Raw genomic sequence first — 115343 nt, 5'->3', positions numbered from 1 at the left:
GCGATCTGCCTTCAATTTCTATCTTATGTTTTTCTAATGCTTTTCTAAAATAGCTGTGTTCACCAACCTCTCTGGAGATAAATACCTTGGAAGGTAGTTTCCTGTCGGGGTTAAACTTAGCTACGATCTGCTCTGCAACGCCTTCTAAGCTGCTTACGCGACAAAAGTAACGGTCAGGAAAGTGCTCATCAGTTTCTGCTTTGGAAGTCCAGATTTCATATTCTCCGTCTTCTTTTTTGCAGTAACAACCCAATGGCATGTGACAACCGCCCTCAAACAGGTTTAATACCTTACGTTCTACGCCAATTGCCTCGATCGTTTCCTGATGGTTCAGTTGTTGCAACAAATCAGATAACTCTTTATCATTTTCCCTGATCTGAATGGCCAATGCGCCTTGTGCAGGAGCAGGAACCAGCTCAGTCGTATCTACTACCTCTACATGAAATTCTGAAAGATCGATATTCAAACGGTTTACACCAGCTTTAGCCAATAAAATCGCGTCATAATTTTCATCTCTGAGTTTCTGGATCCGCGTAGGTACATTACCTCTCAGATCTTCAATGTTCAGGTCTGAACGTAAGGAAAGCATTTGCGCTTTGCGTCTGTTGGAAGAAGTACCCACCATCGCTCCCGTTTTCAGGGAAAGCTTTTGTTTGATGTCCACACAGTCTTTCAGGATCAATAACAACTCGGAAGGATCTTCACGTTCTGTTACTGCTGCAATGGTTAATCCTGCAGGATGCACCGTAGGTAAATCTTTATGAGAGTGTACAGCTATATCGATGGTACCACCTAAAAGTTCCTCTTCAAGCTCTTTGGTAAAGAACCCTTTTCCTTCCAGCTTGTCCAGTCTCAGGTTTAAAATCTTATCTCCCTGAGTCTTGATGATCTTCAATTCGGCTTCAGCACCAATCTCTGCAAGTTTGTCCTTAATGAAGTTGGCTTGCCATAAAGCCAGGTCGCTGCCTCTTGTACCGATAATAAGTCTTTTCACGTTAATGCTAATTTTTCCGCAAATTTAGCTATTCTTTACCAATATCTCCTTTGCCATAACCATTGGAACACTGATGCATTTTTTTTCCATGTAATTCATCACTTTTTCCAATACCAATCTTGAGTTTTCATCAAGACCGTTGATCTCGTCGGCAAAGACGCCATTGATAGCAGTATGCTTAATTTCCTTGATTTTCTGAGGAACAGAACTCATTGCAATCTCTATCTTGCGCTGACGTAATACCAATTCAAAGTCCTTGATATTTTCTTCTATGATGTGCTCGGCATTCACCAGCTCATCATAACGTTCCTGAATATTTTTGCGGGCAATCTCTTTAAGAGATTCAACTTCTATAAAATGAATGGGGAATTCTGCAACCACTTCAGCAGCGGTATCGTTTGGAACCGCTAAATCGACAATGGTCTTTTTACCGGTTTCTCCATTAAGAAGTTTTGTGTAGATTTCTTTAGTAATGATGGGTTCAGTAGCACCTGTACAGGTAATAATGACATCAAATCCCTGGTTGTAATTTTCCAGTTCGGTAAGCGGGTACGCGGTACCGTTTAATTCTTTGGCCAACGCCTCTGCACTTTCTAATGTTCTGTTGAAAATGGAGAAGTTGGAGTATTTATGTTTTTTAAGATACTGAGCTATGTTTTTGTTGGTCTCACCGGCACCAATGATCAGAAGCCTGGAGGTCGCAGCCATTTTCAGGTCGCGCAGCTTGCGGTAAGCTAAAGAAACGATAGAAACCGGATTCTTTGAAATGTTAGTATGGGTATACACTTCCTTTGCCGTCTTTACTACTCTGCTCATGATCATCCGCATATAGTCTCCGGTGAAGCCGGCAACCCGACAGGTTTCATAAGCTTTTCTGACCTGCGCAAGAATCTCTTTCTCCCCTACTACCAGACTCTCTAATGAGCAGGAAGTTCTTAGCAGGTGATTGAAGGCTGCTCCCTGTTCATATACAGAAACGTTCTCTACGAACTTATCCATATATTCTTCGGGTAAGCCCATGTTCAATACCGTAAGGAAGCGGGTGATGTATTGCTTGTCTAGTTTATGGGCGGAAGTGAATACAAACTCGACCCTGTTACAAGTCCCCATGTAGAATATTTCTTTAACACCTAACTCCGATTGAATGTTTCTCAATCTGTCGTCTAATGTCTGCTCACATATCACCAATTTACCCAATGCTTTTAGGTCAATATGTTTATGCGTAAAAGCAATGATCTTTAAATATTCCAAAATGTCGTATCCCTGTTTATTTTTAGCGTAACAAAAGTAACAACCGAACGTTATTTCACTGTCATTATGGAGTAATTAAGAGCTATTTAGAACGATTTCAAATAGCAGAATGATTGTCTAAACATCTTTTCCTTAAGTTTGTTATATAAGGTGACTACCTTTTATTTTTTTATATATGATTAAAAACGAGCAGTTTACATTAAACGGAGCATCAGGAAAACTCATTATTGGCGACTGTACTTACGACGATAAATCTCTGAATCCGCCAATTATAATTTTTGTTCATGGCTTCAAAGGTTTCAAAGATTGGGGTGCACATCATCTGGTTGCAAGCTATTTTGCACAAAAAGGTTACAGATATCTCAAGTTTAACCTGTCGCACAGCGGAGTTACGTCGGAAAATTTAAAAGATGTGACGGATTTGGAAGCTTTTTCTTCGAACACCATAAGTAAAGAACTGGCGGATTTGAATGAGATTATTGAGTATGTAAGTCTGACTTATAGTGGTTCAGAGATTTATTTAATCGGGCATAGTCGCGGGGGCGGTTTGGCAATCGTTCAGGCAGCAGATGATTCCAGGGTAAGTAAACTGGTCACCTGGGCAGCAATTGCTGATTTCTCGAGCTTATGGAAAGCGGAACAGGAAGAAGAATGGCTGAAGACAGGGAAGATATTTGTAGAGAATGCAAGGACTAAAGAGAAAATGCCACTAGGTAAAACACTTTTAGAAGATTTTAAAGCGCATAAAGAGGAATTTAACATTATTAGTGCTGCAGGTCGAATTCGCATTCCATGGCTGATTATACATGGTGACGAGGATGTAAATGTAAAGTTCAGTGTGGCACAGGAATTGGCACAAAAGCAGTTAAAAGCAGAGATACATAAGATTGAAGGAGCAAACCATGTGTTTGGTGCTTCGCATCCCTATCAGGGAACTGAATTACCAGTGCATTTGCAGCAGGTATGTGAGAAGACATTGGAGTTTTTGAATCGCAACAACTAGGAGCATCTACCTGGAGCAATCATTAGGAGCGTTCGTTAGTAGTAATTATTAGGAGCAATAATTAAGAGCAATCATTAGGAGTAATTTTTAGATAGAACTTATTACATAAAAAAGAGATAAATTATTCGAAGACTGGAACCTTTGCCCTGAAGGGGGCAAAATTCCTAGGCCTTCTCATAACATATCTCTTTTTTCTTTTAATCTTGCTCAATTGGGAGTATACCTGATTAAGAGCAGAACTTGACTGGGTTCAGGCCCTAATTTTGAGCAGGCACCAGCACTTACTTAACTGTAAAGGCTACAACAGTGGTACCCCACAGTAAGCTTACTTTACCTGATTTCTCAATTTTGAAGGTCATTTGTTCTGTAGCAGTTGCCGCTTTTCCAGGTTTTACCACTACACGTAAAGCATCATCAGCTTCCGTATAATTGGTTCCCCATTGCTTCCAGGTTTTGTTGAAGATGATGGTCCATTCTTTTTCGCCAGGGATGGTGTATAAGCCATACTTGCCTGCAGCAAGGTCTTTACCCTGAACTTTTACCGCTTTACTCACTTCAAATACGGTGGCTTCGTTAGCGCCTGTACGCCATACTTTTCCAAATGGGGCAATTTCTACGCCGATTGTTCTTCCTTTTACCGACGGTTGGCTATAGTCAATGCTAACTGTGGCTCCGGAGCTGATGGTTTCTTTTACGCTCGCTGGTGGACTTGCTTTCTTCTTTTCCTGTGCAGAGGCTGTAACCAGCGTAAATAAGCTCACGAACAAGGTTAATACAAATATCTTTTTCATAATCAATAAGGTTTTTTAGGACTCTAAGATGCTGAAAAAAATTAAAAAAAGAAGGCAACAACAGACAATAACTATCTTATATACACAGAATTGTGACAATCAGAAGCAAAGTTAAATCAGAGAAATTATTTGACTTCAACCCAGTTCCCGTCTTCCCTGATCAGATCGATCAGATCATCCAGTGCACGGTCTGCATTTACGTTTTTCTTTACCACCTCTTTGCCCCGGTATAAGGTTATTTTTCCGGGACCGGTTCCTACATAGCCATAGTCGGCATCTGCCATTTCACCAGGGCCGTTTACAATGCAGCCCATGATTCCAATCTTGATTCCTTTTAAATGGTCAGTCCTGGAACGGATAAGCTGGGTTGTTTCCTGAAGGTCAAACAAAGTACGCCCGCAGCTTGGGCAGGAGATATATTCTGTTTTAGAGATACGGGTACGTGTTGCCTGCAGGATTCCGAAACTGGTGGAGTTCACCAAAGGAAGACCTACTGTTTCAGCAGCATTGATCCATACGCCGTCGCCCAGTCCGTCAGTAAAGAGTGCACCAAGATCTGTTGCCGAGTAGAGCATCAGGTCGTCCGCGTTTAATTCGGGATAGTTTCTTTTGATGATGACAGGAGTCTGGATATTGTTTTTTAAGAGTTTGATGAAGAGTTCTCTTTGTGCAGCCATTCCATGTATGGCATTGGTTTCTAAAACCAACACTACATTGTCTTTTAAGCTTTCCAGGTTCGCCGTTAATGCTTCAACAGCGTCAATGCTAACCAGGTTTATATGTTCGTCCTTTAGTTCAGTTTTTTCGTATTCAGCGTAACTAAGTAAAGGGTGACAATTGGTTTTATCTGCCAGTCCTAACCAGGTCTGATAATTATAGATCTGTTTCAGGTTTCCAGGAAAAGAGAACGAAGGAAGTCCATCACCCAGATAAACCAGGTCACAGGCCTGATCAGCCATATTGTATTTATCCAGTCCGGCGCTATATTTATAACCTACAGCTCCCAGGAAGTATGGATCTTTTAAGTTTTCTTTTGATACATCCAGCATGACTACAGGATGATGATGACCACCGATATGTTGAACAGGTTTCGTCTGCCTGCGGTTGTATTCGTAGGGTTGGTATGGAAGGTCCTGTATGGTGATTTTTTCTCGTTCTTGTGATAGGTCCGTGATTAAAGCCCTGTTTTCGTACCTCATGGCAAGCGCTTTTGCTACAGGTGCTTCGAACTCCGGATCTTCAGTCAGGGACACCCTGATGGTATCTCCAAGGCCGTCTTCCAGGAGCGCCCCGATGCCAACAGCCGATTTGATACGTCCATCTTCGCCATCGCCAGCCTCTGTTACACCAAGGTGTAAAGGATAGTTCATCCCCTCTTTAACCATGGTAGCGACCAGTAAACGATAGGCCTGCACCATGACCTGGGTATTGCTGGCTTTCATGGAAATGACCAGGTTATAATAATTCTGGTCTTCGCACATGCGGATGAATTCCATGGCCGATTCAACCATGCCCCTTGGGGTATCACCATAATGACTCATGATCCGGTCTGATAAAGAACCATGGTTGGTACCTATGCGCATGGCAGTACCATACTCTTTACAGATTTTCACTAAAGGGGTGAATTTCTTGTAAATGCGCTCCAGCTCTGCCTGATAGGCTTGCTGGGTGTATTCTATATTTTCAAAACGTTTTTTATCTGCGTAATTACCCGGGTTTACCCTTACCTTTTCTACAATTCTTGCTGCAGATTCTGCTGCATTTGGTGTAAAATGGATATCTGCAACCAAGGGCACTTTGTATCCGCGGAAAAGTAATTCTTTCTTGATGTTAGCTAGATTTTCGGCTTCTTTGATGCTCGGGGCAGTGATGCGTACATATTCACAGCCGGAATTTACCATGCGGATGGTTTGCTCTACCGTCCCGATCGTATCCATCGTATCTGTAGTAGTCATTGACTGAATCCTGATCGGATTTAAGCCCCCCATAGGGATGTCACCTATGTTCACCTCGCGGGTCAGGAACCTTGAATATTGGGTTAAACTATTACAATATCCACCATTTAACTCTTTTTGCACAACTACGTCTTCCATCAATTTACGATACAATTATGGGGCAAAGATAAAGATTATGTTTATTATATCAGTCTTTCCTTGGTCACCAGTGTGTTGGCAATCAGGTCATGAAAACATTGCTGCTTCCGGTTCAGGAAACTGTACAGGTAGCCAAAGAAGGCAGGGAGCACGGAAAGTATTTTTGCGGCATTTCTTCCAAAGGAATTGCTCAGGCTGATGGGATTCCCCATCATATCGGTCACCTTTATGTTTAACAATGCTTTTCCTATGGTTGCTTGTTTCCCGGAAGCTTCGGCAATACTGCTATAAAAGAACTTGACAACCGGAATGATCGGAAGACCAGTCACAATCGCAACAATCCTTTCGTTTTTTTCTGTTATAAAAAGAAAGCTCAACAGCACCAGAAGGGCATAACCAATGGCAATAAAGAAATAATCAATTACCGAGGCCAGCAGGCGCTGATCGAAAGAAGCAAAATACTGAGGAGCGGTTTTGGTATGACTAAAACCAAGAAGCTCACGCAGTTCTGGGAACTCATGAGCTTCTTTATAATCGTCCATTCCCGGTTTTCTTACAAAGGTTCCCGGATGGATATCTAATTCTTTTAGTGATGCTAATGGATAAGGACCTGTAGGCTTTCCGTTAATGACAACTGTGTATTCTCCTTTAACAGGACTTTCCATTATGCTTTAAATTATATGCTGAAGATGATTTGCGTTTAGTAACGCTTCACTTCAAAGTTACTCAATCCGCCATCTAAATTGATAAATATCTTTTTGGTGGAGGCACTGTAGTTTGGCGTTTCATACGTTCCGTCTTTCAGCTTGGTAAAACCTTCAAAATCTTTTGCAGAAAGACCTGTTTTGGTTTTAATACGGCAGCCTGATCCTGTAGGAACATTAATTTTAACATCTGCAACACCGGTTTTGACATTGATATCCGTGATCGGAAGTAAGTCTCCAAATTTAATATCCAATGCTGCTGCACCGCCGTCAAAGTTAAATGCGCGCAGTTTGTACTCAGAGAAATCAAAATCTACTTCTCCTGCACCCATGCTCATATGAACTTCCCATTCCGGTTTTTTATTCAGACGCAACTCTACATCATTTCCTCCGTCGTTCATCGACCAGCCCGACTTACCTTTCATTTTAAACGTCAGGGTGTTCACACTGTCTGTCCTTACGTTCTGCAAAGTGAAAATACCTGATTTTCTTTGTACATGTGCAGTAATCAGACTATCGGTTCCTCCTTTTAATTCAAAAGATGTTCCTCCTCCGGAGATGTTCAGAACCGTCTTTTTAACCAGGGAATCCTGATAAGCCTCCGTGAAGTTCTGTTCCTCATAATTGTCTTCTTCGGTACGGATCTCATCCTTAATGCGGTCGCCAATCCAACGGTCTCTGTTTGCAGGCGGTTGCTGCCCCCTTACAAAGAGCATGGATAAGGTAATCACAAGTACCCCGATGGAAACATAACCACCTACTTGTGATTTGTTTCTGCTGAATAAAATATTTACACCCGCAATGATCAGGAATATAGGCCAGAAGCGAAATACGCTGCGCCAGTAAAAATCAATGATATCAAAGTTTTCCAGAAGAAGTACGCCGCCGATAAACAACAGCACAATACCCCACATTATTCTATCCGTTTTCATCTGTATAAATTTAGATTTTTAATTGTCATGTTTTGTAAACCTGTCGTCAGCAGGAGTTTCAGGATTGGTTCCCGGTTCCGGTGTGATGATTGGCGCATTGCCCTCAGGAGCTATGGGAGATGCCGGAGCAGGCTCATTTGTTGTCCCACCAGCCTGTGCTGCACCCGCTTGTTCCTGCTGGCTTTTCCAGGTTTCCCATGCATTTTTATTTTTGCCTTTCATGATGAAACTCAATCCTATCGCCACAAAAACCAATGGCCATAATTTATGTAAGCTAAACCAGAATGGAATGATGTTAAACTCATTCATCAGGAAGTAAAGTCCGATCACCAACAGGAATAAACCACCCACCGTTCTTCCGGTTTCGTTGTTATTCTTTTGGAAAGGCTTGTTAAAATCCTCCATTTTAGACTTTGCTTTAAACGGATCTTCATTGATGCCTGACCCGGTCCAGCCGCTGGAAGTTCCACTGGTTGTACTACTTGTTGATTCAGTTGTATTTTGCGGTTGTGAAAACGCATTCGGCGAATTAAACGGATTGCTTTTGTCGCCCTGTCCTTTGTAAAAATCATTAAATCTTGAAAACCTTGCTGCCGGGTCAAAATTCACCGGAACAACGATCCACATGATAATATATACCAATATCCCCGTACCCACCAAAAATATAGTGGAGAGCACAAACAACAGCCTGATTATGGTTACATCAACCTCCATATACTCTGCAATTCCTGATGAAACACCTGCTAATACTTTGTCGTGCTCATTCCTAAATAATCGCTTGTCCATAATACTATCCTCCTTTTCTTTATTTATTTTTTCTTTAAAACTGTATCGGCTTCAGGGTTACTTCATCAACATTTACACCAGTGCTTAAGTTTAAAATGGTGTATAAGGTATTGGCAATATCTTCCGGTTGTACAAATCGCTCAGCAGGAATTTCTGTTCCTTCCCATGATGAGGTTAATGTTGATCCCGGCAAAATGGCCGTTACTTTAACGTTGTATTCAGCTAACTCCCCTCTGCATACATTATTAAGACTGAGCAAGGCTGATTTAGTTACACTGTAACTACCTGCATTTGTTACAATTTCCTTACTTGCCACAGAGCAAATGTTAAAAATATGCCCGGAACGCTGTCTACGCATCATTTTACCGAAAAATTTAGATAAATAATAAGGGGCCAAAAGGTTCAGATTCAGTTGTTTCTCCAAGGAATCATCTTCCTCATCCAGTAATATACCGGGTGTAAATATCCCGACATTATTAACCAGCACCTTCAATTCCGGCATTTTTGCTTTTACCGCTTCACAGAAAGCATATGCAGCTGCTTTATCACTTAAATCCGCAGCATACGTAAAAACAGAAACGCCGGTATACTTCAGTTCTTCGGCAAAGGCCCGCAGCTCTGCCACATTTCTGGAACAAACCGCAAGGTTATATCCATTTTCGGCAAGCTTAGTAGCAATGGCTTTTCCAATTCCCTTGGTAGCGCCCGTGATGACTGCATTCATTTTATCTCAATTTTGCAGCAATATTACATAAAATGCGATATACTATACAGCGATTTGACCACTTAAAAGGGGACAAAACAGGCAGTAAGCGAAATAATTATTTAATAAATAAAGAATGTCACAACAATTTTTGTTGTTTCTTTGTAGTATTATTGCATTATTACCATAGCTAATTTTTGATTCAATGAATTTCACCAACTTTGGCAGGTACATCCTTTTATTAAAGGCCGTATTCAGAAAGCCGGAAAAGTTAAGTATATATATGAAGGCCATTTTTAAACAAATGGACTTTATCGGCGTCGGCTCAATCGGACTAATTGCCATCATTTCGACCTTTATCGGAGCGGTAATGACCTTGCAGATCGCCTTCCAGTTAGTGAGCGACTTTATTCCTAAAACCATTATTGGTTCTGTAAACAGGGACTCCAGTATTCTGGAACTTAGTCCAACGATTACAGCAATCGTATTGGCCGGTAAAATTGGTTCGGCAATCTCTTCAGAGATTGGTACCATGAGGGTAAGTGAGCAGATTGATGCCCTGGAGATTATGGGAATCAACTCTCCGGGATACCTGATCCTGCCAAAAGTCCTTGCCGGAATTACCATGGTCCCACTATTGGTGATCTTATCAATGGTATTGAGCATTGGTGGCGGATACATCGGCGGAACATTATCAGGAGCAGTTTCTGCAGCTGAATATGTACAGGGGATTACCACAGACTTTAACCCTTATACCATTGTTGTAGCCCTGGTAAAAGCATTCGTTTTTGGTTTCATCATTACTTCTGTTCCTGCCTATGAAGGCTTTTACGTAAAAGGCGGAGCCCTGGAAGTAGCACAGGCAAGTACAAGGGCGGTAGTAGTAAGTTGTATTACTATTCTCGCATGTGATTACATCGTAACCCAGTTATTACTATGATCGAAATCAAGGACATTTACAAATCATTCGGCGATAATGAAGTTTTAAAAGGAATTTCAGGACAGTTTAAACCAGGGGTAACAAACCTTATTATTGGAGGCTCCGGTTCCGGAAAAACCACTTTATTAAAGTGTATGATTGGCTTGCACCATCCTGAAAAAGGAAGTGTAGAGTACGATGGGCGTGAATTTACGACCATGAACTTTGAGGAGAAGATCGAGATCAGAAAAGAAATCGGCATGCTTTTTCAGGGATCAGCACTCTTTGATTCCATGACCGTAGAGGAAAACATCATGTTTCCTTTAAATATGTTTACCGATCAGAAACGCGCAGAAAAACTGGACCGTGTAAACTTCTGTCTGGAACGGGTAAACCTGACCGGAAAAAATAAACTTTTCCCTGCTGAGCTTTCCGGAGGAATGAAAAAACGTGTGGGAATTGCCCGTGCGATTGCCATGAACCCTAAATACCTCTTTGTTGATGAGCCCAACTCCGGTCTGGATCCTAAAACCTCCATCGTTATTGATGAGCTGATCAAAGAGCTGACTGAAGAGTACAATACCACAACAATCGTGGTTACCCATGATATGAATTCCGTAATGGGAATCGGTGATTACATCTTATTCTTACACGAAGGAAAAAAATTCTGGGAAGGATCAAATAAAGAGATTGCCCATACCGATATTCAAGAACTAAATGATTTTGTTTTTGCCAGCCGTTTTATGAAAGCTGCAAAAGACAAATTTTAAATACCCATATTTTTATGATAAGCCTGTTAACACCCACACACTGGAAAGATTATGAGTTGATTGATTGTGGTGATTTTGAAAAATTAGAACGCTTTGGCAACCTTGTGTTGTGCAGACCTGAGCCTCAGGCCGTATGGAAAAAGGTGCTTTCTGAACAAGAATGGAAGAAACTGACCCATATCCGGTTTAAAGGACGCTCGGCAACTACCGGCGAGTGGATGAAAAGCTCGGCGCACCTGCCCGACCGCTGGAACGTAAACTACAAAAATGATGAAGTAAACATCAACCTTCGTTTAGGACTGACCTCATTCAAGCATGTTGGTGTTTTTCCGGAGCAGGCGGTAAACTGGGATTACATCTCTTCTTCGGTGAAGAAATTCAAAAACCCTGTTCCCAAAGTACTCAACCTTTTTGCTTATACCGGTGCAGCATCATTGATCGCAAAAGCAGCTGGTGCAGACACCACTCACGTAGATTCTATTAAACAAGTGGTAAACTGGGCGAATGAAAACCAGGAGCTTTCTAACCTGAAAGATGTGCGCTGGGTAGTGGAAGATGCTTTAAAGTTTGTAAAAAGAGAATTAAAACGCGGTAAAAAATACAATGGGATTATCCTCGATCCACCTGCATTTGGACATGGTCCGAATGGAGAAAAATGGAAACTGGAAGACCATATTCAGGAAATGATGCAGGATGTGGTTCAGTTACTGGATGAGGAAGAACACTTCTTAATCCTAAACACCTACTCCCTGGGATTCTCTTCAGTAATCGTAGAGAACCTGATCAAGACTTCTTTCCCACAGGTGCAAAACCTGGAAACAGGAGAGTTGTACTTACAGGCAACTTCCGGAATAAAATTACCACTGGGTGTTTTTGGAAAGTTCAACACTTTCAAATAAAAAAACACACCTGAAAAAACAAAGCGTCGGGGCCTAATCCGACGCTTTAAACACACCTAAACCCCAGCAACACCTCACTGGTTATAGACTCTTTTAGCTGTTTACAGCCAATTCATTTGCGATTTTACGCCAGTTCTCATCTTCCGGAATGCCTGGTTTACGCTTTCCAAAAAACTGAACGATAATATTTCCTTCGGCATCAAAAACTTCAATACTCGTTACGATTCCATCTTTCGTTGGTTTTTTCACCAGCCAAAGCGATGCAATTCCATCCATTCTTAAATGCATGTTAAATTCAGGATCAAGCACATTGAACCATGGGCCCGTTTCCAGAATCTTTTTGACCAATCCGGTATGGATCTGTATACAACCGGCACTCCCGGTAAAAACCATGATCTCCAGATCGGTATCAGAAACCTGATGTAACATTGCTTTCAGTGCGGCCAGGCTTACCGGGATGGCATGTCCTTCCGGAGCCAGACGAAGCGCCTGTGTCCTTGTCAGCCCATAGGTATTGAGCAAACCATGAAAATCATGGGTATCCTCTAAATCCAGCCAGGCCTGTTTAAAGTCCGACACAGCGACTTCCGCATCAGCCAGTTCTACAACAGGTTTTTTAGCTTCATCACAGACCAATGCGGCATGCTGATCGGCTAAAGTATATTTTGCAACCAGGGCCTGATAAGCAGCCTCGTCGCTACGTTCGGTCATATAGATTTTATGGACTGCTTCTCCGTCTTTTCCAAAAAACTGAAGGCTCTTCCGCTCGTTTTCATTTACAGCGAAACCAGATGCCCAATGGCTCATGAACAATCTGATATCGATATCAGGATTTACTGCCAGGCCAATTGGCCCACGGAAAGAAACTTTTTTATAAACCCCTTTACGCTCATGCACACAATGGTCGTTACGCGTTAATCCCATCACATAACCCAATCCTTCTACTTCTTTTAAAATTTCCGGAAATTGCTCCTGCAAACGGATCGCGGACTCCCCTACCGTCGTGGCAATCAATGCTGCTTCAGAGGTTCCCAGCTGTTTTGCTGCATCTCTGATTCTTACCTTTGGCTGCTCCGCTTTAAAAGCTGCCCACTGACTTTTCAAATCCAATGTCTTTTCCATACGATTTTATTTTAATATTGTTGCCGGTACCACCAATGGACAGTTATAACCTTCACATTCCATCAGCTTTACCTTTATACTGAACGTTTCGTGTATATTTTCACAATTGATCACCTCAATCGGAAGCCCTTCGGCTACCTTTTTACCATTCTTTAACATCATGATCCGGTCTGCAAACCTGGATGCAAAATTGATATCATGCAGGATACAGATCACACAGTAACCACGGTCGGCCAGCGATCTTGCCAGTACCATAATCTGCTGCTGGTACTGCAAATCCAGGCCATTGGTAGGTTCATCGAGTAAGAGGCATGCATTGGGGCTATCGTAGATCTGAGCGATCACCCTGGCCAGCTGTACCCGCTGTTGTTCCCCACCAGAAAGGGTATTGTAATCTCTGGAAGCCAGGTGTGTAATCCCGGTTTCTTCCATTACCTGATTTACAATTCCGAAATCTGCGGCTGTTGGTTTTTGCTGAAAGTGAGGATACCTCCCCATCAGCACCAATTCTTTTACCTGGAAAGAAATAGAAAGGGTATTGTGCTGCGACAATACCGCCCTTGTCTTTGCAAGGTCTTCCAGTCTGTAGTTATCCAGTTCTTTTTGATTGATCAGGATCGTCCCTGCAGCAGGTTTGATCTCCCGGCAAAGCAATTTCATCAGGGTGCTTTTACCGGCACCATTTGCACCCAATATGGCCAGTAATTCTCCTTTATGGGCATCGAAGCTGAGGTTATCCAATAGCTTCTTACTGCCTGCTTTATAGCTGAGTCCTCTAACTTTGATCATCTATGGATTATTTTTATTTCTTTCTGTAATGATGATATATATAAATACTGGTGCTCCGATCATGGCCGTTAATATGCCTATTGGCAATTCCGCCGGTGCCACCACCGTTCTTGCAATCAAATCTGCCAGTGTCAGCAACGCCGCACCCAATAATGCCGCTCCCGGAATAACCAGGCGGTGATCAGCAGTGAATGTCATCCGCAAAATATGTGGGATAATCAGCCCTATAAAGGCAATGATCCCTGCTACGGCTACCGAAGCACCTACAGCCATGGTCGCCAGCGCGATGATTAATCTTTTAACCACTTTCACATTCACTCCCATATGCATGGCCTGCGCTTCTCCAAGGGCAAGAGCATTTAATGATTTGGCAAGAAAAGGCAAGGCAAATACCGGAATTAATACAAATGGCAATAAGGCGGTTACTGTTGGCCAGCTTGCTCCTCCCAGACTACCCAGACTCCAGAACGTGATGTTCCGTAACTGCGCATCAGTTGCCATATAGGTCAGTAATCCAACAAAAGCACCTGCCAATGCATTAATGGCAATTCCTCCAAGTAATAAAGTGGTAATAATGGTTTTTCCGTTTCTCATCGCAATGCGATAAACCAGCATGGTTGTTAATCCTGCTCCGATAAAAGAGGCAAGCGAAAGTGCATAAAAGCCAACAAGGCCTGTCAGCTCTTTGAATATTTTGGTTTCTAAAACAATCATCACGACTGCAAATAAGGTTGCTCCTGAAGAAATACCGATTAAGCCGGGTTCGGCCAGTGGATTGCGGAAAAGCCCTTGAATTGCAGCACCGGAAACACCCAATGCAGCTCCGATCAGCACGCCCAATAACACCCTTGGCAACCTTAAGTTTAAAAATACTGCTGCCTGCTGCGCCTCAAAATTCTGATGATCAGATAATCCGGTATGGTAGGCCAAAATAGAAAGCAACTCAGAAAAGCTGATGTGTACCGCACCTACGCAAGAGGAAATCACCATCGTCAGGATCAGAACAATGGTTAACATTAAAAGGATATATCCGGTGTTTCTGATCACTTTATCTTCCCTGCTAGTTCTGTTACTGCCTGACCTAAACGTGGACCAAAACTGGTCAATAACTCACCATTCATCGTTACAAAACGCTTGTTCTTACCTGCATTTGTTTGCGAGATGCCCTGAACACCTAAAAGTCCATCTGCACCACCCAGGCTTTCCAGTCCGTCTTCAAACAAAAGGATCACATCCGGATTGGCCTTTACCAATGACTCTGAGGTCAATGGCTTGTATTCTGCAAATTCAGTAATGGCATTTGTACCTCCTGCAAGTTCAATCACTTTTTCTACCGGAGTTCCTGTTCCACCCACCATCATGGTACCAGTACCACGGGCATAGATAAACAACACCTTAGGTTTCTTCGGATTGTTGATGCTTTTTTGTGCAGTTGCCAGTTCTGTTTCAAAAACTTTGGTCAGTGAATCTACTTTAACCGTATGTTTCAGACTATCTCCTACTGCACGGATCAGGTCTTTTGTTCCCTGTACCGTGAAATCCTGATTGAAAAGGATCAGCCTGATTCCTGAGCTCCTGAACTGGGCCGCCAGCTGAGGGCTTACTTCTTTCGCGATTCCCACCACGATATTGGGTTGTAGGGATAACACTCCTTCTGCATTGATCCTCCGGTTATGTCCTATTTTAGGCTTGCTTTTCAGGCTCTCCGGATAGTTGCTCGTAATATCTGTCCCTACAATATTTTTCTCCATTCCCAGACCTGCGACAATCTCGCTCACTGTCCCGTTCAGAGAAACAATTTTTATGCTGTCTGGTAACTGTTCTTTGTTCTTTTTGTCTGCACCGACATTACAGGCAGAAAGTGCCGTAACAGCTGTACACAACAATAATATCCATCTGTATTTCATGCGTATATCTTTATTTTTAGATCCGATGATGGTCTCATCATTATTCTTTATCTAATCGGGCTCCGTTCAGTAAAAAGAGGAGCTTCCGGCATCCACCGGAAGCATCCTTCAACCTAAACTAACCAAATTTTAGCCCTTTTTAACGAGTGCATATTCAATCACAGGTTCACCGCGTTTACCGCCATCACCCGATCCCATTGAAATGAATCTCAGTTTATATACATTTCCTGAAGCGTCTTTAATTACATAAAAACGATCCGGCCTGGCTCCTGTTGCAGGCATAGTTGAACGCCATTCGGAACCAATTACATTTCTTTCTGCTTTAAGGCTTGTGCCTGCGATATCACTTTCTTTAAAATTTGCAAATGTGACTTTGCTTGTGAATACTTCTGCTGCCTGAGCACCACCAAGATTATTCATAAATACCACATCAGAATATGCATAAGGATAAGTTAATGTCTCATCTTCTGGTTTATTTAAATCTTTTCCATAATAAATGGACCATGTCCATACAAAATCCCATTTTGTTTTTGCTGGTTCTACATTGACTACCTGCGCATCAGCAGGGAAAGCAACGAAAGTAAAATTGTTTGCAGGGTCTTTCGTAATGTCCAATGTTTTGAAAGTCTTATCTTTTAGCTTAGCGTATTGTAAGACATAACCCGACCCTTTACGCAAAACTCTTATTTTCAATAAATTATCAGCAGAAACATCAAGACCACGAACACCTCCGGCCGGATTCACCACATAAACCATATTCTCTGCGTCTGTTGCAGAAACATTTGAGATGATATCCTTTGTGATGTCCCCCTTCACATTGTCAATATTCGCAAATGACTTCGCTCCGGTAACGCCGGTAGTGATAAAAAGATCATTCAAAATCACATCAGTCTCTGAAACTGCGTTTAAATCTACTTTACCATTCAGTTTAATGGCTGAAGTTCCGTTGGTATTGTTCAATCTAACTCTAAAATCATTTCCTGCTGAAAATCCAAGAACCCACGATTTTCTGTTAACATTCACCATTGAATTACTGCTCAAATCCACATAAACAGAATTTAAGGCTCCACTTCCATCTTCAGTTCCCGCAATACCCTTTAGAGTTAATTGTGAACCTTCAGAAGTAATGGAAGAGAAAGTCAACTGAGATTTGGTGGTCGAACCCATTACAATAGGACTCCCTGCAGAAGTGATGGTAAAGTCTAAAGTTTCTGTCCCATTGATTACCGCATTGGCCACTTTTTTCACTTTAAAGGAAACACCTGATCCTCCTGCCGGAATAGTTAATGACAAAGTGTTGTTGGTCGCTACCGGATCAGTAGTATATTCTGTTCCATAAACCAGTCCTGTTCCCGTTAAGTTGATCGTTAAAGGGATAGCAACGGTACTGGCCATTGATAAGTTAATTTTAATGACCGCTTCTGTTGCCGTAGCTTCAAAACCTTGTTTAGCCGCTTCAAAATTGACCGTATTGTCTGGCAATGGCGGATCAGATTTCTTACAGGAAGTTCCCGCAGTAACTAAAGAGATCAGTAGAAGGAAATGGAAAATTCTTTTCATAATATGCTGTTTTGTTTTTTATTAATTTTTCGACCAATGCATGGTTAAGCCGAGGAAATAAGAACGTCCAACCCCATAAGGGTTACTTCCACCGGATGTATGTGCACCCGATTGCCCTCCGTTAACCCTTAAACGGGTAACATCAAAGACATTCTTTACTCCTGCATTTATCGTCAGGTATTTATTTACAATTTTATTTAAAGTGAGATCAGCGACATGAAAAGACGCTATTTTAGAGAGAATCACCTTGTTTGCATCTGAAGCATCCTGTACGTACATTGGTTTTTTACCAGTAAACTTATAATACAAACTGACATTCGTTCCAATCTTAGGAATCAGGTAACTGATATGTGAACTGACCTCGGGAGTCCATACAAATTCATTGAGATCACCGAATCTGTCCTTGTCTTCAGTGTACTGATTGTAAGTTCCGATATAAGACAGGCCCAAACTCGCCTGAAAAGCTTTCCAGGAAAGCCTGGTATTCCATTCTGCACCGGTTGTTTTATACCTCGCTATATTCATATACTGATTTACAGTGCCAGTTTCACCAATTGGCATCAGACCAATCAGGTCTTTATACTCATTAAAGAATCCGGATAACAACGTATTTAAGCGAATTTCTTCTGTATTCCTGAGGTTCCATGAAAGAGAAGCCTGATAAGTATTGGAATATTCTGCTTTAAGATTTTCATTACCCGACAGGTCATGACTGGCATCTTTAAAGTAGAAATACAACTCTCTGATCGTTGGCGCCCTGAAGCCTCTTGCATACGAGAGCCTTAAGTCCATATCCTTATCCAATCTCAGCTTTGCATGTAGAGAAGGAATGATTGGAGGGGCATCATATACTGAATTCTTCAACAATCTGAAACCAGGGGTAATGTGAATGAACTTGTTCAGTTGTATTTGCCCGGTGAGAAAGAAGGCATAATCATTGATCACTGGCTCTCCCTTAAAACGTCCTCCCTTTCCGGAGTTACGGTTAAATTCGATTCCTGGCTGCAAAACAATTCCCGGCAACAATTTATATTGTAATGCGGATCTGAAAAATGCTGTCCCTAAAATATCTTTATCCTGTGATCCGGGTTCTGTAGATAGGGTTTCTTTTCCTGAGCTCAATTCTGTATCCGTTGATAAGGTTCTGCGGCTATAATCTGTATAGGCAGCGGCGGCGTCGAGGGTAAGCTTATCCGTTAAGATAAAAGAGCCCTGCAACTGGTGAAACCAGCGCTTAGAAAGGTACTTTTTATCTGATACTTTAGGAGAGTTACTGACCGGGCCAAAATAAGATAAGGTTTCATCAGCACCGTTAAACCGGTACCAGACATCCATCTTTCCACTTTTAAATCCTGTTGTTGCAGAAGTTAGCCACTGGTCTTTTGGAAGCCATTCGTTTTGTCGTCCGGTCTGGTTGCCTTTCCATCCACCAAAATTATTGCGTGTACCCGAACCACCAATGTGCCAGCCATTTTTCTGCCAATTGACATTCAGGTATTCATTATGCACTCCTTTATCTTTAAATGCCTGATATTCTTTACCTGCAGTTTCTTCCTGAATCCTTGCAGTGACAGAGAAATGATCACCTCCGCCTCTTTTGGTAATGATGTTAATTACACCAGCCATGGCATCTGTTCCATAAACTACAGACATGGGGCCTTCGATAATCTCGATCCGTTCCACTGTGTTCACATCGATCTGCCCAAGACTTTCTCTTTCTGTGCCCCGATCCATCATGGGTACCCCATCTAAAAGAATTTTAACACCTGAGCTGCTGACATCCATTCCCATCATTTGCGGGTTGCTGATTCCTGTTGCAGGGTCATTTGTAAACCGGAATCCCAGCTCGGTGCTCAATATCGCTTTCAGGTCTGTCGCACCGCGAAGCCTGATCATCTCACTGTTGATGGTTCTGATGTTATAAACAGAATTACGGATGGACTGAGGTTCGTATAAACCGGTAATCACTACTTCTTTTAAATCGTACCCACTTTCCTTCAATAGAATCAATGGGATTTCCTGTTGTTGTCCTGCAGTCACTGATACCGGAACCTCAATTTGTTTCCTGGTATTCGATTGAACAATCAGCAATTGATTTCCCTGAGGAGCAGAAATCCGGAAAGTACCTTTTTCTGAAGTATAAACGATCCTGTTCAAACCTTTCAGGAAAACCATCACATTTGCAGCGGCAGCTCCGTCAGCAGTATTGACCTTACCTGTAATTGCTCCCTCTTTTTCCTGACCTTGTGTAGCCAGAGCAGAGATAAACAGCAAAATAGGAAGCAACAATCGTTTCATTATTAATTTATTTAGAATCGTTTTAAATAACTCCGCAAGTATACGGACTATTTAGAATGCTTCCAAACATTATTTATAATTGTTCTATATAACTGTCGCATTTTTCAGCAATCCCTGAAGAATCGGCTTTTTTATTCCTATAAAGAACCTTATACTTGTAACAATTTTTATCTTTAGAAAACAATTACCACCATATGAAAATACCTCAGTTAGCAGGAACAGTTTTAATCGGAATGGCATCACTTGGTGTATTCATCAGTTGCACTTCCGACGCAAAGAAAACGACCGAACAGAAAAAAACAGTTAATGCCAACGGAGATACCGTTGTTACCGAAGAACCGGAAGTAGGCACAGTGAGAGAGGCAGTAGATACTGCAAAGTATAATTCGCTGTTAGTAAAACTTGCAAATGGTGATACTACAGGCAAATGGCCGGTAAAAAACCAACCTATTCCTTTGGCAGGAGCCATTCTTCCTTTTAAACGTATTGTCGTTTATTATGGAAACCTTCATTCAAAAAAGATGGGTGCTTTAGGAGAATATGCACCTAAAGAAATGTGGAGCAGGTTAAACGCAGAGATCAAACATTGGGAAAAAGCCGATCCTACCACTCCTGTTCAGGCAGGTGTTCATTACATTGCTTCTGTAGCCAGCGGTACACCCGGAACAGACGGCAAATACATCAACCGTATGGGCGACAAGCAGATTGATTCTGTCTTGAAGATCGCTAAAATGCAGAACGCTATTGTATTCTTAGACATACAGGTAGGTTTAAGCAATATCAAAGCAGAGTTACCAAGATTAGAAAAATACCTTAAACTACCACAGGTACATTTAGGTATTGACCCTGAATTCTCTATGAAGGATGGCAGCAAACCAGGAAAAAGAATCGGAACTTATGATGCAGCAGATGTGAATTACTGTGCAGAGTATCTGGCTAACCTGGTTAAGAAGAACAACCTTCCTCCAAAAGTATTTGTGATTCACCGTTTCACAAGAAAAATGTTCACCAACTATCAGAATGTAAAGCTTCGTCCTGAAGTTCAAATTGTGATGCACATGGATGGATGGGGTGAACCAGAACTTAAAAAAGGAACTTACCGTCACTTTATCTTCCCTGAACCGGTTCAGTTCACCGGATTTAAATTGTTCTACAAAAATGATTTAAAGAAAGCTCCAAACAGGTTATTGACACCTGAAGAGTTGTTGAAACTAAAACCAATACCGATTTACATACAATATCAATAAGATAAAAAAAGAGGATGCCATAAAGCATCCTCTTTTTTTATGCTCCTAAAAGCTCATTCTTGCCTGACTTTTAGGATTGTCCAGTTTAGTACTTTTCCGGCTGCCGTTTACCGTCACATGCACCATGTTCGATTGGGACTCATGTTCCTCAAAAAGTATATTGTTGTTGATATCGAAGGTTTTAATTGCCGCCACCGGTGCTGTTTCAAAATAACACCAGGCCGCATCTTCTTCAATCTCATAACCGATGTACTTCAAAACCAGTGATTTTTGATTTGCTTTCACCTGTAAATGTTTTTGGACATAATCAGCAATCAACTGGTCTACCTTTTTACGGTCCACAGGTTTTAAGATGTTCACTTTTGTTTTGTATTGATGATCCAGTGCTTTTTCAAAATCATCAAAGAAGATACGCACACTCACCTGTACTGCTTTTGTTTTGGAATTCTGGGTGATTTCCGTAACACTAACATAAAAAGGGTGAAAGAGATGAAGGAAGGAGATCAATAAAACCTGTAACATAGTTGTTTGTAAACGACCTTAAATTAAAAAAAAGTTTGTATAATTAATTCAAAATTACGATTTTAAACCCCAATGCAAGACTTTTGGCTCTATTTCCAGTTAGGATGGCAACATATTTTAGACTGGCAAGGATATGATCATATCCTGTTTGTGGTGGTATTGTGCGTTAATTATGCCATCAGTGACTGGAAAAAGGTCCTGATCCTGGTTACCGCTTTCACTGTTGGACATAGCATTACCCTGGCATTGAGCGTCTTCAAACTCGTTACCATCAACACCCCATTAATAGAATTCCTGATTCCTGTTACCATTCTGATTACCTCAGTTTCCAATATTCTGAGCAAGAAGCCTAAACACAGGGGTTCAAATTTCAAATATGCTCTTGCCCTGTTCTTTGGTCTTATTCATGGTATGGGTTTCTCAAATTACCTCAAAAGCTTACTTGGAAAGAGCAGCAATATCGTCGGGGAACTCTTTGCCTTTAACCTCGGACTGGAGTTTGGACAGGTCATCATTGTGGTCGGTATCCTCCTGCTTTCCTTCTTCCTCATCTGGATTGTAAAAATAAAGCGATGGGACTGGAATTTCTTCATCTCATCTGCTATATTTGGAATATCATTTATCATGGCTGCAGAGCGATTTTCCGCTGCTTTTTTAAATTGACCTGCTAAAATACCGGCGGCGAACCACACCAACAGACCACCCTATTCCTAAAACCAATGAAAAGAAATTTACTGCTATTTGCTGCTATTTTTTTAAGTATACATACCTATGCCCAACATTTAAATAACCCCGGTTCTAACCATGGGAATAAATTTGAACAGTTGGGAACCATCATTTCAGACCCCAATTCTTACCGTTCGGCCTCTGGTGCACCTGGGCCAGCTTATTGGCAACAAAGGGCAGATTATGATATTAAAGCCGAACTCGACGAAAAAAACCTCCTGCTTACCGGCTCAGAATCGATCACATATTACAACAATTCGCCTGATCCTTTGAGCTACTTATGGGTACAGCTTGATGAAAACGAGCATAAAGCTACCAGCGACAATAAGCTTACTGAAACCAGTAAGATGACCGATCAGATGACTTACCAGTCGCTTTCCGGTATTATTGGCGGAGCAAATGATCTTGGTGTAAAAATCCTTAAAGTAACAGACGAAAAAGGGACTCCTCTTCCTTATACCATCAACAATACGATGATGAGAATTGACTTACCTGCAACGCTTCAGTCAAAAGGAAAATATAAATTAAACATCTCCTGGAACTATAAAATCTCTAACCGGATGACCGTTGGTGGCAGAGGTGGATATGAATATTTTGCAGAGGACGATAACTACCTGTTTACCATTACCCAATGGTTCCCAAGAATGGCCGTTTACTCGGATTTTCAGGGCTGGCAAAATAAACAATTTGAAGGCAGAGGGGAATTTGCCCTGGTTTTCGGAAACTATAAAGTAAACATGACCGTTCCTGCAGATCATGTTGTGGGTGCCACAGGAGAATGTCTGAACTATGCTCAGGTATTGAACAGCAGCAATCTGAAAAGGTGGAACGAGGCGCAAACCGCAAAAACACCCGTAGAGATTGTCAACCTGGAAGAGGCAAAGTCGGCAATGACAAAGAAATCTACCTCCAAAAAGACCTGGACTTATGCTGCAGAAAATGTGAGGGATTTTGCCTGGGTATCTTCCCGCCGTTTGGTATGGGATGCGATGGCCACCAATATCAATGGCAAAAAGATCATGGCCATGTCTTATTATGGGCCTGAAGCCTATCCTTTGTACAATAAATACTCCACCAAGGTGGTTGCTCATACCTTAAAAGTGTATTCAAAACATACCATCCCCTATCCTTATCCGGTAGCGATCTCTGTGGAGGCCGCAAACGGAATGGAATATCCGATGATCTGCTTCAATCATGGCCGTGCGGAAAAAGATGGAACTTATACAGAAGCGATTAAATACGGAATGATCGGTGTGATCATTCACGAGGTAGGACATAACTTTTTCCCTATGATCGTCAACTCTGATGAAAGACAATGGTCATGGATGGACGAAGGACTCAATACCTTCTGTCAGTATATGGCAGAGCAGGAATGGGACAACAATTACCCTTCACAACGTGGCCCGGCACACAAGATCGTGGATTATATGAAAATGCCTAAGGATCAGCTGGAACCCATCATGACGAATTCGGAGAACATCATCAATTTCGGCCCGAATGCTTATGCTAAACCGGCAACAGCACTAAACATCTTAAGAGAAACCGTGATGGGCAGGGAATTGTTCGATTATGCTTTCAAAGAATATGCAAAGCGATGGGCTTTTAAACACCCTACCCCTGCCGACCTGTTCAGAACAATGGAAGATGCCTCTGCTGTAGATCTTGACTGGTTTTGGAGAGGCTGGTTTTTTGGAACAGATCCGGTAGATATTGCCCTGAATGATGTCCGTTATTATCAGATGAACAGCAGGAAACAGGAGCTGGAGAATAAAGAAGCTCAGAAAACATTTGAGAGGAACAATGACAACATCAGCAGGGAAAGAAACCGTAAAGAAGGCCTGAAATTTGCCGTAGAGCAGGATACCAGTCTGAAAGATTTTTACAATAAATTTAACCGGTTTGAGGTAAGCAAAACTGCTGATGAGCAGTTCCAAAAGTATTATTCTTCCTTATCTGCTGAGGAGAAAAAGTTATATGAAAGCAAAAAGAACTTTTATGAACTTGATTTCTCCAATGAAGGCGGATTGGTGATGCCCATTATCATCGAATGGACCTTTAAAGATGGAAGCAAAGAAACAGACCGCATCCCTGCTTATATCTGGAGAAAGGATGAAAACAAAGTGACTAAAGTTTTTGCAAAAGATAAAGAAGTGGTTGCCGTACAAATTGACCCCTACCGTGAAACTGCTGATATCAATGAAGATAACAATTCATGGCCGAGAAAAGCAAAACCTTCGAGGTTTGAATTGTTTAAACAACAGCAAGGGCCAAGGGGTGCTTCTGCAGCGCCAAACCCGATGCAACAGTCCAGACAAAATTAACCGGCAGCGTTCCGGTGACCACTCCTTTATTCATCAGGGTTTGTTAATCTTTTTTCAAACAGGCAATCACCAATAAGATCAGGGAGAAACCGGAACAGACCGTCCTCAAGGTATGCCAGTTATTCCAGGATCCGGCAAAAGCATCACGCATTACTTTTACCTGTTCCGCTGAAGCACCTTTCAATGAGAATGCTTCCAGCTGATTGTTCAATGGGATATTTCTCAGAATCGTGACGCCAAAGCCGCCAGTAATGAAGATGAGAGCGGCAGCCAATATCCAGATAAACTTAGCAGAGAAGGGGCCTTTTCTAAAACCAACTACGGTCAGTACCAGAAATAAAGGACTGCCTAAAAAGCCAAAGAGAAATACAGGGTTTACAATGGCCCTGTTGATTTCCTGCATCGCCTGTATATATTGTGCATCGGGGAGCTGCATAAAAGCGGGATTCACAGCTACTGAAAAAGCATAAAACAAGCCCGCGATTAAGGCAGTGGTAATGGTGGCCAGCGCCAGTAAAGAAGATTTATATCTGGTCATAACAGAAAAACTTGTTAATAGGATATCCCCGGGGTTTGATGAATATAAGTTCGGTCGTTTAATTGTTTCAGCATAAAATCAGCCACATCGGCACGGGAAACTTTTACCTGGATATTTTGATCAGTCGCAGGGAAGCCATGTCTGTAAACACCGGTTTTTCCTGTATCCGTTAAATTTCCGGGACGGACAATCACCCAGTCCAGCTTACTTTTTTTAATATATTGTTCCTGAAGCTCGTGGTCTTTAAATGTTTTACCGAGTATAAAACGAACGATGATGTGCTTGAAAACAAATGAGGTTTTATCCAACACTTTTAAACTATCCCCATACCCCAGAGAAGTCTGACAGATCAACCGGCTGACACCCGTACTTTCCATCGCCTCAATGATGTTCTTTGTGCCCTGAGAACGCAATACCCCAACCTTAGTTGCCGGAGAACCCAGCGCCGATAAAACTGCATCCTGTCCCTGCATCACAGGAATCAGGGATTCCCGGTTCATGACATCTCCTTTAAAGGTTTTCAGGTTTGGATGCTGGAAAGATAATTTTGATGGATCACGGACAAATGCGGTTACCGTATGTCCTTGTTCAAGCGCCTGTTCCAAAATATGGCGGCCTGTACCACCTGTTGATCCGAAAATAAGTAATTTCATTTCTGTCTTTTTTTAAGACAATATTAAGCCACATCCGATTGGAAAAATAGAACAAAACCGACAAGGGTATTATTTTATCAGTTCGGGGAAGTGATCGGCAACCTTATTTGCTTGTTTTTGATATTGATAAGGGGAAAAACCTGCAAATTCTTTGAAAGTCCGGATAAAATGCGACTGATCAGCATAGCCATTTTCATAAGCGATGTCAGAAAGCTTTTCATATTCGTTATTTTTCAACTGACTCAAAGAAGCCTGAAAGCCGCAGATCCGGGAAAACATTTTTGGAGAGATCCCCACATGTTGCTTGAATTTTCTTTCGAGACTCCGTTCCGACACTTTCAACTCTTCCTGCAATGCCTTTAAGGAAGCCGTTCCTTTCGATTGGATCATCATCGACAAGACGTAATCCGTCTGTGCATCTGTTTTATGATCGTTTTTACAAATCTCGGCAAAAAGGTAAGCACAAAGCATATTGATCTGCGCAGATATACTGTCCATATTCAGCAATTGCTCTCTTAAATAATATCCCTGTTTGGTCGCTAACAAGTCCAGATCCATACAGGTATCTGTCAGCTCATTTGCATTTAATCCAAAAATAGATTTCAGGGCATTCGGAAAAAAACAAAGGCCTATCATGGTAGATTTTCCAAGTGAAATTTCGGCATGGGTCGTTGCCTGGCCATATAAAAGAACATTCGGAATCTCCTTGTTGTTCTGTTTAAGCAATCCGGTTGCCCCATTTTGAAAGATTAAGCCTGGGCTACCATCTGCTATGATACTGAATTGTTCATTCATAGTCCCAACCTCCAGTGTCCAGATATAGCGGACATAGTTGCTCAGGTATGCCGGAGTATGGATTTGTTCGTACCTCATTTTCGTATCACAACAGGGTTTTGGTAGTTTTTGAATAAATTTATCTCTAATTATCTGAAAATCAAAACATCATTATTCGTTTTTCAGCAATCCCTCTCCCCAGGCATTCAGTTGCCATAATATTTTAACCAGGTCATGGCCAGTCCTGGTTAAATGATATTCTACTTCAAGAGGTTTTAGTTTAACCACCTGTTTTACCACCAGACCGCTTTCTTCCAATTCCTTAAGCTGTCGGCTTAACACCCTGCGGTTAATATCAGCAATATGATAAAAGAACTCCGAAGGCCGCTTCAGCCCTTGTTGCAGATGCCATACAATGGGAATTTTCCATTTTCCACTAATGGTATTTACTGCATGCTCCAGGGGACAGATTTTGTTTGCATCTACTCGGATTTTGTTTTTCATCAGTATATATATGATATTTTTCGTGTTATTTATTGATTTTGAAATGTTCTAAAGAGCAAGTAAACCTGGTTTATTGGTTATGAAGCGATCATAGCCTTGGTATTACACATTGACATTTATTGTTTTCAACGCCATTCAGGAGCTCATAAACCCGGTTCATTTCGTTGTGTAATCTGTAAGATCATGATGATTTCATTCAATAATTTAAAAATAGGATAGGACAATTTTGTCCCATATTGACTTTACAGATGATCTGGCCGAATTTAGCATTTCAAAAAACGTTAAGGAAATGAAAGAAGAAATAATGCAGAGAAACCAGCTGTTCAACCAGTTTGTAAACGAGAAAAACAACACAGAATTGTCGGCACTATACAGCGAAGATGCCTTGCTTTATCCTCCTAAACAAACCGTTATCAAAGGAAAAGATGCGATCAGCGATTTCTTTGGAGCCGTCTTCAACCAGGGAATCAATAAAGGTGATTTTTCAACAAAAGAGATCAGCATTGAAGGAAACCTTGCTTATGAGACTGGAGACTACCTGCTTTTTGCAGGAAACGATCAGGTCGTTGCTCAAGGGCATTATTTATACGTCTGGAAATACATTAACGGAATATGGTATATACATCAGGACATTTGGAATGACTAATCAGAAACCAGTATTACAAACACGGAAAGGAGCATTGACAAAAACAAAGATACCGGCAGAGGTAATGGAGCTTTTGAACCAGGGAACAATGGCTTCGGTAAATTTAACCGAATGGCTTGCCGTAGATCACTTACAACTCCTCGGTTATGTTTTTAAAGACCAACCGCATTACCTTAATAAATGCAGGGAAAATGTACAGAATTTAGCGCAGAACAGTATAAGAAACGTTACCATAGAGATTGGCAGAACATTGTTAACAGAAAGCAGCAAAAGCCGGGACCTCCAACTTTTACCCTTTCTTAGCCAACATGCTTCAGATAGTGTCCGTTGCTGGGCTTGTTATCTCATAGGCCTGGATCAGGACTTAGCTCTTCAGGAAAAGCTGAAGGCAATTCAACCTTTTGCTGCAGATGAACATTTCGGCGTCAGGGAAATTGCCTGGATGGCCTTGAGAACAGACCTGAGCAATCATCTTCCGGAGGGAATTTCCATTCTTTCTGAATGGGCAAAATCGAAAAATGAAAATATCCGGAGGTTTGCGGTCGAATCCATCAGACCCTGCGGCGTCTGGTGTAAACACATCAATACCTTAAAAGAACAGCCTCAACTTGCATCAGTGATTCTTGAAGCACTAAAGGCCGATCCTTCTCCGTATGTGCAACTTTCTGTTGGAAACTGGTTAAATGATGCCGGAAAGACCAATTCCCTTTGGCTGACTACCCTATGTGATCAATGGATGGAAAAAAGTCCGGGTAAAGCCACCACCCAAATCATCAAAAAGGCCTTGAGAAACCTGAAGCACTAAAAAAAGCTTCGGGTTTCTATGCCCCCGGAAAAGCATTACAACGCAATTCCCGGTTAAAAAATCATGAAATTTTCATTACCCTTTAAAGGAACGCACTTTCTTAAGGTTTAGCGGTTATCTTTAATAAAAAATAACCCATCTACCCATGGAAAACCAAATTTTACCAGAATTATCAACCAAGATTCAGGGACTCTTCTACCTTAGTGAATCTGAGGCTCCCTTAGTGATTGAGAAGCTAGGAGCGCTTCCAAAAGAACAAGTAAATGCAAAGATCGCAGAACTGAATGCCGCGGCTCCTGAGACGCTGATTGCAGTAGAGCCTGCAAGCTTTTTTGAAAAGATCCTGAAAAGCGCAGATCCCAATGACGACATCGTGCTGGCCAATGCCAATAAGTTCCAGGAACTGCATGCCTTTTTGAAAAGCAATTTCTCCGGAATTCAGGTTACCCGTATTGAAGACGGCGTAAAAGTCCCGATTATCATTACAGCGTTTTTACCAGACCACACTTGTATTGCGCTAACAACCTATGCCATTGAATCTTAATCCATTCTATTGAAAAACTAAAAAATAATCTCCTTATGAAAAATTTTATGAAACATTTCTATGTACTGGGCATGCTATGTCTGGTCCTGGCCTCCTGTAAAAAAGAATCACAACCGCAGCCGGAACTAATCAGCAATCAAAAGGCAAGTTCAGTACAGACTGAAAGCACCCAATTGTTGACAGAAGGTTTTGAAACCGGCAGCAAAGGTGCTTACGCTTCTGCTGCTGTGACATTGGGTTCAGGCTCCTGGACCATGGATGACGCCCTGATCGGTAACCTTGCCGGAGATGTAAAATCAGGCAGTCAGTCTGCCAGAATCCGCAATACAGGTTCCTTGTCCATGAACTTTAACATCAGTGCAAATGACAGCACTACCGTTAAAATTGACCATGCTAAATATGGGAGCGATGCTTCCAGTACCTGGCAATTATGGATTTCAACAAATGGTGGCAGCAGCTATACACAAGTAGGCAGTACCATTACCAGCAGCTCTTCGACCTTACAGACAGCAAGCTTTCAGATCAGCAATACAGGCAATATCCGCCTGTCTGTACGTAAAGTTTCAGGTGGCACCAACCGGATCAATATTGACAACATCAGCATAAGTACAGGTACTGGTGGCGGAACAAATCCGGGAGGTGGACCTACTGCAGGAGATGACAGCCATCTGTTACTTGGCAATCCGAATGCTGCAGTTGCAAACATCACCTCTCCAAATAACTACCTGATGGATCAAACCTATTATACCATCTCTTATAACCGCGACAGAGGAACACCGAACTGGGTGAGCTGGCATATCCAGTCTTCTGATATCGGAAGCACGTCAAGAACCAATGATTTCAGAGCAGATGCGGCATTGCCTTCCGGCTGGTATCAGGTACAAAGCAGCAGTTATTCGGGTTCAGGATTTGACAGAGGACACAATTGCCCATCCGGCGACAGAACTTCTTCGACTACGGCAAACTCCTCTACCTTCCTCATGACAAATATGATTCCTCAGGCGCCAAATAACAACCAACAAACATGGGAAGGCCTGGAAAGCTATACCCGTGGTCTGGTAAGTGCAGGTAATGAGGTGTATGTAATTGCCGGTTCTTATGGAACGGGAGGAACGGGCTCTAATGGAGGTGTAACCAACACCATCAATAATGGAAATGTGACTGTTCCATCTAACGTATGGAAAATCATTGTGGTCTTGCCAAACGGGAATAATGACATCAGCAGAATTACCAGCACAACAAGAGTAATTGCCATCAATACACCAAATACAAATACCATTAACAGCGACTGGAAGACTTACAGAACTTCAGTGAACAGCATAGAAACAGCTACGGGCTATAACTTCTTTGCAAGCATTCCTGCAACGGTCCGTACTGCCCTTAAACAGAATGTAGACAACCAGTAAAAAAAGATAAAATACAAAAGAGCCGCCTTAAACATAATTAAGGCGGCTCTTTTAGGTTATCGGAACTTAAAATAATCCCAGTTGTCCTTTATCGTCTATTTCAACGTCATCAGGATTTGTGATCTCTAAGGTGATCTTTTTTATTGGTTTATCTTCTTTTGGCTTTGGATCATTCCAGGCCTTTTTAGCTTTTACCGGAGCCGCTGGTTTCTCCTCAGCAGGTGTTACTGGTGTTTCAGCAGCCAGGGCCTCATTATCTGTTGAAGGCACTGCAGATTCTTCTGCAATTGGAAGACTTTCTTTCGGTTGTTCCTCAGGAGTTGCTTCGGCCACAGGCTGTGCTGTTACCGGCTTGTCTGCTTTAGGTACAGTAAAAGGTTTCTTTTTAACCACAGGTTCTTTTGCAACTGGCGCTGCTTCAACCGGCGTTTCTGCTACTTCTTTAACAGCTGCTGCTTCAACCGTTAAGTCGATCACCTGCTCAGTTACAGGCGCTTCAACTACAGGTTCTGCTGCTACTGATGCTTCAGCAACAGGCTTTTCGGCAACTGCTTTTTTTACTTTTGTGGCCACAGCCTTCACAGGAACCTTTTTCTCTTCCTCTTTTTCCTCAGTAATTCCGTTTTCTTTCCCAACAACTTCCGAAACATTTTCAACAGCTTCCGGAATTTCTCCGACAAATACCTGACCTTCTTCTTTTTCTTCAATTATTTCCGAAATCTCTTCGGCAACTTCTGAAAGTTCCGATTCAGCGATCACTTTAAATTCAGGAACATCTGCTGGTTCAGCATCCTCTTCTTCATCAGGTTTAGACTCATCGTCTCCTCCCTCAGTTTCAGTAACAGCAGATTTTTCATCTGTAGATTCCGCATCTGTATCTTCTATAATTTCTTCCTCTGCTGATGCATCTGCTTTTCCTTCTTCTTCCAGTTCTTCTTCTTCATGATTGAAGATCTCAATATTTTGAACATCATGTTGTGTCAGTCGGTTTCCATTAGCACGGATTCCTTTCACATCAATAAATTCTGCCAGCAGGATTTCCAGGGTCTCAGGAATCTGCGTTTTACCTTTCAGCACATCTACTTTCAACATGGCTTCAGGATTGCTCGTCAGGTGAAGGAATTTTGATCCGTTCTCCTCAGAGATCAGACTTAGTTTTTTTCCTACCCCGATTGCTTCAAAAACAAAACGTTTGATAAAGTGATTTTTCGCTTTCCCTTCATATTGCACTACTGCAAATGGCTTTTCAGGATCAAACTTCTGAATCAGCACCAGGTCCGCATCAAAGTGATTGCTCAGCTCAAAGGTGCTCAACTCATACCAACCATCTTTATGCACCTGAAGGATCTTATCATCACCATCAAATTCACCAAGATACTTGCCACGGCCGTCTACATTCAGTCTTCTCAAAAGATCATCATACCAGATCTTTAATCCGGATAAGGTAGATACCCCTTTACTTTTCAGCAATACTTTTTTGATCGGGTATTTGGACACAATATTCCCTTGTGATCCACGTCCTTTGATCGCAATATCTGCATAATCCAGGTCGAATTGGAGTTTCTTTAACTTGGTATGCGGTTTCAGCAGGACCGTTACAATCTCCGCTTCTCCGTTAGGGTTTGCCGTAAAGTACAACATTTTAGAGCCTTTACTTCCCTTGGTCAGGTCGTATTCCTTATCACGCGTTACGCCTACAACTGCAAATCGTTTCACGTAAGAAATTCCACTCGCCCCATCTTTATAGATCATATTGTAAATGGTCCGCTCATCTCCTTTTTTAAAGACCTGAGCATGGAGGATACCTTTCCCTACAAAATTCTTATCGGCAACTTTGGTGATGATACATTTACCATCTTCCCTGAACACAATAATTTCGTCCAGATCAGAACAATCTGCAATAAACTCATCTTTACGCAAGCCGGTTCCGATAAAACCATCCTCACGGTTCATGTATAATTTCACATTGGCCAAAGCAACTTTCGAAGCCTCCACCCTGTCGAACAAACGGATTTCCGTTTTACGTTCTCTTCCTTTACTGTATTTATCCAGTAACCTCTGGAACCAGGCAATGGCATATTCCGTCAGGTGACGCAAGTGATTTTTAACTACTTTAATCTCATCAGCCAAAGATTTCATCTGCTCATCCGCTTTTTTAACATCAAAGCGGGTGATGCTGCTCATCGGTTTATCGATCAGCTTCTTAAAATCCTCCGGAAGGATCTCCCGGTAAAGCTGTTCCATGAACGGGGCGAATAATTTATTCAGCACCTCGACTACGACATCAAAGTTTCCTGAATTTTCATATTCCGCGTTTTTATACATCCCCTCCTGGATAAAGAGCTTTAACAATGAGCTAAAGAAAATTTTCTCCTGAAGTTCATGTAACTTGATCTCTAATTCCTGTTTCAGTAAAGCCTTGGTGTTTTGCGTATTCTCGATGAGAATATCATTCACACTCAGGAAATGAGGCTTATCCCCTTTAATGATACAGGTATTCGGGGAGATCGAGACTTCGCAGGAAGTAAAGGCATAGAGGGCATCAATGGTCACATCCGGAGAAATTCCGGGTGCCAGCTGAACCACAATCTCTACATGTGCTGCCGTATTATCCTCAATCTTTTTGATTTTGATCTTTCCCTTATCATTGGCCGACAGGATACTGTCGATCACAGAGCCCGTAGTGGTGCTGAAAGGAATTTCCGTGATGACCAGTGTTTTCTTGTCTTTCTCGGTAATTTTGGCCCTCACCCTGATTTTACCACCACGCATACCTTCATTATATGCAGAAAAGTCTGCCATTCCTCCGGTAAAGAAATCAGGTAATATATTTGGGCGATGCCCTTTTAATGATTCAATAGAAGCCTCCAGCAATTCAATAAAATTGTGGGGCATGACTTTCGTTGCCAGACCTACCGCAATACCTTCTGCTCCCTGTGCCAATAGCAAAGGAAACTTTACGGGTAAAGTGACTGGTTCATTGTTACGGCCATCATAACTCAATTGCCATACGGTAGTATCCCCATTGAATACCACTTCATTTGCAAATTTAGACAGACGGGCTTCGATGTAACGCGGAGCAGCAGCACTATCGCCGGTAATCGGGTCACCCCAGTTTCCCTGGCAATCGATCAGCAGATCTTTTTGCCCGATCTGCACCATTGCATCCCCGATTGAGGCATCCCCATGCGGGTGATACTTCATCGTATTTCCAATAACGTTTGCTGCTTTATTAAAACGGCCGTCGTCCATTTCTTTCAGCGAGTGTAAAATGCGTCGCTGAACAGGTTTTAAACCATCATTAATGTGTGGTACTGCCCGATCAAGAATGACATAAGAAGCATAATCGAGGAACCAGTTTTCGTAAAGTCCATTGATGGGAATTACGGTATGTTTGCTTTCTTCGTTTATGTTGTTTTCTATTTCTTCGCTCATCAAAAAAGGATTGGATGTTGTAAATATAAGGGTTGAAAACGAAATTTTAAGAACTGAGTTGTTAACAGTCCTTTGTTAAGAAACACCCCTTTTTCAAGAAGACATTACACCACCAACCGCTCTTCAACAAATACGAAGGGCAAGAGGTTCTTAATTCCCTTAACTTTTAAAATTTCACCGTTGATGCAATAGAACAAGACTTCTATTTCCTGTTTTTGCTTTTGCTCTACCTCCGCCATGACCTGTAAACAAGCACCACAGGAGGTGACCGGTTTTTCGATGACAAAGTTATCAGTTTTTGCCGTAATTGCCATACTTTCGATCACTGCATTTGGATCTGCCGAGCCGATTGTAAATAAAGCCACCCTTTCTGCACATAATCCCGAAGGATAGGCCACATTTTCCTGGTTGCTGCCCAATACCACTTTGCCTCCCTTTAACTGAAGTGCTGTCCCTACCTTAAACTTAGAATAGGGCGAATAAGAAGTTTTTAGCGCTTCTTCCGCCTGTAAGCACAATGCTTTATCTTTCTCACTTAATTCCTCCAGTCCCTTAAACGACTGGTAGCTGATTCTGAAGTTTCTCTCATCCATAATTTAAACATACAATTTTTCCTTATTTCCTGAACATCAAATTTTAACCATTAGTTCTAAACAATTTTATTATATTGATTGTAGATATACTATAATAAGCCAGAAAAAAGGCCCCGGTGGCATGATTTTGGTTAATAACGGCTAGAAACTCTCAATTAAAGTCAATTGAATAAATATATACGTAAAAGTCTTAAAGTTGTTCTTTGGATTATCGCCAGCATCATTATGCTCGTTGTCCTTATTGCACTTTCCCTCAATATTCCCGCAGTTCAAAACTTTGTTAAGGATAAAGCCATCGGCTACCTGAAAAATAAAACCCATACCGAGGTTAGCCTGGAGAGCATCCATATCGGTTTCCCAAAAGATGTGGTCCTCAACAAGTTCTATCTGGAGGATAAAAAAGGAGATACCCTTTTGTACGCTCAGAAACTGGCAGTAGACATTAGCCTGCTCAAATTATTGAGCAACAAAGTCGAAATCAACAACATCTCCCTGCAAAAGATCAGGGCTAATGTGACCCGCATCAACCCGGACACCACATTTAACTTCTCCTTTTTAGTAGACGCTTTTATGTCTGAGGAGAAAAAACCGGAAGATCAGGTGCAAAAAGATACCGCTTCCACACTGAAGTTTTCACTGAGCAAAATCAGCCTGGAAGACATTGGCATTGTTTACCGCGATGATGTTGCAGGAAACGATGTGAAGTTGAGTCTCGGTGAATTCAAAACAAACATCAAAGATTTTGACATGGACCATCAGCGCTATGTGATCAAAACCCTTTCCCTGAAGAATTCCAACTTAAAATACTTCCAGAAAAAGCCATTAACGCAGTTAAAGGAACACCTGAAAGAAAGCATTGACACGGCAAAAACGGAATCAGGAAAGCTCCCTCTTGTTGAGGTAGAAGACGTAGCGTTCAACAACATCAAGATCAGTTTTGATGATCAGCTTTCCAAAATGAGTGCCGATGTGAACCTGAATGAATTGCAGATCAGCCAACTTCTTGCCGACCTGACCAACAGTAATTTTAAAGCAGGAAGCGCAAAAATCAATAACTCTAAGGTAAGCTATAAAGCGGCTGCCAGCGAGATGAAAGCAAACGTAGACCTGAAGGAATTTTCTGTCAGTAAGCTAATGGCAGACCTGAACAAGAGCAAATACGAGGTAGAAGAAGCGACTTTAAACAATTCAGATGTTCTTTTTGCGTTTAAACCTACTCCTCCTTCTAAGCCTGCTCCTCCATCAAAAACAGCGGCAAAAGCAGATGCAGCAGCTGCTTCAGCTCCCATCTCTTTACTGTTGGGCAAATTGAACCTTTCCAAAAACAATGTACAGTTCGACAACATGTCGGCAAAACCAGGCAAGGGAATGGATTTTAACCACTTAAAAATAAAGAATCTCGGATTGGTTGCTGAAGAATTGGGCTATGGCGCCGATGGCAGCATCAAGGTAAAAGTGAAAGAAGGGGTTTTAACAGAAAAAAGTGGTTTCCAGCTATTAAAACTTCAGGGAGATGTCCTTTACTCAGATAAGGCAGTGAAAGTGAAAAACTTTCTCCTGAAAACACCAAACACTTCCATAGAGAATGCAACTGAGCTGAATTATACCGCAATGGAAGACCTGACCAAACATCCGGAACGGGTAAAGATGAGCATGGTCGTTAAAAATTCTACGATAGGACTTAAAGATGCGGCTTATTTCAGCGATGCCGTTCCTCAGGAATACAGAAACGAGAAAATCAGGGTGAATGCCACGATGAACGGATATTTAAACAACCTTTCCATTCCGCGTCTGCAAATTTCAGGGTTAAAAAGCACCAATATCGACATCAGCGGAACTGCCAAAGGGCTTCCGGATATGGATAAGTTATTTCTGGACCTGAACATTAAAAAATTCGCTTTAACCAAAAAAGACCTGTTGGTATTGATCCCTAAAAAATCGTTGCCAACGAATATTGAATTGCCAAATGCAATTCAGGCAAATGGGAAGTTTACCGGCTCCCTTACCAATTTCAAAACCGGCTTTAACATCAATACCGATATGGGAGCAGCAAAGCTCCTGGCCAGTATGAAAGGACCAAAAGGGAAAGAAAGCTATACCGCAGATGTCAATCTGAACAACTTTAATGTAGGACGCTTGTTGAAACAACAGGCACAACTGGGCAGGATCACTGCCAGAGCAACCGTTAACGGAACTGGCCTGGACCCTAAAAAACTAGCCGCAAAATTCAATGCAGAGGTGATCAGTGCGGATTACAACAAATACAAGTATCAGAATTTAAAGCTGAGCGGCACTTATGCACAGCAGAAACTCGACCTGAAGAGTAATATGGCAGATAGCAATGCCAATTTTAACCTGACCGCAGCAATAAACATCGCAGGAAAATATCCTGCAGTAAAAGCGAAAATGGACTTAGGTCAGGTAGATTTAAGGAAATTAAACTTTAGTCCGACAGAGTTTAAACTTGCAGGAACAGTGGATGCCGACCTGAGCACTGCCGATGTGGACTACCTGAACGGAGATGTTTTCATCAGAGGATTACAAGTGGTAAAAGAAGGGAAAAGGTTCAATGTAGATACGATCAACCTACATGCAGAGACCAGTGCAGAGAAGAGTTTGCTGACCTTAAAATCAGAGCTCATGAGGGCGAGGATCGATGGACAATACCAGCTGACCAATCTTGCTACAGCAGTGACTAACCAGATCAATAAGTATTACCAGTTCGGAGAAGTGAAACGGATTCCGGATCAGCGTTTCCGCTTCTTTGCCAGAATCTATAACCCTAAATTCATTCAGAACTTTGTTCCGGAGTTAACCACCTTCTCCCCTTCTATGATCTATGGGTTACTGGATACGAAGAAAGACAGTTTAACGATGAAAGCATGGGTACCACAAGTGGTATACGGGGATTATAGGGTGGATAGCACGAAATTGAGCGTCGATAACAACGACCAGAAGCTCAATTACAAACTGACTGTGAAGAGCATGCAAAGCTCTTCCATCAATTTATACAATACAGAAATCAGTGGCGCGGCCGTCAATAATAACCTGGGGGTTAACCTCTTTTTAAGGGACAGTAAACTGAAAGATAAATACCTTCTCGGAGGTAATTTCCAGTCCATCAATAAGGATTTCCGATTTAGCCTTGATCCTCAGAAACTACTATTGAATTACCAGAAATGGGCCATATCCCCGGAAAACTATATACAGTTTGGCCAGTCAGGTATCTCTGCAAGAAGTTTTGACCTGAGTAAAGACAATCAGTTGCTGAGCATCAACAGTGTCAACAACGAACCCAATTCCCCGTTGAAAGTATTGTTTAAGGACTTCAGAATAGAAACCCTGACTAAATTTGCAGAGCAGGATAGTTCTTTGGTTGGCGGATCGATCAATGGAACTGTAGATGCAAAAGACCTGGCAGGAACACCTAAATTTGAGGCCAACCTGACCATTGATCAGCTGCGTTATCAGAAAGACCAGCTCGGCACTTTAAGGGTTGCAGTAAACAACAATACGGAAAATGCTTTTGAGACCGACATTGCCTTAACAGGAGTACATGAACTCCGGGCAAACGGGTTCTACTATACGGCACCTAAAAGCGCCTTAGACCTGACCCTGAATATTGATAAAATTGACCTGAAAGGCCTGGAAAGTGTTTCTATGGGTCAAATTAAAAAGGGATCAGGAACAATTACAGGACAGTTATCTGTAAAAGGAGAACTTACTGCCCCTAAAATATTAGGAGATATCAATTTCAAACAGGCGGCATTTACCGCAACCTATGTGAACTCGTATTTCCGCATGAATAATGAAACGATCAGTTTCACAAATGAAGGAGTTAAGTTTGATCACTTTACCATTCTGGACTCTATCGGACAGCCTTTAAAAGTGGATGGAATGGTGTATACCAACAATTATCAGGACTTCCGCTTCGGATTGGATGTATCAGCCAATAATTTCAGGTTAATGAACTCCACGGCTAAAGACAACGAAATGGTCTATGGAAAGGTATTTGTGAGCACCCGCTCTTTCAAAATCAGGGGTGATATGAACCAGCCTGACATCAACATGAACCTGCAGGTCAATAAAGGAACAAAGTTCTTCTTTGCAATGGTGAGCTCCGACCCTTCGGTTGTGGATCAGGAAGGAGTTGTACAGTTTATTGATGAAGATGCCCCACCATTTAATGGAAAGAAAGCAATTCATACAGACAGCATCCCTAAATCAGCATTTAAAGGATTCAACCTGAGTGCGGATATTGATATAGATAAGGAAGCAGAATTTACCGTTGTGGTAGATCCTGCTACAGGAGATCAGCTAAAGGTAAGAGGAGAAGGTAGTATGAATGCCACCATGGACCCAAGTGGAAAAATGAGTTTAACAGGCCGCTACCTGTTGTCTGATGGTGCCTACAACCTCAGTGTTGGCCCTAAAAAGATGGATTTTAAAATCCAGCAGGGAAGCAGCATTATCTGGACAGGAGAACCGACTTCAGCTACCGTTAAGATCACGGCAGTCCGTGAGGTCAACGCTCCTGCGATAGACCTTGTTGCCGATCAGGTACAGGATCAGCAGTTGCAAAAAAACCAGGCCAATCAAAAATTCCCATTCCAGGTATACCTGGATATCACCGGCGAACTGATGAAGCCCATCATTGCTTTCCGGATTGCACTACCGGAAAATGAGAAGAATGCCATTGGTGGAGCAGTAGAAACCAAGCTGCAACAGGTAAATGCAAATGAAAGTGAATTAAACAAACAGGTCTTCGCCCTGCTTGCCTTAGGCCGTTTTATTGCAGACAATCCATTCCAGAGTCTGGCCACCGGCGGCAATAATATTGCAGAATCTTTCGCCCGCTCAAGTGCGACGCGATTGCTGGCTCAACAAATGAATAACCTGGCCTCAGACCTGATCAAAGGGGTAGACATTAACTTCGGATTGAATTCTTCAGAAGATTACTCTACCGGAAAAATGGAAAACAAGACTGACCTCGAAATTGGTCTGTCTAAAAAACTATTGGACGACAGGTTAACGGTGACTGTAGGTAGCTCGTTCGGTTTAGAAGGGCCAAAACAAGCCAACCAAAGCAGCAATAACATTGCAGGAAATGTCAATATTGAATACTTATTATCAAAAGATGGACGTTACCGCTTAAGGGCTTACCGAAGAAATCAGACCGAAGGAATCATTGAAGGTCAGATCATAGAAACCGGACTTGGTTTTGCATTGGTAGTAGACTACAACAGATTCAGAGAGATCTTTAGAAAATTCAGAGATAGAGACAACAGAAAGAAAAAAACAGAACAGAAGCCCAAAGATGAGAAAGCGAATTAAACCCTTATTATTTATGATTTCGTGTTTGATGATCGCTGCCTGCAGTACGACCAAACACCTGCCTGAAGGAGACAACCTGTATGTAGGTGCCACGGTTAAAATCAATCCGGATTCTACAGGAAAGGTAAAAGGCCAAAAAGGACTGGAAAGCACTTTGGAAGATAAAACCAGACCGCTTCCCAACACCTCTGTTTTAGGCTTCAAGTACAAGCTGTTCTTTTACAATTTAGCAGGTGAGCCTACGAAAGAAAAAGGATTCCGGTATTGGTTGCGCAACAAAATGGGCCAGCCTCCTGTATTGGGAAGCCAGGTGAAATTGAAATATAATAATGATGTATTGAGAAGCTACCTCAGCACCATAGGATATTTACAGGCAGAAGTTACCGGTGATACTGTGGTTAAAAATAAAAAGGTGAAAGCGATGTATACTGCCCAAACTGGCACAAGGTATAAAATTAATAAAGTCACCTTTCCTAAAGACAGCACAGGAATCGCTGCCAACGTCAATAGCAATTCTGCCAAATCGCTCTTAAAAGCAGGGGATTTTTATGACTTTGAGACCATCAAAAATGAAAGGATCAGAATTGACAACGACCTTAAAGAGGCAGGATACTTCTATTTTAGTCCGGATTTCCTGCTGATACAGGCAGATAGTACCATCGGCAAAGGGATGGTCAACCTGTTTGTGAAGGTAAAAGACAATACACCGGAGGTTTCGAAGAAGCCATATACCATCAATAACATCACTATTTATCCGAACTATAATTTAAGAAGCGACTCCAGTATTAAAGCCAGTGAGCCAATATTATATAAAGACTTTAAAATCCTGGATCCGAAGAATACCTTCAAATTAGGCGTATTTGATCGTCTTGTGTTTTTTAACAAAGGAGAAACTTACAACAGAAGAGACCACAACCAGTCCTTAAACAGAATGGTGAATATCGGAACCTTTAAGTTTGTAAAAGCTGATTTTATTCCGATTGATAGTTTTAAAAACAATCAGCTGGACGTGAACTTTTACCTGACACCATTAAAGAAAAACTCCTTATCCTTCCAGGTCACAGGAACCAGTAAGTCGAATAACTTTGTGGGTTCAGAAGTTAAGATCACGCAAACGACAAGGAACGTTTTCCGTGGAGCAGAACAACTGGAAGTAAGTGCCAGTGGTGGTTTTGAAACACAGATCAAAGGAGGGCAATCAAAACAAGGGAATTCTTATTCCTTAACCGGACAGGCAAAACTGAGCTTCCCCCGTTTCCTGATTCCTTTTTTTAAATTCAACAGTACAAATGCTTTTATTCCAAGAACGAATATCATGGCTTCTTATCAGATCCTGAGCAGGATTGATTATAGCCTAAATGCGATCAAAGGAGAATTTGGATACAACTGGAAAGAGAGTGTTTTTAAAGAACATACTTTCAATCCAATATCCATTAACTATGTAAAATCTAATGTAAAGAACGACACTGTACTTAGCAAAAACCCTGCTTTAAGGACTTCGCTGGAGCCCCAGTATATTATTGGTCTAAACTATAATTTCACTTACAATGACCAGGTGGACAACAGCCGGAGAAACAACATTTACTTTTCAGGAGACCTGGAAACGGCTGGAAACCTGGCGGGCCTGGTCACCTCGAAAAATGACCTTGGAAAGAAAACCTTATTTGGCACTCCCCTTTCTCAGTTTATCCGTTTAGAAGGTGACGTAAGAAATTATTACAAGGTCAATAAGAATGTGACCTGGGCGAGCAGATTTAACCTTGGATATGGTTATACTTATGGAAACAGTACTTCCCTCCCATTTGTACGTCAGTTCTTTGCAGGAGGTAGTAGCGACATCAGGGCATTCGGAGCGAGAATCCTCGGCCCTGGAAGTTTCAAAGTATCAGATACAGTCGCATTCAGAGATCAGGGCGGCGACATCAAGATCATGCTGAACACGGAACTTCGTTTCAAGCTTTTCAGTATTTTTTACGGTGCTTTATTTGCTGATGCCGGAAATATCTGGCTAAGAAAAGAAGATCCTGAAAGACCAGGAGGAAAATTCAAACTAAACAGCTTTATGGATGAAATCGCGATTGGTACCGGTGCGGGATTGAGGGTCGATGCCTCCTTTTTTGTATTGCGTTTAGATGTGGCTGTTCCAATCAGAAAACCATACCTTCCTGAAGGAAAAAGATGGGTCATCAATGACCTCAATTTTGGCAGCAGCACCTGGAGAAAAGAGAACTTAGTCTTTAACCTTGGGATAGGATACCCTTTCTAACATTAGCTATGAACTTTATAAAAAAAATATACAGCTTTCTTAAAGCAACCGGCCATCTTTTTATTGCGGCCGGAAAAGGCTTCATTGAAGACCGGGTGATGAAACTGAGTGCGGCCCTGGCCTACTATACCATATTTTCCCTGACTCCCCTCATTATCATCATCATCTCTGTGGCGACTTTGTTCTTAGGAGATAAGATGGACCCCAATACCAAGCTTTTTGGAGAGATCAGTGAGCTGGTAGGGAATGATGCCGCCAATCAGCTGAGAAGTTTTGTTAACAATGCCAATTACTCTGGTAAAAGCACCTTCGGACTGGTCATCGGGATTACCGTCCTGGTGATTGGAGCAACTGCCATTTTCATAGAAATCCAGGACAGCATTAACTTCATCTGGAAAGTGAAAGCAGTACCTAAAAAAGGATGGAAAAAATTCCTCACCAACAGGTTGCTTTCCTTCTCCCTGATTGCCTCCTTAGGCTTCCTGCTCCTGGTATCACTGGTGCTCAATAGCATTGTAGTTGGCCTCGGCAAAAAGATAGCCCAATACATCCAGCTCGAGGAAGTTTCGGAAATCATGATGCTTGTGGTGACCAATGTGCTGACGATTGCGGTGGTGACCTGCATCTTTACCATCATCTTCAAGGTATTACCCGATGTCAGGATCAGGTGGAAACCGGCAATCATAGGCGCCTTATTTACGGCCCTGTTGTTTGGCCTTGGTAAATATGCGATTGGAATTTATATTGAAAAAGGAAATCCGGGTTCTCCTTTTGGAGCAGCAGGATCAATCATTGTGATTCTTCTCTGGATCTATTACACCGCCATTATCCTTTATTTTGGCGCAGAGTTTACCCAGGCGTATGCCGAGAAATATGACCATGGAATTGCACCGAGTAAATATGCGGTGCTGATGAAAACCATTGTAGTGGAGACTGAGACTGATGTCCTGCCCCCACAACATCCTGAAGATACAGTAGATGTAGAAAAGGGTTAAGCCGATTCCGCAATTACTGATTCATCATCAATGCTTTCATCATCCACGATATCATGACTTACCGCTGCTGTAGCTGCGCTTTCATCCGCTGATACCAGTTCCTCTATCGTGTCTTTTTCGACCCTCAGGTTTCTGATGATGTGCTGCTGTCTGTCCGGTGTATTTTTACCCATATAATATTCCAGCAAGCTTTTAATCGTCTGGTCTTTCAGGATCACAGGATCCAACCTGATGTCTTTACCGATAAACAATCCAAACTCATCCGGCGAAATCTCACCCAGTCCTTTAAATCGGGTAATCTCGGGCTTATTGCCCAGCTTCGCGATAGCCGCCTTACGCTCCTCATCACTATAGCAATAAATCGTTTCCTTTTTATTACGTACCCGGAACAATGGGGTTTGAAGAATGTATACGTGTCCTGAACGCACAAGGTCAGGAAAAAACTGAAGGAAGAAGGTCATCATCAGTAACCTGATGTGCATTCCATCCACATCGGCATCGGTAGCAATTACAATATTGTTATAGTGTAATCCTTCTAATCCATCTTCAATATTTAAAGCATGTTGTAAAAGGTTGAACTCTTCATTTTCATACACTACTTTTTTAGTCAGCTCATAACAGTTCAAAGGTTTTCCTTTTAAGCTGAATACGGCCTGACAATCCACATCCCTTGATTTGGTGATTGATCCTGAAGCAGAATCTCCCTCAGTGATGAATAAAGTAGTCTCGTATTTTTTCTCATGGGTGCTGTTGAAATGCACCTTACAATCTCTGAGTTTTTTATTGTGCAGGGATGCTTTTTTAGCCCTGTCGTTGGCCAGCTTTTTAATTCCGGCAATGTCTTTACGTTCCCGCTCCGACTGCAGGATTCTTTTCAATAAAGCATCTGCAACGTCAGTATGTTTGTGCAGGTAATCATCCAGTTCTTTCTTTACGAAATCGTTGATGAACGTTCTAACAGAAGGTCCGTCCGGCCCCATATTCTGTGAGCCCAGCTTGGTCTTGGTCTGCGACTCAAACACTGGCTCCTGAACACGAACAGAGATGGCTGCAATGATGGATGCCCTGATGTCAGAAGCATCGTATTCTTTCTTATAAAACTCTCTGATGGTTTTCACCACCGCCTCTCTGAATGCCGCCTGGTGTGTACCACCCTGAGTGGTATGCTGACCGTTTACAAAAGAATGGTAATCTTCCCCATACTGTTGTCCGTGGGTCATGGCAATTTCAATATCGTTACCTCTCAGGTGAATGATCGGATAGCGGATGGTCTCTGCACCTGCATGTTTATGCAACAGGTCATACAGTCCCCTTTCAGAGAAATATTTTTGTCCGTTAAAGTTGATGGTCAGCCCTGCATTCAGGAACACATAGTTCCAGATCATGCTTTCCACAAAGTCGGAGATGTAATGGTAATTCCTGAAAATGGTTTCATCCGGATAAAACGTAATGGCAGTACCATTGCGCTGAGTGGTATCGATAATCGGATTATCAATGACGATCTCCCCTTTCGAGAACTCTACCTTTTTCGTTTTGTTATCCCGGTAAGATTGCACCATGAAATTGGTAGATAAAGCATTCACTGCTTTTGTACCCACCCCATTCAGACCTACAGATTTCTGGAAGGCATTGCTATCGTATTTACCACCGGTATTGATCTTGGAAACACAGTCTATCACTTTACCCAAAGGAATCCCGCGACCATAATCGCGTACGTTTACTTTCTGATCAGAAACGGTAATTTCTATGGTGCGTCCGGAGCCCATAACAAACTCATCAATAGAGTTATCCACAATCTCCTTAAGCAATACATAAATCCCATCGTCCTGTGCAGAACCATCTCCAAGTTTACCGATATACATACCGGGACGCAGTCTGATGTGTTCCTTCCAATCGAGGGAGCGTATACTATCTTCGTTATAATTCGGTTCAGCCATGATGTATGTGTGAGTAGATTTACAAATTTAAGGTAATATGCCGGGGAATCAACCACAAAGTTTCAACAAATACACATTTTCCTGTATCTTCAAAGAATAAAACAGACCACACCATGCCTACCAAGAAACAGCTCTCCCTCTTCGACTTATCTATGATTGTGGTGAGCCTGGTCATCGGGATGGGCATATTCCGGACTCCGGTAAACGTAGCTGCCGGGGCACAGGTTCCGGAATTGTTCTTTTCTGCCTGGATCATAGGCGGCCTGGTGGCTTTATGCGGAGCGCTGACGTATGCAGAAATCGGCTCCAGATTTCCGGTAACGGGTGGTTATTACAAGATTTTCTCTGCTTTTTACCACCCTTCTATTGCCTTTGCCATCAACTGTATCATTGTCGTTTCCAATGCCGCTTCTGTGGCAGGAGTATCCCTTATCGGATCAGAATATTTCAGTAAAATTATCCTGCCTGCAGAGCTACAGACCGAATTCTCCAGAATCGTCATTGCCGCCATCACCATCGCTTTATTTTACGTACTGAACCTCATGGGTCTGAAAGTAAGTTCAAAAACACAGAACGTACTTTCCATGGTCAAAATAGGAATGGTGCTGATCCTGATCTGCGCTGTCTTTGTAGGTCCGGGAGCAGAAAACATCAGCAGCAGCCTTCCGGCGTTTAAGACCACTACAGGAATTGCGCCCAGCTGGACGGATTATGGAAAAGCGCTGGGCATCTGCCTGATCGCCGTATCTTTTACGTTTGGAGGTTACCAGCAGGCCATCAATTTTGGTGGGGAAACCAAAGAGGCCAACAGGGTAATTCCCCGGGCAATCATGACCGGACTGGCCATCATCATTGTCTTATACATGGCGATCAATTATGCCTATGTGAAAGTCATTGGTTTCGAGCAGCTGAAAACAGCAGAAAGCATCGCTGCCATCCTTGCCGGAAAACTATTTGGCCCTGCAGGGTTCACGATTCTCTCCTGCCTGATCTATTTCTCGGTGTTGGGTTATGTCAATGTGAACCTGCTGAGCAATCCCAGGGCGATGTTTGCCATGGGGGAAGAGGGTGCACTTCCTAAAGTTTTCACCAAAAAAACGAAAAACAATGAGGTGATGTTTGTGAGTCTGACGGTCTTTGCCATTACTTCGGTCTTCACTTTATTTTATGCCCAGACCTTCGATAAAATCCTCAACTATACCATATTTCTGGATTGCATCGGAATGGCCACTTCCGCAGCAACCATCTTCTTCCTCAGAAAGCGGACTGCACATCTGGACAAAAAGACGATCTACAGCATGACACTCTATCCCTTACTTCCTTTAATATTTATTGCGGCTTACTCTTTTGTAGGCATCAGTATATATGCAAATGACCCGGAAGCCGGAAGAAATGGCCTGTTGATATTTGGCGGATTTATCCTCATCTATTTCATCAACCGCTTCTTTAACTCTAAACCTGCCACACCAAATGATACCAACTGATAACAGAAATATGTATACCGAATTCCTCAATTGATCATGCCGATAAAACAGTTACCTATAAAAAAAGAAATCGCTTATGCTGCCGGAATGATGGGATGGAGCATCATGACCAATATCATCATTGTCATGCTCCCTTACTTTTACCTGCCGCCCAATAATTCCGGACTGAGTCCGCTGGTACCCCAGCTATTGGTATTCGGGGCTTTTAATATCCTCTCCTTAATTGCAGCTTCCGGAAGGTTATTTGATGCGATTTACGATCCCTTTATTGCTTCGCTCAGTGATGGCAGTCAGAACCCTAAAGGCAGACGGATCCCGATCATGAAATACGCGATTGTCCCGGCAGTGATCTTCTGCTCCCTCGTTTTTTACCCATTGGTAAAGGGCGAAAGCGTAACCAATGCCTGGTGGCTCACCTTTGTACTTGCAGGGTTTTTCATTTCCGTAACCACCTATATCATCCCTTACAATGCTTTACTGGCAGAACTTACCCATAGTGCCGACCAGAAAGTCAGGCTATCCACCTATCAACAGGTGGGCTTTGTGTTCGGAATGATTCTGGGTGCACTTTGCAATAACTACGCAGATTTTATCCAGCACTTTTTCCATGTGACCGACCGTGCACAGGCTTTACAATACACCATCTGGGGATTGAGCATCTTCTCCGGCCTGGTGATGATCCTGCCGATTGTCTCCATTGATGAAAGAGAATATTCGGCAGCCAAGCCAACACATATTGCCTTGCTTCCTGCCATTAAAAACACCTTTAGAAATTCAAATTTCAAATATTACCTGATTTCAGATTTCACGTATTACATCGCCCTGAGCATCATTTCCAGTGGCCTGCTTTTCTTTGTAACGGTGCTGCTCGGCCTTCCTGATTCTGATGGCGGAAAGTTTATGGGAATTATGGTAATCCTCTCCCTGCTCTTCTACCCTTTTATCAATTACGGCTCTAAAAGATTCGGAAAAAAGCCATTGGTACTGGTCGCCTTTGTCTTGCTCAGCCTGATATTTGTCGCCATCTTTTTTCTGGGTAAACTGCCCTTCTCTTCTACCATGCAAATGTACATCCTGGTGATCTGTGCTTCCTTTCCCCTGGCCTCCCTGGGGATCTTACCGAATGCCATCCTTGCCGATATCGCACAGCAGGATACCCTGGAAACGGGAGAAAATCATGAAGGAATGTTTTTTGCCGTAAAGTACCTGTTTGTCAAACTCGGACAAACCATGGGTATCGCTATTTTTGCCATGCTCACCGTTTATGGTAAGGATCCCGGTCACGATTATGGCCTCAGGCTGAACGGAGTAGTAGGCTTTGTCCTGTGTGTCCTTGCCCTATTATTTTTTAGCCGTTTCAAAGAAAACAAACCCACTAATTAACAGACACTTAACTATAAAACAAAGGAACACACAAAAGCCAAAAGTAATACGTACCTTTGACCGGAACGATACTCTTTCGTTTCATTTTTATACATTAAAAGACAAACACATTGTTATTCGAAGAATTAAACCTGATTGAGCCCATTTTAAAAGCGCTGCAAACAGAAGGTTATACACAACCTACCCCCATACAAGAACAATCTATCCCAACCATACTTCAAGGCAGAGACTTATTAGGATGTGCGCAAACCGGTACAGGTAAAACTGCTGCCTTTGCCATCCCAATGCTTCAATTGCTGAGTAAGCCGCATATCAATACTAAAGTTCATAAAGCCATCAAAGCATTGGTGCTGACGCCAACGCGCGAACTGGCCATCCAGATCGAAGAGAGCTTTAAAGCATATGGTAAAAACCTTCCGATCCGTCACCTGGTGATCTTCGGTGGTGTAGGACAGAAAGCACAAACTGATGCCCTTCACCGTGGTGTAGACATCCTTGTAGCCACCCCCGGCAGACTATTAGATTTGATGAACCAGGGTTTTATCAACCTCCGCGACATCGAACTGTTTGTTCTGGATGAGGCCGACAGAATGCTGGACATGGGATTCATCCATGATGTTAAAAAGGTTATCGCTAAACTACCTGTAAAAAGACAAACCTTGTTTTTCTCGGCAACCATGCCTCAGGAAATTCAAAAACTTGCAGATACCATCCTTACAAATCCTTTGAAAGTGGAAGTTACACCCGTATCTTCAACAGCAGAGAAAATTAAACAAGAGATGTATTATGTAAGCAAGAACGATAAGAAAAACTTATTGATCCACATCTTACAGGATAAAACAATAGAAACAGCATTGGTATTTACCAGGACCAAACATGGTGCAGACCGCATCGTGAAAGACCTGATCAAAGTAGGAATCAAAGCCGAAGCCATCCACGGAAATAAATCGCAAAACGCGAGACAAAGAGCATTGACAAATTTCAAAGCCAAAGCAACAAGGATCCTCGTCGCTACGGATATTGCTGCACGTGGAATTGATGTAGATGAGCTTGCCCATGTGATCAATTATGAATTGCCGAATATTCCTGAGACTTATGTACACAGGATTGGTCGTACAGGTCGTGCGGGATTAAGCGGAACAGCACTTTCTTTCTGCGATGCTGAAGAAAAAGATTTCCTTAAAGATATTGAGAAACTGATTGCTTTGAAGATCCCGGTAACAGAAGATCATCCGTATGCGATGAGCTGGCAAAGCCTGATGACCGCTGCTACTGAAAAACCAAAAGGTAAAGGTCAGGGTGGAAACTCCCGCGGACAAGGTAGCAGAGGAAATGGGAAACCTGCAGGGAATGGACAAGGTGGTGGTCAACGTGAACCTAATCTGAGCGGTGCTAAGAGAACGCCAAGTAGCGGAAGTCGCAGGTGGAGTTCTAAAAAATAAAAGGGGCGGAATTTTGTTCCAATCTAAAAATCAAGCATACTAATCGAAGATTGAAATCTTTTGCCCTGAAAAAGGGCAAAATTTTCTAGATCTTCTCTTAGCATACTTGATTTTTTTATTAATACTGCATTTCCTGAAAGGGCTGACCAAACTGGGAGCAGACCGGTTTGGAGTATTTGTTTGGAGCAGGATTGTTAAAGAATCAATCTATTAAGCAGGTTTGTTAAGAGCAGATTTTTAAGAGCAACCTTGTTAAGGGCAAATCTATTAGGCCGGTTTGTTAAGAGCAGAATTTTAAGAGCAACCTTGTTAAGGGCAAATCTATTAGGCCGGTTTGTTAAGAGCAGAATTTTAAGAGCAACCTTGTTAAGGTAAATCTATTAAGCAGGTTTGTTAAGAGCAGAATTTTAAGAGCAACCTTGTTAAGGGTAAATCTACTAGGCCGGTTTGTTAAGAGCAGATTTTATGAGCAACCTTGTTAAGGCCAAGTCTATTGAGCAGGTTTGTTAAGAGTAGAATTTAAAGAGCAGATTGATTATACAGGTTTATTAGGGCATGCCAAATCTGACAATCAACATGAAAATTCATTTAAAGTAATTCCATTAGGGAGGTTTTATGATGGGAAAACAAATCAGAGACCTTTTATGAAGTTTAACAAAGCAAACTTCCTTAGGCACGTTCCAGGATCACATTCCTGGTCGAATAATCATTCAAAAGAAAACTTATAAATTGGTTTAATTGATTGAATTTAAAGAATTTAAAGAATTTAAATCTATTTTCAATACCTGAAGACCTGGATTATATTCAGGATTAGCAATCGGCTCAAATCAGAGTACCACTTAAACAAAAACACAGGCTCTACTTCCTCTCTATATCTGGTTGTTTCTGCTTTCTGGCCTCTCAGCTAATTGATCAGATTCTATAAAAAAGTCCCTTGAGTATGTCTTTAGAAGTTTGTTCATAAAAAGATCATAAAAAAAACATTTTTGTTAAACTTTTTTTAACACCAGACGTTAAGTATTTTCTATATCTTGTATATAGTTAAAAACAAAAACTATCAAAAATGAAAAACTTAATGAGCAAAATGATGGCTCTTGTAATGGTTGTAGCCTTTATGGGAGCTACAGTTACCGGATGCAAAAACAAACCAAAAGATGCAGACCTGAAAACTGCTGTTGAAACTGCAATCCAGGCAAATCCAAAACTTACAGCTTCGGGTGTAACTGTTGAAAAAGGTGTAGCAACACTTTCCGGACAGGTTCCTGATGAAGCGACCAAAGAAGAGTTAGGTAAAGCTGCTGCGGCAGTTCCTGGAGTAGCTTCTGTGGTTAACAACCTGACTATTGCTGTTACTAATGTTGAAATTGCTGCTGATAGCCCATTAGCTATTGCTGTAAAAGATGCAACAAAAGATTTCCCTACTGTTGCAGCAACCGTTGCTGATGGTGTGGTTACCCTAAAAGGAGAGATCCAAAAAGCCAATCTTCAAAAACTGATGATGGTCTTAAACGCATTAAAACCTAAAAAGGTTGACAATCAATTGGTAATTAAATAATTCAGGAGGAACATAAAAATGGCTTTACAAGAAAAATATAAAGAATTGATAGACGCTGCAACTGCTGCAGGCGTAAACGACCTGAACGTACGTGAACAGGAAGGTGTTTTGTACATCGACGGTGCTTCAAGTGGTGCTGTAAAACAACAACTTTGGGATACTTACGAGCGTCTTGACCCTAATTATGCTTCTGGCGACGTGGTGATGAACATCAACAGTGTAGCCGGCGTAGTAGAAGGCACAAAGCTAAAAGTAACTACCAATAGCTCCAACCTTAACATCCGTAAAGGTCCAAGCACCAATGATGACATCGTTGGTAAAGCTGCCAGACACGAAGTAGTAACCTTAGTAGGAAAAGAAAACGACCAATGGTGGTTAATCAAAACCGATCAGGGAGAGCAAGGCTACTCTTTCACTCAGTACCTTACCCCCGTTGAATAAACGATAAAAAAGAATTAAAGAATAAAACAAAGAGAAATAAACCTGGAAAAAGAACCTGCTGCTTACGGTGGGTTCTGCTCCCAAAGAAAAAACTGTTTCCTCAGAGAAGGCCTAGAAAATTTTGCCCCTTCAGGCAAAAGATTTCAGCCGCCGAAGAGTGATGCAGTTTTTTCATTTCCATTAAACGGTGGGTTCTCCTCCCAGAAAAAAAACTGTTTCCTCAGAGAAGGCCTAGAAAATTTTGCCCCTTCAGGCAAAAGATTTCAGCCGCCGAAGAGTGATGCAGTTTTTTCTTTTTCGTTATTAAAATACCCTCCACAATAATAAACAGGCCCTGTCTGATTGAGCAGATGTAATTCCGTCTGCGCCTGCATTGCCATCAGATCAAAAACCGGTTGTCTGTTTTCAATTTCCCTGATCATCTTCTTCTCATCAATTGCCGCAGCAGCATTAGAAACGAAATAGTCTTGCTTTAAGGAAGTTTCCGGCAATCCTGGGATGTTGTTTATCCAGTAGGTTGCAGCCGCCCGGGCATCCTCTCCCTTTTGCTCCATACGGTAATTCCAGCTTGCCCATGCCAGCTTTGTCTTCGGCATAATTGCAGCATCCGTATGTATGACATTTTTCCCCGACTCATACCTGAACACAGACAGCAGCCGTTCTTCGTCTTTAGTCTTATGTTTTACAATTTTATAGGCTTCATCAGCGGGGCAAGCCATAATCACGCGATCAAACAGTCCTTTTGTACCATCTGTAGCCAGTACTTTTACTTTACCATCTTCAAGGCGTTCTACTTTACCCACTTTTTTATTCAGCAGAATTTTATCTTTAAAAGGGCGAGTTAATACTTCCTGCCAGGGTTGGTTTTTGTCGTCCGGAGTGAATCCCTGATATCCGCTGGCCTGACCTGCAAAGCCATAACTGTTAAAATGTCTGAGCAGTGTTACGATCGGGAAGTCAAGAATTTGTGCTTTTGGTGCCGTCCATAATCCGGAACTTAGGGGAATCAGGTATTTCAGGATGAAATCCCCGGTATATCCAAATTCCTTGAGATAACTGGCGATGGAACAGTTTTGAAATTCCGGCTGATTCAGCACTTCTGTACTACTTTTATTAAACCTGCCGACTTCCTTTAACAATTTTAAAAAGGAGGGCTTAAACAGGTTACTACGCTGTGCGAACAGATGGTTTAATCCGGGGCCACGGTATTCGAGTTGTTCAGGAAGGTATTGTACACTAAATGACAGGTCGGTCTTTTTCAAGGGAACCTTGATTGCCTCAAAAAGAGCGTAGAGCTGAGGATCGGTCTGAGGGTGAATAACCAGGCTCCCTGCTGTTATAGAAACCGGGTTTTCAGCATCTTTCAGGGTGACGAGTGGGGTACATCCACCAATATGATCCTGTTCCTCATAGAGGGTCAGGTCGTACTTTTCATGCAGGAAATGGCCGCAGCTCATTCCTGCGATGCCGGCTCCTATGATCGCTACTTTTTCCATCAGGTATTCTTTTTAAATAAATAAAGACCAATACCTTATTTCCAGGGCTTTTAAACTTTCCTTATCCGGATGATATGAAGCCAGTGCATCACCTTCATGATCGGATATGTTGGATCAAACTCAAACCATCTGGAGGCAAAGTTCGGGTTATTTGGCTTTTTGTGGTGGTTGTTCTGAAACAATTCTCCCAGCATCAGGAAGTCCAGCGGCAATGAGTTTTTGCTATGGTCATCATTGTCGTGATTTGAATACCCGTATTTATGTCCGCACCAGTTTACAATTGCACCATGAATAGGTCCCATTAAGAAATGGATTGGCAACAATAAGAACATCCACCATGCTGTAGCGAAGGTGGCATAAAACCAGACATAGAAAGTGATGAATACGATTCTCGTGATCCAGGAATCACCGATTTTGTCGATGATTGGCCATGAGGGATATTTATCTCTGAATTGTTCTTCGGGTTCTACGTTATATTTTGAGTAATTGAGGTAGATATTTTTTGTTTTGATCATCATTCCCCATACATCTTTCACAAAATGAGGAGAGTGCGGGTCTTTTTCTGTATCACTAAACGCATGGTGCATCCGGTGTAAAATGGCATAAGCCCTTGGATTTAAGAACGATGAGCCCTGAGACAGGAAGGTGATGGCATAGAAGAATTTCTCCCAAAAGCCATTCATTTTGAACATCTTATGGGATGCATACCGGTGTAAAAAGAAAGTTTGAGAGAACAGAGACAGAAACCAGTGTAAAAGAAAGAAAACTAAAATGATCATATTTATTTGTATACGTACGGGTATTAATTTATACGGATGTTTGGGCTGTAAAAATAGCAAAAAAAATCCCGTAAAAGTTTTACCAATACGGGATTATATCTTAGGATCTGTTGATTTATCTGCCGAAGTCGTCTTGTACCCTTACGATATCGCTTTCATCAGAAGGATTTGCCGGATCTGTATGTTGCCAGATCTCAGAAACGATACCCCAATCATCCAGGCCAATCAAACGGTGTCTTTCACCTTGTTTTAACTTGATCGTCTGTGCTGGTGCAAGCTGTTGTACCTCACCCTGATCATCAGTATCGCTGGTGCTTACGCCTACTGTTCCATTCACCACTCTCCATATTTCTGCGCGACGGTGATGGTATTGCCATGAAAGACGTGTATTAGGCGCTACGATTAATATTTTAGGGCTCAGTTTACCTGATATCTTTAGTTCATCAACATTTAAGCCATCAAAATAAACATTGGCAAACTGCTGCGCCTGGTCTTCATCAATCACAAAAAAACCTCCCCAAGGGCGGGTTTCATCACGATTAACGACATTAAATCCTTCAATTTTTAAGCGTTGAGCTACGCCATCGAATATTTCTTTTTTCTGATCTGACATTGTCTTTAGGTATTTTACTTGCCAAATATAATAATATCGCTTTAAAATGAAACCCGGCTTAATGCATTAAGACAGCCTGCTGATTTCCAGGAGGTCTTCATTCAGGTCAACCATCAGGTTATAAAGTAATGCAACATTTTTATCTTCAGGATGTACCTTTCCATCCAGGATCTCATAATAACGGTCCTGAAACTCATCATAAGTCTCGTCCGGAACATCAATCACCATCAATTCCAGCTGACAGCTCGTATGGTAGAGCATCTGTGCCATAGAAAGGTAAACGGTGGGTAAACTATCGACCAGATCTGTATAGGTCTGACTCCCCCAGTCCATAAGGTAACAATAATAATTATCTGAGGCCAGCAGGTTGTATTCTTCATTTTCAAAAACCGCTATCTCATCCAGGTTATTGATGAGAAAATAGGTGCTTAAACATTGGAGTGCTTTGTCTACAGAAGCCAGCAATAATTTCACTACCTCATCATCCATTGTTCTCAGCAGTTCGTAATCATAATCAGAATTAGAATCTGCGTCAACTAAACCTTTCAGGTCTGAAAGCTCCTTTTCATGGGCGAGAAGAAAGCCATTTTTACAAAACTCATTGATCGCAAAGCTCAATACATGTGGTACGATCCCTTTAATTGCATCTTCCAAAATTCCCCCTTTCGAATATTATTCTTAAAGCTAAAAAAACTAAGGTCATAACAAAACAGAAAAGAGAAGAATTAATTTTTTCATGATACCTTTAATTATGGAATACGAAATCTCAGAAGTAGTAGTCAAACACATTAAAAATCAATTCAAGCCCTTCTTAAATATCGGGGATAGAATTTGTTATCAGAGGGACCCCGGGCTTCCTGATCCAGCCTCAAGCTGTTTAATTACACATCTTGATTTATATTATCAGTATGAGCTAAAAGAAGATCATCAAATGACAAATAGGTTTTATTACGAAATACAGGGCCTCAATTGTCATAATAATGTTTAATTTCAATTAATGGAAACTTTCCTATAATGAAGTCCGTTATAGTCATAGTTTGTTTGGTTTAGGTTGGTCTGTGGTGGGCCAACCAACAATTAACAGGGATACCTTCCCAAGGTCATCCCTGTTTCTATTTATACCCATTTGTAAAAAATACGGGATAAAAACAAAGCCATCCCTGATTGCAGGGATGGCTTTGTTTTTATCATCATCCGGATTGATCATCGTCCGGAATGCAGGTTATCTCTCCAGCAGTTTTTTGATTCTTTTAACAATATAGTCAATATCGAATGGTTTGCTGATGTAGTCATCAGCACCGGCAGTAATACTTAATTCTTTATTCTGATCATTTGCAGACATCACGATGATTGGAATATGTTTGGTAAAAAGATCTGTTTTCAGGTCTTTACAGATTTCCGCACCATCCCCATCAGGTAACATGACATCTAAAATGAATAAATCAGGCACAGAATCTTTCAATTTCTCTTTTAGCTCAGTAAAAGTAGAGGAAAGCTGTAATTCATATCCCTCATCTTTCAATAAAACACCAATTATATATCGGATATCTTCATCGTCTTCAAGTACATGTATTCTTTTGATCATTTTCAATTGTTTTTAAATGGAACTTCAACTTAGTCCTAGCAACAATTTTGCCATAGATCACAAAAGGGAGTGTAATTGTTACGAAAATCCGGTTAACACAAAAAATAAGATTAGTTTTTCAAGTCAACATTCTTCGTAGATCTATTTATTTTGGTGATGATCTCATCCAGTTCTACTGCCGAACGTTCCAGCATTTCCAGTAAGGAAAGGTCGGTCTGATTGCGTTGAGCATCTGCTTTCAGCAAATCGAGGATACCCACAATATTGCTCACCGGCCTCCGTAGCTCATGCGAATTGTTCCAGGCGATATCTTTAAGCATCTGGTTTTTTCGTAACAGGCGTTGTTCATAATTTTTGCGTATCGTGATGTCTCTTAATGCACCAACCATTTTTTCTGCCTGCCCCTCTTTGTCCAATAAAATAAACGCCTGATTGGAAACATACTTATAAGTGCCATCTGCACATTGCAGCTGATACTCACAACGCCAGGAATTGCTGAGTTCTGCCAGAGATGTTTCCATACTCTGCTCCACCCGCTCCCTGTCTTCCGGATGGATTTTACTCAGAATCCATTCCCGGGTATTCTCCCGGCGATCGGGACCATACCCAAATATCTCGGTAAAGCCATTCATCCAGCGCAATTCGTCTGTATGTGGACAATACTCCCAGATCACATCATTCGTAACGCTGGTCACCGTCTCATATACATCCAGCAGCTCTTTGATCCGCTCTTCTGCTTTAACATGTTTTTCGATATCAATGGCGATTACTGTATAGGCAGGTTTTCCCTGATAGACCGTTCTGTGGTGTGAGATGAGCATATGAAAAAGATCCCCGTTTTTCTTTTGATGCAGCCAGACACCTGTTGCCCTACCTTCTGTATGTTCAGCGCCCAGATAATCGTCCAGTTTGGCGCGCTCTTCATACGGCCGGAGGTCCAGTACGGTCATACCTAAAAGTTCTTTTCTGCTATAGCCATATTTCCTGACCATGATCTCGTTAACATCCAAAAGCTGGTAATTCAGCCTGTCTACCACATAAATTGCGGCGATGGACCCTTCAAAAAGTTGTTTATAGTTTTTTTCAATACTAGAGAGATTTCTCCGGTATATTTCGATCAGCAGAAACAGGATGATACCGGAAACGACCATAAAAATAATGTTTTTATAATCGTATAAAAAGCTCATATCTTCTCCCGGAGTATCTTTATCCAGTTTTTCGATCCAGTTACTTCCAAGGTTTAACCACATCGCCCCCAGAGCAATGTAGATAATGGTAATAAAAGCCGATTTCTTGCGCATGCTGATCTTAACTTTCCTCTATCAGCTTCAGATCCTGATACATATCCATCAACATCTCGCCCGGATTGACATTAATCGCCAGTGCAATCAAATAGAGTTCTTCTGCTCTGAGCTTTGCCGTTTCCGTTAAGGTCAGCTCATTCATCCTCGCCCGCGTTAAGCCCGTTCTTCTGGCCACCTGAGCCTTATTTACCGAACGCTTCCCCAAATAATATCCCAGCTTAGTTATTCTAGTCATAGAAAAGTATAGATTTTTTTAACATTAATATAGATAAATATATAAATGGCAAAGATAATCCATACAACAATTGGTTAAATAGATGTATAATCTTTACTTTTGTATAGATTATACATACAAACCTAAGCGCTAACCTCAAAATTATGAAAGAAGAAAACACCATCATTTTCCGCGCCCACATGTCTTCCTTTAATGTGGCCATACTTTACCGTTTTATGATCAAAAGGATTTCAAAAGGATACTCCAGTAGCGAGACGTCCTTTTTAATGGGCTACAACTCCGATTTAATCAAAAAAAAGGAAGATTTAAAAAACATAGGCTTCTCTTTAGAGGAGATCCATCTATTCAAAAATGCGATGGAGGAGCGCTCCCTGAAAACATTCCTTCCCGGGCAGGAAATTCAAAAGCAGAGCTCAGATTATTGTTTAATAAAAAAAACTGAACCATCGCAAATCCAACTAAAAATGCTCCGTATAGCACCCGATAATTCCGAGGAGCTGATCTTCCAGCTTCAGGAAGAAAACCTCGCTTACGCCACATATGAGCTTGCTGATGCCGAAAGCCTGGCAGAAGCAAAGGCCATATTGAACGTTCTTTTTGAAAGCCGCCTCTTCTTTAGTCCTCAGATTCCACTCGTGATTTATCAACGCTGTCGCAGTGCTGTAGGCAACGATGGAATCAGTCCCAGACATGTACAGGCCGCATTATTGGAACTGACAAAGAAAAAGGACTTCCCTAAACTTAAACGGATCAGGTCAAACGACTACGGCTGTATGTATGAAAAAGTATTTGAATAACCTTAACACCATATACATGAAAAATGAAAACCCGGAAGTATTGGCCATCCCGCTGAGCTTTAAAATCGCCTGCGCTACCTATCACCTGGCAATACCGGAAGTATTGCAGTTATTTATAGACCACATCTCCTTTTACGACTCCTTAAGTCATAAGTCCGACGACTGCTATCGCCTTGCAACGAACACTTTGCTGCGTTATGTCCATCCCAATATCGAAGGAATGAGTCCTGCATTCCGCAAAAACAGGGAAGCCGTTATCAAATACATCAGAGAAATCATTCAGATGAGCGTCAGACCGGGAATTGTAGAAAACAAAAGAAGAAAATTATGCATTCCAATCGTAAAAAAGATTTTTCGCCTGATGGAGCCTAATGTCACCGCAGCAGGAAAAATACAATTATACGGGGATACCATACTCCCGCTGAGTATGGACTTTGCCATTATGTGCGAAACACACAATTGTAGCCCGGAAACCTATATCCAATATTTTATGGATCAGATTTCTCTACCGGAAACCCATGCCCGAATCGGTTTACATTGTGTATCAGAAAATCCTGCTATGGCCTTTTTCTACAGGAGCATTACCAAATGTAGCGTCCTGCCCAGCTCTCCTCAGCAAAAGTCTTTACAAATTGAATTCATCGATGATATCCAGGAGTTACACCTGAGGCTGTTCATCATCCGGGATGTTGCTAAAAGACGCGACAGCTACAAAGAACTTTATGATAATTACTACCAGAAACTTATACAAGCAACTTAAACACATCAGAAATTATGAACCTAAATTTAAAAATTACCCTTCCCGAAGATTTCAAAATTCTTTGCGACTTATTCCAGGTTACACCAGAGGAAATCATAAATAAGTTTATCAACAGGGTATCTTTTCCCTTTTACTACAGCCGGCCGGATGGCAATGAACGTTGGGCAACATTATTCTTTCTGAATGAGATTTCCGAGGGCAACCCAAGTGTCCAGGCAGAATTACCGCTTCATGAACCATTTATGGATGCCCTTGCAGAAGTCGTTTTTAAACACCTGGACATCGGGAACAAAAATGTAGAAAAAGCAGAACTTGCAGGCAGGATGGTCATGAAGAAATGGCATAAACACATCCTCGCAGAGCGAAAGAAATAACTTTTTCCGTCATCCTTCATTTGTTCCGGATGGCGGAAAACAATATTTTCTATCCTACGTTCCCCGATTATATTAATTTTGTTCCATGGAGCCTTCAATGCATACATCCGGAACCACAAAAACAATCAGGTCCTGGGTGCTCTTATACTTTGACAGCTTATACTCCTGGGCTTTTTATAAAACTTCCAGCAAAGAGTCTGCGGAAGACCTCGTGCAGGAAACATTTTTAGTGGCCCTGAAGTCTTTTGATAAATTTGAAGGCAGAGCTGATCCCAAATCATGGCTCTTTGGAATTTTAAGACATAAAATCACAGATTATCACCGCGAAAAATACAGGAAACAGACCATTCCGTTGTCGGAACAGCCCGACCATGCTTCCGAAAATCCTGATCATGCATCTGATCGCCTGCTCAGTACGATGTTCAATGCCGATGGGGAATGGAATGTACCGGAAAAACCACAGCCATGGCCGGAAGAAGCGGGCCATATCTTAGACAATCCCGATTTTAATCAAGTATTACAGGATTGTTTGAAGAAATTACCCAGATCCTGGTTTTCTGCCATTCAGCTGAAATTTATGGACGAAAAAAAACCAGCAGAGGTTTGTCAGGAGTTAGGGGTTACGCCGACTAATTACTGGCAGATCATCCATCGGGCAAAATTGCAACTTAGAAAATGTATACAGATCAATTGGTTTAACGGATAACGCATATGAAGAAAAAGATCATACACCTGATTCTGCTTTCCTGTAAGAAAGCCACGGAGCTGATAGAGAAAAAATCGTTATTTGGCTTATCATGGATAGAAAAAACACAACTGCGTTTACATACCAATGTATGTGATGGCTGTACTATTTATCAGCAACAGAGCATCTTGCTGGATGAAGCAGTTAAGGGGCAATTCAAAAACGATGCCTTAAAACAACGCATTCTGAGCAGTCTGGATAATGAAACCGGTCTTTACCCGGGCACAGACAATTAGCTTTGATGAGCTGATCAACATCAATCACAATTGATTACAGCCCATCAAAGCATTTAATTTTACTTTGCCCTTATCCAGGTTGCCAGATCATTCAGCAAGGTTTCAGAGACACTCACAGGCACTCCGTATTGCGACAAATTCCCTTTTTCTTTTTGCGGGCTCAATAAATGATTCAGCTCAGGATATAGTTTCAAGGTCACATTCTTTTTCTTACTCAGGGCTTCATTCCAAAGCTGAAAATCCTGTGGAGATACCTGGAAGTCAAATCCCCCCTGAACAACCATCACCTTTTGTTTGATCAGCTTTTTTGCTGTTGCCACCTGATCATAAAGGTTCAGATCCACCCAATAAGCCGCCGGTATTCCCAACAATAAAGAATCAGGTTTCATCAGGCCAAGCTTGGTAATCCTTGCTTTTGAGGTTTCCTTCAATGCCTCTTCGAGCTGTTTCTTTACCGTCCCGGTACTATCCTTTACGGTTGAGGCTGCATGTCTGTTTTGTTCATCGATCAGATCAGTTAATTTCCTTGCCGGAGCTGCTGCCAGAATCAAACCGGCAATATCCGGAGAAAGTGTAGCCATTCTTGGGGCAAGCATTCCCCCCATACTATGTCCAAACAAATATATTTTCTTTTTGTCCGCTCCCGGAACCGTCTTCGCCAATGCTACTGCTGCCAGGGCATCATCCATCACTTCTTCCTTTACCGTGAAAACTTTAGAAAATTCACCAGCATAAGCGAGTGTCCTTTTTACATAACGGATGCTGGCAATCCCTTTGGTAGCCAAACCTGCAGCCAGGTCTTTAAAGGGTTTGTTTGCTCCTACCGTTTCATCCATATCACTTGGCCCTGAACCATGTACTAAAACCACAATCGGGAAGTTGGTCCCTTTGGCTGGAGTAGTCAGCATGCCTACCAGGCTATGACCAGGTGTTTTAATATAAACCTCTTTTTCTTTATAAGCAGTAGTATCCGCATACGATGGTCTTACATACGACTGTGCATTGGATTTCTGTCTTGGAAAAAGGCCCATCAATTTCTCCGCTTTATTGAAGACCAGCATAAAGCCCTGGGTTTCCTTTTCGAATTTCACATCTACAGCAACAACAAAAAACTCGCCTTCTGTTTTACTTTGAACCACATCGGTACTTACGACCTTCCCAAAATTAGTATTCAGGCCTTTCCAAATCGTCTCCAGATTTTCAGCAGTAATTTTAGAATGGACACTTTCGTCGAAAAAGGCATAGGCATCATTAAACTTCTGCGCTTCCATCAATTTGAAGAAGTCGTCTGAGCGGTTAAACAAGGACAATACGCCTTGCGAAAATCCTGTTACGCTGAGGAACAGGGCAAAAAACAATAAAATAGCTTTTTTCATGTAATTGTTATCGTGGTTATTGGTTAATAGGGTTGCTTTCAGACCAAAGTTAGCATTATTTGGTTCTCTTTCGGGGATTTCTATACCACAAAAAAAAGGGCCACAAGGGCCCTTTCTTCTGATCATAGTAATCCGTTAGTTGTATCCCGGGTTTTGTTTCAGTACCCCCTGACTACGGTCAATCTGGTTTTGTGGAATTGGAAAATATTCATCCCTGTCTTCCATCACTACCGGCTTCAGGTAAGGAAAATATTCCCCTTCAAACTGAAAATAACTGTCCAGGGTTCGTTTCGCAATTCCCCAGCGCACCAGGTCATAAAAACGATGTCCTTCCAGCGCAAGTTCCAATCTGCGTTCCATACGTACGGCATTCCGTGCATAATCCTGGTTCGGGAAAGAGGGGTAAGGATTCACCTGATAAACCGCTACATTTACCCCTCCCACTTGCTTGGCCGGTAGCTTTGCAGCCCTGGCACGCACCTGGTTGACCAGTGTCAAAGCCCTCGGTACACCTCCTGTTTCCACTTCGCATTCAGCCGCCATCAGGTAAACATCTGCCAGGCGGATGATATTTACATTCAGTCCCGTTACATTGGTATTCCCCGGACCGGTCCCACTAGAAACCTGTGAAGCGTCTATTACATTTTTATAGGCTACAAAAGGGCCTCCGTTAGAAGGTTCACGGATCCAGGAATCGCCCTGCATCACCCCCCAGTCGTGGAAAGGAACACCTCTTCTGCCCATGGTATAATCCATACGCGGATCTATCTTAAGCGCTTTATCCAACTCATAAGTTTTTTTATCTGCATCACTAAGACCGAAATCAGACTTATAAGGATTAGCTCTGTAATCCTGCTCCAGCAGATAAGGCAATCCTGCGGCATCCACTTTAAAGGCATTAGCCAGGTCTATAGAGGGCTGGAAAAATCCGCAGCAGGTAATTGGCAAGCCATTCCCGTAAGGGAAGTTCAGGATGTCGCCCACATTGCCGTTATCACCACCTGTACCATCTGCACCAACTGAGTGTTGTACGGCAAAGATAGACTCCGGTCCATTCTCTTTCGTGATGTCAAAATTATTGGTGTAAGGTAAAGTTTCGAGTTGTGGCCTGGCGGCAATTACTGCGTTTAGCAAAGGCAAAGCATCCGGGTATTTCTTTTGATACAGGTAAACTTTTCCTAAATAGGCCTGGGCGGTAATTTTATTTACCCTTGTAACCGGATCTTTTGAAGTTACAGTCCCCAGGTTTTCCACTCCAAACTTGAGGTCATTCACGATAGCCGGATAAATATCAGGGGTATTGTCTACTGCCACAGTTGTAGTAGTTTCGGTAATCAGCGGTACGTTTTTAAAGATTCTGGCCAGAAAGAAATAATAATGCGCGCGCAAAACCCTGGCTTCTGCCTGAATTTCAATCGCCCTGGCTTCCGGGAATTTCTTATCTCCGGCCTGCACTATGCTTAGAAATTTCAGGGTATTATTGCAGCGAAGAATTCCTTCAAAGCAACGTGCCCAAACGTTCTCCAGGTTATCATTAGTACTCGTTGGTGCATGTCTTTCCAATAAATTCATATTGGGCTGATCGCCGTTATCACTTCCTTTATGTGCATTATCTGAGGTCACTTCTCCCAGCAGCCACTGACTGGGCGCGGCGCCATAGTTTCCAAAAGTACCGTTCACATTTCCATTCAAAAGAGAATAGGCACCCGTTAAAAATCCATCAACCCCTTCCTGAGTTTCCAGCTGTCCGCCGATCAATTCACCCTGTGGATTCTTTTCAAGAAAGGACTTACTACAACCTATTGAGGTGAGCAGGAATACGCTGAATAATATATAATTAATCTTTTTCATAACTTCTTTTTTTATCGTTAAAAACCTACACTTAAACCCAATAGAAACTGACGCGGACTAGGATAAATACCACGGTCTACCCCAAGGGCAGAAAATGTTTCCGTTTCCTGACTCACCTCAGGATCCAGTCCTGTATAATTGGTCAGCGTAAAAAGGTTGGTGGTACTTGCATAAATCCTCAGTTTACTCACCCCCCATTTGGCCCCGAAGACCTTTTCAGTTGGCAGTGAATAGCCGATTTGTAAGTTTTTCATGCGTAAAAAGCTTCCATCCTGAACATAATAGCTTGAAGAAGCATATTCCAGATCTGAAGCACGGATATTTGCCGAAGGAATTTTACTACCTGTATTTGTTGGACTCCAGGCATCCAGAAGCCTTGTACTTTTGGCTCCGTTGAAGGTAGAAAAATCTGTAAAATAACGGGTAGCCTCATAAAGGTCGATGCCTTGTACCCCATTGAAGAACATGGAAATATCAAAATTCTTATAGGAAGCATTGAAACTCAGGGAATATAAAAAATCAGGATTCGGGTTTCCGATAATGGTCCTGTCGCTAGGATCTATTTTATTATCTCCATTAACATCCCTGAACTTAAAGCCTCCTACACGGGCTCCGGTATAAGAAGCACTCTGGCTAATCTCAGCGGCATTCTGGTAGATCCCTAAGATGTCGTAGCCATAGAACGAACCAAAAGGTTGCCCCTCCTGCAGGATACTGGTCTGTAAGGTCCGGAAGGTACCATAAGGCTGTTTTGTAATTCCTGGTGCCAGTTTAACAATCTTATTCACATTTTTAGAGAAGTTAACCCCAATGTCAAATTTGAACGGTTTATCGTCATTCTTTCCATAATGATATGCCAGAGTCAGCTCCACTCCTTTATTGCTCATGTCTCCAACGTTCACGAAAGGCGATGCCCCCATTCCAACTCCCGTAGCAGGCAAAGGAATCGGGTAAAGCATGTCGCTCGTCTTTTTATTGTACCAGTCTAATGAGCCATCAATTGTGGATTTGAAGAGGCTAAAATCCAGCCCCACATTGATGGAGCTTAAAGATTCCCATTTAATGGCAGGGTTTTGATAATTATTCTGCCATACCCCTGGGGTAACATTATTATTCCCATCAAAGCTGTAAGCAGAATTAATGATCGAAGACTGGAATCTGTTGGCATATTGGAAGCCCGGAATCCTTTGATTTCCTGTTTCTCCATAACCTACACGGAGCTTAAAGTCGTCAATCCATTTCAGCTTATCTTTAATAAAACTTTCTTCGGAAAGTCTCCAGGCAACACTTGCAGCGGGGAAGTATCCGTACTTGTTTTCTGGTCCGAAGTTAGAAGAACCGTCACGGCGGATGGTTACACTAGCCAGATAGCGGTCATTATAAGAATAATCAGCACGCCCAAACAGGGAGAATAAAGAGCCAAGGGTACCTATACTCATATTGCTGATATTTTTAGAACCTCCGCCCAGGTAATAGTAGTCGGGATCCCCCAAAAGGAAGAACTCATTTCGTCCGGCATCTAAGCGCCTGGTATTGGAGCGGATGGCCTCTGTACCTGCCAATAAATTTAAACGATGTTTCTCCGCAAAAACCTTACTATAGGTCAGGGTATTGGTCCAGGTCCATTCGGTATTGTATCCCTGGTATTCATTCAGGTTATTTGAATTGTTGCCTTCAGAAAACTCTAGATTGGGATAACGCATACTCAGGCCATTAAAGTTTTCATAACGCATTCCGAAGCTCGTTCTGGCCGTAAGGCCATCCACAATATCCAGCTCACTAAAAACATTCCCAAAGAAGAAATTGCTTTTATTCAGGTTATCTTTTGCCCGGAAGAGGAAGGCCAGCGGATTTTCAGAGTTTCCCAGCTGACTTCCGCGGCTACCGGCAAAATTACCTTTGATGTCATAAACAGGAATAATGGTATTCATACGATACGCCCAGCTAATGGCACTGCCTTCATCCTGATACTCTCCTGACACGTTTGGATTAACCCCAAAACCAAAACCTTCGGAATAACTGTACTGCATATTTTCTCCGAAACGAAGCTTTTTATCCAGGGCAGAGAAGGTGGTATTGGCCCTTACATTATACCTTTTAAATCCAGTATACTCAATTGTTCCTTTTTGATTCAAATGCCCGATGGCAAAGCTATAGGTTGCATTTTCTCCGCCTCCGGAAGCTCCCAGCTGATAATTTTGCACGGGAGCGTTCCTGGTAATTGCATCAAACCAATCGGTTCCCTGTTGATTAGCTTTGGTAATCTGGTAGAATGTTCCCGGATCACGGCTATAATTATATTTTGAGGGATCAGCATCCGCAGCTGTAATTTTCTGTCCGGCAATCTTTCCTGCCACGAGGTATTCCGGAAGTGTTGGTGTAGCCCCATTCCCATAATTATCTCCTGTAGCGGGGGTCTCATTTGCATTTCTGTAGGCAGAGAAGAGGTATTCCGCATACTGCATCGGGTTCAGCATTTTAGGAAAAGTACCTTTCCTTGGCCGCTGTGTACCATAGTAGGTGTCAAACGTCACTTTAGGCGCACCAAGTGTTCCTTTTTTGGTGGTAATGATCACCACCCCATTGTTCGCCCTCGCTCCATAAATTGAAGCAGAGGAGGCATCTTTCAGCACCTGCATGCTTTCAATATCGTTTTGATTGAACCAACTGAGTTTTCCCTCATAAGGTACCCCGTCGATGACATATAAAGGATCATTGTTATTGATGGTCGTAACCCCACGGACTCTGATTTGAGGAGTAGATCCCGGAGCACCGTCATTTACGATCTGTACCCCCGGAGCTTTTCCCTGCAGTGCTTCCACCGCACTTGCCGCGGGTTGCGACTTCAGCTGGGTGATGTTAACGACTGCAACGGAACCGGTCAGGTCTTTTTTCCGCTGACTCGTATAACCGGTCACCACAATTTCACTTAAACTGTTGGCATCCGGCTGGAGCACCACATCAATTGTGTTTTGTGCAGCTACGGTAATTTCCCGTGTTCCATAGCCTACAAAAGAAATGGACAACACATCGCCGGGTTTCGCGACGATGGCAAAAATACCATTTGCGTCGGTTACGGTACCAACCTTTGTGTTCTTGACTTTTACTGAAGCACCGATAATGGGTAATTTGTCGTCACTACTGGTCACTTTACCAGAGATTTTGACCTGGGCGCTGGCTCCAAAATTTAGGAATAGAAAGGCCAGCAAAAGGAGAGATCTCCTTTTGAGATTGAGGATGATTTTAAACATAAGATATTTGGTTAGGTTAGTTAATAGGTTTGGGGTATTTCTGCTGTTTTACATAGGCCTGGGGGGATTAGGATTAGGATGATGATTTGGTTAATTGTAAAATGCCTGATACACAATATACACATAGTGTATTTAATACACAAGTACTTAGTGCTTTTTTTGCAGAAAAAAAAATTCCAAATAAACCTATAATGACCTTTCAACAGGAATGACCAAAGAAAAGCGCGCATAAAAAAACCGAAGGGATGCTTCGGTTCTCTTTTTCATCTATAAATCTACGTTATATATTAAGCAGGTTCATTTCTTTTTGCTGCAGCAGACAAGAGCCGTTCGGCTTCAATGATTGCCCGGGTATGTTCTCCTTCTCCAACTTTCCCCTTACGGTCAAAAGCTTCTACTTTAAACTTGTACAATTTACCTTCCTGCCCGATATAGGTAGCCGTTGCGGTCACCTCCATTCCTATCGGGCTTGCGGCCAGGTGCCTGATGTTTACCCCTACTCCTACCGATAGTTGTTGTGGAGTTTGTATCCGCTGTAATATCCTTCCGGCAGCGAGTTCCATCAATGCGATCATTTTTGTAGTCGCCAGCACATCTGCATAAGCATCGCCGGGCAATGCGGTCTCATGCGCTCCTAAAAGCCCCCTTGCTGTATCTTTTTCTGTAACAATTACAGATGCCGTTCCAACTTCTCCTACTGTTATCGTCATATTTCTGTTTTATTTCCAATTACAACATTCAACCAGCCTTTTCTATACCGGGCTAAACCTGAATGGCTTAGTTGGGTTGCTCAAAATAAATATATTCTGTTTTTTCAAATATTATCGCATAAGCAAGTTAATTATGATCAAATGGACTAATTGTTGCTCTTACATCGTTTTGTGACCGCGATTTTTTATCTTCCCAAATGAAATATTTTATTGCGACTATAGTTTTCATAATAACCATATAAGATAATGAGCCTTAAGACCACTTACACGACTTATCAACAAAATGCAAAAGATAGCGGGCCTTCGCCTGCCATAGCGCTACAGAAACTGACAAAAGATGAGCTTAAAACCACTAAAAGCTGGCATCAGGCGCTTGCAATTCTTGAACATGCAACCTCTTTACTTCCGGAAAACAGTCAGGAGGTATTTGAAGGGTATGAAAAACTTTTTATGGGCGGGCTCGATTTTAAATCGGCCGTTTACCTCGATGAAGCCGATTATGATTTTCATCTGGAAACCGTAATCGCAGTTCTTGAACGTCTGGCACCACACTTTCCGGTTGTTTATTCCCAAATCGCTTTTCAATACCGCGAGGCCAGAGGCACCCGCAGAGATCCTGCAAAGATTGCCCAATACCTGGATAAAGCAATAGCGCAAAATGTTGATTTAGCCATAGCCGTGAAAGGTTATCTGCAATATTATGGGGTGATTTTAGAAAAAGATGAAGAAACCGGCCTCCGTTTACTTCAGAGTTCAGATTCGGTATGGAATAAACTGTACAGAGGCTATTTGTCCTTAAATAAAGGGGAAACTGAAGGGATTCCTGCTTTAATAGCCGATTTGAAAACCAATACTGACCCATTAATAAAGAGAAATGCTTTGTTGTTTGAGGGACATTATTTAGACCATCAAGGCGATATCGATGCAGCAAAAGTGCTTTATCAAGGTCTTGTGGACAGCGACGAATCCGATTTTGCCATATTCAGATTAGGGACCATCATTTTCTCACAATCTGAAGAACCTGCTGCAAAAGAACAGGCTTTTGAACTCTGGAAAAATGCTTTTGAGTTGGGAACAATAGAAGCCGCCAACCATTTAGGCTACCATTCTCTTCCTGCTGATGAACAGCCAGGCAACGTGGATCAGGCCATTTACTGGTTTGAATTAGGAGCACGGTATAACAGCAATTTTTCTGCTTACCGTTTGGCATTACTCTACCTGTACGCTCCGCAGGCCCTTAATATAGAAGAAGGGATTTATTATCTCGATGAGGCCATCAGGAATGATTCTCTGGATGCAATCATTGAAAAAGCAGAGCTCCTGATTGACGGCTCACTTGTAGAGAAGAACGAAGAGGAAGGCGCAGCACTCCTTAAACAAGCCGCTGCAAAGAAATTGCCTTATGCCTTAAACAGGCTTGGCTACCTTTATGAAACCGGCCTTGTGGTGACTGATCAACCTGACCTTGCTACAGCCCTCGTTCATTATGAGGAGGCTGCGGAATTGGATTTCCCGACTGCCGTCAATAACGCTGCCCGTTTCTACCGCTATGGATTACTTGGAACCGCTGACCAGAAAAAAGCACAGGAGTTTTTTGAAAAAGGAGTAGAATTGAATTCTCCTTACTCCATGACTGAGCTTGGCTTCATGTATGAAGATGGAACCATTGAAGAGAACTATCAAAAAGCATTCGATCTGTTCAATAAAGCAGCAGAATTGGAATATCCTTTTGCACTGCATACTGCCGGAACTTACCTGGAGAATGGTTACCACAATCAAAATCCGGATCCTGAAGCGGCTTTCCCTTATTTCCTTAAAGGCGCAGAAATGGATTATGCCAACTGCCAGTTCGAAGTTGGCCGTTGCTATCGCTTCGGAACAGGAGTAGCAGAAAATCCGGATAAAGCACTTGAATATTACAGACTGGCCGCTGAAGCAGGCAATCCAAAAGCCATGGTAGAGCTCGGCTTATGCTATGAATATGAGTATGGCGTCTCATTTGATGCGCAAAAAGCTTTGGATTACATGCAGCAGGCTGCAGATCTGGGCTACTATTATGGCCAATATAAGCTCGGCTATTATTACATGCATGGATTAGTCGAAAAAGACACGGAAAAAGCCCTTCAATGGCTTGAAAAAGCAGCTGAAGCCGGGTCTGCACATGCCATGCTTGAAATTGGTGATTATTATATGTATGATTATGATCATATAGACCAGGCTGATAAATCCTTCGCTTATTATCAGAAAGCGATGGAAATGGGAGTGGTACATGAAGGACTGGGACTGGCCTATGAATATGGAATTGGTGTGGAGGCCAATAATGCCGAAGCATTTAAGTATTTTGAGATGGCTGCAAACAACAATTATGTGGATGCGATGTACCATACCGGGCGTTGTTATCTGAATGGTTTGGGTGTAAAAGAAAACCATGAAGAAGCCTTCCGCTGGTTCAATGAAGCTGCTCAGAGCAACAATTTATCTGCGCAATACTATACCGGTTCCTTATTGCTAAACGGTAAAGGTGTAACCATGAACAAGGAAGAGGGCATAGAATGGTTGAACAGAGCTGCGGCTGAAGAACATGCAGGTGCACAATTTGACCTTGGGAATTGCTACCTTATGGGAGATGGAGTAGAAGAAAGCGAAGATACTGCCATGTATTGGTTTGAAAAAGCGGCAGACAATGGCCATGAGAAGGCCATGAAATTAACAGGTAGAAAAAAAGGAAGATAATAATATGGATGAAAATCAGCAATACTTGTTTCAGGTAAACCTTAAGGGGATGATCTCCTTATTATCTGAGCATTTGTATAGCAATCCGAATACATTTGTGAGAGAGCTGCTCCAGAATGGAGTGGATGCAATCACTGCTTTAAGGACGATGGACGAAGATCATGAAGGCTGTATCAGGATTTATTTACCTGATAGCAGTCGTTCGGAACTGATCTTTGAAGACAATGGCATTGGCCTTAAAGAAGATGAGATTCATAAGTTTCTGGCCGTTATCGGGGAGAGTTCCAAGCGGGAGGCCTTCGAAGCGAAAGATTATATCGGCAAATTCGGTATCGGCTTGCTCTCTTGTTTTGTGGTGAGCAATGAAATCATTGTGGAATCCAGATCAGCACTAAGCGAAACTGCGGTCAGGTGGACCGGCAAATCTGACGGAACCTATCACATTACCCAGATCGAAGAAGAACGCCCGATTGGCTCAAAGGTGATCCTTTACCCTAAAGAAGAGTTTAAATATTTATTCAAGCCCGATGTTTTTCGCAAGAACCTGGAGTATTACGGAGAGGCATTACCCATGCCGATCCACCTTCACCATGAGGAAAATATCCATTGGATCAATGAAGCCGGAGCCTTATGGCTGGATCCAGCTGCCACTAAAGAAGAATTACTCGCTATTGGCAGGAAGGCTTTTAATACCGGCTTCTTAGATGCTTTCCCCATTGCAACTAAAGATGGTGGGGTAAAAGGCGTGGCTTATATCCTCCCTTACAAAACACAATTTAGTGGAAAGCAAACCCATAAGCTATTTTTAAAACGGATGTTTCTGAGTGATGATGACTGTAGATTACTTCCTAAATGGGCGTTTTTTATCCGTTGTATCCTCAATGCAGATGGTTTAGATGCGATCGCTTCAAGAGAAGCCCTTGTTTATAATGATGCCTTAAAAGGCGCTAAAAAAGAAATTGGCAATACGGTTAAAGCTTACCTTAAATCTATCGGCCTGATTGACCACCAAATTTATCAGAAGCTGATCAGCACGCATTACCTCCATCTGAAAGCAATTGCAGCTGAGGACAATGAGCTGTTACAGGTATTCATTGACGACCTTCCTTTTGAGACGAATAAGGGCATCCGGACTTTCAGAAATATCAGGGAGCTGGAAGACACGATCTTTTACACCCCGAATATTGATGATTTCAAGCAGGTCCGCCGTATTGCAGGTGCTCAGGGAACCCTGATCATTAATGCTGCTTATACGTTTGAGGAGGAGCTATTGAAAAAAATCCAAAGACTGGACAGCAGCCTGAAGATTGAGCAAATCTCTCCGGGAAGCCTGTTAAACAGCTTCCATGCTGTGGATGTAAGCCTCGACCCGCAGCTTGCCGATTTTGAAATCCGTGCCAGAGAAGTTTTGAAGAAGCTCAACTGTACCTGCAGCCTGAAGCGCTTCAGCCCGGAAGATACCCCGGCGATATATGTGGCTCCTCAGGATGAAATCAGCACAAAGCAACCCGTTTCTTCGAACAACCCGCTGACGGCAACGCTCAGTGCTTTTGCCCCGAAAAAGAAAGCGGTACAACCGGTATTGTGTTTCAATGCAGACAATAAGCTGGTGAAAAGCATGATCGGGATTAAGGATCCTTATGTTTTCCCTTCTATCGTTCACATTTTATATGTGCAATCACTATTGCTCGGAAAATATCCGGTAAGTGATACAGAAATGAACTTGTTTAACGAAGCACTCCATAGCCTCATCATTATGGGGATGGAGAATTTTATTAATATTTAATTACACCATGAGGTATACATTAGAAGTACAGAAATTATTAAACCGTGCAAACCAGGAAAGTATCCATCCAAAGGATGCCGGAAAATTATTGGTTCAGGCCATCCAGATTGCAGATTCGAATGAGGATGTGGAATTGGGATATGACTTAAGGTCTGAATTAATGGATAAAGAATGGGGTTTGTCTGACAGGACAGAATTTGTAAGTCTTTTCAGCTGGATGTTAAACGCTTATGATGCTGATCCGGAAAATTACGACATAGAAGACCTGTTATGGAAATACAAATGGATCATTAATGAATTGTATTCCAATCCTGATGTTCCACTGGAACAGATTCAACTCGTTCTGGAAGATTATAAGCGCAGGCTGGAAGAAAAAGGACTGGGCATCCGTTCCTATTATTCCAAACAGCTCAACGAGGCACTGTATCAGCAGGATGCTGCTAAAAGCAGTGTTTTTCTTGACCTGGTGAATTCCGTTCCAAGAGATGAGCTAAGTGATTGTAACGCTTGTGAAATGGACACAGAGGTGACCTACCTGATCAATGAAGGTAGTTTTGGAGATGCATATACCAAAGCCCTTCCCCTGATTCAGAAACAATATACCTGTGCCCATGTACCTGTGATTACTTTTTGCCAGCTGTGTTACATGGCGATCAGGAGCAATGAACCGGAAAAAGCAGCGGAACTCTTCCATCAGGCAGAAGAAGGATTACAGGAAGTAGAGAACGACAGCTCGCTGATCACTTCCATCGGCAACCTGATTGTTTATTTGTTCTATACAGATAAAGATAAAGGCTGGCAATACATAGAGAAATACCTTTCCTGGGCAGATTCTACCAAGACGAGCCGCAGATTTTTCTTCTCTCTGAATATGGCAGAGGCCTTAAAACAGGAAGATCAGGAAAAAAAGGTAAATATCGAACTACCTCATGATCATCCATTATACAGCGCTGCAAACCGTTATAAAGTAAAGGACTTGTACGATCACTATTACGACCAGGCACAACAGTATGCTGCTGAATTCGATGCGCGTAATCAAAACAATAATTTTTCCATTCAATTAGAAAAAGCGCTTAGTTAATAGCTATTGAAATTTTTAATCCTTCAGGATTTGATTAAATCCTGAAGGGTTAAAAATTAGATCAGGTTCATATTTTAATCTTTCCAGTGTACCAGATCATAAGGATAATGTGGATGGTCTTTGAAGCTGCTATCGTCTAAACCCATTACTTTGACTACAGCAGCAACCTCCCATGCCCAATAGCCGCTATACCCCCAGTCTCTTAAATGCGTATTATACCATGCGGCTTCCTTATGCAGGTCATACCACTTGTTCAGGTATTCTTTAATGGCCTGCTCAGTTTGCCCTACAGGCAGTTGTGAGATCTGATACAGCATTTCATAAGGTTTGTACCCGGCTCTCTTTTTGTTTTTCTGACCAGAAAGATAAAAGAGAAGCGAATCTGGCTTTAATCTTTCGGCGATCTTGTTATGATCAGTCTTTCCGATAAAATCAATCATCCTTTCGAAGTCTTCCTTTGGCAGATCAAACAAGATGGTCAATGAAAGCATCTGAAGTATCAGTGAACATCCCTGGTAATTTTCAGACCAGCCCTTCAGGAAAAACTCAAGTGCCTCCTTAAATACAGGTTTTATTTTTTCTACCGATTCTCCCTGTGAGTATAGATTACTGAACTTATCCAACCTGATCGTACAAGCGCTGATATAGTGAAAAGGTGACAATTCTCCATGTTGTTCAATGTATTTTGCAAAATCTTCAGGATCATTATTTATCCATTTCTCACACCTGGAAACTTCAGATTTAAAGTACCTCTTTCCTTTGAGCTTATCTCTTAATCCGGCTTTATTCTCTTTAGCTGTATTCCCGAATAATTTGTCGAATAATCCCATCTTAAGGTTTTAATCCTTCCAATGTACCATATCATAAGGATAATATGGATGGTCTTTGAAGCTGCTATCGTCTAAACCCATTACTTTCACCACAGCAGCAACCTCCCAGGCCCAGTAGCCACCATATCCGCGGTCTTTAAGGTGGGCATTAAACCAAGGGTCATCTTTATGCATTTTATACCAATTGTTCATATAATCAGCTGCTGCTTTTTCGGCCTCTTCCTTTGGTAATCTGGTGATCTCGTATAATGGCTGATAAACCGGAGGAAACAATATTCCCTCCCCTTTATTTTCTGTTTTTGCTCTTGAGTTCAGCAAAAACCAGAGTAATGAATCAGGTCTCCAGTTGTCTAATTGCTTATTGTTATCCGTTTTCTCCATGTAAGTCACCAGACGGTTGAAATCTTCAGTGGATATTTCAAACAGAATACCTAATGAGATCATGAGCAGGATATCAGCATAGGTAGCTTCTTTTTCCTCCCAGCCTTTTACATAATTATCCAGAGCAGGACCGTAATCTTTAACCAGTTCGGAAACCGGACTGCCAGCAGAAAATCTGAGGGAAATAATCCGTTGAAACTTTGAAGATATCGACCAATAATTGAAAGCAGTAAGGTTGGGCTGTGCAGACAAATCGTTGATGATCTCTGTAAACCTTATGATTTCGTTTTTAAAATACTTTTCGTCCTTGAATTGGTCCCTTAATTTTGTTTTACTGTCTTTAGTTGTGCTTCCGAATAACTTGTCGAATAATCCCATTTTAATATTGTTGTTTACTAAATGTATTTAAAAAATCGAATCTAAAAAAGAGGAACCTGCTTTACTACCCGCAAGTCCGCCTATGATACCTCCCAAAACTCCCCCAATTACTGTGCCTACTCCCGGACAGATTGCAGTACCAATCAATGCACCGATCTCCGCTCCTGCCCAGGCTCCGGCTGCACCTCCAATAGCAGATCCTGTTGCCTGTTGGGTTTTATCTCCAAATTCCCCTTCTTCTGCATACGCGCTTCCAATGCTGACCGCATCCATGACTATCCCAACAACAATGGCTCCCCTGCCGATCACCTTGCCCGTAGTTTTAAGCGCCGGCGTTGATTCCATAAACTGGGTGGCTTTCCAAAGTGCATTATTCGCTTTGGTAGCCCCTTTACTTGCCTGAATCTTCTGAGACAGTCTTGAGTCAGCCAAAGCTTTCATTGCAGCCGAATTACGGGCAGAGGACCTGGCACTGTTCATCATTTGTGCCGCTTTTGAGGGCGGTTTTGATTCCAGCATTTCGAATTGTCCTCTTGTGGCTTTGCTGCCATCTGAAGCATGTGTTTCTGATGATAACCCTGCCCGCGTTTTCTTTTTGCTACCGCTTCCTTCGGTTTTATCTGTATAAATCACTTCTCTTTCCAAGGTACCATTATTATTGGCCCTCCGCATTCCCGCCTCATCCTTTGGGTTGGCAATCGCACCATTATCAAGGTGATTTTCTGTCCACCTTTGACTGAGTTCTTTACCATTATTGGTATCTGCTATTCTTGCGGTTCCATACTTACCGTCAGTTTCCCTGTAAGTCCCGTTTCGTTCATAAGCACCATCAATTCCCGCTGCGGTATTCTTATCAATATTCATATTAGGATGCTCTGATCTGATATCCCGCCAATTGTTCTCCCTATGGTAGATGTTGTCTTTCATCTCTCCATAATTCCCGCTTCTCCTCCGGTCGCTCGGACTATTGTCCCTTACTAAAGAGAGTTTGCCATTTTCTACATCATATACCGTTCCTCTTTGGTTATAGTCAATTGCATCTTTATAATTTAACCATTGTGCAGCCATCCCCAGGCCTGTGTCGTAACCAGAACCAAAATCGGCTACATTTCCAAAAAATCCGGTAGGGGTATTAAAGGTTACACTAACCTTCCCACCCTTCTTACATAGCAGGTTGGCATCATCGAACAGAAGTTTATAGCCATTGACCTTTACTCCCTGATTGGTTTTATCCCAATAAATCGGATCTGGTACACATGCCCCACCGGTAACCGAACAGGTACCCATTGGCAGGATATTTTCTCCTGGAACCATATCCATTTCGCTCGCCAGGAATTCACCATAAATCTTGGTATTATTGTGATGCGTTACTTTAAGCTTGCATGGTGCTGAACCTTTATCGCACATCAGACAACTATTGTCCGGAATATATTTCTTTGCCATAACAATCTTTTTAATTCGACTGGTGAACTAATGGGAGAGACCATGGTCGGTTCTGATCCTTTTCTTTATCTGTTCCGCCCGGATGAATGAGCTTGACCTGATGGGCAGTCGTGACCTGATAAAAATCCGGCACTTCCACCTCCAGAAACAGATCGGCACTTTCCATCTTTCCATTTAACAGGATATATTCTTCTTCCAGATCCACCTGAAGGTCTACCTTTAGATTGTAAGTATTGGTCAGGTCTTTGAACATCCGGATGACCGGTTTGGAATCGAAATTTCTGACATCCAGTGTCCCGTTATTGGTGATCAGTAAGTGTTGATCATAGACCTTTGAGGTCTGCATGATATTTAGCGGTAAATCTGTTGTTCCAAAATACCGCGGGATGACCAGCTTACTTTCTTCTGAAACCGGATGCACCTTGGGAAGCGGCTGGAACAATGCCCTGAAGTGATTATAACCTATAAAACTTTGAGCCAGACGTTTTTCATCATTGAGCAACACATCTGTTTCTGCAATCATTTGCTGAAAGCCCGGGGTCTTTGCATATTTCTTAGACAGCTTTTCCCGAAACTGATCTTCCCAACGTGTTTTCAAGTGTTGCAGTCCCTGCATCCCCACTAGTTTTCCTTCCAGATTGGTGAGAAAATAAATTGGGGTCTGGAGCCATTCCAGATCTTCTGCCCATTCATGAATCAATGCACTTCCTTCCATTTTCTGATCCAGCAGCTTGTATTCAAACAACAGGTGATCATTCTTCCGATCTATTTGTCTGAGTTCCACCCATCTGTCTTGTACAAACTGATTGATCCTGCCCCCTATCCGCACTTTGCTTGCCGTGCTGATGTGATAGGAAATTGTTTCCTGTGTTTCCATCATGACTGATTAATTTCTACATCATCGGCCCCGATTTTTGTCAACACTCCCCCATATATGCTCATCTCATCTACAGAAGTCATGTCTGCCTTTTTTGAAGAGGTTTTAAGCATCCCTACTGCTGCATCAATCGTGACATCTTTTGCAGTCGCAGTCAGTTTGATGTTCTCCGTTTCGCTGGTAAAAGTGATGTCTTTTTTAGCGTTTGTGGTAATGCCTTCATCCTGAGCGGTCGTGGCAATCGATTTTTTTGCAGTAATGCTGATGGTACCTTCACCACCACCTTCCTGTGCCGGGCTTGAAACGAGATTAATGCTATTCCCTGCACTGATGTTAATGTCTTTTGATACCAGGTTTATGGTATTTGGCGCAGAGATCGTTACTGTTCCGTCTCCGTTCATGGTAATGACATTTCCACTCGGATCTTTTACATTAATACTGCCATCACTATCGTTCAGTATTACGGTATTTCCGCTTCTGGTGGTTAGTGATTTTGTCTTGTTCGTTTGTCCGCCACCCGTAGCAATCTTTCCATGAAAAACACTGCCCATCACGATAGGTCTGGCAATATTTCCTTCTTCGAAGCCAACCAATACCTGATCACCTTTTTCCGGAACGAATACAAAGCCCCTGTTTTTATTCACTTTATCACTGCTTCCTGCATCCGGGGTGACTACCCTCAGCCATTCCGTATGGTCATTTGTCTGACATTGCCATTTGAATTTGACCTTAATACGTCCCTGTCCCTGTGGATCATTGTTGTCCACTACATCCGCCAGCTGCATATCCGGACTTGGTCTTTCAAAGTTTTTAAAAGAAATCCGCTCTGTAGTCGATACAATCCCTTCAAAAGAATTGTTATAATGTCCGCGATCATCAATGAAATGCTGTACAGAAGTGATCAGAAACTTACCTAAACTCTGACTGTTAAAGCCCAGATCCTCTTTCAGACTCATACTGATATCTGCAATCACTCCAATACCAATTTCCGGATTATCTCCCTGGGCATTGATTTTCAACAGCTTGCTGATGTTCGCTTTTTCTTCATTCTCCACATGCGATTTAATATCGCTCCCATTATCCACCCGAATAGTAGAGGGTTGGTTGAAGGTTTTACTATACATGGTGTTGGAAGCATTCACGGCATGAATCAGATCCGGTCTGCCCTCTGCCTTTCCGGTACTTTCACTCTCCAGCATCTGATCCTGCTTTGGATTATAAGCAAATCGTTTGTTCTTTATAGGGGCAACTCCCATCGCATACTGCAACATCTGTATATCCCTTCCATAAAACAGGCTGATTTCTTTCTGATCATCCGGTTTCCCAAAATTGAGATTCTCCCCATCGTAGTAAAACCATTCATGATATTCTCCGCTCAGGCGATTTAAGAAATCGAAATCACTTTCCCTATATTGGATGACATAGTCAATAGGGTTGGCTCTGTCGGCTTTAGTGACGATCCTGAGGTCATTCTCCGGTGTATCCTTTGTGGCTAATTTTACGATCGTATTCAGGTCTTTATCCAGGTAAGATCCCAGATCCGGCCCCCTGTCGATCAGAATAGTCGGACTATAACCACTTACGATCAGGACTCCATGATAACCGTTGCTTTGGGTCAGTTCAACATTAGTCACCATTCCGGAGAACTTTTGTGTCTTATCAGCAGTATAGCCAAATGTTGCGGTTAATGTCTGGCCCACAAAATCACGGCTATCGTCCAGACTAATGAGTCCGGGAGCTCCCATTTGATCGTGTTTAAACCGGAGTTCAAAGTAATGGTGTGCGTTAAATTGTTGTTGAAGGGTGAAGGAGCTAAAGTATAATATAGACTTGTCTCCTATATTGATTTCTTTAATAAGATTGTTTTCCATAGTACCTGTTATAGAGATGATTACAGTTTTAGGTTCGACATAGCCTCCTCCAATAATTATTCCAATTGATGTAGTATTTAGTAAACTATTATTTAATTAATAAAATTGATATGTATATTGTCTGTGAGGTAAAAAGGAAACAGTGTGCAGGAAAAACTAAATTTCTAACCTGTGTATTTCCGCAGGCTGTTCTTCTGGAATTCTGAACACTCCTTATTCTTACTGCGGCTCATTTCCGAAGCCTGTTTTATTTCTTCAGGATGTTCAACTCCTCAAGAATATGATAAGCAATATCCTGACGTGCATTTGCGAAATCAGCCCCTCTGTTTTCAGTCTGTATGCAATTTGAAAAATAGTATACATTGTCTTTGGTGGTCACATAGCCTACATACCATCCAATGGTCAGATTATCCTGTTTTCCGGAGCCTGTTTTAGCCCTGAGCACCACTCCTGCGCTATCCTTAACCATCATCATCTTCTTTACGATATCCATAGAACGGGAAGAAAGAGGGAGTTTGTTCTGTTGTAATTTCCTTAGAAATTCAATCTGGGCAGCCGGCGTGATTCTCAAACCACCACGAAGCCAGAAACCATCTATTCCTCCTGATATATCTGCATTACCATAATTCAGCTTTTCCAGCCAGAACTTCATTTTTTCCTCACCCACCTTTCTCGCCAGTTCCTGATAAAACCAGACTGTTGAATTTTTGAAAGCGTTCTTCATATCGGTATCGGCATTCCATGCCGGCATGGGTCTTTCTTTCCCATCCCATTTGGAAACTACATTTTCATCTGCTACCGCAGCTGTTTCCAGTGAAATCAGGGAGTTACAGATCTTAAAAGTAGAAGCTGGTGTGAATGGAGTGCTTGCCTGTTCCTGGTTGTAACAGGTATATTTATCATTCTTCTGATCATAGAGAATGAAGGAACCCTGAACTTTGTATTGATCATAAAACCTTTTAAAGTCTTTTGTTTCTTCCGGCTTTTTCAGTTTAAATGAGCTTAGTCCCGAAAGCACAAAAAGAAGACACAATGGAATATAGATTTTCATAGGGTTGTTTTATTTGTTAAGGTCAATCTCGTAGATATTGGCCCAGAGTTTACCGGTTACATACATTTTATCTGAAGCTGCATCGTAAGCAATCCCATTCATCTCTAATGCTTCAGGATTGTTGTTTTTCTCGGTAAGCGCTAAGGTATTAAAGTTCAGCTTGCCAATCACCTTAGCAGTAGCCGGATCAATTTTAACAATATCGTTGGTGCCCCAGACATTGGCATAAATGAATCCATTAATAAATTCCAGTTCATTGAGTTTATCCAGCGCCTGCCCATTTTCTGTGACCTCCAGTGTTTTTACAGGCATCAGGCTATTCGGATCAAGAAAAGTTAATTTGTTGGTACCATCACTCATGATTAAAGAAACACTGTCTGTGGTTAAGCCCCATCCTTCAGCGTTAGCGTATTTAAATTCCCTGAGTTTTTTGAAGGTGGTGGCGTCATAGATAAATCCGACCTGGGTTTTATAACTGAGCTGATAAAGTTTATCTTTCAGGATTACGCTACCCTCTCCAAAGTATTTTGACCTGTCTAATTCTATTTTAATATCCAGTTTACCTGTCTTCAGATTCTGAATTCCGATCAAAGAGCGGGTACTGGGCATATCAAGCGGAGATCCGGTACTTTCAAACAGCTTGCCCTGGTGAAAGAAAAGTCCTTCAGTAAACAAAGAGGTATCATGAGGAAAGTTATTGGTTACATAATGGCTGATCACAGCTGTTGAGGCTTGCTGCGCACTTTTATTTTCTTCCTTTATTTTAGGGGTATTCTGACAGCTTTGTAAGCTCAGGGCGACAAGTATTGCGCAAATAATTTTTCTTTTCATATCAGTTGAAGGCAAAGAAAGGCAAACTACTTTTTCTTACCTAAAATGATGCAACTATTTATAAAAAAAGTCATCTTGTACTTCGATCACATCAAATGTTCATGAAAAATCTACTTACGCTATTTCTAATTACAAGTTCAATAAACCTGCTTGCACAAAACTGTAATTGTCTGTTGAATTTTGATTACATGACTTCGAAGGTGAGTAAGAATTATTCTGGCTACCAGGCAAAGGTTAACCCGGAAAACCAGGTTAAGTTTGATCTTTTTACAAAGGAGCTGAGAGAAAAAGCTGCCGGAGTAAAAGCAACAGATTCTTGTTTTATCCTCTTAAAAACATGGACCAACTATTTCCGGGACCAGCACCTGAAAGTGCAGCTCAATGGGGATTACAGGAAAGCAAATCCGGAAAAAGTAAAACAGATCAACGCTCATTTCTCTGTAAAAAAGGAAACCGTTGCTGAGGTATTGAGCAGTCAGACAGAAATTAAAGCATTAGATGAGGCCTCAATACTATTGAGGCTTCCCTCCTTTGAATGGTCTGAAAAAAAGATCATTGACAGTTTATTAAAAACTCAGGAGGTATCATTGAAGAAAAGTCCTTATTGGATTATAGACCTGCGGGGAAATGGCGGAGGAACAGATTATACTTTTCAATCCTTGATTCCTTATTTGTATACCCAGCCAATCTTAAGTAAACCTGATGAATATTGGTCGTCTGAAGACAATATTGCCATTTTAGAAAAGAACTTAAAGGGCTTGAATGCAGCTGCTCCACAGCGGAACATCCTCATGTCCATCATTTCTTTAATGCAGAAGAATCCGGGTCAGTTTGTGAATCCTTCTGGGAAGGATCTATTCAGCATCACATTGGACAGCGTAAATGCGTACCCTAAGAAAATCGCGATCCTAGTGGATAAAGGAACTTTAAGTTCCGCAGAATCCTTTTTATTGATGGCCAGGCAGAGCAAGAAGGTAACCCTGTTTGGTGAAAATTCCGGAGGTAGCCTTGACTATGCAAATGTTCAATATTTTGATATCCCCTGCGATGATTACAGCTTATCCATTGCGATTTCCAGATCTAAACGTTTACCTGAACATCCGATAGATAACACTGGCATTCCTGTGGATGTAAAAATCAAGCCTCTTGAAAAAGATAAAATAAGGTTTATTCGTCTACTCCAGAATCCATAGGTTTTCATTATTGTCATAACGAATTATTTTTACCTCAGCAGTTTCGGTTTTGTAAAACAGATACAGATCTTCTACATCCCTGACTTTATGTTTCTTATAAACACGATGCAAAAAGGGATGTTCCAGATAGCCTAAAAACAAAAAGCTGCCTTTAGGAGCTGTTATTTTGTTCTCCACTAATAAGCGGAACATTTCTTTTTGCACTTTTTCCGCATTTGCGTCTATATCTAAGGTGTTAAAAAAGCCATTACCGGGTACAATTTTTGAAGGTTTCGGAAAAGACACTTTATCTATTTTCATCTGAGGTTCTGAAAAAACAAACAGCTCATTTAACCGGCCGCCATAGGTTTGTTTTGCATCGATATGAAAGTACAATTGGTGATCAATCCATTTTGCCTGAAAACAGGACTCCATATCTCCGCCATTCTCATAACTTAAGATCTGGTGATTCCCGATTAAAATTCTTTTTTGCGTAGAGGGGGCATTTTCACCAAGAACATACCTATCCATAAATATCTTCCCGAAATCATTGTAAAAAATGTACAGAAAATGACCTTTAATATTAAAGTCGATCACATTAAAAAACTGATATTTATTTTTATCAGCAAGTAAATCCGAGTTACTTTCGAACCTGTTCAGGATCAAGGGAGTCTTTTTTGAATTTAGCAGCTGTGTTTCGAAAATGGTAGTATTACCTTTTCTATTCACCACCAATTGAACCGTATTTCCCTGAATTTCTTTTTTAAACTGAGTCATTTCCTGTGCAACACTTTTCACATTAAATATCAATAATATAGCGCTGAGTATTATGATAAGATATTTTTTCATGTGTCAATCATTAATTCGCTATTCGTGGCCTTAACGTTCAATATATTTAATTTTTGTTATATCCTGAAAGCTCATCACTTAATCATTGTATGCGATAGCCCGGAAAATCTCAATAGTCACCATAATGATTATGGTTAGACACCTTGCGTGCGTGCGGTTTCATGCACATTCTAAACTCGTTTCATGAAGTTTAATTGCAGAACAAGAAACCCAATCAACAAAAAAAGCCCTTAGAACTCAATCTAAAGGCTTCATCAGGGTGGAGAATAGCGGAGTCGAACCGCTGACCTCTTGCCTGCCAGGCAAGCGCTCTAGCCAGCTGAGCTAATCCCCCTCGTGGCTTGTGGGTGGCAAAAATAGCAATTAGTTTGTGGAATGCAAATAAATATTGAAATAGACGATCCTGATGCCTCCGATCATGATCCATGTCAGTCTTATCTGGGGCGATCATTGCCTTAAATTGGTAAAAAGTTATCTATATTGCGGTATTAACGCAAATCATAAAAAATGGGACTTTTTGACTTTCTAAAAGCCAGGAAAAAGGCAATCGCAGAGGATCTTTTCAACTCGAAGCAATATCAAATTGAAATTACGGCTCTGGCCCAAACATTTTATTTCGAGAACAAACAGGATCTGTCTGTTGTAAAAAAGAAACTATTATGTGAAGGGCTTGATGAAAAACAAAGTAACATCATAATAGAAAGAATGAAAGAAGCAACCGCTGAGATGGTTGAGGATTTTCAAACTGAACTAACTTCAGGTAAAATATTGAAAGTTGATATCATACCAAACCCTGAACACCAAAAAGGTAAAGTAGATAAAGAACAAGTTGACAGATATATTGGTTATGCCGCCTATCAAATCGAGCAAAAGAACTTTGACAACGCTCTTGAACTTCTTGATAAAGCAATAGAACTTGATGATCAGGCAGTTCTTGCGTACGCCAATAAAGGAGCAATATATGATGAGCTTCAGGATCACGAAAAGGCATTGTATTTTCATGAAAAGGCATTAGAAATAGAACCAGATAACATCCTGATTCTTGAAAACAGAATGGATACCCGGTTTGCAATGTTATCAGCAACGAATGAGGAGGACTTTATAGATTCTGTAAAGGCCTGTTTACGGGTGAATACCATGAATCCAAATGCCTTAATCTATATCACTCAATACTACCTAAAAACAAACAACATTGACAATGCCCTAATTTCTATAAAAAATCTATTTTCAGAATTCTATCAGGAAAACATCGCAATAAAACTGCTGTTAAATACATTTGGCTCACTCAGCAAAGAAAAAGCCCTTGATCAATTTGACAAGTTTGAGAACGAACTCCCCCGGAAAGCAACATACCAGCTTAATTATTGTAAAGGTCTTTATTTGAAAGACCTGGGAGATTTTGATGCCGCTATTCAAACCTTCAAAAAACTTAATGCACTACAGGAATTTTCCTGGAATTATTATCAAATAGGAATCATTAAGAATTTACAAAATGAAACTGATGAGAGCATCACGTATTTAAAATTAACCTTTGATTTAGAGCCAGCCTTAAAACAAGATGCGAAGCAATATTTCGAACTGGAAAACTTATGGACAAACCCTAAGTTTGTTGAAATCACGAAATAAGTCAAGTATTTACTTATGCTGATACCACGGAAATGCTATATCAATGCAAAAGGATCTGCATATATGACTTCAAAGCCACGATACTCAGACTTCAGCTTAATACACAAGCCTTTCTGAAAGTCCTCCTGCGTTAAATCTTCCACAATACCATATAAATTCAATCCTGGCGGCTGAACGATCAATGTTAGCTGATAACTTAGAATTTCATCATTTTTCCCTGCAACAGGGTATTCTTCCAGTGTTGAATGTTTCCTATATGCTCCGGCCTTATCCAAAGCCTCATTAATCAGGTACATGATATGATCATCCCAGGTTATATCCAAATCTGAAGGCCCATTATATCCATACAGTATCGAAAGCGGGAATTCTATCCTGATTTCAATTGGCTGTTCATATAAGACCTTGATGTCAAGCTTCTTCATCCTCAAAAGACCGGGTCCAGCTTTTCGCCTTCATAATTGCTTTAACTTCATCATACGACAAAGGGTAAAAGTCGTGGGCATCTACCCCAATATCAAATGAAAGCCGATGGGCCAGGTCTGGCAGATTTCCATGCGAGTGTCCATATAAATGCCATGTCCCTCTTGAATCCCCTCTCCATACCCTCATTGCATAATGAAAAAGAACGATTCTTTGAACCCCGTTCTCACGTTCATCATCCTTAATTTTAATTTCATGGTATTCTTTTATCCATTTAAATCTTTTCCGGTTCCCTAAAGCCGAACCTTCGTGATTTCCGACAATGAGGTAAATGATGCCATTTAGCCTGTTTACGATCTGTTGAAAATCTTCTGGTGTGGCAATTCCGAAATCACCAAGATGATAAACCTCATCAGTCGGGCCGATTTTTTCATTCCATCTGGCAATCATGACCTCATTCATCTCTTCCACATTTTGAAATGGCCGGTTGCTGAACCTGATAATGTTGGTATGTCCGAAATGATGGTCGGAAGTAAAAAATATTTTGCTCATTAACTTTCAATATTAATATATCCAGGCTTTCCCCAGCCCTACAAAAAAGGGCATACAAATTCCGCCCTATCTTGAACTAAGATAGATTTCTTTTGGAAGAAGTTATATGTTCATCGGCAATTATCCTGGCTTCCCTGGTAAATGTTCCAGTTTATTCTTCAATACCTGATATTCTTTTTCCAGGGTTCGGAAAGCTTTGCTATCGACGGGGTTCCCCCTATTGCCCTGCATTTGCCCTAAATAATCCGCTTCAACAATAGAGAAACGCTGTTTTACTTCCTCGTATTTCTTTTTCTGACTGATCTCTTCCTCAGTTTTTGCTGCTCCGTTCAGGTTTCCTAAATAGACACTGTCTGAAATTTCCTTACCATCTGCAGCTCTGAAGCAGATATAAGCTTCTATCGGCTCATCCAGAAACCCATCGTGATCCAATTCAATAAAGCAGGTTCCTGCATCTCTCCTGCTGGCATTAATGCGCGAAGTAGCTGTTCTCTTTAAAGGATGATAAAGCAAAATCATGACAATATCATCATAACGTCCCTTCGTATTCCAACTGATCTGCACTCCTTTTTCTCTTTTTTCGAGTTTCAGGTCCGTAGCACCTGCTAAAGTACCATGACTCAGCTCCACCTTACTGTAATCCACAGAAAGATTAGGGTACTGCCCCTTTAAAGCCTTCTTTTTAATATAAGAAGTAGCCAGGTTATGCGCGTTTTTAACCGTTCCCTGAGCTTCCAGGTCAAAACTGACACTGATAAATTCTCTGATGGACGACACCATACGCATCGTTACTGACATCTCCTGGCGGTTGGCCAGCTGATTGATGCTTGGTTTGCCCGGATCACCAATGGTACGGCAGATATGCTGTCCCTTTAGCATGTAAAAAACCAGGTTGTTTATTTTTCCGTTTAAGGACCCTAGTGGTCCATTTGCTGCTTTTGCCATATTTAATGGGTTAATTGTTTAATCATAATAGTTAACAAGCTTATACTCAACAGTACTAATATAAGTAATAAATTTTATTAAAGTCAATACACTAGCCGTATACTGGCTTCATTTACTTCTAATTTAGAATTAATTTTCATCCTACAACAATAGGGCTTGGCAGGGCTCTAAGCCCTACAGGGCCCTACCAACCTCCTCGCAAGAAAGCAGCAAATAAGGAGCAACTGAAGCCGGTGTACGGCGTTAGTACAGACGATAATACCAGTTAAATCTTATTTAGCAGCCACCGTTTAAAGTTTTTCCTATCTTCAAGGCATGATCAGTCTGCCTGAAGGATTTAAAGTTTTACCCTAATGAAACCAAGAGCATTAATTATTAGCAGTCTGGAACAGACTCTTCTCGAACCCCTGACTAAATTGGGGTGTTGGAACAAGGTTTTGAGTATTGGAAAAAGAACCCAAAAGCCTCATTTCCAGAAAGTAAGAAAGAACTGCTTAAAAGACAGGCGAAATACTTTTCATCACAAGGCTTTAGCTAGTACAATTATTTCTTATATTTAAAATAGATAAAACAATTTACTATCCCTTAAGAATGCTTTTACCTACTGTCGGCATTGAACAAATCTTCAATCTTCCTTACACAAAGGAAGACTTTAAGATACTTCACCATCAGCCGATCAATATGCCATCCATCCCTCATGCCCATAAGCATGATTTTTATATGATCTTACTGATTGAAAAGGGAAATGGTATACATACTATAGATTTTAAAGCACATGAAGTAAAGGATAAAATGATCTTTTTCCTTGCTCCCGGACAGGCCCATCAATGGGAGCTTTCAAAAGATACTTCAGGATACCAACTGATGTTTTCACTTAAATTTTTATTACCCGGAAGTCAGCGTTTTCCATATTTTAATTTAGCCGCTTCTCCTTTTCTTCCTCTGAACGATGAGCAGTACCTGGAATTGGTTCAGGAACTTGCAAAAATGGAACAGGAGGTAAATACCATGCCAGAACTATACATAGAAATCCTTCAATCCCGTTTACAGGTGGTCTTGTTATTGATTAAAAGGTGGTATAGTGAAAACTTTGAAGTTCAGGAATTTACTCCGGACCACCGCATTATCCATAGTTTTCTGGCCCTTTTAGAAACACATTATGCCACACATAGTGAAGTTTCTTTTTATGCGAATGAGATGAGCGTCACAGCCAATTATCTGAATCAGGTTTGCAGAAAGAAATCCGGGATTACAGCTGGCGATTACATCAGGGAAAGAATTTTACTCGAAGCAAAAAGAATGCTGACCCTCACCAAGCTCGACATTAAAGAGATTGCCTATACACTGGGTTTCAATGACACCTCCTATTTTTCTCGCTTTTTCAGGAAATATACCAGTGCCAGTCCGCAGGAATTCCGAAAAATGAATAATTAGTACCCTTGATGTGCTAAACAGTCCTACCCTTATGTTTTAAGGAAATATACTTTTGTATCATGAATTACCGCATGACTTATTTAATGACATTGCTGATCTCCGGCTTATGTACATTTACCGCATGTTCACAAGAAAAAACTATGGAACCGACAAATCAAGGAGTCTTCGCTATCCTGGCGGAGCAAAATCCCGGCAAGCTTAAGGTTTGGATTTCCGGTCATAAAGACCTGGAAGTACGCAATGAAAAAGGGGAAACGCCACTGATGGCCGCAACCTACTTAAATCATCTGGAAATGGCTAAACTCCTGATTGATGCCGGAGCCAGTGTAAATGCTCAGGATAAAATGTTAAACAGCCCATTTCTTTATGCCGGAGCTTCAGGATACCTGGACATTGTTAAACTTTGCCTAAAAGCGGGCGCAGACTATAAGGTATTTAACCGTTATAATGGCACAGCACTTATTCCTGCATGTGAAAAAGGCCATGTGGCCGTTGTTGCAGAATTATTGAAAGATAAGACCTTTCCGATAGATCATGTGAACAGATTAGGCTGGACTGCCTTACTGGAAGCTGTTATTTTAGCAGATGGCAACAGCAAACAGGTGCAAATTGTAAAGATGCTGGTAGATGCCGGATGTGACATCAATATCGCGGATAAAGATGGTGTTACTTCTTTAACCCATGCACGTCAGAAAAACTTCAAAGAGATCGTCAGCATTTTAGAAAATGCAGGTTCAAAAAAATAATCTATAAAAAATAACAACACCTGATAAATGAAAAGAATCACATTTTTATTGCTTGGTATCATTTTCGGTCAGCTCAGCTTTGCTCAAAATAAAGCAGCAGATCTTTTGATCAAGTCGGCCACAATTATTGACATAAAAACAGGAAAGACCAGTTCAAAACAAGTGATCGCCATTAAGGACGGGATGATCATTGACGTATTTCCTGAAAGCCAGCGCAGCAAGTACAACGCTACAAAAACACTGGATGCTCAGGGCAAATATGTAATTCCGGGTCTGTGGGACATGCACATGCATTTTGGTGGAGGTGAGGAACTCATCGAAGAAAACAAGAACTTACTTCCTTTATACCTTGCTTATGGAATTACCACCGTCCGCGATGCCGCAGCTGATATCAGTCCGAGTGTGCTGCAATGGAGGGAAGAAATTGCAGCAGGAAAACTCCAGGGTCCTACCATCCTGACTTCCGGTCCGAAACTGGAAGGTTATAAATCGGTCTGGAAGGGAGACATAGAGGTTGGCAATACACAGGAGATCAAACTTGCCTTGGATTCCTTACAAAAAATGAAAGTGGATTTTGTGAAGATTACAGACAATACACTTAGCCCGGATCTCTTTTTAGAGAGCATCAGAATGGCCCGTAAACGCGGATATCAGGTGTCTGCACACATTCCCAATTCCCTGACCATGGAACAGATTGCGGCGGCAGGTTTAAGCTCGGTAGAGCATCTTGGATATGCACTTAAAGCGGGTTCTAAAGTAGAAAAAGAGATTTCAGCAGCTGTAGCCGCAGGAACCTTAAAAGGCAGGGCATTCAACCAAAAGGTGATGGATACTTTTGAAGAAAACGCAGCCTTGTCCACTTACAGGAACATGGCTAAACATGGCATGTACGTAACACCTACCCTATCCCTGAATTATATCCTGGCCTATTTCGAAAAAGATAACCACAAGAACGATGCTTATCTTCAATATATTGGAAAAGGCTTACAGAAAACCTATGAAGGGCGGGTAAAAAGAGTAGAACAGGACGATGCGGAAGCGATTGAATTCAGGCATCAGCTTTTTGAGAAAACAGTAAAGACCTTGCCGCTTCTGCAAAAAGCGGGCGTAAAAATAATGGCAGGAACAGATGCAGGTTACCTGAATTCCTATGCTTACCCAGGGATTGGTTTACATAAAGAACTGGAACTACTGGTTAAATATGGCCTTACTCCTCTTCAGGCATTACAAGCCTCAGTGGTAAATTCTCCTGCTTTCCTGAATAAGAAAGCCTATGGAAGCCTGACCGCCGGAAAGAAAGCAGACTTGTTATTACTGAATGAAAATCCTTTAAAAAACATCAGTGCTACACAAAAAATCCATGCGGTTGTAGTAAAAGGAGCCGTACTTGACCGTGCTGTTCTGGACCAGATGCTGGAAGACGTAAAAAAGAAGAACAGTTTATTACCACAATAAGGATCAATTAAGTAATTTAGGGAGTAACTAACGCTTATTCATTCCCTATGAAGATCTCAATTGTACTTGCAGATGACCATCCAGCAATCCTGGAAGGCATACAAGCCTATCTCAGCAAAGATGAACGTTTTAATATCATTGACAGTGTAACCAATGGACTGGCCCTTTTGCGATCCGAATCGCTTCAACATGCTGATCTGATCCTGCTTGACCTGAATATGCCTGGTCTGGACGGATTGAAAACACTGGATGAATTGAAGAGCAAAAGCCTAAAGGCAAAGATCATCATCATGACCAATTACAATTCGCCCGAACTGGTGAAAGACTGCCGGCTAAAGGGAGCGAGCGGATATGTGATCAAATCAGATAAGCTGGAACAGCTTTCCGGTATTATTTTGAAAGTATTAGAAGGCAAGCCTTATTTTCCTGTTTTGGAAGAAGATAAAACTGATGCGGCTTCGTTTTCTTATTTTGATGATTTCCTGAAAAAGCATAAGCTTACAAAACGTGAAGTGGAGATCATCCGGCTGGTTTGTCAGAATATGAGGACCCGGGAGATTGCGGAGCGGTTATACCTTTCTGAATTCACCATCCATACCCATAGAAAGAACATCATGCGGAAATTGGAGATCGGGGATTCTACAGTTGCCCTGTATGATTTCGCCATAAAGAACAAACTGATCATGAGTTAATAAAAAAAATCCAGCCGGAATATATTCCGGCTGGATTTTTAAGATTGAGATTATACCTAATACCCAGGATTCTGAGGTCTTAGGTTTGGATTGTTTTTAACCTCTACCGTTGGCAGCGGGAACAACAGGTGTTTTTCCGCCAGTACGGTTGCCTGACTGGCAGGGAATTTATGTCCTACAAAATTGTCGAAGCCCTGAGTCTTCACATTGTACACTTTTCTTAAGCGGACCATATCAAACCAGGTGATTCCCTCATAGCATAGCTCATGCCAGCGCTCACGCCATACGGCCTCCTCAAATGCAGTCTGTCCAAGACCGGAGAGTTCTGTTAACAAGGCTCGTTTACGGATCTTATTCACCGCAGCATAGGCCTCAGCATTTGGTGCACCATCGGCACGGTTCTGTGCCTCGGCGTAAATGAGCAGCACTTCTGCATAACGGATTTGAGGCCAGTTTAAATCACTCTGTGTAGTTCCTTTTACCTCAAATGTTCCATGGGCAAGGGAATCAAAATGCTTATAAATATAGGGTGCATTTAATTGCTTCAATGCACCATTTCCACCTGTGTAATAAGAAGTATAGAAGAAGCCTTCTCTATCTTTGGTCCTTAAATCTCCAGGTTCAAAAGACTCATAGAACTCGGTAGTCGGAACGGTGCTTCCAACCTCATCACTGTAAGCAGAAACATCTTTAAAATTTGGCAATAGCAATTGTTGCATTGGGTTTGCAGCAACAGTTGCCAGGTACTGAATTTCAAAAATATGCTCAACATCATTTTCCTTCTTTATATTATGTAAATCTCCGTAAGAATCGAAGAGCTTGAAACTTCCGTTATTGATTACTTCAAGCGATTTATCTGCAGCAAGCTTATAATACGCCGCGCCTTTATTTAATGGCTGCCCTGCCATTGTCAGGTATACTTTAGCCAGTAAAGATTTCACAGCACCTTTGCTCGCCGTTCCACTTGTAACTTTCCAAGGCAATCCGGCGGCTTCGGCAGCAGTCAAATCATCTACAATTTGTTTGTAAATGAGTTCAGTACTTGTTCTTGTAGGATAAAAATCAGGGGAATTAATGGTTTGAGGAACCGTCACCAATGGTACATCTCCGTATAGCCTTACAAGATAAAAATAGGCCCATGCCCTTAGAAACTTAGCTTCTCCGATAATCTGAGCTTTTCTGGTTTCATCCATAGGACTGATTCCCGGAACTTTATCGGTTACCTGATTGGTCTGGGCGATCACATTATACAAACCGGCCCACCAGTTTCTAACGAGCAAATTTTCCCCATTAAAAGATAAACCAAGCAGGTTATTCAAGTCTGAATTCTGACCTGTCTCTGTCCTTGCTGTTCCGGTAACCATTTCCAGCATAGAGAAGTTCGCTACAAAAATACCGGCACCATTTCCAATAAAACGTGTTTGTGCATAAGCAGCTGCAACACCAGCTTCCCCGTGTTCAGGAATGGTATAATAAGTATCAGGAGATAAATTTGAAGGATCTTGCTCTGCTAAGAATTTTTTACATCCTGTTCCAAGTGCGACCAGCGCAATGAGCAGGATTTTACCTGTATATTTTATATTTAATTTCATGATATATTTAATTGTTATAGACAACTGTTAAACTATAAACCAATATTTAAGCCCACCATATAAGTTGTTGGCTTCGGATAATCGAAAAAGGTTTGTCCCTGTGCAAAAGCATTGGAATAGGTGGTTACCTCGGGATCATTTCCGGAGAATTTAGTAGCCAGGAAGAAGTTCTGTACGCTTGAGTACACCCTCAGCCTGCTCAATTTCAGTTTTTGTACGACACTTGCAGGGAAGGTGTATCCCAGTAACAGGTTTCTGCCACGGATAAATGAACCGTCTTCCACCCATCTGGTATCCACATTGGTTACATAACCGGCTCTGGTATCTCGGATTGCTGCAATTGGGGTATTCTGATTTTGAGGAGTCCATGCGTTAAGTACTGAGCTATAGCTATTGGCCAATCCAACACGGTCTTCAGCAGAGTGTTTGGTCATGTTCAACACATCATTGCCTGCAGAGTACTGAAGTTCTATTGTCAGGTCCACATTTTTATACTTAAAGGTATTGGAAAATGATCCCCATGCTTTAGGGCTACCATTTCCGATGATCATACGGTCTGCATCATTGATCTGATAGTCCCCGTTTACATCAAGATATTTGATGTCTCCCGGTAATATCGTTTTACCTCTGTAATTGTATTTTGCAGCTTCTGCACGTTCGCTTTCACTCCAGGTACCAAGGCGGGTTAAGCCCCAGAAAGAACCTACGGCTTCCCCAACGCGTATAATTCCTGTTTCATTGGTAAAACCAGGGTTTCCTACACCAAAAATATCTGCCGGAGTAGCCAGTGAAAGCACTTTATTTCTGTTCATGGAGATATTGAAACTCGTATTCCAGGTAAAGTTTTCTGTGGTAATATTTACAGTATTGATGCCAATTTCCAGACCTTTATTTTCCATGCTGCCGATGTTTCTGGTGATAAAACTATATCCACTGGAAAGTGGTACCGGGGCATCCAATAACATATCGGTAGTTTTACGGTAGTATACATCTGCTTCAATACTGATCCTGTTGTTAAATAAGCCCAGTTCCAGACCAATATCAGACTGTCCGGTCTTTTCCCATTTCAGATCCGGGTTTGCCAGTCTGTTTATCCCGACACCTCCTAACCTTATGTTGTTAATAATTGCGGCAAAACCAGTTCCCAAAACATTTAATGAAGAATAGCTGGGAATTTCAGAGTTACCGGTTACCCCGTAACTGGCACGGAGTTTCAGGTTCGAGATCGTGCTGCTTCCTTTAATAAAATCTTCCTCTGAAACTTTCCAGGCCACTGCGGCTGAAGGGAAGAAGGCATATTTATTATTTTCTCCAAATTTAGAAGAACCGTCCATACGTCCGGTCGCCGTAAACAGGTACTTGTCCTTAAAGCTATAGTTTAACCTTCCGAAATAAGAGTTAAAGGCAAAACGTTCTGCTCTGGAACTTCCGGGAATCGGTTTGGTTGCCGACCCTAAATTGTTATACTGCAGGTAATCTGTAGAGAAGTTTTCACCACCAACGGCGAAACCAAAGATATTTGTTTTTTGCCATGATAAGCCCAGTAATCCGGTAACTGCATGGTCTTTGGCAAAACGTTTATTATAGGTCAGGTAGTTTTCGAAAGACCAGTATGTTTCTCTGTTGTTGTCTAAGGTTGTCGTTCCTTTCTGGTCAAAGGAGATTCCATATAAACTACGTCCGTTGTATTCTGAACGTCCGCGGGTAACGATATTTGCACCGATCACACTACGGAATTCCAGACCTTCGGCCAGGTTAATATTGGCATAGGCATTTCCCAGTGTATTTTGTGTTTGTAAAATGTATTTACGGTCAGTCAGGATGTGAACCGGATTTGATCCTCCTTCTGCACCAGGGTAATTCTGGTTATCTGCCCAGGAACCATTAGGATATCTCACAGGTAGAAAAGGAAAGCTTTCAGTGATCATCCTTACCGAGTTTAATCCTCCTGTTCCGATATCTACCAGGTTTTCAGTTTGATTGGTATAGTTTAAGCTTCCACCTACTTTCAACCATTTTTTCATCTGGCTATCCATGGTAAATCTTCCGGAATAACGTTTCAGGTAAGAGTTCTTCAATAAACCATTGTCATCTCTGTAGTTCAGGAATAAGCCGTAGTTGCTCTCGGAATTACCGCCGGTAAATCCAAGCTGATGATTTTGGGAAAGCTTGTTTTGGGTCGCTTCTTTAAACCAATCGGTATCATATAAAGGATTTCCATCGCTATCGAACAGTAATGGCAAGGTTTTTCTTTTAATTCTTGGATCCACATAAGTGCCTTTTGCAAAGCCTTCCGGGTCATAGATCTTCGCATTTTCATAAGCCAGGTTCTCTACCTCAAGAAATTCTTTTGCATTGAGCATTTCCACTCTTTTGGGTCCTATTGTTGGTACACTGAAATCGGCATCATAGCTGATCCTGCTACCCGTAGAAGAACCTTTTTTAGTGGTTACGAGGATGACTCCATTTGCCCCTCTGGCCCCATATATCGCAACAGAAGAAGCATCTTTAAGCACTTCCACGGAGGCAATGTCTCCAGGATTCAGGAAGTCGATCGCATTGCTGTTCTGGGTTTGAGACCCTACAGGAAGAATTACCCCGTCAATTACATACAAAGGATTATTTGTTGTTTTGATGGAACTGAAACCACGGATCCTGATATTGGTCTGACCACCCGGCCGACCTGAATTGGAATTTACCTGTACTCCGGAAATACGTCCGGCCAAGGCCTGATTCAGGGAAGCCGCAGGACGTTCTTTGAGTTGTTCTTCTTTTACAGATCCTACCGCACCGGTTACATCAGATTTTTTTCTTGTTCCGTAACCTACCACCACGACATCATCCAGGTTTACGCCTTCAGCAGGGACCAGTTTGATGCTCAAAGGTGTGCCACCCGACCCTGCGGCACGTATTTGTGTCGTATAACCGATATAACTAAAGGAAAGTTGCTCGGTAGCACTTTCTACTTCAATGCTGAACCGACCTGCTGCATCCGTTACGGTTGATTTATTGGATTTCAACGCTTTTATCCCCACTCCCGGTACAGGTTGTGAGTTTTCGTCCAGCACTGTTCCGCTGATGGTTATTTTTTGTGAGACCCCCTGAAAGAAAAAAGAAGCATGGGAATGGGCATCGGAGCTCATTCGCTCCGAGTTGGCTGCGAAGGCCTCTATTCCCGTTAGACAGAGCATAGGAAGCCCTGCCAGAACTAAGTGTTTAATTTTCATTTTGTTGTTTTTAGGTTAGTAATTTTATTAGGCATTGGGATATGCCTGCTGCTACAGCATCAATGGTTCATAATGGCGGATGCCTTGCAGCCATGGGTATTTGATGACACTAAACCGTTTTAACAATTTAGCATCAGAAGATTAGGTTGGTTTATTTATTCATCGGCTTTGGGTTAAGGGTGAATATTCGGGTTAGTTATGGGCATAAGTAATACGTTTTACCTATTGTTAAAAAAAAAAGGTAATCATGCTGGTTTACTTTTTTTTCTGATGTGGCTCTCCAATTGGATTGCGCATAGTTTGGCCCTCCCTTGAATATAAAAGGTCCTAAATCATCAAAAAATCATAAGCTAATACGTTTTACACTTTGGTCAAGAGTAATTCATTAAGGAATTGAGGATGTCCATATTCGGTTATATTTAGGTTGGTTAATAGTTTTAATAAAGTATCAGGCTCGAACTAATACGTTTTACTAATCAATATTAAAGAATAAATCCTAAATTTCAAACAATATCTGAAACTAAATATGATGGAGGTGGTTAGGGCATCTGGTCCCCTTTAAGGAAGTGCATGATCAGCTTAGCCGTTCTTTCCGAGGCACCAGCGGTTCCCATTTTACCGGATAATTCGACATAATCCTGCAACATTTGTCCGCGTTCAGCTCCTTCCAGGATGTTTTTTAGCTCCGTGCTGATCTGTAAAGTATTACAGTCCTCCTGAATAAGCTCAGTGACTACCTTCCGGTCCATGATCAGGTTTACCAGAGAAATAAAGCGGATTTTGACCAGCATTCTGGCAATGGAAACAGAAATTGCCCCTCCCCTGTACACCACCACCTGTGGCACATGAAATAAGGCTGTTTCCAATGTAGCAGTCCCTGAGGCCACCACCGCAGCTTTTGCCACATGGAGCAACTGATAGGTTTGACCGAATACAAGCGTTACATTTTCTGAATGGATAAACTGGCGGTAATAAGCTTCTTCGAAGCTTGGTGCTGCCGCGACCACAAACTGCTGTTCAGGAAAAGCAGCAGTTACACTTAGCATATCCGGCAACAGGCGTTCGATCTCCTGCTTCCTGCTTCCCGGCAGCAAAGCAACAATATCTTTATGGAGCTGGTACTTGTTTTTAAACTCCGGATCAGGAACAAATTGCGCGATTTCATCCAGTAACGGATTGCCCACATAATCCACTTCCATTCCCCAGCTTTTATAAAAGTCGACCTCAAAAGGCAGGATACAGAACAATTTATCTACAACCTGCTTGATTTTGAGCACCCTTTTCTGGTTCCAGGCCCATACTTTAGGAGAAATATAATAACATACTTTCAGACCTTGTTCTTTTGCAAACGCTGCAATTTTAAGGTTAAAACCAGGAAAATCAATCAGGATCAATACATCAGGACGGTAATCAAGCACATCCTCTTTACAAGCTTTCAGGTTTTTGAAGATCGTACGGAGGTTGAGCAAGACCTCAGTGAAGCCCATAAAGGCCATTTCCGAATAGTGCTTTTTTAACACACCGCCTTCGGCCTGCATTTTGTCACCACCATAATAACGGAAATCCGCAGATTCATCTTCTGCTTTGATGGCTTTCATCAGGTTCGCGCCATGCAGGTCTCCGGAAGCCTCTCCCGCTACTAAGTAATATTTCATTATTGATTGATTTTATAGAAAAAGAATACAAATGCCCATAAAAAAGTAGCACTGATGATGCCTCTTCCAAGGTTCTCCTTATTCAATTTAAAAAAGTAATGAAGTAATCCGGCATTGGCGGCAATACAGGCAATCAGCAACAAGTCTGCTTTCGCAAGGAAAGCATAACGGTGCATGAGGAACCAGGCAATGCATCCAAGGATGCCAGGGATCAGAATTCCGATCCCCAGACCTATAAATACCGAATCTTTAACCTTATTTAACATCAAATGTCCAGGAGTTTAAAATTGGGATGGCATGGTGTGCGGTCAGATCAAACTGTACCGGAACAACAGATACAAAACCATTTTCCAGGGCCCATACATCTGTATCTTCTCCTTTATCATTGTTCTGGAACACGCCTGTTAACCAGTAATAAGGGCGTTCATACGGATCTTTACGCTCGTCAAACTCTTCTGCCCATTTCGCATTTGCCTGTCTGCATATTTTGATGCCTTTCAGCTCTGCTCCTCTTGGAAAGTTGACGTTCAGTAAGGTTGCCTGTGGCAAACCATGTTTCAACACTTCTTCGGAAATGGATTTAATGAACTTTTTACAATGGCTGAAATCTGCGCCTTCAGAAAAATCATCCAGAGAGAAGCCTATAGAAGGAATCCCTTCAATTGCGCCCTCAACTGCAGCAGACATCGTTCCGGAATAGATCACATTGATCGAGTTGTTCAGTCCGTGGTTAATTCCGGAAACACACAGATCAGGCTTTTTACCTTTGAAAATCTTATTTACGGCCAGCTTCACGCAATCTACCGGAGTACCGGAACATTTGTACATTTCTACGCCTTCGTAAAGATCAACGCGATCAAAACGCAATGGTTTTCCGATGGTAATGGCATGTCCCATTCCGGACTGCGGGCCATCAGGGGCGACAACCACAACGTTGCCCAGCTCCTTCATCACATCAATCAGGTTTTTAATCCCGGGTGCCGTGATTCCATCATCGTTTACCACTAAAATATTAGGTTTAGAATTTTGTTTCGTCATGTCTGTAAAAATACAAGATTTCGAGAGAATGTTCAGGAATAATGCACATTCCCCAGTATATTTGAATTATAACTTATTAAACATGAAGAAGAAATTATTAATGCTCGCCTGTTTTCTGATTGCAGGAACGAGTATAATGGCTCAATCCGGCTTTCAATGGAAAACGGCCAGTTCGGGTGGTTATACGTATAAATATGTGACCAATGATCCGACAAAATCACGCTTTTATACTTTGAAAAATGGGCTGACAGTGATCTTGTCGCCAAATACAAAGGAGCCAAAGGTTGAATACCGCATGAGTGTCAGAGCGGGTAGTAATACAGATCCACGCAGCGCAACAGGACTGGCCCATTACCTGGAACACCTTCTTTTTAAAGGAACAGATAAGTTCGGGACTTTGGATTTTGGAAAAGAAAAGCCGCTGTTGGATAAAATTGACGGTCTTTATGAGCAGTACAATAAAACTACTGATCCGGCGAAACGTAAAGCAATCTATGCGCAGATCGATCAGACTTCTGGCGAAGCTTCTAATTATTCTATTGCCAATGAGTACGATAAAATGATGAAAGCGATCGGTGGTCAGTCTACCAATGCCCATACCTGGTATGAAGAAACGGTTTACAATGAAGATTTCCCTTCCAATGCGACCGATAAATTTCTTGCTCTGCAGGCCGAACGTTTCCGCAATCCTATTTTCCGTATTTTCCATACAGAGCTGGAAGCTGTTTATGAAGAAAAGAACCGCGGACTGGATGAGGATGCCTGGAAGGTAGAAGAGAAAACGGCAGAACTGTTGTTCCCCACCCACAATTATGGTCAGCAGACCACAATCGGGACAGTAGAGCACCTTAAAAACCCTTCTCTGGTAGAAATCAGAAAATATTACAATAAATATTATGTTCCGAACAACATGGCCCTGGCTATGGCAGGAGATTTCAACCCGGATGAAATGATCAAAAAAGTAGATCAGTCTTTCTCTTTCATGCAGAATAAACCGGTGGAGTTGTATAACCCGGCTCCGGAAAAACCTTTGACAAAAATTCAGAAACTGGATATTTATGGTCCAAGTGCGGAAAGCGTTCGTTTGTCTTACAGAGGATATGCAGAAAACAGCAACCAAAGTTTGCTGTTAGACCTGATCTCCAGCATCCTTGCCAATGGTAAAGCCGGTTTGATTGACATCAACCTGAACAAACAGCAAAAAGTGCTTCGTGCAGGTGCAGGCTATCAGCAGATGAAAGATTATGGCGTCTTTACGCTGAATGCTCAGCCTAAACAAGGACAGACTTTAGATCAGGCCAAACAACTGTTGTTAGACCAGATCAACATCCTGAAAAAAGGAGAATTTGATGAAAGCCTCATTAAAGCTACAGTGGCCAATCAGAAGCTGAGTTTATTACAATCTTTTGATAACAATGGTTTCCGTGTAGAAGCGGTAACGAATGAGTTTATCCTGAACCGCGCCAACAAATGGGACAAATCTTTAGGTGGACAGGATGCAATGGCAAAACTAACCAAAAAACAGGTTACCGATTTTGCCAATCAGTTCTTCAAAGACAACTATGTGGTTACTTATAAACATAAAGGCGAAGACAAGAGCATCGCTAAAGTAGAGAAGCCAACCATTACCCCGGTAAAGACCAACGCTACAGAAACTTCTCCTTTTGCAAAAAACTTATTGGCAATGCCTTCCACGGAGATTGCGCCTAAATTTCTGGATTATCAAAAAGACCTTTCTTTCGGTAAAGCAGGAATCGCTGACGTGATTGAAGTACAAAACAAAGAAAACAGCATCTTCCGCTTAACCTACCGTTTTGAAATGGGCGCATGGAACAATAAACTGATGCCTTATGCGGCTCAATACCTTGCATTCCTCGCTACAGATAAATATAGTGCTGAGGAGATCAGCAAGGAGTTTTATAACATTGCCTGTAACTATACTTTCACGGTAAGTAATGAAGTAGCCACCATCAATATCAGCGGATTACAGGAAAACTTCGATAAGGCGGTTACCCTGGTTGAGCATATCTTAACCAACTGCAAGCCTAATGAAGAAGCTTTAGCCGGACTGAAAAGCCGAATTCTCAAATCCAGAGAAAACAACAAACTGAATAAAGCGATGATCCTGAACGGATTAATGAGCTACGCACAATATGGTGCCAGCAATCCTTCGAATTATACCTTAACGAATAATGAGGTGAACAACATCACTTCAGCAGATTTACTGGCCATTCTGCACAATGTGAATAACTTCGAGCATACCATCACTTATTATGGTCCAAAGGATTTAACTGAGTTTACTGCAAACATCACTAAACTGCATAAACTTCCTGCAACCTTTACACCTGAAGCTCCGGTAAAAAAATTCGTTTATACGAATAATGCAACGAATCAGGTTTATTTTGCTGATTATGATATGGTGCAGTCAGAAATCAGATGGGTAAGAAATGCGGGTAAATATGAAGCAGCTCTTGCCGGTAAAGTGAACCTCTTCAACAGTTATTTTGGAGGTGGTATGGGTTCTATCGTTTTCCAGACCATCAGGGAGTCTAAAGCATTGGCCTACTCTACTTTTGCAGTTTATTCTGCGCCAGACAGGGCTGATAAACAATATGCAATGGTGGCTTATGTGGGCAGTCAGGCGGATAAGATGAATGACGCAGTAAAGGGAATGAATGAATTATTAACTGACCTTCCTGAGTCGGCTAAATCATTTGAAGCTTCCAAGTACAATGCAATGAATTCGATCGAAACCGACAGGATCACCAAAGATGGCATCATTGCCAGCTATTTTGCCAATAAAAAACTGGGAATTGATCATGATTCAAGAATCGATGAATACAATGAACTGAAACCTTTGACCTTTACTGACATCAAAGCTTTCCACACGAATAACGTGGCGAATAAACCTTACAATTATTGTATTGTTGCTTCTGAGAAAAAAGTGAAACTGGAAGACATGCAGAAATTTGGAACAGTAAACAAACTGACATTAGAACAGATATTTGGTTACTAAGACCTGATCACACAGGTCTGCTTATGGCCTTAAATGAAAAAAACCTTGCTGCGAATTTGCAGCAAGGTTTTTTTATGATCAATTATTACAATGATTTGATCCAGGTAACCAGTTCATCACGGGTCTTCCCTGTTTTCTGTTGCAACTTTCCATACAATTCATCATCTTTCCCCTCTTCATATTTCAAATCATCATCTGTAAGATCCGCATAAGCTTGTTTTACTTTACCCTTGATCTCATTCCATTTTCCTTTTAATTCTAACTTATCCATGATCCGTTTTTTTAATGTTTAACAATAAATAGATACCATAATAACAGGTCTGGAAAATTTTTGTTTGATTTCTTGTAACCTTTGCCCGGTTCTTTTCATCTAGTAAATAAGAGACCTATTGATTTTCAACCGATAAAAACCAAAAAAACTGATATGAAAAAATTATTTTACGCCTCCCTTATTTTACTTTCGCTGTCCCAAAGTTCCTGTACCATGGTGATCAAAGGCCTGGTAAAAACCGTAGTGAAAGGATACAACAACCATACAGAAATGAATGTTTCTTCATTCCAACTGGCAGACCAGGAAGGAAAGAAACATAGTTTTACCAGCTTATACGCAGGGAAGACGGTTTATTTCTATGTATGGGCAAGCAAATCAAATCGTCCTCCGGGAGAAAAGAACGAAGATTATACAGCCTTAAAAAAACGCTTTTCCAAATATCCGGATGTGGTATTTGCAGATTTTTTTATCGGGACAGACCAGGCGGCATGGGCTGCTGATGATCAAAAGAACGCTGGTCAGAATAGTTATTTCCTTGTTCAGGATGAAGCTTCTAAAAAGTTCTTTGCTGCCTTAAAAGAATCGACAATGGTTCCTTTTATCATTGGAAAAGATGGAAAGATGTTGTCTTTCAAAGGTCCGAAGGTACAGGACCATACTTTGGTTGATTATGTGCTTTATGAAGCGAGAAATGGAGTAGACGGGACAGCTGCAGCTAAAACACTGATCAGAGGAGTAAATAGTGATGAGCGGTTTAAAACACAATTATTAAAGGATTGGTATCAAGAGCATTTCAATAAGAATCCTGATAAGGTCAATTTCAGTGTTTCTTCTACGCAATAAAAAAGAGTAACGGATATGTTAAAGTTTAGCATAACCATATATATTAAAGAAGCCCTCTGTTTGTTAAACAGAGGGCTTCTTTAATATATTGAAAAATTTTATTTCTGAGATTTTTCTATGATTTCTTCTACTACTGCAGGATCCAGCAAAGTGGTAATATCTCCAAGGTTGGCAATATCCCCTTCAGCGATTTTCCTTAGGATTCTTCTCATAATTTTACCAGAACGGGTTTTAGGCAGTCCGGTTACAAAAAGAATTTTATCCGGTTTTGCAATGGCACCGATCACGCGGGTTACCGTCTGAAGGATGTCTTTACGGGTAAGGTCAGCATCTTCATGGTGGTTCGGGAAGATCACAAAAGCATAGATTCCCTGCCCTTTAACTTCATGAGGGAAGCCTACTACGGCACTTTCCACTACACCGGCATGCATGTTAATTGCATTTTCAACTTCGGCAGTACCGATTCTGTGTCCGGATACGTTGATGACATCATCCACCCTTCCGGTGATTCTGTAATAACCATCCTCATCTCTCAGGCAACCATCACCAGTGAAGTAAAGGTTCTCATAAGTAGAGAAATAGGTCAGCTTACAGCGCTCATGATCTCCGTAAGTGGTGCGCAGCATTCCCGGCCATGGAAACTTGATACAAAGGTTTCCGTTTACCCCGTTTCCTTCGATTTCTTTTCCATTTTCATCTACCAGGATCGGTTGAATACCTGGCAATGGTAAGGTAGCGAAACTAGGTTTGGTTGGAGTTACATAGGCAATCGGGGAAATCATAATTCCACCCGTTTCTGTCTGCCACCAGGTGTCTACGATCGGGCATTTGCTTTTTCCGATGTTTTCATCGAACCAATGCCATGCTTCTTCATTGATGGGTTCACCTACAGATCCAAGGACACGTAGCGAACTCATGTCGATGCCATTTAAAGGCTCCAGTCCGAAGCTCATTAAGGAGCGGATCGCTGTTGGCGCAGTATATAATATGTTTACTTTATGTTTTTCTACCACCTGCCACATTCTGGAAGCATCCGGATAAGTTGGAATTCCCTCGAACATCAGGGTCGTTGCGCCCTGTGAAAGCGGACCGTATACAATATAAGAGTGTCCGGTGATCCAGCCGATATCCGCGGTACAGAAAAACACTTCGTCTTTCTGGTAGTTGAATACATTGGAAAAAGTATATCCTGCATAGACCATATATCCGCCAATGGTATGTACTACTCCTTTAGGTTTTCCGGTTGAGCCCGAAGTATATAATATAAACAACAGGTCTTCGGCATCCATTTCTTCAGCCGGACAGTTGGTATCTACCAGTTTGATTTCATCTTCCCACCAGATGTCGCGGCCTTTAAGCATGGATACCGGTGTACGGGTATGTGTGAGTACGATGACGCGTTCTACAGTCGGACAACCGATCAGGGCATCGTCAATCACTTCTTTCAATTGAATTTGTTTGTTTCCTCTGAAGGCACCATCAGCGGTGATGACTACCTTACATTCGGCATCATTGATCCTGTCGGCAATAGATTTGGCAGAAAAACCACCAAAAACTACCGAATGGACCGCACCAATCCTGGCACAGGCAAGAACAGCTACCGCAAGTTCCGGAACCATAGGCATATATATACATACGCGGTCTCCTTTTTTAACGCCGTTCTTTTTTAATACATTGGCAAAGCGGCAGACCTGCTCATGTAAAATTTTATAGCTTAAAGTGATGCTATCTTTTTGAGGATCGTTAGGCTCCCAGATAATCGCTGGTTTATCTCCATTTTCAGCAAGGTGACGATCAAGGCAGTTCTCTGTAATGTTTAACCTGGCTCCTTCAAACCATTTAATGTTTGGCTCGGAGAAATTCCAGGACAGGACTTTGTCCCATTTTTTTCTCCACAAAAATTTGTCTGCTATACCGGCCCAGAATTGTTCGGGCTGCTCAACGCTTAATTTATACGTTTCCTGATACTCTTCAAAAGAATTAATTTGCATGATTTGGTTTAGGTCAATAACTAAAACTCAAATATACCTTTATTAAAAAGCTAACAAAATTTTAATCGCAGGTTTTAAGTCATTTCCAGGTTTTCTTTTTAAACCAAATGAGGGTTAAGATTGTCTATAGTTTAACCTCAACCACTGACCTATGAGTAAACAACTATTCGACCAGATTTCGGAAACGCTGAGGCGTGCCGAGCTGGCCAACCAGCATTACCGTACTGATTCATTAAAATGGAACCTGGATACCCATAAGGCTCAGCATCAGCACCTGCGGACTTTGCTCAGGGAGATTTATGAGGTCCTGCTGCCCATCACGATCGTATCAATGATGAAATCTATTGCCCTTCCGGGGATTGCTGAACTGGACCTTCATGAGGCAGAACATCCTCTTTTGAAAACCAAACATAAGGCTTATGGGGTAACCCCAACCCTGTACCATTTGCAGGAACATAAACAGCTTTGGCTGCAACAGCTGGGGAAGGAAGAAAAGCCGGAATTGGTACATTATATCAATGAGGCGAGGCGTTATGTCCTTCAATTTGAGAATCTTTTAGGTGATTTGGAAGAGGCAGTGGTCGTTTAATCCGTTTAAATGTTGTATATTGCGCCCCGGGAGCGTCCTCAACAGGAATCTAAGCTACAGTTCGCAACGTGCTGTAAATAAATTGAAAATATTTTAGATACCTACTTGATGATTACAAATATTTTATTGATATTTGCACACTCTTAAAAAATTAAGAAAGAACAATTAACACACTATATTTAAAGGCATGTCTAGAGTTTGTGATTTAACCGGAAAAATGGCAATGACAGGTTTTAATGTTTCTCACTCAAACGTTAAAACTAAGCGTAAGTTTTATCCCAACTTACAACTTCAGAAATTTTATATTCCTGATGAGGATCGTTGGATAACACTGAAAGTTTCTACTTCAGCTATCAAAACCATTAATAAAATTGGTATTACTGAGGCGATTAATCGCTTCATGAAAAAAGGATATTTGTAAATAACAATGGTTGATGTGAATCGACCTTAAGATTAATAAAATGGCAAAAAAAGGTAACAGAGTACAAGTTATTCTAGAGTGTACGGAGCATAAAACTAGTGGCATGCCTGGTATGTCTAGATATATCTCTACTAAAAACCGTAAAAACACTACTGAGAGATTAGAATTGAAAAAATTCAATCCAGTTTTGAAAAAGGTAACTGTACATAAAGAAATTAAGTAATACATTTAGTATTTAACTAAATACAATCTATTTAGATCATGGCAAAAAAGGTAGTTGCAACCCTTAAAACGGGAAAAGGAAAAGAATATTCAAAAGTTATTACAATGACTAAATCACCAAAAGGTGCTTATTCTTTCAAAGAAGTTATTGTTCACAACGATCACGTTCAAGATGCTATTTCTGCATCTAAAAAATAATTTTAATATTTAATTATATTAAAGCCGTCCCTTTTAAATGGGAGGGCTTTTTTTGTTTAGTTATACATTCGTATGGGTTTATTCGATTTTTTCAAGAAAAAGGAAACCGCTCCGGAAGCGCAGGAAGCTCTAGACAAGGGATTAGAGAAAACTAAAGAAGGTTTTTTGAGTAAGATCACCAAAGCAGTTGCCGGTAAGTCGACTGTAGATGATGATGTACTCGATAACCTTGAAGAGGTTTTGGTTACTTCCGATGTTGGGGTGAGTACGACCTTAAAAATTATCGACCGGATACAGAGCCGTGTAGCTAAGGACAAGTATTTATCGACCACAGAACTGAACCGCCTCCTTCGGGATGAGATTCAATTGCTGCTTTCTGAAAACAACAGCAATGACTTCCGTAAATTTGAATACGGACAGCATAAGCCTTATGTGATTATGGTAGTTGGTGTAAATGGTGTTGGTAAAACCACCACCATAGGAAAGCTGGCGCATAAGCTGAAAGCAGAAAACCTGAAAGTAGTTTTAGGTGCTGCAGATACATTCAGAGCGGCGGCTGTAGAGCAGATTAAACTCTGGGGCGAGCGCGTTGGGGTACGTGTGGTTGCACAGGCCATGGGTTCTGATCCTGCTTCTGTAGCATTCGATACTTTGCAATCTGCGGTAGCCAATGGAGAAGATGTAGTGATCATCGATACTGCCGGACGTTTACACAATAAAATAGGCCTGATGAATGAGTTGGGCAAGATTAAAAATGTGATGGAAAAGGTAATCCCTAATGCACCACATGAAATACTATTGGTACTGGACGGTTCGACCGGGCAAAATGCCTTCGAACAATGCAAGCAATTTACTGAGGCAACCGACGTAAATGCATTAGCCATTACCAAACTGGATGGTACCGCCAAAGGTGGTGTTGTGATCGGAATCTCTGATCAGTTTAAAATTCCGGTAAAATACATAGGCGTTGGCGAAGGCGTAAACGACCTGCAATTATTTGACAAAAAAGCTTTTGTGGACAGTTTATTTAATTAATACGACTGATCCGCTTCAAGATAAAAAACACACATGAATACAAAAACCACATCTAAGATTATCCCCGTTAAAAAACCTAAAATCAATGTAATTACTTTGGGTTGTTCCAAAAACCTTTACGATTCAGAAGTTTTAATGGGTCAGCTTCGTGGCAATAGCATGGATGTGGTTCATGAATCCGATAAAATGGGTAAGGATGATATTGTAGTGATCAATACCTGCGGATTTATTGACAATGCGAAACAGGAATCTATCGATACGATCCTGCAATACAGCGAACTTAAAGAAGCTGGAAAAATAGGCAAAGTAATCGTGACCGGATGTTTGTCTGAAAGGTACAAACCGGAACTGGAAGCAGAGATTACCAATGTAGACGCCTTCTTCGGGACCAATGATTTAAATAACATCTTACATTCCTTAGGTGCAAATTATAAACACGAACTGATTGGAGAAAGGTTATTGACCACTCCTTCTCATTTCGCTTATTTCAAGATCGCAGAAGGCTGTAACCGCCCATGCTCGTTCTGTGCCATTCCTTTAATGCGCGGAAAACACGTTTCCCGCGATATGCAGGAACTGGTGAATGAAGCAAAGATCTTAGCAGCCAACGGAACAAAAGAACTGATCCTGATCGCTCAGGACCTGACCTATTACGGTTTGGATATCTATGGAAAACGGAACCTTGATGAATTGTTGAGACGTCTTTCTGATGTTCCCGGAATCGAATGGATCAGGTTACAATATGCTTATCCTTCGGGCTTCCCTATGGAAATCCTGGATGCGATGAACGAGCGTGAAAACATCTGTAAATACCTGGATATGCCTTTACAGCACATCACGGATAACATGTTGAAATCTATGCGTCGTGGAATCACGAAACAGAAAACGATCGACATCGTGAACCAGATCAGGGATAAAGTGCCTACTATCGCCATGCGTACTACATTAATCTGTGGATACCCTGGTGAAACAGAACAGGATTTTGAAGAAATGATGAGCTGGGTAGAAGAAACCAGGTTCGACAGATTGGGATGTTTCACTTATTCACATGAGGAAAAAACCCATGCCCATAACCTGGTAGACGATGTACCTGATGAAGTAAAACAGGAGCGTGTAGATGCCATTATGGAATTACAACAAGGGATTTCATTTGACATCAATCAGGAAAAAGTAGGAAATACCTATAAAGTTCTGGTAGATAGAAAAGAAGGTGATTTCTTTATCGGACGTACAGAATTTGACTCTCCTGAGGTTGATAATGAGGTTTTAATTGATGCTGCGACAGGTTATGCAGCCAATGGAAGCTTTGTTAACGTGAAGATTGACAGGGCGGAAGACTTCGATCTATATGGACAAATTGTAAAATAAAAGCGCGATGTGAGGAGTTATGCTTTATTAACTTAAATTCGTGGCAATGCAGGCCAAATACATCTCTTACCAGGAAACAAATGCCTTCTCCTCCGCTGTATTGGATTACATCAGTGGGAAGGAACAGTTAAGTGCTTTTTATAAGTATACACCGGATTTCGAAGGCTTTGCAAAGGCCATCGCTAACCGCAGTTTTAAAGGAAACCGGTCTACACTGACCAGCATCCTCCAAAAACAATATTCAGGAATTAAGCCTTCGGCCTTAGTTACCAAAAACATTAACCTTCTTGCTGATGACCGGACTTTTACCATTACCACCGGTCATCAGCTCAATATATTTACAGGCCCCCTTTATTTTATTTATAAAATCATTACTGCCATCAATCTTGCAAAAGAGCTGAAGCAGCAATTTCCACAATATAATTTTGTACCTGTATATTGGATGGCCACGGAAGATCATGATTTCGAAGAAATCAATCATGTGAAAATCGAGGACAGAATGCTGACCTGGAACAAGAAGGCAGCAGGTGCAACAGGAAGGTTAAGTACAAAAGACATCACGGAGGTACTGATCGCCTATAAAGGTTATCTGGGGATCAGTGAAAATGGTTTGCATCTATCTGAAATGGTAGAACATGCCTATACACATCATGATCAACTTTCTGATGCCACGCGTGAACTGGTAGATGGGCTATTCGGAAAGTACGGTTTGGTTTGCGTAGATGCAGACGAACATGAGCTTAAAAAACAGTTTGCAGCTGTTATGGAAGCTGACATCACTGGTCAGCACAGCTTTCAGCACATTTCGGCAAGCAATGCTGCATTGGAAGAAAAAGGCTATAAAACACAGGTCAACCCAAGAGAGATCAACTTCTTTTATATGACTGATCAGCTTCGCGAGCGGATTGTGGAAGAAGATCAGGTCTATAAGGTGATGCATACAGACCTCAGTTTTACGGAAGCAGAACTTCAGGAGGAAATCCGGAATTTCCCGGAAAGGTTTAGTCCGAATGTGGTGATGCGACCGGTATATCAGGAGATCATCTTACCAAACCTTGCTTATATTGGCGGCGGGGCAGAGCTGACTTATTGGCTGCAACTGAAAGCAAACTTCGATTATTACAACATAGATTTCCCGGTATTGCTACTTCGCAACTCTGCATTGCTGATTGATAAACGCAGTGAAGTAAGGATGCAGATTCTGGGCATCAACCATACCAATCTTTTTAAAGATCCGCTGACCCTTAAAAACGATTGGATTAAGGCGCATGTGACACTGCAATTGTCGCTGGATGATGAAGAGCGCGCCATCAGGGCTGTATTTGATCAGATCAAGCTCAATGCTTATAAGATCGATAAAACGCTCTCTCAATCCGCTGATGCGGCCAAAACAAGGGCCTTAAAACTCATTGCCAATCTGGAGAAAAAAATGTTAAGGGCAGAAAAGCGCAAACATGATACTTCATTAACCCAGATCGATAATTTAAAAGAAAAGCTATTCCCTACCGGAGTCTTACAGGAGCGTGTGTTAAACATCGCCCCGATGTATGTGCTCTATGGAGATGACTTTATCAATTCTCTGATTCTTAATTTCAAACCACTGGACCATCAGTTTACGGTTCTTTTTGCTACATCATAATGATTTTTCACACTTTTACCGAACAAAAACTCCGTCAGTTTACAGAAGATGTATTCCTGAAAATGGGATGTCCTGAGGTGGACGCACAACTGGCAGCAGATGTCTTGTTAAAATCTGACCTGAGGGGAATAGATTCCCATGGGGTAGCCCGTTTAAGTGGTTATGTGAGGTTATGGGAAAAGGAACGCATCAACGCCACACCTGAGGTGAGGGTAGTCCATGAAACAGCAACTACAGCGACAGTAGACGGAGATGCGGGGCTTGGATTAGTGGTGGCTCCTTTTGCCATGAAGATTGCCATTGAAAAAGCTAAAACTTATGGTAGCGGATGGGTATCTGTTAAAAATTCCAACCATTTTGGGATTGCCGGATACCATGCTTTAATGGCTGTGGAACAGGACATGATCGGGATCAGCATGACCAATGCCAGTCCGCTTGTCGCACCTACCTATGCCAATGAAAGGTTATTGGGAACCAATCCAATGTGTTATGCTTTTCCTGCAGGCAAGTACCCTCCTTTAGTGGTGGACATGGCCACCGCAGCTGCAGCAAACGGGAAACTGGAAATCGCCCAAAGGGCAAACCAGCCTATTCCTGAGGGTTGGGTGCAGGATAAAGATGGCAATTCTTCTACAAGTGCCCATCAGTTAAAAGATGGGGGTTCCCTCCTGCCATTGGGCAGCGATAAAGATCATGGAAGTCATAAAGGTTATGGTTTAAGTGCAACCGTTGATATTTTATCAGCTGTGCTTTCCGGTGCCAATTATGGCCCCTGGGTGCCTCCTTTTGTGGCTTTTCTGGAACCTTCTGCAAATCCTGTTGGAGAAGGTATCGGTCACTTCTTTGGTGCCATGCGAATTGATGGTTTCCGCCCTGCTGAAGATTTCAAAAATCATTTAGACAACTGGATTGAGCGTTTTAAATCAGCGAAAACCGTTGATCCGGATAAAAAGGTGATCATTCCGGGTGAACCTGAGTATGCCTTTGAACAGGAACGCAAAGTACAGGGTATTCCGCTGATTGATGCGGTGGTGAATGACCTGAATGAACTCGCTGCAAAGCTGGGAATTGAAGGGTTGTAACAGTTTTTCCCTGTACAGCTATTTTCTATAAAGCAATCCCTGCAAGACTATTTTTCTGCAAAGCTATTTAATCATAAAGGCTGCCCTTTTGAGAGCAGCCTTTATCGCTTTTATATAAACAAAAGATTATTTCTTAGCCCACCAAAGCGGGGTTAATACGGCATCAGCACCTTTGAGAGCGGTAACTGCCTGCTCATATCCTTTCGAATTTGTAATCCGCAAATTCGATGGATATCTTAAACGCTGAGGAAAGAAACTCACATTGCTGGTCATGTAATTTGCATCAGTTAATGCAGGAAGGTCCGGCAAAGATTTTTCGATCGCAGGATTTTCAAAGAATGGAAGACCTAATCTTCTCTGATCATTCCAACCTTCCAAAGGCAACCAAGGTGTTTGTGCAATAAATTTCTGAGTAATGATTTTTGTTAAGTGGTCGTTTTTCACGGTACCATTTTTATATAAATCATTCTTTGGATAAAGTACAGCAGTTGTTCCTGCTACATCTGTATATCCGTTTTTAAAGCTCATGGTATGACTTGCTGCAGGCTCTGCGGTATGATCCCAGTTTACAGAAGTTCCAACCCTGTTGAAGTCGCTGGAGCTTAAATAAGCGCCTAAATTACCTGTTACACCCCAGTACTCAAAGTTTGAACGGATACCAGCTTCGTATGCTGCTTTTCCTGACATTGGCGTATTCCAGCCACGTTCTGCCGCTTCAGCCAACAGGAAATAGGTTTCCCATGGTGCAAAGAAAATACGTGTACTTGCACTTGTCCTGAATTGATTGGATAAACGAGGTATGGTACCTTCATATGCTCTGACAAGGTTTCTTGCTCCTTTAACATCCCAGTTTCCGGTATTTGATGCATTCCAGGTATATTTCGCCTCAATGGTTTTGAGCGTCTCATTCGAACTATTCAGCAGATTTCTTTTCGTTGTTTTAGCGTCATTGGTCCATGATGGGTAGGCGTTAAAATTGGCATTTTCAAAATCACCAGGAATAATGAATGTTTTATAAGCCCTTGGATCTATCGAGTAAGGCAAACCATCAAACCAATATCCTGCTGATGGGTTGTTCGTCTTAGAGGTAAAATGGTCATCATACTTCAGTCCTAACCAACCTTCAGACTTGATATAAGGCTGATAGCTGGCATCCAGCTGATCGGCAGACTTAACTCCACCCAAGCCCAGGTAAAGGTTATTCAATGTTGCAGAAATGAACTGAGGATTCCATTCACGGCTCATTACTCCTGCAAGTGCATTCCATCCTGGTTTTTCTTGTACTTTGAAAGCCTGATCCATATTTGTAATGAAATCACTTCCTGTCGCAGCATCTTCAAATTCAGCTTTTGCTTTGTTCTCATCTACTTCTGATAACCTCATTGCTAAACGCATACGCATAGAGTTAGCATAAGTTTTCCAGTTCTTATAATTGTACCTGTAAGACGGATCAAGATCAGCAAATTCCTCCTTATTTTTAAGCGCGACATCAAGTTTACTACCTGCGTCTTTAAGTTCAGAAAGGATATAATAATAAATCATTTTCACCTCTACAAACTCAGGATTTGTGCCCTGAGAAGCAATCATTGGAATAGGTCCAAAATTGTCAGACATCTCGCTCATCAAATAGCCTCTCCAGATTCTGGCTATCTGTATCAGGTTGTTTGTATGTGGTTTTGCTTTACCCTCAGCAATTTGTTTGTTCGCAATTTCTATCGCTGTATTTGCGGAAGTAATCCAGGCAGAGATCTGATTGTAATAAATCGAAGACCAGCCATCGTTGTAAGCACCGGAAGAAATCCCTCCATTGCTTTGCTGATGTCCTGCAGTTTTCCAATACAAAACAAAAGCACGTTCTGCCACATCAGGATCTTGTTGTGCGGCAGTAATAGAACCATTAATAAAGTATTCCGGCTGAACCTGATCTTCATTTGCGGAAACAGGATCCACATTTATTTCTTCAAATTTCTTACATGACGACCACAACATTGCTGTTGCCAGGATCATACATGATGTTTTTATGATTGTTTTCATCTAATTGTTTTTAATTAAGGGGCAATCCCGATAGGTTAATAAAGCTTAGAAGCCTAAGGTCAGGTTAAATAAATAAGTACGTGAAGTTGGTGCACTGATGTTCTCAAAACCTGTAGCATTGCTACCTGTAGCATAGATCGTCTCAGGATCGACTCCATTCATATCACCTGTAATTAACCAGACGTTGTTACATGACAATCCTACTTTGACCTTTTGGAAAGGTGTTTTTGCCAACATTTTGCGTGGTAAATCGTAGCTTAACTGCACATTTCTAAGGCGGATATTGGTTGCATCGTACATGTTTGCTTCGGTTATACCAAGGTTACCATAACCACCCACTGTAGTCCAGTATCTTTCAGGACTTACTGCTTTGGTATTCTGTACATATTGGCCTCCGATAAGCACTACTCCCGGAACCACCATATCTTCTCTTAAACCATTCTTCGCAGTAACTTCGGCTGTGCCGTTTAATTGTAAAGCATTGTTGGTAGCTGAAAATATCTGTCCGCCAAAACGTGCATCAAAAAGGAAAGACAATCCAATTCCTTTATAAGCAAAACTGTTGGTCACACCCAACAAGCCACTTGCCTGTTGATTTCCAAGTCTTTCATTTTGTCCGCCACGTTTAGGAAGCCCCTCATCAGTAAGGATCATTTGTCCAAAGAAAGGGCTATTTTTATCTTCTACTCTTGAGAATTTACTTCCATAAATTTCACCATATTTTTGTTTGGTAGCAGCCAATATATATACGTCATCATATCCGCCTAAACGATATTGTGTAATGTCTGGTGTAAGCTCGTTTACCGTATTTGTATTTCTGGAGTAATTCACCATCATATTCCAGTTCAACGATTTCTCACCAGTCAGGATTTTACCATCTACCATTACTTCGAACCCTTTGTTTTCGATATCTCCGGAATTCACTTTTCTTTTTTCGTAACCACTCATTGGATCCATTGGGATCTCGATCAATTGTCTGGTTGCATTGGTTTTGTAATAAGCCGCATCAAAGCCGATACGTCCGTTTAAAAACCGCATTTCAGCACCAACTTCAAATGATTTAATCAGCTCACTCTGTACCTCAGGATTATAAAGGACTTTTTTTCTTGCTGCCGTGGGTCTGCCGTTAGGATCTTTACTAATATCATAAGTATTGTACAACTCGTATGGAGGAAGGTCATTACCTACCTGGGCAAAGGAAGCCCTTACTTTACCAAAAGTCATCCACGAAGGCAATGTTCCACCAACTTTCCCGATCATATCGGAGAAGACAAGTGATGCACTTACAGAAGGATAAAAGTAAGAACGTTTAGCTTTGCTTAAAGCCGAAGACCAGTCGTTTCTAAAAGTAACATCAACAAAAGCATATTGATCCCAGTTTAGCTGACCGGAACCGTATACAGAGTTTATTTTTTTACGTTTAAGTTCTTCGTTCATGCTGAGCAGACCGACCCCATTTTTGATGGAAAAGAAATTAGGCACAAAAAATTCACCTGTATTAGCGCCTAATATGTTCGTTTTCTGAGACATTAAGTTTCCTCCTAAAGTTAAGGAACCACCAAACTTACTATAAAGATTGTCTTTTCTTGCCGTGATTAAGGTGCTGAAATTCGTCTCTGTAAAGGAAGTTCTATCCACGCTGTATCTTCCGTTTTTTACAATCGGGCTACCTGCATAAACTTTAGCATTGGCATCTGTATTGTACATATCTGCACCTGCTTTGATCTCTGCATTTAACCAGCTGTTGAACTCATATTTTAAGGAAGCATTCATGATAAAACGGTCTCTGCTGTCCTCATTAGTGCTGAAACGGTTGCTCCAGTAAGGATTAACCTGGTTACTACCGCCAAACCATAACATGTTATTCTGATCGTTGGTAGCTCTGCTAAAGTTGCGGATATCCATAGATCTTGGCAGCATATAAACGGTTCTGAAGATATTCTCATCTCTCGCCCCGCCCATTGGCCGGTTGTTTGCCGTTGTATTGTTGTACTGAATTTTAGTATCCACAGTCCATTTATCGTCCTTACCGAATTTACTCAGTGCCCTCGCCAACAAGTTCGTCCTCGTCAGTTTAGCTTCCGGAGTCATCCCCTTATCCTCTGTTCTATTGAATGAGGTATAGATAGAAGTCCCTTTATATTGTTGTTGAAGGGAAACGCTTTGATTTAAAGAAAGTCCGTTTTTAAAATAGTTGTTTACATTGTCATAAGCCTGGATAGGTGTTTTTGAACCGTCCCAGTTTTCGGCCAACTGTCCTTCAATTTTCGGTCCCCAGCTCGAGCCAAGCTCTTTTTTTGTTGCTCCCAGGGAACCTTGTCCAAATGAATTTTGAAACTTAGGATTGGTGAAAATTGTCTCTATACCCACCGAAGAAGACACTGTGATTCCTAATCCACTTTGTGCTTTTCCTGACTTTGTTGTAATCAAAATCACTCCGTTTCCTGCTCTTGAACCATATAATGCAGCTGCTGCAGGCCCTTTTAATACCGACATACTTTCAATATCTTCTGCATTGATATCAGCAAGACCATTTCCCATATCCAGCTTAGGATTATTAAAATCATTATTGTCTGTTCCTGTAAAATTATCCATTGGAACACCATCCACAACGATTAACGGCTGATTGTTACCAGTAAGGGAATTGTTTCCTCTTAAGGTAATTTTTGAAGAACCACCAGGTCCGTTGCTGGAGCGGGTAATCTGCAAACCTGCAACTTTACCAGATAAAGCATTCACAAGGTTTGGCTCTCTGGCTTCTACCAGGGACTCTCCCTTTACTTCC

The 115343-nt window shown here is 41.7% G+C and carries 95 protein-coding genes, 1 tRNA gene and 1 pseudogene (2 of these 97 cut by a window edge); 43 read left to right on the top strand and 54 right to left on the bottom strand.

The window, feature by feature from the left end:
• Positions 1-994, bottom strand: the 5' portion of a protein-coding gene (gene hemC, locus BUC20_RS08100; protein ID WP_200800910.1) for a hydroxymethylbilane synthase. 587 nt of this gene lie to the left of the window's left edge; 994 of the gene's 1581 nt are visible here — the first part of the coding sequence; the start codon lies at positions 992-994; its stop codon lies beyond the left edge, outside the window.
• Between the two features lie 24 nt (positions 995-1018).
• Entirely contained in the window at positions 1019-2245 is a 1227-nt protein-coding gene (gene hemA, locus BUC20_RS08095; protein ID WP_073229855.1) for a glutamyl-tRNA reductase, read from the bottom strand.
• A 175-nt stretch (positions 2246-2420) separates the two neighbouring features.
• Here hemA and BUC20_RS08090 point away from each other — a divergent pair, with 175 nt between their 5' ends.
• Positions 2421-3248: an alpha/beta hydrolase family protein gene (locus tag BUC20_RS08090; RefSeq protein WP_073229853.1), complete on the top strand. Its 828-nt coding sequence runs from the start codon at positions 2421-2423 to the stop codon at positions 3246-3248.
• A gap of 281 nt (positions 3249-3529) precedes the next feature.
• Here the strand turns inward: BUC20_RS08090 and BUC20_RS08085 are convergent, their stop codons facing one another.
• From BUC20_RS08085 to BUC20_RS08060, 6 genes are all read right to left on the bottom strand, one after another.
• Positions 3530-4039, bottom strand: coding sequence for a DUF2911 domain-containing protein (locus BUC20_RS08085; protein WP_073229852.1), 510 nt, complete (start codon positions 4037-4039; stop codon positions 3530-3532).
• A gap of 125 nt (positions 4040-4164) precedes the next feature.
• Positions 4165-6132 (bottom strand): (E)-4-hydroxy-3-methylbut-2-enyl-diphosphate synthase, encoded by a 1968-nt coding sequence (gene ispG / locus BUC20_RS08080; protein WP_073229850.1) that lies wholly within the window; start codon positions 6130-6132, stop codon positions 4165-4167.
• A gap of 44 nt (positions 6133-6176) precedes the next feature.
• Positions 6177-6797, bottom strand: coding sequence for an RDD family protein (locus BUC20_RS08075; RefSeq protein ID WP_073229849.1), 621 nt, complete (start codon positions 6795-6797; stop codon positions 6177-6179).
• Positions 6798-6832: 35 nt separating this feature from the next.
• Positions 6833-7768, bottom strand: coding sequence for a LiaF transmembrane domain-containing protein (locus BUC20_RS08070; RefSeq protein WP_073229847.1), 936 nt, complete (start codon positions 7766-7768; stop codon positions 6833-6835).
• Between the two features lie 18 nt (positions 7769-7786).
• Positions 7787-8554, bottom strand: a complete 768-nt coding sequence (locus BUC20_RS08065; protein WP_073229845.1) for a PspC domain-containing protein — start codon at positions 8552-8554, stop codon at positions 7787-7789.
• Positions 8555-8588: 34 nt separating this feature from the next.
• On the bottom strand, positions 8589-9278 hold the full coding sequence (locus BUC20_RS08060) for an SDR family NAD(P)-dependent oxidoreductase (RefSeq protein ID WP_073229844.1): 690 nt from the start codon (positions 9276-9278) through the stop codon (positions 8589-8591).
• A 184-nt stretch (positions 9279-9462) separates the two neighbouring features.
• Here BUC20_RS08060 and BUC20_RS08055 point away from each other — a divergent pair, with 184 nt between their 5' ends.
• The 3 genes from BUC20_RS08055 to BUC20_RS08045 are packed head-to-tail and all read left to right on the top strand — an operon-like array spanning position 9463 to position 11845.
• Positions 9463-10197 (top strand): MlaE family ABC transporter permease, encoded by a 735-nt coding sequence (locus BUC20_RS08055; protein WP_073229842.1) that lies wholly within the window; start codon positions 9463-9465, stop codon positions 10195-10197.
• Entirely contained in the window at positions 10194-10946 is a 753-nt protein-coding gene (locus BUC20_RS08050; protein WP_073229840.1) for an ABC transporter ATP-binding protein, read from the top strand. Before BUC20_RS08055 ends, BUC20_RS08050 begins: the two co-directional genes overlap by 4 nt.
• Before the next feature lie 14 nt (positions 10947-10960).
• Entirely contained in the window at positions 10961-11845 is an 885-nt protein-coding gene (locus BUC20_RS08045) for a class I SAM-dependent rRNA methyltransferase (RefSeq protein ID WP_073229838.1), read from the top strand.
• A gap of 93 nt (positions 11846-11938) precedes the next feature.
• Here BUC20_RS08045 and BUC20_RS08040 read toward each other — a convergent pair whose 3' ends face one another.
• From BUC20_RS08040 to BUC20_RS08015, 6 genes are all read right to left on the bottom strand, one after another.
• Positions 11939-12967 carry a hemin-degrading factor gene (locus BUC20_RS08040; RefSeq protein ID WP_073229836.1) on the bottom strand — a complete coding sequence of 343 codons (1029 nt, stop codon included), beginning with the start codon at positions 12965-12967 and terminating at the stop codon, positions 11939-11941.
• A gap of 6 nt (positions 12968-12973) precedes the next feature.
• Positions 12974-13756, bottom strand: a complete 783-nt coding sequence (locus BUC20_RS08035) for a heme ABC transporter ATP-binding protein (RefSeq protein ID WP_073229834.1) — start codon at positions 13754-13756, stop codon at positions 12974-12976.
• On the bottom strand, positions 13757-14773 hold the full coding sequence (locus tag BUC20_RS08030) for a FecCD family ABC transporter permease (protein ID WP_073231722.1): 1017 nt from the start codon (positions 14771-14773) through the stop codon (positions 13757-13759). It abuts the gene before it with no gap.
• A 26-nt stretch (positions 14774-14799) separates the two neighbouring features.
• The gene (locus BUC20_RS08025) at positions 14800-15663 is read right to left on the bottom strand and encodes a heme/hemin ABC transporter substrate-binding protein (RefSeq protein WP_073229832.1); all 864 of its coding nucleotides are present in this window, start codon (positions 15661-15663) and stop codon (positions 14800-14802) included.
• A gap of 129 nt (positions 15664-15792) precedes the next feature.
• The gene (locus tag BUC20_RS08020; RefSeq protein ID WP_073229831.1) at positions 15793-17223 is read right to left on the bottom strand and encodes an HmuY family protein; all 1431 of its coding nucleotides are present in this window, start codon (positions 17221-17223) and stop codon (positions 15793-15795) included.
• A 21-nt stretch (positions 17224-17244) separates the two neighbouring features.
• Positions 17245-19521 carry a TonB-dependent receptor gene (locus tag BUC20_RS08015; RefSeq protein WP_084528685.1) on the bottom strand — a complete coding sequence of 759 codons (2277 nt, stop codon included), beginning with the start codon at positions 19519-19521 and terminating at the stop codon, positions 17245-17247.
• A gap of 194 nt (positions 19522-19715) precedes the next feature.
• Here BUC20_RS08015 and BUC20_RS08010 point away from each other — a divergent pair, with 194 nt between their 5' ends.
• Entirely contained in the window at positions 19716-20768 is a 1053-nt protein-coding gene (locus BUC20_RS08010) for a hypothetical protein (RefSeq protein ID WP_073229828.1), read from the top strand.
• A gap of 45 nt (positions 20769-20813) precedes the next feature.
• Here the strand turns inward: BUC20_RS08010 and BUC20_RS08005 are convergent, their stop codons facing one another.
• On the bottom strand, positions 20814-21290 hold the full coding sequence (locus BUC20_RS08005) for a DUF6702 family protein (protein ID WP_073229826.1): 477 nt from the start codon (positions 21288-21290) through the stop codon (positions 20814-20816).
• A gap of 72 nt (positions 21291-21362) precedes the next feature.
• Here BUC20_RS08005 and BUC20_RS08000 point away from each other — a divergent pair, with 72 nt between their 5' ends.
• A complete protein-coding gene (locus tag BUC20_RS08000; RefSeq protein ID WP_073229824.1) occupies positions 21363-21953 on the top strand; it encodes a HupE/UreJ family protein in 591 nt (196 codons plus the stop codon).
• A 56-nt stretch (positions 21954-22009) separates the two neighbouring features.
• The gene (locus BUC20_RS07995) at positions 22010-24337 is read left to right on the top strand and encodes a M1 family metallopeptidase (protein ID WP_073229823.1); all 2328 of its coding nucleotides are present in this window, start codon (positions 22010-22012) and stop codon (positions 24335-24337) included.
• Positions 24338-24380: 43 nt separating this feature from the next.
• Here BUC20_RS07995 and BUC20_RS07990 read toward each other — a convergent pair whose 3' ends face one another.
• The 4 genes from BUC20_RS07990 to BUC20_RS07975 form a co-directional block, all read right to left on the bottom strand.
• Entirely contained in the window at positions 24381-24875 is a 495-nt protein-coding gene (locus BUC20_RS07990; RefSeq protein ID WP_073229821.1) for an anthrone oxygenase family protein, read from the bottom strand.
• A 14-nt stretch (positions 24876-24889) separates the two neighbouring features.
• Positions 24890-25528, bottom strand: coding sequence for an NAD(P)-dependent oxidoreductase (locus tag BUC20_RS07985; RefSeq protein ID WP_073229820.1), 639 nt, complete (start codon positions 25526-25528; stop codon positions 24890-24892).
• 69 nt (positions 25529-25597) lie between these two features.
• On the bottom strand, positions 25598-26401 hold the full coding sequence (locus BUC20_RS07980) for a helix-turn-helix domain-containing protein (protein ID WP_073229818.1): 804 nt from the start codon (positions 26399-26401) through the stop codon (positions 25598-25600).
• Positions 26402-26473: 72 nt separating this feature from the next.
• Positions 26474-26806 carry a winged helix-turn-helix transcriptional regulator gene (locus BUC20_RS07975; RefSeq protein WP_073229816.1) on the bottom strand — a complete coding sequence of 111 codons (333 nt, stop codon included), beginning with the start codon at positions 26804-26806 and terminating at the stop codon, positions 26474-26476.
• 289 nt (positions 26807-27095) lie between these two features.
• Here BUC20_RS07975 and BUC20_RS07970 point away from each other — a divergent pair, with 289 nt between their 5' ends.
• From BUC20_RS07970 to BUC20_RS07955, 4 genes are all read left to right on the top strand, one after another.
• Positions 27096-27452, top strand: a complete 357-nt coding sequence (locus BUC20_RS07970) for a YybH family protein (RefSeq protein ID WP_143166744.1) — start codon at positions 27096-27098, stop codon at positions 27450-27452.
• Positions 27445-28257 (top strand): HEAT repeat domain-containing protein, encoded by an 813-nt coding sequence (locus BUC20_RS07965; RefSeq protein ID WP_073229813.1) that lies wholly within the window; start codon positions 27445-27447, stop codon positions 28255-28257. Before BUC20_RS07970 ends, BUC20_RS07965 begins: the two co-directional genes overlap by 8 nt.
• Positions 28258-28402: 145 nt before the next feature.
• Positions 28403-28801 carry a nuclease A inhibitor family protein gene (locus tag BUC20_RS07960; RefSeq protein WP_073229811.1) on the top strand — a complete coding sequence of 133 codons (399 nt, stop codon included), beginning with the start codon at positions 28403-28405 and terminating at the stop codon, positions 28799-28801.
• A gap of 35 nt (positions 28802-28836) precedes the next feature.
• Positions 28837-30207: a DNA/RNA non-specific endonuclease gene (locus BUC20_RS07955; protein ID WP_073229809.1), complete on the top strand. Its 1371-nt coding sequence runs from the start codon at positions 28837-28839 to the stop codon at positions 30205-30207.
• Positions 30208-31014: 807 nt separating this feature from the next.
• On the opposite strand, the pseudogene BUC20_RS07950 reads toward BUC20_RS07955, so the two are convergent.
• Positions 31015-33642, bottom strand: a pseudogene (locus tag BUC20_RS07950) (DNA gyrase/topoisomerase IV subunit A); the annotation flags it as partial.
• Positions 33643-33746: 104 nt separating this feature from the next.
• On the bottom strand, positions 33747-34235 hold the full coding sequence (locus BUC20_RS07945) for a cytidine deaminase (protein WP_073229808.1): 489 nt from the start codon (positions 34233-34235) through the stop codon (positions 33747-33749).
• A 165-nt stretch (positions 34236-34400) separates the two neighbouring features.
• On the opposite strand from BUC20_RS07945, the gene BUC20_RS07940 reads away from it, so the two are divergent.
• From BUC20_RS07940 to BUC20_RS07930, 3 genes are read left to right on the top strand one after another with little or no spacing between them, the layout of a single operon-like run.
• Positions 34401-39569: a translocation/assembly module TamB domain-containing protein gene (locus BUC20_RS07940; RefSeq protein ID WP_073229806.1), complete on the top strand. Its 5169-nt coding sequence runs from the start codon at positions 34401-34403 to the stop codon at positions 39567-39569.
• Positions 39570-39582: 13 nt separating this feature from the next.
• Positions 39583-41835: a translocation and assembly module lipoprotein TamL gene (gene tamL / locus BUC20_RS07935; RefSeq protein WP_234994481.1), complete on the top strand. Its 2253-nt coding sequence runs from the start codon at positions 39583-39585 to the stop codon at positions 41833-41835.
• Between the two features lie 8 nt (positions 41836-41843).
• The gene (locus BUC20_RS07930) at positions 41844-42830 is read left to right on the top strand and encodes a YihY/virulence factor BrkB family protein (protein ID WP_073229803.1); all 987 of its coding nucleotides are present in this window, start codon (positions 41844-41846) and stop codon (positions 42828-42830) included.
• On the opposite strand, the gene BUC20_RS07925 is transcribed toward BUC20_RS07930, so the two are convergent.
• Positions 42827-44767 (bottom strand): DNA topoisomerase IV subunit B, encoded by a 1941-nt coding sequence (locus BUC20_RS07925; protein WP_073229801.1) that lies wholly within the window; start codon positions 44765-44767, stop codon positions 42827-42829. The genes BUC20_RS07930 and BUC20_RS07925 overlap by 4 nt on opposite strands.
• Before the next feature lie 113 nt (positions 44768-44880).
• Here BUC20_RS07925 and BUC20_RS07920 point away from each other — a divergent pair, with 113 nt between their 5' ends.
• From BUC20_RS07920 to BUC20_RS07895, 5 genes are all read left to right on the top strand, one after another.
• Entirely contained in the window at positions 44881-46251 is a 1371-nt protein-coding gene (locus BUC20_RS07920; RefSeq protein ID WP_073229799.1) for an APC family permease, read from the top strand.
• A 36-nt stretch (positions 46252-46287) separates the two neighbouring features.
• A complete protein-coding gene (locus tag BUC20_RS07915) occupies positions 46288-47634 on the top strand; it encodes an MFS transporter (protein WP_073229797.1) in 1347 nt (448 codons plus the stop codon).
• Between the two features lie 110 nt (positions 47635-47744).
• The gene (locus BUC20_RS07910) at positions 47745-49076 is read left to right on the top strand and encodes a DEAD/DEAH box helicase (protein WP_073229795.1); all 1332 of its coding nucleotides are present in this window, start codon (positions 47745-47747) and stop codon (positions 49074-49076) included.
• A gap of 1063 nt (positions 49077-50139) precedes the next feature.
• Positions 50140-50631 carry a BON domain-containing protein gene (locus BUC20_RS07900; RefSeq protein ID WP_084528683.1) on the top strand — a complete coding sequence of 164 codons (492 nt, stop codon included), beginning with the start codon at positions 50140-50142 and terminating at the stop codon, positions 50629-50631.
• Positions 50632-50649: 18 nt separating this feature from the next.
• Positions 50650-51072, top strand: coding sequence for an SH3 domain-containing protein (locus tag BUC20_RS07895; protein ID WP_073229792.1), 423 nt, complete (start codon positions 50650-50652; stop codon positions 51070-51072).
• A 263-nt stretch (positions 51073-51335) separates the two neighbouring features.
• On the opposite strand, the gene BUC20_RS07890 is transcribed toward BUC20_RS07895, so the two are convergent.
• The 7 genes from BUC20_RS07890 to BUC20_RS07855 form a co-directional block, all read right to left on the bottom strand.
• A complete protein-coding gene (locus BUC20_RS07890) occupies positions 51336-52568 on the bottom strand; it encodes an NAD(P)/FAD-dependent oxidoreductase (RefSeq protein WP_073229790.1) in 1233 nt (410 codons plus the stop codon).
• A 50-nt stretch (positions 52569-52618) separates the two neighbouring features.
• Positions 52619-53347 (bottom strand): acyl-CoA desaturase, encoded by a 729-nt coding sequence (locus BUC20_RS07885; RefSeq protein ID WP_073229788.1) that lies wholly within the window; start codon positions 53345-53347, stop codon positions 52619-52621.
• Positions 53348-53462: 115 nt separating this feature from the next.
• Positions 53463-53960, bottom strand: coding sequence for a cupin domain-containing protein (locus tag BUC20_RS07880; protein WP_073229786.1), 498 nt, complete (start codon positions 53958-53960; stop codon positions 53463-53465).
• Positions 53961-54026: 66 nt separating this feature from the next.
• Positions 54027-54614 (bottom strand): hypothetical protein, encoded by a 588-nt coding sequence (locus tag BUC20_RS07875; protein ID WP_073229784.1) that lies wholly within the window; start codon positions 54612-54614, stop codon positions 54027-54029.
• 568 nt (positions 54615-55182) lie between these two features.
• Positions 55183-55545: a response regulator transcription factor gene (locus BUC20_RS07865; RefSeq protein WP_073229781.1), complete on the bottom strand. Its 363-nt coding sequence runs from the start codon at positions 55543-55545 to the stop codon at positions 55183-55185.
• 110 nt (positions 55546-55655) lie between these two features.
• Entirely contained in the window at positions 55656-56846 is a 1191-nt protein-coding gene (locus BUC20_RS07860) for a PAS domain-containing sensor histidine kinase (RefSeq protein WP_084528681.1), read from the bottom strand.
• Positions 56847-56853: 7 nt separating this feature from the next.
• On the bottom strand, positions 56854-57084 hold the full coding sequence (locus BUC20_RS07855) for a helix-turn-helix domain-containing protein (protein WP_234994480.1): 231 nt from the start codon (positions 57082-57084) through the stop codon (positions 56854-56856).
• A 143-nt stretch (positions 57085-57227) separates the two neighbouring features.
• Between BUC20_RS07855 and BUC20_RS07850 the strand changes: the two genes are divergently transcribed.
• From BUC20_RS07850 to BUC20_RS07830, 5 genes are all read left to right on the top strand, one after another.
• Complete coding sequence (locus BUC20_RS07850; protein ID WP_073229777.1) at positions 57228-57881, top strand: hypothetical protein; 654 nt, start codon at positions 57228-57230, stop codon at positions 57879-57881.
• A gap of 16 nt (positions 57882-57897) precedes the next feature.
• Positions 57898-58641: a hypothetical protein gene (locus tag BUC20_RS07845; protein WP_143166743.1), complete on the top strand. Its 744-nt coding sequence runs from the start codon at positions 57898-57900 to the stop codon at positions 58639-58641.
• 14 nt (positions 58642-58655) lie between these two features.
• Positions 58656-59015 carry a hypothetical protein gene (locus BUC20_RS07840; protein WP_073229773.1) on the top strand — a complete coding sequence of 120 codons (360 nt, stop codon included), beginning with the start codon at positions 58656-58658 and terminating at the stop codon, positions 59013-59015.
• Between the two features lie 85 nt (positions 59016-59100).
• Positions 59101-59721 (top strand): sigma-70 family RNA polymerase sigma factor, encoded by a 621-nt coding sequence (locus BUC20_RS07835; protein ID WP_200800909.1) that lies wholly within the window; start codon positions 59101-59103, stop codon positions 59719-59721.
• 5 nt (positions 59722-59726) lie between these two features.
• Complete coding sequence (locus BUC20_RS07830; RefSeq protein WP_073229771.1) at positions 59727-59996, top strand: hypothetical protein; 270 nt, start codon at positions 59727-59729, stop codon at positions 59994-59996.
• 59 nt (positions 59997-60055) lie between these two features.
• Here the strand turns inward: BUC20_RS07830 and BUC20_RS07825 are convergent, their stop codons facing one another.
• The 4 genes from BUC20_RS07825 to BUC20_RS07810 all read right to left on the bottom strand — a co-directional run bounded on the left by BUC20_RS07825 (position 60056) and on the right by BUC20_RS07810 (position 67184).
• Positions 60056-61498, bottom strand: a complete 1443-nt coding sequence (locus BUC20_RS07825; protein ID WP_234994479.1) for an alpha/beta hydrolase — start codon at positions 61496-61498, stop codon at positions 60056-60058.
• Positions 61499-61507: 9 nt separating this feature from the next.
• Entirely contained in the window at positions 61508-63223 is a 1716-nt protein-coding gene (locus BUC20_RS07820; protein WP_073229769.1) for a RagB/SusD family nutrient uptake outer membrane protein, read from the bottom strand.
• Positions 63224-63240: 17 nt separating this feature from the next.
• Complete coding sequence (locus BUC20_RS07815) at positions 63241-66474, bottom strand: SusC/RagA family TonB-linked outer membrane protein (RefSeq protein WP_073229768.1); 3234 nt, start codon at positions 66472-66474, stop codon at positions 63241-63243.
• A gap of 287 nt (positions 66475-66761) precedes the next feature.
• Positions 66762-67184 carry a thioesterase family protein gene (locus BUC20_RS07810; protein ID WP_073229766.1) on the bottom strand — a complete coding sequence of 141 codons (423 nt, stop codon included), beginning with the start codon at positions 67182-67184 and terminating at the stop codon, positions 66762-66764.
• Between the two features lie 246 nt (positions 67185-67430).
• Here BUC20_RS07810 and BUC20_RS07805 point away from each other — a divergent pair, with 246 nt between their 5' ends.
• Genes BUC20_RS07805 through BUC20_RS07795 form a run of 3 tightly spaced genes read left to right on the top strand, consistent with a single transcriptional unit; the run spans position 67431 to position 72784 of the window.
• A complete protein-coding gene (locus tag BUC20_RS07805; RefSeq protein ID WP_073229764.1) occupies positions 67431-69917 on the top strand; it encodes a tetratricopeptide repeat protein in 2487 nt (828 codons plus the stop codon).
• Positions 69918-69921: 4 nt separating this feature from the next.
• A complete protein-coding gene (locus tag BUC20_RS07800; RefSeq protein WP_073229762.1) occupies positions 69922-71703 on the top strand; it encodes an HSP90 family protein in 1782 nt (593 codons plus the stop codon).
• A 7-nt stretch (positions 71704-71710) separates the two neighbouring features.
• The gene (locus BUC20_RS07795) at positions 71711-72784 is read left to right on the top strand and encodes a hypothetical protein (RefSeq protein WP_073229760.1); all 1074 of its coding nucleotides are present in this window, start codon (positions 71711-71713) and stop codon (positions 72782-72784) included.
• A 74-nt stretch (positions 72785-72858) separates the two neighbouring features.
• On the opposite strand, the gene BUC20_RS07790 is transcribed toward BUC20_RS07795, so the two are convergent.
• The 7 genes from BUC20_RS07790 to BUC20_RS07755 all read right to left on the bottom strand — a co-directional run bounded on the left by BUC20_RS07790 (position 72859) and on the right by BUC20_RS07755 (position 80446).
• Complete coding sequence (locus BUC20_RS07790) at positions 72859-73614, bottom strand: PoNe immunity protein domain-containing protein (RefSeq protein WP_073229758.1); 756 nt, start codon at positions 73612-73614, stop codon at positions 72859-72861.
• 9 nt (positions 73615-73623) lie between these two features.
• Complete coding sequence (locus BUC20_RS07785; protein WP_073229756.1) at positions 73624-74373, bottom strand: PoNe immunity protein domain-containing protein; 750 nt, start codon at positions 74371-74373, stop codon at positions 73624-73626.
• Positions 74374-74400: 27 nt separating this feature from the next.
• The gene (locus BUC20_RS33555; protein WP_084528679.1) at positions 74401-75816 is read right to left on the bottom strand and encodes a PAAR-like protein; all 1416 of its coding nucleotides are present in this window, start codon (positions 75814-75816) and stop codon (positions 74401-74403) included.
• A 10-nt stretch (positions 75817-75826) separates the two neighbouring features.
• Complete coding sequence (locus tag BUC20_RS07770) at positions 75827-76696, bottom strand: hypothetical protein (protein WP_073229754.1); 870 nt, start codon at positions 76694-76696, stop codon at positions 75827-75829.
• The gene (locus BUC20_RS07765) at positions 76693-78564 is read right to left on the bottom strand and encodes a type VI secretion system Vgr family protein (RefSeq protein ID WP_073229752.1); all 1872 of its coding nucleotides are present in this window, start codon (positions 78562-78564) and stop codon (positions 76693-76695) included. The genes BUC20_RS07770 and BUC20_RS07765 overlap by 4 nt, the downstream gene beginning before the upstream one ends.
• 247 nt (positions 78565-78811) lie before the next feature.
• Positions 78812-79615 (bottom strand): class D beta-lactamase, encoded by an 804-nt coding sequence (gene blaOXA / locus BUC20_RS07760; protein WP_073229751.1) that lies wholly within the window; start codon positions 79613-79615, stop codon positions 78812-78814.
• A gap of 9 nt (positions 79616-79624) precedes the next feature.
• On the bottom strand, positions 79625-80446 hold the full coding sequence (locus BUC20_RS07755) for a glutaminyl-peptide cyclotransferase (protein ID WP_073229749.1): 822 nt from the start codon (positions 80444-80446) through the stop codon (positions 79625-79627).
• A gap of 101 nt (positions 80447-80547) precedes the next feature.
• Here BUC20_RS07755 and BUC20_RS07750 point away from each other — a divergent pair, with 101 nt between their 5' ends.
• Positions 80548-81639, top strand: coding sequence for a S41 family peptidase (locus BUC20_RS07750; protein ID WP_159441068.1), 1092 nt, complete (start codon positions 80548-80550; stop codon positions 81637-81639).
• Here the strand turns inward: BUC20_RS07750 and BUC20_RS07745 are convergent.
• A complete protein-coding gene (locus tag BUC20_RS07745; protein WP_073229745.1) occupies positions 81622-82467 on the bottom strand; it encodes a hypothetical protein in 846 nt (281 codons plus the stop codon). The two genes, BUC20_RS07750 and BUC20_RS07745, sit on opposite strands and share 18 nt — an antisense overlap.
• Positions 82468-82727: 260 nt before the next feature.
• Positions 82728-82801, bottom strand: a tRNA-Ala gene (locus BUC20_RS07740).
• 173 nt (positions 82802-82974) lie between these two features.
• Here BUC20_RS07740 and BUC20_RS07735 point away from each other — a divergent pair.
• A complete protein-coding gene (locus BUC20_RS07735; protein ID WP_073229743.1) occupies positions 82975-84093 on the top strand; it encodes a tetratricopeptide repeat protein in 1119 nt (372 codons plus the stop codon).
• 35 nt (positions 84094-84128) lie between these two features.
• On the opposite strand, the gene BUC20_RS07730 is transcribed toward BUC20_RS07735, so the two are convergent.
• From BUC20_RS07730 to BUC20_RS07720, 3 genes are all read right to left on the bottom strand, one after another.
• Positions 84129-84515 carry a hypothetical protein gene (locus BUC20_RS07730; protein ID WP_073229741.1) on the bottom strand — a complete coding sequence of 129 codons (387 nt, stop codon included), beginning with the start codon at positions 84513-84515 and terminating at the stop codon, positions 84129-84131.
• On the bottom strand, positions 84502-85065 hold the full coding sequence (locus tag BUC20_RS07725) for a metallophosphoesterase (RefSeq protein WP_073229739.1): 564 nt from the start codon (positions 85063-85065) through the stop codon (positions 84502-84504). The genes BUC20_RS07730 and BUC20_RS07725 overlap by 14 nt, the downstream gene beginning before the upstream one ends.
• Before the next feature lie 120 nt (positions 85066-85185).
• Positions 85186-86010: a DUF6266 family protein gene (locus tag BUC20_RS07720; RefSeq protein WP_073229737.1), complete on the bottom strand. Its 825-nt coding sequence runs from the start codon at positions 86008-86010 to the stop codon at positions 85186-85188.
• A gap of 591 nt (positions 86011-86601) precedes the next feature.
• Here BUC20_RS07720 and BUC20_RS07715 point away from each other — a divergent pair.
• The 4 genes from BUC20_RS07715 (at position 86602) to BUC20_RS07700 (ending at position 90337) form a co-directional block, all read left to right on the top strand.
• The gene (locus BUC20_RS07715; protein ID WP_073229735.1) at positions 86602-87444 is read left to right on the top strand and encodes a helix-turn-helix domain-containing protein; all 843 of its coding nucleotides are present in this window, start codon (positions 86602-86604) and stop codon (positions 87442-87444) included.
• A 140-nt stretch (positions 87445-87584) separates the two neighbouring features.
• Positions 87585-88190 (top strand): ankyrin repeat domain-containing protein, encoded by a 606-nt coding sequence (locus BUC20_RS07710; protein ID WP_234994478.1) that lies wholly within the window; start codon positions 87585-87587, stop codon positions 88188-88190.
• Positions 88191-88217: 27 nt separating this feature from the next.
• On the top strand, positions 88218-89645 hold the full coding sequence (locus BUC20_RS07705) for an amidohydrolase family protein (RefSeq protein ID WP_073229733.1): 1428 nt from the start codon (positions 88218-88220) through the stop codon (positions 89643-89645).
• 47 nt (positions 89646-89692) lie between these two features.
• Positions 89693-90337, top strand: a complete 645-nt coding sequence (locus BUC20_RS07700; RefSeq protein ID WP_073229731.1) for a response regulator — start codon at positions 89693-89695, stop codon at positions 90335-90337.
• A 56-nt stretch (positions 90338-90393) separates the two neighbouring features.
• On the opposite strand, the gene BUC20_RS07695 is transcribed toward BUC20_RS07700, so the two are convergent.
• The 5 genes from BUC20_RS07695 to surE all read right to left on the bottom strand — a co-directional run bounded on the left by BUC20_RS07695 (position 90394) and on the right by surE (position 97849).
• Positions 90394-91929 (bottom strand): RagB/SusD family nutrient uptake outer membrane protein, encoded by a 1536-nt coding sequence (locus BUC20_RS07695; RefSeq protein WP_073229730.1) that lies wholly within the window; start codon positions 91927-91929, stop codon positions 90394-90396.
• A 32-nt stretch (positions 91930-91961) separates the two neighbouring features.
• Positions 91962-95156 carry a SusC/RagA family TonB-linked outer membrane protein gene (locus BUC20_RS07690; protein WP_073229728.1) on the bottom strand — a complete coding sequence of 1065 codons (3195 nt, stop codon included), beginning with the start codon at positions 95154-95156 and terminating at the stop codon, positions 91962-91964.
• A 539-nt stretch (positions 95157-95695) separates the two neighbouring features.
• On the bottom strand, positions 95696-96811 hold the full coding sequence (lpxB, locus tag BUC20_RS07685; RefSeq protein WP_073229726.1) for a lipid-A-disaccharide synthase: 1116 nt from the start codon (positions 96809-96811) through the stop codon (positions 95696-95698).
• Positions 96811-97077 (bottom strand): stationary phase survival protein SurE, encoded by a 267-nt coding sequence (locus tag BUC20_RS07680; protein ID WP_073229724.1) that lies wholly within the window; start codon positions 97075-97077, stop codon positions 96811-96813. The genes lpxB and BUC20_RS07680 overlap by 1 nt, the downstream gene beginning before the upstream one ends.
• Positions 97067-97849, bottom strand: coding sequence for a 5'/3'-nucleotidase SurE (gene surE, locus BUC20_RS07675; RefSeq protein WP_073229722.1), 783 nt, complete (start codon positions 97847-97849; stop codon positions 97067-97069). Before surE ends, BUC20_RS07680 begins: the two co-directional genes overlap by 11 nt.
• Positions 97850-97931: 82 nt before the next feature.
• Between surE and BUC20_RS07670 the strand changes: the two genes are divergently transcribed.
• The gene (locus BUC20_RS07670; protein ID WP_073231715.1) at positions 97932-100865 is read left to right on the top strand and encodes a M16 family metallopeptidase; all 2934 of its coding nucleotides are present in this window, start codon (positions 97932-97934) and stop codon (positions 100863-100865) included.
• Positions 100866-100950: 85 nt separating this feature from the next.
• On the opposite strand, the gene BUC20_RS07665 is transcribed toward BUC20_RS07670, so the two are convergent.
• Positions 100951-101136: a CsbD family protein gene (locus BUC20_RS07665; protein WP_073229720.1), complete on the bottom strand. Its 186-nt coding sequence runs from the start codon at positions 101134-101136 to the stop codon at positions 100951-100953.
• A 153-nt stretch (positions 101137-101289) separates the two neighbouring features.
• On the opposite strand from BUC20_RS07665, the gene BUC20_RS07660 reads away from it, so the two are divergent.
• Positions 101290-101979, top strand: coding sequence for a TlpA family protein disulfide reductase (locus BUC20_RS07660; RefSeq protein WP_073229718.1), 690 nt, complete (start codon positions 101290-101292; stop codon positions 101977-101979).
• Between the two features lie 98 nt (positions 101980-102077).
• Here BUC20_RS07660 and acs read toward each other — a convergent pair whose 3' ends face one another.
• Positions 102078-103970, bottom strand: a complete 1893-nt coding sequence (acs, locus tag BUC20_RS07655; RefSeq protein ID WP_073229717.1) for an acetate--CoA ligase — start codon at positions 103968-103970, stop codon at positions 102078-102080.
• Positions 103971-104121: 151 nt separating this feature from the next.
• On the opposite strand from acs, the gene BUC20_RS07650 reads away from it, so the two are divergent.
• The 8 genes from BUC20_RS07650 to BUC20_RS07615 all read left to right on the top strand — a co-directional run bounded on the left by BUC20_RS07650 (position 104122) and on the right by BUC20_RS07615 (position 110524).
• Complete coding sequence (locus tag BUC20_RS07650; RefSeq protein ID WP_073229715.1) at positions 104122-104559, top strand: hypothetical protein; 438 nt, start codon at positions 104122-104124, stop codon at positions 104557-104559.
• Positions 104560-104746: 187 nt separating this feature from the next.
• Positions 104747-104980, top strand: a complete 234-nt coding sequence (gene rpmB / locus BUC20_RS07645; RefSeq protein ID WP_039866682.1) for a 50S ribosomal protein L28 — start codon at positions 104747-104749, stop codon at positions 104978-104980.
• 40 nt (positions 104981-105020) lie between these two features.
• Positions 105021-105203, top strand: coding sequence for a 50S ribosomal protein L33 (rpmG, locus tag BUC20_RS07640; RefSeq protein ID WP_008242799.1), 183 nt, complete (start codon positions 105021-105023; stop codon positions 105201-105203).
• Positions 105204-105241: 38 nt separating this feature from the next.
• Positions 105242-105400 (top strand): DUF4295 domain-containing protein, encoded by a 159-nt coding sequence (locus BUC20_RS07635; protein WP_073229713.1) that lies wholly within the window; start codon positions 105242-105244, stop codon positions 105398-105400.
• 72 nt (positions 105401-105472) lie between these two features.
• Positions 105473-106435 (top strand): signal recognition particle-docking protein FtsY, encoded by a 963-nt coding sequence (gene ftsY / locus BUC20_RS07630; protein WP_073229711.1) that lies wholly within the window; start codon positions 105473-105475, stop codon positions 106433-106435.
• 33 nt (positions 106436-106468) lie between these two features.
• Entirely contained in the window at positions 106469-107803 is a 1335-nt protein-coding gene (rimO, locus tag BUC20_RS07625; RefSeq protein ID WP_073229709.1) for a 30S ribosomal protein S12 methylthiotransferase RimO, read from the top strand.
• A gap of 46 nt (positions 107804-107849) precedes the next feature.
• A complete protein-coding gene (gene bshC, locus BUC20_RS07620; protein ID WP_073229707.1) occupies positions 107850-109442 on the top strand; it encodes a bacillithiol biosynthesis cysteine-adding enzyme BshC in 1593 nt (530 codons plus the stop codon).
• Positions 109442-110524 carry an Ldh family oxidoreductase gene (locus tag BUC20_RS07615; RefSeq protein ID WP_073229705.1) on the top strand — a complete coding sequence of 361 codons (1083 nt, stop codon included), beginning with the start codon at positions 109442-109444 and terminating at the stop codon, positions 110522-110524. Before bshC ends, BUC20_RS07615 begins: the two co-directional genes overlap by 1 nt.
• A gap of 126 nt (positions 110525-110650) precedes the next feature.
• On the opposite strand, the gene BUC20_RS07610 is transcribed toward BUC20_RS07615, so the two are convergent.
• Together BUC20_RS07610 and BUC20_RS07605 are read right to left on the bottom strand one after the other, a co-directional pair.
• On the bottom strand, positions 110651-112558 hold the full coding sequence (locus BUC20_RS07610; RefSeq protein ID WP_073229703.1) for a SusD/RagB family nutrient-binding outer membrane lipoprotein: 1908 nt from the start codon (positions 112556-112558) through the stop codon (positions 110651-110653).
• A 45-nt stretch (positions 112559-112603) separates the two neighbouring features.
• Positions 112604-115343 carry the 3' portion of a SusC/RagA family TonB-linked outer membrane protein gene (locus BUC20_RS07605; RefSeq protein WP_073229702.1) on the bottom strand. 371 nt of this gene lie beyond the right edge of the window, so the window shows 2740 of its 3111 coding nt (coding positions 372-3111); the start codon falls outside the window, past its right edge; its stop codon occupies positions 112604-112606.

Origin of the sequence: Pedobacter caeni, assembly GCF_900129215.1 — a bacterium.
In the GTDB taxonomy this organism is placed as follows: Bacteria; Bacteroidota; Bacteroidia; order Sphingobacteriales; family Sphingobacteriaceae; genus Pedobacter; species Pedobacter caeni.
The sequence above is the reverse complement of the archived record's forward strand: the minus strand, read 5'-3'. Positions and strand labels throughout refer to the sequence as shown.

Coding starts and splice junctions, on each gene's coding strand:
- BUC20_RS08090 (WP_073229853.1), top strand. CDS start 2,421: ATGATTAAAAACGAGCAGTTTACATTAAACGGAGCATCAGGAAAACTC.
- BUC20_RS08085 (WP_073229852.1), bottom strand. CDS start 4,039: ATGAAAAAGATATTTGTATTAACCTTGTTCGTGAGCTTATTTACGCTG.
- ispG (WP_073229850.1), bottom strand. CDS start 6,132: ATGGAAGACGTAGTTGTGCAAAAAGAGTTAAATGGTGGATATTGTAAT.
- BUC20_RS08075 (WP_073229849.1), bottom strand. CDS start 6,797: ATGGAAAGTCCTGTTAAAGGAGAATACACAGTTGTCATTAACGGAAAG.
- BUC20_RS08070 (WP_073229847.1), bottom strand. CDS start 7,768: ATGAAAACGGATAGAATAATGTGGGGTATTGTGCTGTTGTTTATCGGC.
- BUC20_RS08065 (WP_073229845.1), bottom strand. CDS start 8,554: ATGGACAAGCGATTATTTAGGAATGAGCACGACAAAGTATTAGCAGGT.
- BUC20_RS08060 (WP_073229844.1), bottom strand. CDS start 9,278: ATGAATGCAGTCATCACGGGCGCTACCAAGGGAATTGGAAAAGCCATT.
- BUC20_RS08055 (WP_073229842.1), top strand. CDS start 9,463: ATGAATTTCACCAACTTTGGCAGGTACATCCTTTTATTAAAGGCCGTA.
- BUC20_RS08050 (WP_073229840.1), top strand. CDS start 10,194: ATGATCGAAATCAAGGACATTTACAAATCATTCGGCGATAATGAAGTT.
- BUC20_RS08045 (WP_073229838.1), top strand. CDS start 10,961: ATGATAAGCCTGTTAACACCCACACACTGGAAAGATTATGAGTTGATT.
- BUC20_RS08040 (WP_073229836.1), bottom strand. CDS start 12,967: ATGGAAAAGACATTGGATTTGAAAAGTCAGTGGGCAGCTTTTAAAGCG.
- BUC20_RS08035 (WP_073229834.1), bottom strand. CDS start 13,756: ATGATCAAAGTTAGAGGACTCAGCTATAAAGCAGGCAGTAAGAAGCTA.
- BUC20_RS08030 (WP_073231722.1), bottom strand. CDS start 14,773: ATGTTAACCATTGTTCTGATCCTGACGATGGTGATTTCCTCTTGCGTA.
- BUC20_RS08025 (WP_073229832.1), bottom strand. CDS start 15,663: ATGAAATACAGATGGATATTATTGTTGTGTACAGCTGTTACGGCACTT.
- BUC20_RS08020 (WP_073229831.1), bottom strand. CDS start 17,223: ATGAAAAGAATTTTCCATTTCCTTCTACTGATCTCTTTAGTTACTGCG.
- BUC20_RS08015 (WP_084528685.1), bottom strand. CDS start 19,521: ATGAAACGATTGTTGCTTCCTATTTTGCTGTTTATCTCTGCTCTGGCT.
- BUC20_RS08010 (WP_073229828.1), top strand. CDS start 19,716: ATGAAAATACCTCAGTTAGCAGGAACAGTTTTAATCGGAATGGCATCA.
- BUC20_RS08005 (WP_073229826.1), bottom strand. CDS start 21,290: ATGTTACAGGTTTTATTGATCTCCTTCCTTCATCTCTTTCACCCTTTT.
- BUC20_RS08000 (WP_073229824.1), top strand. CDS start 21,363: ATGCAAGACTTTTGGCTCTATTTCCAGTTAGGATGGCAACATATTTTA.
- BUC20_RS07995 (WP_073229823.1), top strand. CDS start 22,010: ATGAAAAGAAATTTACTGCTATTTGCTGCTATTTTTTTAAGTATACAT.
- BUC20_RS07990 (WP_073229821.1), bottom strand. CDS start 24,875: ATGACCAGATATAAATCTTCTTTACTGGCGCTGGCCACCATTACCACT.
- BUC20_RS07985 (WP_073229820.1), bottom strand. CDS start 25,528: ATGAAATTACTTATTTTCGGATCAACAGGTGGTACAGGCCGCCATATT.
- BUC20_RS07980 (WP_073229818.1), bottom strand. CDS start 26,401: ATGAGGTACGAACAAATCCATACTCCGGCATACCTGAGCAACTATGTC.
- BUC20_RS07975 (WP_073229816.1), bottom strand. CDS start 26,806: ATGAAAAACAAAATCCGAGTAGATGCAAACAAAATCTGTCCCCTGGAG.
- BUC20_RS07970 (WP_143166744.1), top strand. CDS start 27,096: ATGAAAGAAGAAATAATGCAGAGAAACCAGCTGTTCAACCAGTTTGTA.
- BUC20_RS07965 (WP_073229813.1), top strand. CDS start 27,445: ATGACTAATCAGAAACCAGTATTACAAACACGGAAAGGAGCATTGACA.
- BUC20_RS07960 (WP_073229811.1), top strand. CDS start 28,403: ATGGAAAACCAAATTTTACCAGAATTATCAACCAAGATTCAGGGACTC.
- BUC20_RS07955 (WP_073229809.1), top strand. CDS start 28,837: ATGAAAAATTTTATGAAACATTTCTATGTACTGGGCATGCTATGTCTG.
- BUC20_RS07945 (WP_073229808.1), bottom strand. CDS start 34,235: ATGGATGAGAGAAACTTCAGAATCAGCTACCAGTCGTTTAAGGGACTG.
- tamL (WP_234994481.1), top strand. CDS start 39,583: ATGATTTCGTGTTTGATGATCGCTGCCTGCAGTACGACCAAACACCTG.
- BUC20_RS07930 (WP_073229803.1), top strand. CDS start 41,844: ATGAACTTTATAAAAAAAATATACAGCTTTCTTAAAGCAACCGGCCAT.
- BUC20_RS07925 (WP_073229801.1), bottom strand. CDS start 44,767: ATGGCTGAACCGAATTATAACGAAGATAGTATACGCTCCCTCGATTGG.
- BUC20_RS07920 (WP_073229799.1), top strand. CDS start 44,881: ATGCCTACCAAGAAACAGCTCTCCCTCTTCGACTTATCTATGATTGTG.
- BUC20_RS07915 (WP_073229797.1), top strand. CDS start 46,288: ATGCCGATAAAACAGTTACCTATAAAAAAAGAAATCGCTTATGCTGCC.
- BUC20_RS07900 (WP_084528683.1), top strand. CDS start 50,140: ATGAAAAACTTAATGAGCAAAATGATGGCTCTTGTAATGGTTGTAGCC.
- BUC20_RS07895 (WP_073229792.1), top strand. CDS start 50,650: ATGGCTTTACAAGAAAAATATAAAGAATTGATAGACGCTGCAACTGCT.
- BUC20_RS07890 (WP_073229790.1), bottom strand. CDS start 52,568: ATGGAAAAAGTAGCGATCATAGGAGCCGGCATCGCAGGAATGAGCTGC.
- BUC20_RS07885 (WP_073229788.1), bottom strand. CDS start 53,347: ATGATCATTTTAGTTTTCTTTCTTTTACACTGGTTTCTGTCTCTGTTC.
- BUC20_RS07880 (WP_073229786.1), bottom strand. CDS start 53,960: ATGTCAGATCAGAAAAAAGAAATATTCGATGGCGTAGCTCAACGCTTA.
- BUC20_RS07865 (WP_073229781.1), bottom strand. CDS start 55,545: ATGATCAAAAGAATACATGTACTTGAAGACGATGAAGATATCCGATAT.
- BUC20_RS07860 (WP_084528681.1), bottom strand. CDS start 56,846: ATGCGCAAGAAATCGGCTTTTATTACCATTATCTACATTGCTCTGGGG.
- BUC20_RS07855 (WP_234994480.1), bottom strand. CDS start 57,084: ATGACTAGAATAACTAAGCTGGGATATTATTTGGGGAAGCGTTCGGTA.
- BUC20_RS07850 (WP_073229777.1), top strand. CDS start 57,228: ATGAAAGAAGAAAACACCATCATTTTCCGCGCCCACATGTCTTCCTTT.
- BUC20_RS07845 (WP_143166743.1), top strand. CDS start 57,898: ATGAAAAATGAAAACCCGGAAGTATTGGCCATCCCGCTGAGCTTTAAA.
- BUC20_RS07840 (WP_073229773.1), top strand. CDS start 58,656: ATGAACCTAAATTTAAAAATTACCCTTCCCGAAGATTTCAAAATTCTT.
- BUC20_RS07835 (WP_200800909.1), top strand. CDS start 59,101: ATGGAGCCTTCAATGCATACATCCGGAACCACAAAAACAATCAGGTCC.
- BUC20_RS07830 (WP_073229771.1), top strand. CDS start 59,727: ATGAAGAAAAAGATCATACACCTGATTCTGCTTTCCTGTAAGAAAGCC.
- BUC20_RS07825 (WP_234994479.1), bottom strand. CDS start 61,498: ATGATCAGAAGAAAGGGCCCTTGTGGCCCTTTTTTTTGTGGTATAGAA.
- BUC20_RS07820 (WP_073229769.1), bottom strand. CDS start 63,223: ATGAAAAAGATTAATTATATATTATTCAGCGTATTCCTGCTCACCTCA.
- BUC20_RS07815 (WP_073229768.1), bottom strand. CDS start 66,474: ATGTTTAAAATCATCCTCAATCTCAAAAGGAGATCTCTCCTTTTGCTG.
- BUC20_RS07810 (WP_073229766.1), bottom strand. CDS start 67,184: ATGACGATAACAGTAGGAGAAGTTGGAACGGCATCTGTAATTGTTACA.
- BUC20_RS07805 (WP_073229764.1), top strand. CDS start 67,431: ATGAGCCTTAAGACCACTTACACGACTTATCAACAAAATGCAAAAGAT.
- BUC20_RS07800 (WP_073229762.1), top strand. CDS start 69,922: ATGGATGAAAATCAGCAATACTTGTTTCAGGTAAACCTTAAGGGGATG.
- BUC20_RS07795 (WP_073229760.1), top strand. CDS start 71,711: ATGAGGTATACATTAGAAGTACAGAAATTATTAAACCGTGCAAACCAG.
- BUC20_RS07790 (WP_073229758.1), bottom strand. CDS start 73,614: ATGGGATTATTCGACAAATTATTCGGGAATACAGCTAAAGAGAATAAA.
- BUC20_RS07785 (WP_073229756.1), bottom strand. CDS start 74,373: ATGGGATTATTCGACAAGTTATTCGGAAGCACAACTAAAGACAGTAAA.
- BUC20_RS33555 (WP_084528679.1), bottom strand. CDS start 75,816: ATGGCAAAGAAATATATTCCGGACAATAGTTGTCTGATGTGCGATAAA.
- BUC20_RS07770 (WP_073229754.1), bottom strand. CDS start 76,696: ATGATGGAAACACAGGAAACAATTTCCTATCACATCAGCACGGCAAGC.
- BUC20_RS07765 (WP_073229752.1), bottom strand. CDS start 78,564: ATGGAAAACAATCTTATTAAAGAAATCAATATAGGAGACAAGTCTATA.
- blaOXA (WP_073229751.1), bottom strand. CDS start 79,615: ATGAAAATCTATATTCCATTGTGTCTTCTTTTTGTGCTTTCGGGACTA.
- BUC20_RS07755 (WP_073229749.1), bottom strand. CDS start 80,446: ATGAAAAGAAAAATTATTTGCGCAATACTTGTCGCCCTGAGCTTACAA.
- BUC20_RS07750 (WP_159441068.1), top strand. CDS start 80,548: ATGAAAAATCTACTTACGCTATTTCTAATTACAAGTTCAATAAACCTG.
- BUC20_RS07745 (WP_073229745.1), bottom strand. CDS start 82,467: ATGAAAAAATATCTTATCATAATACTCAGCGCTATATTATTGATATTT.
- BUC20_RS07735 (WP_073229743.1), top strand. CDS start 82,975: ATGGGACTTTTTGACTTTCTAAAAGCCAGGAAAAAGGCAATCGCAGAG.
- BUC20_RS07730 (WP_073229741.1), bottom strand. CDS start 84,515: ATGAAGAAGCTTGACATCAAGGTCTTATATGAACAGCCAATTGAAATC.
- BUC20_RS07725 (WP_073229739.1), bottom strand. CDS start 85,065: ATGAGCAAAATATTTTTTACTTCCGACCATCATTTCGGACATACCAAC.
- BUC20_RS07720 (WP_073229737.1), bottom strand. CDS start 86,010: ATGGCAAAAGCAGCAAATGGACCACTAGGGTCCTTAAACGGAAAAATA.
- BUC20_RS07715 (WP_073229735.1), top strand. CDS start 86,602: ATGCTTTTACCTACTGTCGGCATTGAACAAATCTTCAATCTTCCTTAC.
- BUC20_RS07710 (WP_234994478.1), top strand. CDS start 87,585: ATGGAACCGACAAATCAAGGAGTCTTCGCTATCCTGGCGGAGCAAAAT.
- BUC20_RS07705 (WP_073229733.1), top strand. CDS start 88,218: ATGAAAAGAATCACATTTTTATTGCTTGGTATCATTTTCGGTCAGCTC.
- BUC20_RS07700 (WP_073229731.1), top strand. CDS start 89,693: ATGAAGATCTCAATTGTACTTGCAGATGACCATCCAGCAATCCTGGAA.
- BUC20_RS07695 (WP_073229730.1), bottom strand. CDS start 91,929: ATGAAATTAAATATAAAATATACAGGTAAAATCCTGCTCATTGCGCTG.
- BUC20_RS07690 (WP_073229728.1), bottom strand. CDS start 95,156: ATGAAAATTAAACACTTAGTTCTGGCAGGGCTTCCTATGCTCTGTCTA.
- lpxB (WP_073229726.1), bottom strand. CDS start 96,811: ATGAAATATTACTTAGTAGCGGGAGAGGCTTCCGGAGACCTGCATGGC.
- BUC20_RS07680 (WP_073229724.1), bottom strand. CDS start 97,077: ATGTTAAATAAGGTTAAAGATTCGGTATTTATAGGTCTGGGGATCGGA.
- surE (WP_073229722.1), bottom strand. CDS start 97,849: ATGACGAAACAAAATTCTAAACCTAATATTTTAGTGGTAAACGATGAT.
- BUC20_RS07670 (WP_073231715.1), top strand. CDS start 97,932: ATGAAGAAGAAATTATTAATGCTCGCCTGTTTTCTGATTGCAGGAACG.
- BUC20_RS07665 (WP_073229720.1), bottom strand. CDS start 101,136: ATGGATAAGTTAGAATTAAAAGGAAAATGGAATGAGATCAAGGGTAAA.
- BUC20_RS07660 (WP_073229718.1), top strand. CDS start 101,290: ATGAAAAAATTATTTTACGCCTCCCTTATTTTACTTTCGCTGTCCCAA.
- acs (WP_073229717.1), bottom strand. CDS start 103,970: ATGCAAATTAATTCTTTTGAAGAGTATCAGGAAACGTATAAATTAAGC.
- BUC20_RS07650 (WP_073229715.1), top strand. CDS start 104,122: ATGAGTAAACAACTATTCGACCAGATTTCGGAAACGCTGAGGCGTGCC.
- rpmB (WP_039866682.1), top strand. CDS start 104,747: ATGTCTAGAGTTTGTGATTTAACCGGAAAAATGGCAATGACAGGTTTT.
- rpmG (WP_008242799.1), top strand. CDS start 105,021: ATGGCAAAAAAAGGTAACAGAGTACAAGTTATTCTAGAGTGTACGGAG.
- BUC20_RS07635 (WP_073229713.1), top strand. CDS start 105,242: ATGGCAAAAAAGGTAGTTGCAACCCTTAAAACGGGAAAAGGAAAAGAA.
- ftsY (WP_073229711.1), top strand. CDS start 105,473: ATGGGTTTATTCGATTTTTTCAAGAAAAAGGAAACCGCTCCGGAAGCG.
- rimO (WP_073229709.1), top strand. CDS start 106,469: ATGAATACAAAAACCACATCTAAGATTATCCCCGTTAAAAAACCTAAA.
- bshC (WP_073229707.1), top strand. CDS start 107,850: ATGCAGGCCAAATACATCTCTTACCAGGAAACAAATGCCTTCTCCTCC.
- BUC20_RS07615 (WP_073229705.1), top strand. CDS start 109,442: ATGATTTTTCACACTTTTACCGAACAAAAACTCCGTCAGTTTACAGAA.
- BUC20_RS07610 (WP_073229703.1), bottom strand. CDS start 112,558: ATGAAAACAATCATAAAAACATCATGTATGATCCTGGCAACAGCAATG.